This is a genomic window from Curtobacterium sp. 320, from assembly GCF_031455235.1.
GTDB lineage: Bacteria > Actinomycetota > Actinomycetes > Actinomycetales > Microbacteriaceae > Curtobacterium.
Window position 1 is genome coordinate 1 of the sequence record NZ_JAVDSI010000001.1, and the last position, 112,202, is coordinate 112,202.

Below are 112,202 nucleotides of genomic sequence, written 5' to 3' on the forward strand. Positions count from 1 at the left end.
GCCGCTTGCACCGTATGGCTGAGGGTCGTTTTCGCGTACCCCCCCCGCCCCCCCCCCCCCGCCCCCCCCCCCCCCCCCCGGGCCCCCCCCCCCCCCCCGCGGGGGGGGGGGGGGGCCCCCCCCCCCCCGCGCCCCCCCCCCCCCCCCCCGCCTCCGGTCGTGTCAGTGCTTCGCCGCCTTGGCGATCTTCTTGCCGAGCTTCTTGCGTGCCTTCCGCGAACGCGGGTCGTTCCACAGCTCGCGCGCGGTCTGGGTCTTCGACTTCTTGTTCACGGGGCGGGTGGCGCGCGCGCCGAACCAGAACCCGATGAAGACGATGGCGCCGATGAGGATGATGCGGTTGCGCATGGGGACTCCTTCGATGGTGGTGCGGGCGGCCGAGGACCTCAGCCGGTGAAGCGGTTCCAGAGCTCCGTGACGATCGGCCACACGTCTCCGGCACGGTCTGCCGAACCGACGGCCACCAGGACGACCGGGACCGCGGTCACGGCGATGCTGATCAGGACGGCGAGCACGACGGCGATCGTCGCCGTGGTCGTGTGCCGCCGGGTGAACGCCAGGAGCAGCAACCCGAGGACCACGACGGCCCCGAGCAGCGCCACGATCGTCACCCGGACGAACGGGAACGGGACGAGTCCGGCGGTGGTGGCGGTCACCCCGCCGAGGAACCCGACGAGGGGGAGGAACGCACCGAGCAGCGTCCCGAGGACCAGGACGACGCCGATGCCGCTCGCGATCCAGACGCCGCGGGGGCGGGGCCGCCGGACCTTCGTCCGGCGGTTGCCCGACCACGCGGTGGTCACGAGCGGTCCTGGCGGTGCCGACCGGCCTGCGCGTCGGTGTCCGACACGACCGGTGCGTCCGACCCGGCCGGTGCGTCCGACACGACCGGTGCGTCGTCAGCGGCGGCCTGTGCGGCCGCGTCGGCCGACTCGGCCGCTGCTGCGGCCGCGTCCTCCGCTGCCTCGGCAGCCGCAGCCGCACGATCCGCGGGCGCCGCGGACTCGGTGGCAGCAGGTTCGGCCACGGTGTCGACGACGGCATCACGTGCGCCGGCCGCGGCGTCCTTCGCCGAGTCGGCGGCGTCCGCTGCCAACTCGGAGGACCGGACGAGCGCCTCCGCTGCCGCGTCCCGGACGTTGCCGGTGGTCTCGGCCGCGCTGTCGACGGCGCGCTTCGTGGCGTCGGCGGTCACGTCCGCCGCACGGCGGGTGGCGTCGGCCGTGGCATCGGCTGCCTTGCCGGCCTGCTCGACGGTGGCCTCCGCGGCGTCGCGGGTGGCGTCGGCGGCCTGTCGAGCGACGTCGGCCGTCGCCTCGGCGGTGCGCTTCGTCGCGTCGGCCGTGGCGGACGCGGCGCGCTTCGTGGCGTCCGCGGTGACCGTCGCGGCCTCCTTGAGCGCCTCACCCGTGGCGTCGGTGGCTCGCTTGGTGGCGTCGGCGGTGGCGGTCGCGGCCTGCTTGACCGCGTCGCCGGTGGCCTCTGCCGCGCGGCCGAGCGGGGACTGCTCGTCGTCGAACGGACCGTGCACGTCGAGCACCCGCACGTCGACCGACGTGGGGACGTCCGAGAGCTGGCGCGTGGCCGCGGTCACCTGCTTGCGGACCTCGTCCGCGACGGCGATCACCGGGTGCGGGTAGCTGACGACGACGGAGACCCGCACGCCGAGGGCGCCGTCCTCCTCGTCGACCTGCACCCCGGCGGTACCGGCGCTGCGTCCGAGCTGCTGTCGGAGCTGGTCGGCGGCGCGGGCGGCGATCCCGCCGAGGTGGTGCACGCCGGGGACGCCCAGAGCGGTCTCCGCCGCGGTCCGGGCGACGAGCGTCACGGTGCTCGCGTCGTCGGGAAGCGGCTCGGTGAGCTCCGCGGGCAGGGCCACCTCGGTGACCTGTGTGTGCGCATTCGGGTCGTGCTGCATGGTTCCTCCTCGTTCGGTCCGCCGGAACGCGTCGGGGCACTCGACCAGGCGAGTGCCCCGACACGGTTCGTGCGTCCTACTTCTTGAAGACGTCCTTGACGTCCTCGCCGGTCTGCTTGACGCTCGCGGCGGCCTGGTCCTTCTGGCCCTCGGCGACCTTCGAGTCGTCGTTCGTGGCCTTGCCGACCGCTTCCTTCGCCTTGCCGGCGAGGTCCTGAGCAGCGTTCTTGATCTTGTCGTCGAGTCCCATGACGGGTCCTTTCTTCGGTCGGGCGCGTGCCCGGTGGGTGGTGATCTGGTGGACCGGCAGGCCCGGTTCACGTCCGCCTGACGGCTGTCAGTGGACGCGGGTGGATTTGGCGAGGGTGGAGCGGGTGCCGCCGGTGAGGTGGACGAGGACGGGGACTTGCCGGCCGAGGGTGCGGTCCAGGACGGTGATGGCCTGGTCGACGGCGGTGAGGACGGTGACGGCGTCGCCGCCGCGGCGGACCGCGACGCGGATGCGTGCGGCGCGTTGGCGTCGGACGAGGTACGTGTCGACGCGGGCGCTGATGACGTCGCGGACGCCGTCGAGTTCGTGGTCGACGACGTCGCGGACGAGGGCGACGTTGACGGTGACCTGGTCGTCGCCGGAGCGTTCCCGGACGGCGACGGACGTGCCGCCGCCTCCGCGGGTGAACACCCACACCAACGCCAGGACGATCACCACGGCGCAGGCCGCGACGATGATCCACAGCGACGACGCCAGCACGCTCAGCCGGTTCGGGAGGGTCGCGTAGGGTTCGACGGCGTCGCGGACGGCGGGCAGGACGCCCGCGCCGATGGAGATGCCGACGATGACCGCGACGAGGCCGAGGACGAACAGGATGATCCGGTTCAGGGTCCGGTTGCTCTTGGTCATGCGAGGGTTCCCTTCTCCTCGACCGTGACGCTCACGCGTCGGCCGAAGCGTTCGTCGAGCCCCGACAGGCGGTCCCGGACGGCGTCGCGGATGACGGCGTCGTCGACGGGGATCCCGCTGACGGGAACCACACGGACCTTGGTGGAGCGTCCGCGGGCGGTCGCGGAGGCGTTGCCCTCCGGGACACCGGCGGCCATCCCCGCGGCGTTCGCGGCGGTGGAGGCGAGGATGCGGGTGTCGATGACGACGGCACCACGGTCGTGGTCGATGACGGAGCGGTGCTGCCGGCCGGGCTTCAGGGCCAGGACGATCAGGACCACACCGAGGACCACGAGGACCACGGCGATGACCTCGGCGATCGTGACGAACGCGGCGTCCGGGCGGAGCGCGGCGTCGACGACGGTCTGCGGGTCGGCGATCAGCGGGGGCCGGCCGATGGCGGCGAGGGCCGCTTCGGTGCCGATCCACGCAGCGACCAGGGCGAGCACCACGAGCGACACCGCCACGGCGGTCGAGCGGGAGCGGTGCACGCTCCGGCGACGGATGCGTCGTTCGACGGAACCGTTGCTCATGATGGCCTCCTAGGCGATCCGGGACCGGTGCTCGCGCACGATCCCGGTGAGTTCGATGTGGGCACTGCCGACGCGGCGGCCGGTGAGTTCTCCGACACGGCCCTTGACCTCGTCCGCGACCCGGGCGGTGCGGGTGACGATGTCGTCGCCCGCGGCGATGGGGCCGGTGATGTCGAGCGCGAGCGCGCCGGAGGTGTCGCCGAGACCGACGCGCACCCGCTTGGCGGGGGCGCCGAGCCGTTCGGCTGCGACGGCCCGCGCCAGCGAGGTCAGTGCGCGAGCGGTGATCTCGACGCGGCCCGGGACGTCCGGGCCGGCGTTCACCGGGAGCTCCGGCGTCCGGTCAGCACGTCGGCGAGGGCACCCCGGTCGATGCGGCCGGTGACGAGCGCGGCCACGAGGGCCCCGACGGCACCGAACACGACCACGAGCACGAAGCCCCAGAAGCCGAACTGCAGCGCCACGACGGCGAGGATCGCCCCGATGAGGGCTCCGATCAGTGTGTTGCTCATGCGACTCGCGCTTCCTTCTTCTCGTCGTCCTTGTCGTCGTCGTCACCCGGGATGAAGACGTCCTGCACGGTCACGTTCACCTCGGCGACCTCCATGCCGACGATCTGCTCGAGGGCACGGGCGACACCGGCACGGACGCCGTCGGCGACCTGCTGCAGTGCGACGGGGTACTCCGCGACGATCACGATGTCCGCGGCGACCTGCTTCTCGCCGACCTCGACCTTGACGCCCTGACCGAAGTCACGCTGGCCGATCGCGTCACGGATCGCTCCGATCGCACGCGCGGCGCCGTTGCCGAGGGAGTGCACCCCGTTGACCTCACGCGCAGCGATCCCGGCGACCTTCGACACGACGGTGTCGTCGATGACGGTCTTGCCCGTGACGCCGCCGGTGTGGGTGCCCGTGTTCCGAGCGACCGCCGAAGCCGTCGCAGCCGAAGCAGTCGTTGTGGTCGTGGTGTCAGCCATGTTCGTTCCTTCCGTTGACCCGCCGGGCGTTCCCAGCGGTTGCTGTTCACGGATGAGACGGGGCCAACCAGACGTTCGTCACACGGGGGTGATCGGATTCAGGAACTTTTCAGAGACACCGCCGGATGCCTGTGTTTCCGTACCCCGGCTGGTGGGACGTTCAGTGGACCGCGCTGATTCCGTCCGACCGGTTGCGCCCTGCAGCACCACGGATCGACCGTACGGCCGCCATCGGGGACTCGCCCCGTTCCTCCCGGAAGAGCTGCTGGAGCCGGCGCGGACGCACGCCCGCCGCGTCGGCGATCGCCTGCAGCGTCACCGGTTCGTCGGGGTGCGACTCGATGAACTCGACGGCTCGGCGGAGCCGCCAGGAGGCGCGGCCCGGCTTGGCGGCGCGCGACGAGCGGAGCGTCGTGGCCGGGTCCTCGCCGTACCGGTCGCGGTACGCGCCGGCGAGGCGACCGTGGTTCGTGAAGCCCCAACGTCGGGCGATCTCGGTGACGCTCTCGTCGCCGTCCGAGTGCAGGAGCTCGCGTCGGACGCGGTCGAGCCGGTGGTCGCGGAGGAACCGGTGCGGGGTCGAGTCGAGCGTTCTCGCGAAGACGTCCTGCAGCCCCCGCTGGCTGAGCCCGCACGCGACGGCGATCTCGGGGACCGAGGGACGCTCGGCGGCGTGCTCCTCGATGAACCGCACCGCGTCCCGCAGACGGTTCGCCACCGGGACGTCCGATCCGCGGTTCCGGATCGGGAAGGTGTCGAGGACGACGACGGCGAGCCGCCGGTTGAGTGCCGTCCGCATCGGTCCGAGCACGCGGTCGTCGACCAGCATCGGGCCGATCTCGCGGACGAGGTGGCGGAGGGGTTCCTGGCGCGCGACGGCCTCGTCCTGCTGCTCGAACAGGAGCGGCCCGTCGGGGAGGGCGAATCCGAGGTCCCGCCCGACCGTGCGGAGGAACCGGTCGGCGATGTGCACGCCGTTGTAGACCGTGCCCGTGGACTCGAAGCGGTAGGCCTCGGACGCCGAGGCGATGTACGGGCTCCCGGGCTCCACCACGCGGGAGCGGTCCGCGAAGTGCATCTCGAGCTGGCCCCTGGTGAGCCAGAACACGACGTGGTCGTCCCGCGGGCCGATGACGCCACCGCGCTTCCCGCCCTCGGCGCGCATCGTGCGGAGCGTCAGGTCGTCGTCGCCCACGACCGTGTACTCGTAGCGGGCGTCCTCGGTCGCGAACGTGTCCGAGGCGAAGTCCGAGCCGTGGTACTCGGCCTCGAAGATGTCGGAGTAGTCCGAGCCGTCGGCGTCCGCGAACCGCAGCCTGCGGAAGCCGTTCGTCGCCGCCTCGGTCATGGGCGCATCCTGCCACGGTTGCATCCTCTGTGCTCGGGAATACCCTAGGGGGGTACCGTATTGACAATGACGGAGGCCAGCATGCACGAACACGTCGGCTACATCGGCGACAAGGACGACCTGCTCAAGCGACTCCGCCGAGCCGAGGGTCAGGTCCGCGGCATCGCCCGCATGGTCGAGGACGAGACGTACTGCATCGACGTCCTCACCCAGATCTCCGCAGCGAACCGGGCGCTCGAGCGTGTCGCCCTGTCGCTGCTCGAGGACCACCTCAAGCACTGCGTCGCCGAGGCCGTCGCCGAGGGCGGCGAGGCTGCCGACGCCAAGGTCCGCGAAGCCAGCGAGGCCATCGCCCGACTCGTCCGCTCCTGAAGGGAACCACCATGAACACCGAACTGCTGCTCGTCGAGGGCATGACCTGCGACCACTGCGTGATGAGCGTCACCGAGGAACTCACCGAGCTCGACGGCGTGTCCGACGTCCGGGTGCGACTCGTGCCCGGCGGTGCGTCCGAGGTCACGGTGACGTCCGACGCCCCGGTGCCGTCCGACGCGCTCCGCGCCGCGGTCACCGAGGCCGGCTACGAGGTCGTGCGGTCGTGACGGACGGCGGGGTCGAACTCGACATCACGGGGATGACGTGCGCCTCGTGCGCGACCCGCATCGAACGGAAGCTCGGCAAGCTCCCCGGCGTCACGGCGACCGTGAACTACGCGACCGAGAAGGCCACGGTCTCCGGCAGCTCGGACACCGGCGCGCTCATCGCGGCCGTGGAGTCGGCGGGGTACGGGGCGTCCGTGCCCGCACCGGACGACTCCGGCACTCCGCGCGAGGACGATGCGTCCGCGGCGCTCCGCCAGCGCCTGGTCGTCTCCGCCGTCCTCGCCTTCCCCGTCGTCGTCCTGTCGATGGTGCCCGTGCTGCAGTTCCCGAACTGGCAGTGGCTGGCCCTCGCACTCGCCGCCCCCGTGGCCGTCTGGGGCGCCCTGCCCTTCCACCGCGCTGCGTGGGTGAACGCCCGGCACGGTGCCGCGACGATGGACACCCTCGTGAGCGTCGGCGTCCTCGCGGCGTTCGGGTGGTCGCTGTACGCGCTGTTCCTCGGCGACGCCGGGATGCCCGGCATGCACATGACCTTCTCGTGGTTCGCCACCGACCCCGAGGCGAGCGACCTGTACCTCGAGGTCGCATCCGCCGTGACCGTGTTCATCCTCGCCGGGCGGTACATGGAGGCCCGCGCGAAGCAGCAGTCCGGGGCCGCGCTCCGCGCCCTGCTCGAACTCGGGGCGAAGGACGCGACGGTGCTCCGCGACGGATCCGAGTCCCGCGTGCCCGCCGCCTCGCTCGTCGTCGGCGACGTGGTCGTCGTGCGGCCGGGGGAGCGGATCCCGAGCGACGGCACCGTGCGCGAGGGCTCGTCGGCCGTCGACCTCAGCATGCTCACCGGCGAGTCCGTACCGGTCGAGGTCCGCCCGGGCGACGACGTCACCGGCGCCACGATCAACGTCGGCGGGCGGCTCGTCGTCACGATCACCCGGGTCGGCGCCGACACCGAACTCGCCCGCATGGGTCGTCTCATCGAGGACGCGCAGACCGGGAAGGCCGAGGTCCAGCGCCTCGCCGACCGGGTGTCCGGCGTCTTCGTCCCGATCGTCATCGGGCTCGCGGTGCTGGCCTTCGTCGGGTGGCTCGTCCTCGGCGGCTCCCTGACGGCGGCCTTCACCGCGGCGGTGGCCACGCTCATCATCGCGTGCCCCTGCGCGCTCGGACTCGCGACCCCCACCGCGTTGCTCGTCGGGACCGGCCGGGGATCGCAGCTCGGGATCCTCATCGGCGGTCCGCAGGTCCTCGAACAGACCCGCGGCGTCGACACGATCGTCCTCGACAAGACCGGCACGGTCACCACGGGGTCGATGGCCCTCCGCTCGGTCACCGGCACGCCGGACACCGACGACGCGGCCGTCCTCCGGCTCGCCGCCGCGGTCGAGGACGGCTCCGAGCACCCGGTCGCGCGGGCGATCGTCACGGCCGCACGGGCCCGCGGACTCGACGTCGGCGGTGCGGCGCAGTTCACCGCGACGCCCGGCGCCGGCGTCCAGGCGGTCGTCGACGGCGAGGTCGTCCTCGTCGGGACCGTCGCGTGGCTCGAGGAGTCGTGGGCGATCACGGTGCCCGACGCCGTGGCGCAGACGGTCCGGGATGCCGAGGCGGACGGCGGCACGGCGGTCGTCGTCGCGACGGACGGACGCGCGCTCGGCGTGGTCGTCGTCGCGGACACGGTCAAGCCCGAGGCAGCGGACGCCGTCCGGCGCTTCGTGGAGCTCGGCCTGCACCCGGTGCTGCTCACCGGCGACAACGAGGGCGCTGCCCGTGCCGTCGCCGCCGCGGTCGGCATCGACGAGGTGCACGCCCGCGCCACCCCGGCCTCGAAGCTCGAGACCGTCCGTCGCCTGCAGGCCGAGGGGCGCAGTGTGGCGATGGTCGGCGACGGCGTGAACGACGCCGCGGCCCTCGCCGCTGCCGACCTCGGCATCGCGATGGGGGCCGGCACGGACGCGGCGATCGCAGCGAGCGACATCACGGTGGTCAGCGGCCGCCTGACGGTCGTGGCCGAGGCGATCCGGCTGTCCCGGGCCACCCTGCGCACGATCAAGGGGAACCTGTTCTGGGCGTTCGCGTACAACGTGGCGGCGATCCCGCTCGCGATGGCGGGGCTGCTCAACCCGGTGCTCGCCGGTGCCGCGATGGCGTTCTCGTCGGTGTTCGTCGTGACGAACAGCCTGCGCCTGCGCCGCTTCACCCCGCTGCCCGGGTGACGCGCGCAGCGAACGCACCCCGCGCCTCCCGTCCGGCGGTGCGCGCCACCCGTCGGACGGCGCTACGCTCGAAGACGGTCCGCGACGCAGCGCTGCGGTGACCCGCGGGCTTGTACGTCTTGAAGGTGATCCCAGGAGGACCCAAGTGACCGAATCCGCTCCCGTCGACCCCACATCGACCGACGGCTGGAAGAAGCTCGCCGGCATCGCCGACGGCTTCACCCCGGACCTGCGAGGGTGGTTCGACACCGACCCCGGTCGTGCCGAGCGCTACACGTTCCAGGCCGCCGACCTGACCGTGGACCTGTCGAAGGGCCTCGTCACCGACGAGATCCTCCAGGACCTGCTGCAGGTCGCGAAGGACACCGGCGTCGCCGAGCGCTTCCAGGCGATGCTCGCCGGTGAGCACATCAACGCCACCGAGGACCGCGCCGTCCTGCACACCGCCCTCCGCCGCCCGAAGGGTGCCTCGCCGGCGCTCGTCGTCGACGGCCAGGACGTCGACGCCGACGTGCACGCCACGCTCGACAAGGTCTACGCCTTCGCCACGAAGGTCCGCGACGGGTCCTGGACCGGTGTCACCGGCAAGCGCATCGAGACCGTCGTGAACATCGGCATCGGTGGCTCGGACCTCGGCCCGGTCATGGTCTACGAAGCCCTGAAGCCGTACGTGCAGCCCGGGCTCGAGGCGCGCTTCGTCTCGAACATCGACCCCGCGGACATCTACGAGAAGACCGCGGACCTCGACCCCGAGACCACGCTCTTCATCGTTGCCTCGAAGACCTTCGGCACGCTCGAGACCCTCACGAACGCCCGCCTCGCACGGCAGTGGCTCTGGGAGCGGCTCGGCCTCACCGACGCCTCCGACGACGAGAAGTCGAACGCCGTCGCGAAGCACTTCGTGGCCGTCTCGACCGCGCTCGACAAGGTCGCCGCGTTCGGCATCGACCCGGAGAACGCCTTCGGCTTCTGGGACTGGGTGGGCGGCCGCTACTCGGTCGACTCCGCCATCGGCACGAGCGTCGTCATCGCCATCGGCCCGGAGAACTGGGAGCAGTTCCTCGCGGGCTTCCACGCCATCGACGAGCACGTCCGCACGACGCCGCTCGAGCAGAACGTCCCCGTCCTGATGGGCCTGCTCAACGTCTGGTACTCGAACTTCCTCGGCGCGCAGAGCCACGCGGTCCTGCCGTACACGCAGTACCTGCACCGCTTCGCCGCGTACCTGCAGCAGCTCACCATGGAGTCGAACGGCAAGCGCGTCCGCTGGGACGGCTCGCCCGTCACCACCGAGACCGGCGAGGTCTTCTGGGGCGAGCCGGGCACGAACGGCCAGCACGCGTTCTACCAGCTCATCCACCAGGGCACGCGACTCATCCCGACGGACTTCATCACGGTCGCGAAGCCCGCTCGTCCGCTCAAGGACGAGACCGGCGACGGCGGGGCCGTGCAGCCCGGGCAGGACGTGCACGCGCTGTTCCTCGCGAACTTCTTCGCGCAGACGAAGGCGCTCGCGTTCGGCAAGACCGCGGACGAGGTCCGCGCCGAGGGCACCACGGACGAGGCCATCGTCTCCGCCCGCACGTTCACCGGCAACAAGCCGTCGACGTCGATCCTCGCGCCGGAGCTCACCCCGAGCGTCCTCGGCCAGCTCATCGCGCTGTACGAGCACATCGTGTTCACCGAGGGCACCATCTGGGGCATCGACTCGTTCGACCAGTGGGGCGTCGAGCTCGGCAAGCAGCTGGCGCTGCAGATCGCCCCGGCGGTCGATGGTGACCAGGCTGCGCTGGACGCGCAGGACTCCTCGACGAAGGCGCTCATCGCCAAGTACCTGGAGCTGCGCGGCGAGTAACGCACGCACCTGACTGACGGGAGGCGCGGTGCCGGCTGGCACCGCGCCTCCCGTCCGTCTGCTGGTCGCCCTGCGGCCGGCGGCCGTCGCTGCCGCGCTACTTCCTGCCGCCGCCGAGCAGGCCGCCCAGGCTGCCGAGGATGCCGCCGACGTCGAGGCCGCCGCCACCCTTGCCGCCGGCCGCCCCGCCGGCCGCACCGGAGCCGCCACCGAGGAAGCCCCCGAGCAGCCCGCCGATGTCGAACCCGCCACCGCCCGACTGCGTCGCCGCCTTCTCGTTCCCGAGCTTGCTCAGCACGATCGGCGCGACGAGCGGGAGCACCTTGCCGATGATCCCGCCGAGGTCCACGCCGCCGCCGGTGCTGCCGAGCGCCGCCGCCACGTCCTGCTGCTTGCCGCCGAAGACGTTGGCGACGATCTTGTTGCCGTCCTCCTCGTCGACGTCGTCGATCGTGCTGGGGTCCGGCTTCGCGGCGTGCTTGTCGAGGGCCTTGTCGAGCGAGGCCGCGCCACCGTTCTCCACGTTCTTCTGCAGCCCGCCGACGAGCGCCGGGACCGCCCGGCTGACGGCGTTCCTCGCGGTCGCCTCGTCGATGCCGAGCCTCTTCGCGATGTCGCCGATCGGGATCGCCCCGCGGAGGTCGTCGAGTCCTGCCATGGTCGTCCACTTCCGTTCGTGGTCGTCGGCTTACCGTGCGGGAGCGCACGAGGTGCCGCTGCTGGCTGGAGGCTATCCGGAACCCGTTCGCGCGGTTCGTGTGCGGCGCTGTCGGCCGCACGGGTTACCGTCGGAGCATGGAGCGTTCGGAGATCCTCGCCGCGGCGGCTGCCGCGCACGCCGCCCGCATCGCCGAAGCCGGTGGTGACGACGCCGCCGCCCGCGAGCGGGCTGAACTCGTCCGGAAGCGGGCGGACGGGCTCGTCGACCGGATCGAGCGGAGCGAAGCCGCGGACGACGCCGCGCGCGACGCCGACCGTCGGCGGGCGGGAGAGGCCGACCGTGCCGCCTCCCGGACCGAGGGCTCGCTCTCGGACTGGCACCGGATGGGCACGCGGCGCGGGGTCACGCCCGACGAACAGGTCCGCACGGCGTGGACGGTCACGGGTGTGCCGGAACCGGGTGACGCGCGGGCCCTGGCGAACATCCTGCTGTCGACCGCGGGGCACGCCGGACGCGTCGCCGACGCCGCACGGAAGAACCCACGACTCTCGGGTGCCGCGAGCGCCGCGGCGCGGCGGACGGTCCGGCGCTACACGGACCACGGTGCGGACATGGCGTCGTTGGGGGACGTGCTGGACGAGTCGACCAACGACGACGAATGATCGCTGACCAGGACTTTCGTGGAGCGATCCAATCGTCATGTTGTCTTCATGACCGATTGACAGGACATGGATTCGGGTTACGATCCTTCCAAGCGATGCAGCCTGATCACTGACGAAGGAGTCACCCGCATGGTCGACATCAAACCGACAGCCCCGAGCGTCCCGCTCCCGCCCGTCGGACAGGGTCCGCACGTCCGCCGCCTCGGCGTCCTCGCGCTCGTCGCCACCTTCGGCGGGCTGCTCTTCGGCTACGACACCGGCGTGATCAACGGCGCGCTCCTGCCGATGAAGCAGGAGCTCGGCCTGACGAACCTCACCGAGGGCGTCGTCACGAGCTCGCTCCTCTTCGGTGCCGCGATCGGCGCCATGCTCGGCGGTCGGATCGCGGACGGCTGGGGTCGCCGCAAGACGATCATCCTGCTCGCGGTCACGTTCTTCGTCGGCACGCTGATCTGCGTGTTCGCGCCGGTGTTCGGCGTGATGGTGGTCGGTCGTGTCCTGCTCGGTCTGGCGGTCGGCGGTGCGTCCACGGTCGTCCCGGTGTTCCTGGCCGAACTCGCCCCCTACGAGATCCGCGGGTCGCTCTCCGGCCGCAACGAGCTCATGATCGTCATCGGGCAGCTCGCCGCCTTCGTCGTGAACGCGATCATCGGCAACCTCTGGGGTGAGGGCAACGGCGTCTGGCGCGTCATGCTCGCCGTCTGCGCGCTCCCCGCGATCGCACTGTTCGTCGGCATGCTGCGCGTCCCCGAGTCGCCGCGCTGGCTCGCGTCGAAGGGCCGCAACGACGAGGCGCTCGAGGTCCTCGGGCAGATCCGCTCGAAGGAACGCGCCGAGGCCGAGCTCGAGGACATCAAGCGCTCGAACGAGTTCGAGTCGAAGGTGCAGCAGCAGAGCGGCTGGCGCACCCTGCTCGGCAACAAGTGGCTGATCCGCATCGTGCTCATCGGCGCCGGCATCGGTGTCGCCCAGCAGCTCACCGGTATCAACTCGATCATGTACTACGGCCAGACCGTGCTCATCGAGTCGGGCTTCCAGCAGTCGGCGGCACTCATCGCGAACATCGCCCCCGGGATCATCGCCGTCATCGGTGGCGTGATCGCGATCTACAACATGGAGAAGATCAACCGGCGCACGACGCTCATCCTGGGCTACTCGCTGACGACGGTCTGCCACTTCCTCATCGGCATCGCGTCGATGACGCTCGTCGAGGGCAACCCGGCCCGCCCGTGGGTCATCCTGTTCCTCGTCGTCGCGTTCGTGGGTTCGATGCAGACGTTCCTCAACATCGCCACGTGGGTGATCCTGTCCGAGATCTTCCCGACGCAGATCCGTGCGCTCGGTATGGGCATCGCGGTGTTCTGCCTCTGGATCGCGAACGCGTTCCTCGGGCTGTACTTCCCGACCATCGTCGCCGCGACCGGCATCACCGGGACCTTCTTCGGTTTCGCGATCGTCGGCGTGCTCGCCCTGCTCTTCATCTGGAAGTTCGTCCCGGAGAGCCGCGGCCGCACCCTCGAAGAGGTCGAGGAGGGTGTCACCACCGGCAACATCTTCACGGTCCCCGCGAAGCAGGCACGGCGGTAGAGCCCACCGACGCAACGGACTGGAGGCGCGGTGCCAGCTGGCACCGCGCCTCCAGTCCGTTGCACTGTCGCGTCTACGGGCGCAGGAGCACCTTGCCGACGCGGCCGGCGGTGTCCGAGGCGCGGACCGCGTCGCGGACGTCCTCGAAGGCGAACGTCTCCGCGACGGGGAGCGTCAGCGAACCGTCGAGCACGCGGGTGATGAGCTCGCCGAAGAGCTGCCCCTTCGTCTCAGCAGGCATCGTCTTGCTCACGACACTGCCCCAGAATCCCTTCACCGTGAGCTGGCCGAAGATGACCTTGCCGGACGGGATCTCGAGCGTGGGGGAGGCCATCGCGCCGAACACGACGAGGGTGGCGTTCTCGCCGAGGACGCTCGCGATGTCGCCGGCTGCCTTGCCGCCGACGGACTCGACGCCCGCGACGATCGGCGCACCGCCGGTGATCGCGGCGACCTGGTCCTTCCAGTCGTCCGCGTCGGTGGCGACGATGCGCTCGATGCCCTGCTCGCGGAGTTCCTCGACGCCGGCGGCGCGGCGGACGAGCCCGATGACGTTGATGCCACGCGCGGCGCCGAGCTGGGCGACCATGCGGCCGACCGCGCCGTTCGCGGCGTTCTGGATCAGCCAGTCGCCCTCGTGCAGGTCGAGCGAGTGCAGCAGGCTGATCGCGCTGAACGGCATCGAGACGAGCTGTGCCGCGGCCTCGTCGGGCATCGCGTCGGGCACCGGGACGAGCCCGGCGGCGTTCGCGGTGTAGTACTCGGCCCAGACGCCGAACGCCCCGCCGGCGACGCGCTGGCCGACCTGCAGGTTCGTGACGCCCTCGCCGAGGGCCTCGACCACGCCGAGCGCCTCGGTGCCGGAGGCCGCCGGCAGTTCGGGCTTGAAGCCGTAGGTGCCGCGGACGGTCCAGAGGTCGTGGTTGTGGATGGGGGAGAGGACCGTGCGGACGAGGACCTCGCCGGTGCCGGGGGTGGGGACCGGGCGCTCCTGCACGCCGAGGACCTCGGCCGGCTCGGCGAAGGTCTCGTGGACGACGGCGCGCATGGTGGTGGGGGTGGTGCTCATGGACTAGTCCTCCGAGACGGTGATGGTGACGTCGATGTTGCCGCGGGTCGCGTTCGAGTACGGGCAGACCTGGTGCGCGGCGTCCGCGAGGGCCTGTGCCTGGTCGTGCTCGAGCCCGGGCAGGACGACCTCGAGCAGCACGGCCAGCTGGTAGCCGCCCTCGCCGTTCGGGCCGATCTGCACGCGGCCGCCGACGGAGGAGTCGGCGATCTTCACCTTCTGGCTGCGGGCGACACCCTGCAGTGCCGAGTGGAAGCACGCGGCGTACCCGGCGGCGAAGAGCTGCTCGGGGTTGGTGCCGGCGCCCGAGCCACCCATCTCCTTCGGGATCGCGAGGTCGAGCGCGAACGAGCCGTCGCTGGTGGCGACGCGGCCGTCGCGGCCGGCGCCGGTGGAGAGGGCCTCGGCGGTGTAGAGGGCTTCCATGGTGTTCCTTCCTTCGTGGGGTCAGTGGTCCGCGGCGGCGCGGTTCGGCGTCGCAGCGGCGTGCATGGTCTCGGTCAGCCGGTGCAGCGTCGCGATGAGTTCCGTCGCGGCGTGCTCGTCGGGCAGGCCCATCCCGGCCGCGATCGTCGACGGGATGTGGGCCAGTTCGCCGCGGATCGAGCGGCCGCGGTCACCGAGCGTGATCGTGACGACCCGCTCGTCGGTGCTGCGACGTTCGCGACGGACGAGGTCCGACTGCTCCATGCGGCGCAGGAGCGGCGAGAGGGTGCCGGAGTCGAGCTGCAGGTGGTCGCCGAGACCGGAGACGGTCTGGTCGCCCTCGATCCACAGCGTCACGAGGACGAGGTACTGCGGGTAGGTGAGCCCCCACGGTTCCAGCAGGGTCCGGTACGCCTGCGTGGTCGCACGGCTCGCCGCGTAGAGGGAGAAGCACACCATCTCGTCGGTCACGGGCATGCCACAAGCATTGCACGCAACTCAGTTGTGCACAACCGTATCGGGGACACCTGTTGCCGATCTGTCCCGGTCACGCCCCGGTCGACCGCCCATGGTCACCGCCGTCCCGACCGCGGCGAGGACGACGCCGATGCCCACGACCTGCGCGGACGAGAGCGTCTCCCCGGCGACGAGGGTCCCGATCGCGAGCGCCACGATCGGGCTGAGGAGCCCGAGGAACGCCGGCACCCGGGTCGGCAGTACCGCGAGGCCACGGAACCAGACCAGGTACGCGAACGCCGTTCCCACGATCGCCAACCACGCGTACCCCGCGACGGCGCCGAGCGTCACCCCCGACGTCGGGAGTGGCTCCGTCGTCAGGGTCAGCGCCGCCAGCAGGAGTCCGCCGGCGAGCAGCTGCCACGAGGTCGTCACGACCGGCGACTCGGTGGAGGCCCAGCGCTTCGTGAGCACGACGCCGACTGCCATCGACCCAGCGCCGAGCAGGGCGGCGGCGACACCGACCGGGTCGAGTGCCGCCTCGGCGCGGAGCGCGACCAGGGCCACGCCGACCAGCCCTCCGGAGCCCGCGATGATCGTGACGGGGGTCAGTCGTTCCGCGAGGAACCGGGATGCCAGCAGAGCGACGAGCAGGGGTTGCACGCCGCCGATCACCGCCGCGACACCTCCGGGTAGTCGATCCGCGGCGACGAACAGGAAGGCGAAGAACGCGCCGATGTTCAGGGCGCCGAGCACCAGTGACCGCCACCACCACGCGCCGCGGGGCAGACGCCGGCAGATCGCGAGCAGGATCAGCCCGGCGGGGAGTGCTCGCAGCGTGGCCGTCAGCAGTGGATGACCGTCCGGGAGGAAGGTCGTCGAGACGGAGTAGGTCGTCCCCCACACGACCGGCGCGAGAGCGGTCGTGGTGACGACGGCGATCCGATTGCTAAGCACTGAGCAAATGTACCTCAGTGCTGAGCGATTACGATCGCTGTGTGGACCACGTCGATCGAGTGCTCGCCCAGTGGCGCGCGGAGCGGCCCGATCTCGACCCGAGCCCGATGGCGGTCATCGGGCGGCTGAGCCGGGCGGCCACAGCGGTCGACGCCGCGCTCGCCGAGACGTTCGCCCGGCACGGGATCGACGCCTCGACGTTCGACGTGCTGGCGTCGCTCGTCCGGCAGGGTGCGCCGTACCGGCTCACCCCCGTCGAGCTGGCGACCCAGGCGATGGTGACCTCCAGTGCGGTGGCGCAACGACTCAACCGGTTGGAGTCGCTCGGGTACGTCCGTCGGACCGCGAACCCGGCTGACGGCCGCGGCAAGATCGTCGAGCTCACCACCGAGGGCAAGGCGCTGCTGGACCGGGTGCTGCCGGAGCACCTGGAGACCGAACGCCGACTCCTCGAACGTTTCACGGACGAGGAGCGCGTCGCGCTCGCTGGCCTGCTGGCGCGTCTGGCCGAGTGAGCGACCCGCGCCGCCCCCGGCGCGGGGTCCGGTGCGGCGGACGGGAGGCGCGGGGCGGGGCCGACCCGCGCCTCCCGTCCGTCAGTCGGTCGCGTCGGCGGTCGCCGGGGCGGCGTCCGGTCCGGCCTCCTCGGTGTCCTCCGGCCGGCTGCGCAGGCGCAGGGTCGCCGCGAGGCCGAGCACCAGGAAGCCCGCGGCCGACCAGGCGGCCGCGCGCGTGCCGTCACTGAACGCCTCGGCCGCAGCGGCTCCTGCCGTCGGACTCTGCTCGGTGAGTGCCGCGATCGACCCGCCGGAGGACGCGACCACGGCGTCCGCGATCTGCGACGCGGACGCGCTCGAGGCCCCGGCGTCCTCGAGCCGGTGCTGCAGCAGCGTGCCGGTCGACGTGAACAGCACCGTGCCGAGCACCGCGATGCCGAGCGCCGACCCGATCTGCCGGGCGGTGCTCTGGGCGCCCGAGGCCTCGCCGCTGCGCTCGACCGGGACGTCCCGCAGCACGACCCTCGTGAGCTGCGCGGTCGCGCGCCCGACACCGAACCCGTAGACGAACCGGCACACCGTACGCCCGGAACGGCGACCTCGTGGAGCGGGCTCACGGGCGGGGTACGGACACCGTCGAGCGCGCGCATGGCCGGGACGGTTAGGCTGACGTGACCCACGATGACCACCAACGACCTCGACAACTCAGCGACCACTGGAGCCGGCCCCACCCGCCGCACCGGTAGGGCGTCGTCCCACGGCAAGACGATCCTGATCGGGGAGCACGCCGTGGTCTACGGCGCACCCGCGCTCGTCCTGCCGGTCATCGACGCCGTGGTGGTCGCGACGGTCACGCCGATCGACGACGCCGAGGGGCACCACCTCGAGTCGACCGTGCACACCGGCCCGCTCGACCTCGCACCCGCCGCCGTGATGCCGACCGTCACCGCGGTCACCGCCACGCTGCGGCACTTCGGCGTGACGGACCGCCGCTTCCACGTGCGCGTCGACAGCGAGGTCCCCACCGCTCGCGGCATGGGATCGAGCGCGGCGGTGGCAGCGGCGGTGACCGCGGCGGTCGCGGACGCACTCGGCGAGACGCTCGACGCCGAGGCGCACCACGGACTCATCCAGGAGTGCGAGCGGGTCGCCCACGGTCGACCGTCCGGACTCGACGCCCGCGGGGTCGTCGCCGACGCACCGGTCTGGTTCGAGGGCGGCCGCATCGAGCCGGTCGAGCTCGGCGCCCGGTTCGCCTTCGTGGTCGCCGACACCGGGGTCCCCGGCCACACGCGCGAGGCGGTGTCCGCCGTCCGTGCCCGTCACGACGCCGACCCGGACGGCACCGGTGCCGTGATCGACCGGATCGGCGCACTCGCCCGACGCGCGCGGGCGACGCTCGTGGACGGCGACGCACAGGCGCTCGGTGCCACGATGGACGCCGCGCACGAGCTGCTCAGCGACCTCGACGTGTCGAGCGACGACCTGGACCGGCTCGTCGGCGCCGCACGTGCGGCCGACGCCCTCGGCGCGAAGCTCACGGGCGGGGGCCGCGGCGGATGCGTCATCGCCCTCGCCACGGACGTCGACCACGCGGACCGCATCGCGGCCGCACTGCGCGGCGCAGGTGCCGCAGCCACCTGGACCACCACGATCGGAGACCGCGCCTGATGACCGCCACCGCCGTCGCGCACCCCAACATCGCCCTCGTCAAGTACTGGGGCAAGGCAGACGCCGCACTCGCCCTGCCGGCGACCGGCAGCGTCTCGATGGGACTCGACGTGTTCCCGACGACGACGTCGGTGACCGTCGGCGACACGGCGGACGACACCCTCACGCTCAACGGCTCGGTCTCGACCGACGGGGCGCTCGTGCGGGTCACGCAGTTCCTCGACCTCGTGCGCGAGCTCGCCGGGTCCTCGGCGCGTGCGTCGGTGGTGTCCGAGAACACCGTGCCGACCGGAGCCGGACTGGCCTCGAGCGCCTCGGGGTTCGCGGCGCTCGCGACCGCGGCCGCGGCGGCGTACGGTCTCGACCTCTCCGCGCGCGACCTGTCCCGGCTCGCCCGACGCGGCTCGGGTTCGGCCACCCGGTCGATCCCCGGTGGCGTGGCGGTCTGGCACGCCGGCGACGACGAGGGCTCCTACGCCGAGCCGATCCCCGCGCCGCCGATGGCCATGGTCGTCGTGACGATCGACGCCGGCCCGAAGGCGGTCGGCTCGCGCGAGGCGATGCGGCGCACCATCGCGACGTCGCCGTTCTACCCCGCCTGGGTGACCTCGACCACCGAGACCGTCGGGGACATGCTCACCGCCTGCGCCGCGGGGGACTTCACCCGCATCGGCGAGCTGACCGAGAGCAACGCCCTCCGCATGCACGCCACGATCGAGGGCGCCTTCCCGCCCATCCGCTACCTCAACGCCCGCAGCGTCGCCGTGTTCGACGCCGTGGCCGAACTCCGTGCCGCCGGGGTCGAGGCGTACGCCACCGCCGACGCCGGCCCGAACGTCGTCGTGCTCACGAAGCCCGAGGACCGGGGCGCCGTCGCGTCCGCGCTCGCGGGCTTCGGCGACGTGATCGAGTCCGGTACCGGACCAGGCGCGCGCCTGCTCGGCTCCGAAGTCCCTGCGACGCAGGACCCGGAGGCACCCGCACCGGGTGTCGTCCGACCAGAGGAGTCCGCCGAGTGATCGAGTTCCGTGCCCACGGCAAGCTGTTCGTCGCGGGCGAGTACGCCGTCGTCGAGCCGGGCCAGCCGTCCGTCATCATCGCCCTCGACCGCGCCATCACCGCGCGCGTGCGCGAGGGCCACGGTGCCGGCAGCGTGCACTCCGAGGAGTACGGTCACCTCCCGCTCACCTGGACCCGCGCCGAGGACGGCATCGCACTCGACACCGAGCACCACCCGTACGACTACGTGATGGCGACGATCGACCTCGTCGAGAAGCTCCGCGCCGAGCAGGGCATCGCGCCGCGGTTCCACGACCTCCGCATCCACAGCCAGCTCGACGACGCGAGCGGCCGGAAGTTCGGGCTCGGGTCCTCGGCGGCGGTGACCGTCGCCACGGTGGGGGCCCTCGACCGCTTCTACGGGCTCGGGCTCTCGCAGCGGAAGCGCTTCCAGGTCGCCCTGCTCGCCACGATCCGGGTGAACCCGCGCGCATCCGGCGGGGACCTCGCCGCGAGCACCTTCGGCGGCTGGCTCCGCTACAGCGCGCCGGACCGCGAACGGCTCGCGGCGCAGCTCGACACCCGCACCGTGACCGAGATCCTCGGCGACGCGGACGCGTGGGAGGGCTTCGACGTCCAGCGGCTGCCCGCCCCCGAGAACCTCGAGCTGCTCGTCGGCTGGACCGGTTCGCCGGCCTCGACCACGAAGCTCGTCGGTGTCGTCCGTCGGCACCGCAACGGCGGCTACCAGGCGTTCCTCGACGAGAGTCGCACCTGCGTCGACGACCTCACCGTCGGTCTGCAGACCGGCGACGCCGAGCGCACCCTCGGGGCACTCCGGCGCGCCCGTGGGCTGCTCCAGCGCCTCGGCACGTCGGTCGGCTCGCAGATCGAGACCGAGCGACTCGCGACCCTGTGCGACGTCGTCGAAGCCGCGGGCGGGGCGGCCAAGCCGTCCGGTGCCGGCGGCGGCGACTGCGGCATCGCGCTCGTCCCGGCGGACACCGACCTCGCCGGCATCCACCGCGCCTGGGAGGCGCACGACATCAGACACCTCAGCGTCGCGGTGCAAGCGCCCGAAGGGAGCGTCGATGACTGACCTGCTGACCCCGATCCCCACGAAGTGGGTGGGGCCGATCCGCATCAGCGGCAACGCGGTGGAGGGCGAGCACGAGGTGCCGCTCGCCACGTACGAGTCGCCGCTCTGGCCGTCCGTCGGCCGCGGTGCCCGCATCTCGCGCATGGTCGAGGGCGGCATCGTCGCGACCGTCGTCGACGAGCGCATGACCCGTTCGGTCGTGGTCCGTGCCGACAGCGCGGCCGCGGCTCACCTCGCGACCGGGCGCATCCTCGCCCGGCAGGACGAGCTCGAGCAGATCGTCGCCGGCCAGAGCCGCTTCGCGAAGCTCATCGAGGTGCACCCGGAGATCGTCGGGGACCTGCTGTTCCTGCGCTTCGCGTTCACCACCGGCGACGCCTCCGGGCACAACATGGTCACGCAGGCGGCGGACAAGCTCCTGCCGGCGATCCTCGCGTGGGAGCCGGGCCTGCGGTACGTCAGCGTCTCGGGCAACTTCTGCACCGACAAGAAGGCCACCGCGGTGAACGGCATCCGCGGACGCGGCCGGAACACCGTCGCCGAGATCGTGATCCCGGGCGAGGTCGTCGAGAAGCGGCTCCGGTCGAGCGCGGCACGCATCGCCGAGCTCAACGTCGCGAAGAACCTCGTCGGGTCGACCATCGCCGGGGCCATCCGCTCCGCGAACGCCCACTACGCGAACATGCTCCTCGGCTTCTACCTGGCCACCGGGCAGGACGCGGCGAACATCGTCGAGGGGTCCCAAGGCATCACGAGCGCCGAGGACCGCGACGGCGACCTGTACTTCGCCACCTCGCTCCCGCACCTCATCGTCGGCACGGTCGGCAACGGCAAGGGCGGGGACCTGCCCGTCGTCGAGGACGCCCTCGTGCGCCTCGGCTGCCGCGAGGACCGCGAGCCCGGTGCCAACGCACGCCGGCTCGCCGCCCTCTGCGCCGCGACCGTCCTGTGCGGGGAACTCTCCCTGCTCGCCGCGCAGACCAACCCGGGCGAGCTGATGGCCGCCCACGTCGCGATGGAGCGTCGCGGCACGAAGCCCGCCGGAGGTGCAGCGTGACCCGCATCGGCATCCACGACCTCGCCGTCGCGACCGGGCACCACGTGCTCGAGCTGGACGACCTCGCCGAGCGCCTCGGGGTGGACCCCGCGAAGTACCACGTCGGCATCGGGCAGGACGCGTTCAGCGTGCCCGCTCCCGACGAGGACATCGTCACGATGGGCGCCGCCGCCGCGAAGGAGCTCATCGACCGACACGGTGCCGACGGCATCCGCACGGTGCTCTTCGCCACCGAGTCCGGTGTGGACCAGTCGAAGGCCGCCGGGGTGTTCGTGCACGGCCTGCTCGGGCTGCCGCAGAACGTCCGTGTCGTCGAGCTGAAGCAGGCCTGCTACGGCGGGACCGCTGCCGTCCAGCTCGCCCTCGGCATCGTCGCGCGTGCTCCGCGGGAGCGCGTGCTCGTCATCGCCGCCGACGTCGCGCGCTACGACGTCGACACGGCCGCCGAGCCGACGCAGGGTGCCGGCGCCGCCGCGATCCTGATCGCCGCCGACCCCGACCTCATCGAGATCGAGCCGGCCGCGGGTGTGTTCACCGCCGACGTCGACGACTTCTGGCGGCCGAACGACCGCTCCACCGCGCTCGTCGACGGCCGCCTGTCCGTGAGCGCCTACGTCGACGCGTTCGTCGGGGCGTGGGACGACCTCGCGGCGCAGGGGGGCCCGGCGTACGAGGACATCGTGCGCTTCGTCCACCACCAGCCGTTCACGAAGATGGCGCTCAAGGCGCACCGGAAGCTCACGCAGCACGTCGGGGTGCCCTTCGACGAGTCCGAGCTCGCTCTCGGGTTCACGTACAACAAGCAGACCGGCAACACCTACACGGCGTCGCTCTGGATCGGGCTGGCCGCACTGCTCGACCTCGACGACGACCTCGCCGGGGAGCGCATCGGCCTGTTCAGCTACGGGTCCGGCAGCGTCGGGGAGCTCATCACCGGCATCGTGCAGCCGGCGTACCGCGAGCACCGCCGTGTGGGTCGGGTCCGCGAGCTCCTCGCAGCCCGGGTGCCGCTCTCGGTCGACGCCTACCGCGAGCTGCACGCCGCGGGTGCCGCGACGAGCGAGGACGTCGAGCGTCCGCGGGTCACGGCTGCGCCGTACCGCTTCGCCGGGGTGCGCGGTGGCGCACGCCGCTACGAGGCGACCCGTCCCTGACGTGACCGCGCGTCCCTGACGTGACCGGCTGACGGACGGGAGGCGCGGTGCCGGCCGGCACCGCGCCTCCCGTCCGTCACGACTCACGCCGCTGCGGACAGGACCTCGCGTTCCAGACGCTGGTAGCTCGTCTCCATGCCGTCCGTCATGCCGGTCGCGAGGATCATGTCCCGCTGCTCCCGGTCGGGGTAGGTGATGCGGAGCGTCAAGAGCGTGACGCCGTCGGCCTCGTCGAACTGCAGGTCGTTGACGTTGGCCGGGAACGGCGCACCGGTCATCCGTTCGGTCGTGACCATGCGACGTTCCGGCTCGATGACGAGGTTCTCGCCCTCGAACCCGAACGCCTCGCCCTCGGTGTCCCCGACGGGCGCCCAGGCCTGCCGGAACGAGCCCCCGACGACCAGGTCGTTCTCGCACACCGTCATCTCCCACCCGTCCGGGCCGAGCAGCCAGCGGCGCATCAGCTCCGGCTCCGTGTGCGCTCGCCAGAGCAGGTGCCGCGGCGCCGCGAACGCGCGGGTGATGGCCACGTGGGTGTCGTCCACGATCTCGGTGACCGTGCCCCGGCCGAGGGCGTACTCACGGAGGTCGGCCAGCACCGTGTCGAGCTGCCCGAAGGCCTGCTCGTAGCCGTCGAGCATGCCCATCTCGAGCATGGCGTCGAGGTCGGCGGAGGACGCGAACGACGTCAGCACCGTCACCCGTGACCCGCTGTCGACGGTGTCGAACGACAGCACGGTCTCGCTCGCGGGCAGCGAGTCGTCGACCGTGCCCTCGGCGTCGGAGAACAGGTCGCGGAAGGCGATCCGGCGGGGTTCGTCGACCTCGGACACCTGCCAGAGTGCGTGGAACCGTTCGTTCTCGGGCGAGGTCATCCGGTAGTGGGCGACACCGCCGGGACGGAGGTCGAACGACGTGAACGTGGCGGGGAACCCGGGCGGGCCCCAGAAGCGTTCGAGCTGTCGGGGATCCGCGAACGCTGCCCAGAGGCGTTCGACGGGGACGGGGAACTCGGCCACGAGGGTCATGGTGAGCTCCTCGGGGTCGGTGTGGACGGACGTGGTCGGCATCAGTGGCTCCCTTGCGTTCGGTCGTCGCCGCGCGGCGCGCGGTCTGCTCCCAGCAGTGCGTCGAGCCGGTCGATCCGGCCGCGCCAGAGGTCCGCGTAGCCGTCGAGCAGCCCACGGACGCGATCGATCTGTCCCGGCTCGGCGCGCACGATGCGGGTGCGGCCCCGGGGTTCCTTGGTCACGAGTCCTGCTCCTTCGAGGACGGCGACGTGCTTCTGGACGGCGGCGAACGACATCGCGTAGGCGTCCGCGAGCGCGCTCACGGACGCCTCGCCGACCAGGGTGCGACGGACGATGTCGCGTCTGGTCGCATCGGCCAGGGCGTGGAAGACCCGGTCGACCTCGGCATCGCTCAGTTCGATTCGTGCAACCATTTGGTTGTACGTTACGACGGTCCTGCCCGCCGCACAACCCCCGCGGTGTACAAGGACGCATGGGTCAGCTCATCTACGACGGAGAGCCGCTCGACCTCCGGATCGACGACCGAGCGCTCACACACCTGCAGATCGTCATCGTGAACATGCTCCGGCGGGAGCACCGGTTCGCGTTCTCGTGGAAGGACGACGCCGTCCACGGCAACGGGCGCAGCACCATCTGGATGCACCCGAACGTGAGCCTGCACTTCAAGTTCTCCGGCAGCCGGGTGCCCCGGATCAACCGCAGCTGGCTCGAGGACCTCTACGCCGCCGCCACCTCGGGCTCCGGTCTCGTGCTCACCCCGGAGCCGTCGGACACGAGCACGGCGGACGACTCGGCGTGGTCCCGCGCGGTGGTGCCGGGCGACGCGGACGACGACTCCGGTACCGACGACGCGGGGTAGCACACTGCGCGTGAACGGTCAACGGGTCGCGCACGTCCGTGCAGTCTGAGTACGGTGGGCGTACCGCGCGAGTGATCGACTCCGGCCCAGGGAGCCGGTGACGGTGGCTCCGCGGTCGGAGGGGGGGAACCACGCGACGCGCGAGGAGTCCCGGATCAGGGGCCTCCCGGCCCACAGCGCCCCCTCGCCGTCGCCCCGGTCGTGGATTCGGGTTCCGCACCGGGGCGACGGGCGTGGCACCGGCCGCGCGCGCCGCTCAGTACACGTCGCGGACGTAGCGCTTGCCGCGCCGCATGTCGGCGAGGTACGCCTGCGCGTCGTCCTCGCCCTTGCCCCGCTGGCTCGCGATGACGGCCAGGAGCGCCTGCTCGACGTCCTTCGCCATCCGTGAGGCGTCACCGCACACGTACAGGTGCCCGCCGTCCTCGAGCCACGAGTAGAGCTCCGGGGCCTGTTCGAGCATCCGGGTCTGCACGTAGACCTTCTCGGCCTGGTCGCGCGAGAACGCCAGGTCGAGGCGGTCCAGCACGCCCTGCTCCTGCAGCTCGGTGAGTTCGTCCTCGTAGACGAAGTCGGTGTCGCGGTGCTGGTCGCCGAAGAACAGCCAGTTCCGGCCCGTCGCCCCGGAGACCGCACGCTCGTGCAGGAACCCGCGGAACGGGGCGATGCCGGTCCCCGGGCCGACCATGATCATCGGCGCGGACGGGTCGGCGGGGACCCCGAACGACGCGTTCGGCTGCAGGTAGACTTCCACGGTGCCGTCGGGGGCGACCCGGTCGGCGAGGAACGTCGACGCGACGCCGGCGTACATGCGGTGCGGGTCCCCGTACCGGACGGACGCGATCGTCAGGTGGATGCGGTCCGGGTGCGCGAGCGGGCTCGACGAGATCGAGTACTGGCGCGCCTGCAGCGGCCGGAGGTTCGGCAGGAGTTCGTCGAGTCCGGGTGCCGCGGGTCCGGCGTCGCGGAGCAGGTCGAGTACGTCGCGACCCCACAGCCAGCGGTCGAGCTCGTGCTTGTCACCGTGCGAGACGACGGCGGCGAGCTCCGACGACGGTGCGCGCTGGACGAGGTCCGCGATGAGGTCCTTCGAGGGCGTCCGGATCTCGCGGTCGGTCCGCAGGACCTCGGTGACCGGGCGGCCGTCGAGCGTCTCGGAGCCGTTCGCGCCGACCTGCTCGAGCAGCTCGCCGACGAACACCTCGTCGTTGACCGGCACGACCGCGAGCGCGTCGCCCGCCGAGTACTCGATCCCGGAGTCGCCGAGGTCGAACTCGTAGTGCCGGATCTCCTTCGCGCTGCGCGGCGAGGAGAGCAGCCGGTTCTCGACCAGCGCCGACGGGTACGGGTTGCGCTTGTTCCACTGGGCACCGGGCCTGGAGGCACGGCTCGCGCTCGCCCCGCCGGCCGCGGTCGTCGTACCGGTCGCCGCCACCGCCGTGGTCGCGCCGGGCTGCACGCCCGCCTCCGCCGCCAGACGGTCGAGCACCGCGGCCGTCCAGAGCGCGGCCGGGTCCTCGTAGTCCACGTCGCAGTCGACGCGGTCGTGGATGCGGGTGGCGCCGAGCTGCTCGAACCGGGTGTCGAGGAGCTTGCCGGCCTGGCAGAACTCGTCGTAGCTCGTGTCGCCGAGCCCGAGGACGGCGTACTGCAGTCCCTCGAGCCGCGGCACGGTGGTCGCCTGGATCGCGTCCCAGAACAGTCCGGCGTTGTCGGGCATCTCGCCCTCGCCGTACGTCGAGGTGACCACGAGCACGTGCGACATCCCGGCGAGCTGCTCCGGCGTGACGGCGTCGAGCGCGGTGGCACGACCGCCGAGCCCGCGGGCCTTCGCGCCGGAGACCAGCTCGTCGGCGAGGAACTCCGCGTTGCCGGTCTGCGTGCCGAACAGCACGTCGATCGTCGTCGTCGGGGCGCCGCCGGAGGCCCGCTTGCCCGCGGCCGCGATGCCGGCGATGAACCCGGCGAGCCAGGACTCCTGGGCCTGCGAGAACGGTGCGTCGACCGGGATCAGCGATCCGGTCGGGGGGAGCAGGCTCACGCGGACACCGCCTCGGTCGGCGCCTGCGGTGCACGGCGGGCGATGTCCTCGAGCGCCGCGTTCGCGAGCAGCTCGTCGAAGCGGGCCTCGCGGACGCGGCCGTCGTTCTTGGCGTTCTGGTGCATGATCCACCCGGTGGTGCCCGGCGCGTCCATGCTGCGGTTGTTCCGCTGCGTGAGCGCGCGCTTGTAGTCGTCGAGGCGCTTGATCGCGATGAGGGTCGCGAGCTCGTCGTCCGCGAAGCGGTCCAGCGTGCCGCGCAGGTACTTCACGACGCGCTGCTTCACGAAGAAGTCCTCGGTGAGGATGAGGTTCTTGACCGCCTCGGTCACCCGGGGGTCGTTCGGGCCGGCCGCGCCGGGGACCCGCTCGAGCGCGAGGTCCTGGGCGACGCCGAGCACCGTGTACGAGGACAGGAGCGAGAACATGTCGTCGCCCTGGTCGCCGAGCGACGGGGCACGGCCACCGAGGACGGCGCGCTGGTCGCGGTAGTCGACCTTGAACGCGCGGAGCTTGTCCGTCGCGATCGAGGTCGCCAGCTCGTCGAGCAGTTCGTTCCGGCTCGCTGCGGCCAGGATCTCGCCGGCGTCCTGGGTGAGCAGGAGCGCCCGGGGCATGCCGACGAAGACGTGCTGGCGGGTGGTCTCCCACTCGGCCAGCAGACGCTCGGCCAGCGCCGAGCCCGTCGCCTCGAGGTGCCACTCGAGCAGCAGGCGCGCCGCTGCCTCGTGGAAGGCCCCGCGCTCGGTGTCGGTGACCGGGAACACGAGGAGCGAGTCGGTGCTCGCGCGCTCGGTGACCTCGCCGGAGGGGTCGTACTGGTACAGGAACCCACCGGACATGCCGTTGCCGAGGCCCTTGCCGAAGGTGCCGAGGTTGAACACGGCACCGCCCGTCATGTACTCGCAGCCGAAGTCCCCGACGCCCTCGACCACGGCGGTCGCGCCGGAGTTGCGCACGGCGAACCGGTCGCCGGCCTCACCCTCGACGAAGGTGCGGCCGCCGGTCGCCCCGAACAGCGCGAAGTTGCCGACGAGGACGTTGCCGCCCTGTCCGGCACTGCCGCCACCGGGGGCGCGGACGATGATCCGGCCACCGCTCTGGCTCTTGCCGACGCCGTCGTTCGCGGTGCCGGTGTGCTCGAGCACGATGCCGTCGTTGTTGAACACGCCGTACGACTGCCCGGCCGACCCGAGCGTGCGGATCGTGACCGCGCCGTCGACGAGCCGGCGGCGTCCGCGGTCGTCCGTGGTGATCGCCGGGTGCCCGGACAGGTCGGTGTCGCGCAGCTCGTGGTTGAGCAGGCGCTCCACGTCGATGCCGAGCTGGCCGCCGACGGACTTGTCGCTGTTGCCGAGCAGCACGCCGTGCACGAGCACGTGCGCCTGCTCGTGGTCGACGAGGGCCGTGCGGACCCGCTCGAGCAGCGCGTCGTCGGTGTGGAAGTCCTTCTCGAGGTACTCCGGGTCCTCGACGAGCTTCTCGGGGACCTGCGCGAGGAGCGCCCGGACGTCGAGGCGCCCGACGCTCGCCGGGTGGTCGAGGAGCTGCAGCAGGTCGGTGCGACCGCGGGCCTCGCGCAGGGAGCGCAGGCCGAGGCGTGCGAGGATCTGCCGCACGTCGTGGGCGATGTTGAGCAGGTACTGCGCGAGCGCACGGGGGTCGCCCTCGAACGCCTCGGCGTTCGTGGTGAGACCAGCGGGGCACTTCACGTTGCAGTTCTTCGCCATCACGCAGCCGAGCATCATGAGCGCGGTCGTGCCGAACTCGAAGCTGTCGCCGCCGAGCAGCGCGCTCGTGACCACGTCGGAACCGGTCTGGTGCGCGCCCGAGCAGCGGAGCGTGACCTTCTGGCGGAGGCCGTTCGCGACGAGCGCCTGGTGGACCTCGGCGACGCCGATCTCCGCCGAGCGGCCGGCGTACTTCAGGCTCGTGACGGCCGCGGCGCCGGTGCCACCGGTGTTGCCCGCGACGTTGATGACGTCCGCGCCGGCCTTGGCGACGCCGACCGCGATGGTGCCGATGCCCTCGGAGGACACGAGCTTCACGATCACCCGGACGCGGGCGGCCTTGCAGTCGTGGATGAGCTGCGCGAGGTCCTCGATCGAGTACGTGTCGTGGTGCGGCGGCGGCGAGATGAGCTCGACGCCGGGGGTGCCACCACGGGCCGCGGCGATGTCCACCGTGACCTTCGGCGCGGGCAGCTGGCCGCCCTCGCCCGGCTTCGCGCCCTGGCCGATCTTGATCTCGAGCTCCTCGAGCATCGGGTCGGCGAGGTAGCCCGCCCAGATGCCGAAGCGTCCCGAGGCGAACTGCTTGATGCGCGAGCCGCGGATCGTGCCGTAGCGGGAGTGGTGCTCGCCGCCCTCACCGCTGTTCGACATGCCGCCGACCATGTTCGTGCCGTGCGCCACCGCCTCGTGCGCGGTCGCGACGAGCGCGCCGTGGCTCATCGCGCCGGACGCCAGGGTCCGGGTGATCTCGTGCGCCGGCTGGACCTCGTCGAGCGCGACGCTCGCCGGGGCGTGGTCGAGCAGTGCGAGCAGCTCGACGGCGGAGCCGGTGGCGCGGAGCGTCACCTGGGTGTCGTCGACGGAGTCGACGTCGACCTGACCGGGGTGCAACAGCGCGAGGCCGTCCGCGAGGGCCGCGTGGCGCAGTGCACCCGTGGTCCCCGTCGACGTGAGCTCGAGGCGGAAGCGAGCCGTGCCTCCTGGAAGGTCCCCGTCGTCGGCCGGACGCGAGCCGGAGAGCCCACGCACCGTGACGCTCGCGTTGCCGGTGGTCGAGAAGCGGCCGAGCTCGCGGGCGAAGTCCTCTGCCGTGTCGATGCCGGTGACGTCCGCGGGCAGTGCGAGGACGTCTCGGAGGGCGGCGGGACGGCGCGACCGCTCGTCGTGCGTCGTCTGCAGGAACGTGACGTAGCCCGGGGTGATCCGGTGCGCGTCGATCTCGGCGTCGCTGAGCCGGTCGTAGCCCGTGTTGCGGTAGGCGGTGTCGGTGATGCCGAACGCGTCGTCGAGCTGCCCGAGCGTGAGGAGCCGCAGTGCTTCGGAGTCGCCGGAGCGCTCGAAGGCCGGACGTTCCTCGGTCATGCCGCCGAAGCCGCGCACGCTCGCGACGCCGAACGAGTGCCCGGCGCCGTCCGAGCGCTCCTTGAAGAGGCCGAGCATGGGCACCTGGCCCTCGGACTCCACCGTGCGGGCGCGCTCGTGCCAGTCCGTCGCCGCCTGGGCGATGCGGGCGAACCCGACGCCGCCGACCGGGGCCTGCATGTGCGGGAAGACCCGGGCGAGCAGGTCGTCGCGGGTGTCGAGGTAGTTCGGCTCGAAGAACTCGCCGCCGATGTAGCTCTCGGCCGTGCAGAGCCCGACGCGGCCCATCGTCTTCGCGAGGGCCTTCTCGGCCGCCTTCCGGAAGCGCTTGAGGGCGAGGTCGGTCGCGGTCAGTTCGCCGGCCGGGGCGGGCGCTGCGGGGTACTTCTCCTCCGCACGGAGACGTGCGGAGAGGCTGTACACCGCCGCGGCACCGAAACCGAGCGCCGTCGCCACGTGGTGTGACGATGGCAGCTGACCGGACTCGGCGACGACGGAGATCCGCAGGCGCAGACCGGTCTCGATGAGCCGCTGGTTGACGGCGGCCACGGCGAGGATGACGGGGAGGGGCGCGTGCGTCGACGACACGTTGCGGTCGGTGAGCACGGCGATGCCGCCGGTGCGTTCGGCGAAGGCGGCGACGGCGTCGGCGAGGTGCTCGGTCGCGGTGCGGACCGCGTCGGCGTTCGCCTGCTCGTCGCCGAGCACCGGCACGTAGAGCATGTCGAAGCGCTCGAGCGGCACGATGTCCTGCTCGCGCAGGCGCACCATGTCGAGGTGCCCGAGGATCGGGGACTCCACGACGAGCTGCCGCGTCGCCGAACCCGTCCCGTCGGGCTTCGCGCCGAGGGCGACGCGCATCGACATGCCGTCGGCCTCGCGGATCGAGTCGAGCGGCGGGTTCGTCACCTGGGCGAAGCGCTGCGAGAAGTACTTCGCCATGCCGCCCTCGGTGTCGCTCAGGGCGTTGATGGCGTTGCCGTAGCCCATCGCCGAGATCCGCTCCGAGCCGTTCTGCAGCATCGGGTCGAGCATGAACCGGAAGCTCTCCTGGTTCAGCGAGTACGCCACGTAGCGGCCCGCGAGCGACAGGTCGCCCTCGTAGCCGAGCGTGGTCGTCGTGCGCTGGTACTCCGGCGCCGGGACGTCGTCCAGGTTGACGCGCGCGGCGTCGAGGAGCGTCCCGTACGGCTTCCGCGCGGCGAGCATCTCGAGCACCTCACGCGTGCGCATGAGCGTGCCGGTGCGGTGGTCGACGACGAGCATGCCGCCCGCCTCGATGCGGCCGCGGTGCACGACGTCCTCCGGCTCGAACTCGACCTGACCGGCCTCGGACGACACCATCAGGTACTCGGCGGTCTGCACCGAGCGCAGCGGGCGCAATCCCAGTCGGTCGAGCCGTGCGCCGACCACGTCGCCGTCGCTGAAGATCACGGCGGCCGGGCCGTCGTTCTTCTCCTCGTACAGCGAGAAGAACTCGAGCATGTCCCGCACCGCCGGGGTCAGGGTGCGGTCGTTCTCCCACGCCGGGGGCATGAGCGAGACCACGGCCTCGACGATCTCGAGGCCGTCGTCGAACACCCGGCTCTGCAGGGTCTGGTCGAGGCGGCTCGAGTCGGACTGGCCGGGCGGGCGGACGATGCTGCGGGTCCGTGCACGGGCGAGGGCCTCGTCGGACAGCCGATTCTTCCGGTCGGTGTTCAGCTCGCCGTTGTGCGCCATCAGGCGGAACGGCTGCGCCATCGTCGGGTGCGGCTCGGTGTTCGTCGAGAACCGGGTGTGGAAGTAGAGCGTCCGGACCGAGTGGCGCGGGTCACGCAGGTCGGTGAAGTACCCGATGACCTCGCCGGAGTTCAGCCGCCCCTTGAGGATCTGGGTCCGGGCGCTGAGCGACAGCGGGTACAGGGCGGCGTGCTCGGCACGGTCGGCGGCGGCCTGGCCGTACGACACCGCCTCGATCGCGAGGAGGGCGCGGTTGGCGGCGGCGTCGACCTCGGCGCGGGTCCAGGCCTCGGGGGCGCGGAAGACCCACTGCACGATCGGCAGCTGGTACTGCTCGGCCTCGGGACGGGCGACGGAGTGGTCCACCGGGACGTCACGGACGAGCAGGAGCTCGAAGCCCTGCTGCTCGATGGCGTCCGTGACGGTCTGCTGCGCACGGGCGCGCTCGGCGTCCGCAGCCGGGCCTGCGCCGCTCGGCACGAAGCAGTTCGCGACGCCGAAGTGGCCCGCGCGGAGCTCCTCGCCGGTGATCGCGCTGAAGAACTCCACCGACAGGTCGATGCTCACGCCCGCGCCGTCACCGACACCCTCGGCGGACTTGCCGCCGCGGTGGGGGATGGCGCACAGTGCTTCGTCGCCCTTGCGGATGACGTCGTGGCTCGGCGTCCCGTCGAGTCGGGTGATGAAACCGACGCCGCAGTCGCTCGATTCGCGGGCAGGGTCGTAGAGACCGAAGGAGGAGGGGTTCACGTGTGCAGGTCCAGTGGGGCGTTGCCGGCAGCGGACGGCCAGGCTGCATCAGTGGAGCGCTCGCCGCGGGCAGACCGATGGTGGCAGTCGGGCCCTGTGGGGTTGTGGTGCGGTGAGGCGATGCTACGGCGCGGTATACCGCCCGCGCAACACCGTGGGGCCGGGGTGCGCGGCGCGGGCGCGGTGGGGGTGTGCGGCGCGGGTGCGGCGGGGGTGCGGAGCGGTTCGCTTGCGCACAACGAAAGTCACTCCGCGCCGCGGGTCCCCGTGGCGCGGAGTGACTTCCGTTGTGCGAACGCCCGGCCCGGCCGCCGGCCGCGCGGCGGCCGCGGGCCGGCCGGGCCGCCGGCCGCCGGCGTCAGGCGGCGTGGCGCTCGTCGACCGCGATCGGCTCGGTCGCCGCCGTGCTCGCGTCCGCCGCCGGGGTCGTGCCCGGGCGGATGAGCTCCGGACGACGCCGGGACCGGAACACCCACGCCTTGAACAGGACGAAGCGGACCAGCGTCGCCACGAGGTTCGCGGCCGTGAGCACCACGATCTCCGCACCGTGCGACGATCCCGGTGCCGCCGAGTGCAGGATCACCAGCGACCCGGACGTGATCGCCCACGCGATCCCGAACACCACCAGCCCCTGCACGTGGTGCCGCCCCGCGCCGGCACGTCCCCGAACCCCGAACGTGAAGCGTCGGTTGAGCGCCGTGTTGCCGATCGCGGTGACCAGGAGCGCCAGGAAGTCCGCCGTCTGGGCACCGATCGCCGGGCGGAACAGGGCGTAGAGCACGGCGAACGCGATCGTCGACAGCACGCCGATCGTCCCGAAGCGCAGCACCTGCCCGACGATCCCGACGTGCGGCGGCGTGAACGGACGGCGGCCGATGGCGTCGTACACGGCGCCGATCGGCACCCGTCCGGTCGCGAGCCCGCGGGAGACCCGCCACATCCCCTTGAGGTCCTCGGTCGCGGTCGAGGCGATGTGCACCGACGAGTTCACGTCGTCCACCCAGTCGACCGGGACCTCGTGGATCCGCAGTCCGGCGTGCTCGGCCAGCACGAGCAGCTCGGTGTCGAAGAACCACGCGTCGTCCTCGCACAGTGGCAGGACGTGTTCCGCGGCCTGCCGGGTGATCGCCTTGAAGCCGCACTGCGCGTCCGAGAAGGACACCCCCATCGTGGTGCGGAGCAGCAGGTTGTACGAGCGGGAGATGAACTCGCGCTTCCCGCCACGCACCACACGTGACGAACCTGCCAACCGGGTGCCGATCGCCACGTCCGAGTGCCCGGACAGCAGCGGGGCGACGAGGGGCTCGAGCGCGGCGAGGTCGGTGGAGAGGTCCTCGTCGACGTACACCAGCACGGTGGCCGGCGACGCTGCCCAGACGGCCTTGAGCGCACGGCCCCGGCCCTTCTCCGGCAGGTGCACCGCCTGCACGTCCGGCAGCATCGCGGCGAGGTCGTCGGCGATCCGCGCGGTGTCGTCGGTCGAGGCGTTGTCCGCGATCGTGATGCGCCAGGTGTTCCGGAGCGACGTCCGGCAGAAGGTGTGCAAGCGGCGGACGTGGGCGGCGAGCGTGTCCTGCTCGTTGTAGCAGGGGACGACGATGTCGATGTCGAGGGTGTGGTTCGTCTCCGTCATGGTGCTCATGCTCGGGACCGGGCATACGGGGACCGCAGCAGCCCGCTGTGCCGCGGCTAAGAACGCTGGAGGGTGTTCGGCGACCATTCACGTCCGACGGCGAACCGATCGCGACGTGCATCGGTACCGTCAGGAGCGCGACACCCGTCGGTCAGGGCGACGGGTGCTGACGAGGAGGCGCCGTGGCCGCACAGGACGACCCGCACCGGACCGCAGCGTTGCTGCCGGGGGAACGGTTGGGCCTGGCGCTCGACGAACGGTGCGCGGAGTTCCAGGAGCTCCTGCTCGCTCCGCCGCTCCACGGCATCCGGCCGGCCGGACACGACTGGCTCCGACAGCGCTACGAGCAGATCGTCCCGCTCGTGCTCCCCGCCGCGCTCCGGGCGGTCGAGCACGGGGAGCCCGTCGATGCCGGGTGCCTCGCGCGGCTGCGGGCGGTGGCGGCGGCGAGCGCCGAGGACCCGCGGGTGGACGTCTCCGTCGTGCTCCGGGGAGCGCTGCCCGCGATCCGCGTGTTCGCCGTCGTCATGCACTCGGTGGTGCGCGACGGCGGGGTGACCGTCGACCACGCCGGCCGAACGATGCTCGCGATGAGTCGTGCGTCGCTCGTGGCGCACGAGCTCGGCTCCTGCTGGGCGGAGGCCTGGGCACACGAACGGCGTCGGGCGTCCGCACCCGTGGCCTCGGCGGCGGAGGAGACCTCGCTCGCCCCGGAGATCACGACCGGTGAGATCGACCTCGTCGCGCAGGTCCCGGGGCTCGACGAGACCGAGGAGACCATGCTCGCCCTCGCCGCGCGAGGTCTGTCGAACGACGAGATCGCACGCGAGACGTCCTACAGCAGGCAGGCCGTGGCGTGGCACCTCGGTCGGCTGATGCGCTCGTGGAGGGCACCGAACCGCACGGCGATGGTGTCCGTCGCCTTCATGAAGGGCTGGATCCGGTCCCGCTGTGAGGTGCGTGGCGTCGCTCGTACGGACCGCGGGTCCCGGGAACTCGGCGCCGCCGCGCACGACGACGCCCCCTGAGACCGAGGTCCCAGGGGGCGTCGAACGGGAGGGGGGGATCAGCCGCCGTTCACGCTGATGACGTTGTCGATGCGCTCGATGTTGCCGAACGCACCCCAGTTCAGCCAGCCGCCGTCACCGTTGTTGGTGATGCGGCCGGGACCCTTGAACCAGTAGATGACGTAGTTTCCGCCCTTGATGTCGATGGACTGGGCGTCCGCGACGTCGCCCTCGACCGAGATGTCCTGGTTCTTGTTCACGACCGCGACGGTGAGGCGGTCCGGGTTGCCGGCGTTCCAGTAGCCGACGTCGAGTGCCGCCTGGACGGCACCGCCGCGGTCGCTCTGGTCGTTCACCGCGTCGCGGATCGCGTTGACGATCGCGACCGGGTCGAGGTTGACGTTGACGTTCCCGCTGCCGTCGACGCTGCTCGACTGCGAGGCTGTCGGGGCGGGGGTGGCCGCCTGGGCCGGAGCGGCGACGAGCGCTCCGGCGAGGACGGCGCCGCCGAGGGCGGTGCCGGCGAGGGTCTTCACGGTCTTGGACTTGAAGGACTTCATGGTCTTCGATCCCATCTCTGCAGTGGTGACCCGTTCGGGTCGTCTTGCTCGGACGTGGACCAGCCTGCGACGGTCGCCGCTCGATCGCACGCGATCGGGCGGGACGTTGGACGATCGTCTGACGATCGGGACACCCTCGGCGCGGACGAGGCAAGCTCCCGCCGAGCGCCGAGCGCCGAGCGCCGAGCGCCGAGCGCCGAGCGCCGAGCGCCGAGCTCGAGCTCGGCGTCCTGGCGTCCCGACGCCTCAGCGCGCGAACAGCACCTGCACGACCGCGATGACCGCGAGCACCGCGATGGGGACGCCCGCGATCCAGACCCCGGCGCGCACCTGCGTCCGCCGGATCGTGGCCGGCGCGTGCGAGGTCCGGGCGAACTCGGTCGCCGCGACGAGCTCCGGGGCCGCGGCCGGCGGCGCGGGCTCGGGCTGGGGCCGGTCGTCCTCGAACGCGGGCACCTCGACCACGAGGTCGTCGGCGCGCGGCCGCTCCGGCAGTCGTGCGAAGTCGTTCGGCATGCGGGCCCCCGTCCGTTCCCGTCCAGTGTGCCAGACGGCGCGGACGGCCTCAGCGCTGGCCGCGCACCCACCGGCGGCCGAGCTGCTGGCCGCGAGCCCACCGGCGGCCGAGCTGCGGGTCAGCCCTGGACGGTGAGCGCTCCCGACTGCAGGACGACCCGCCCGTCCTTCGGCAGCCACACCTGGAGTCCGCCGACCTCGGCGACCGAGAACCGCGACCGCTCCGAGTCGAACAGCTGCGTCACGGCCCCGGACGGCGGGAAGCGTCGGTCGTTCCCGACCACGATCGCGACGTACGGCCCCTGGTCGGCCCGGGTGGTGCCGCGCTCGGCGACGTACGGCACGAAGAGCCCCGGGGTCGCCGACACGAACAGGATCTTGCCGTCGGGCACGTGTTGTTCCTCGAGGTAGTCCCCGAGCAGCGCGATGCCCGTCGGGTGCTGGCGTGCGATGTCCTGGCTGAGCCGGACGGACGGCACGACGAGTGAGACGACCAGCACGAGCGACAGCGCCGTCGCGACCGGGGCCGCCCGCCGCACCGGCACACGCGGCAGTCGCGCCAGCCCGATCGCGGCCAGGACGAGCAGGAACGGCATCCACGCCGAGTAGTACGTGGGCAGCGCGATCTTCGCGACGACCACGTAGAAGCCCACGAGCAGCGCCAGGGCGATGCCGACGTACGCGACGAGCCGGTCGGCCCGGATCGCCAGCGCCGCGACGACCCCGACCGCGAGGACGACGAGCAGCGGCACCCCCGTTCCGGCCTCCATGAAGTGCAGGTTCGCCCACCACGGCGCGAACCGGTAGACGGTGCCGCCGATGGTGATCGGGTGGCCGGTGGTGTTCTGCCCCTCCTGGAACTCGATCATGTACCGGATCGCGGACCGGATCCCCATCGGCACGTACGACACGACGAACACCAGCCCGAACGCGGCCGCCCACATCGCGCCGCCGACGAGCAGTCGACGCCAGGCCCGGAACAGCACGGGCAGCAGCAGGAACACCGGCAGCAGCACCACGGTGGAGACCTTCGACGTCACCGACAGGGCCATCAGCGCACCGGACACCGGCGCGAGCCACCACCGGTCGCCGCGCATCCACACCCACGCCGTGGCCACCGCGAGCACGGCGAACGCGGTCATCACCGGGTCGAGCAGTGCCAGACGGTCGACGCGCGGACCGGCACCACCGCGCGGCGTCAGCCACCAGAGGGCGGCGGCGAGCAGGGCGCCCCAGTAGCCGATCTCGCGCCGCAGCCACCAGTACAGCGCGACGCCGACGCCGAAGGTCAGCAGGGCGACGAGCACGCGCGGACCGATCGGCCCCTGTCCGGCGACGAGTTGCGCGAGACCGAACAGGTACTTCGCGGTCGGGGGGTGCTCGCGGTTGAACGAGAAGTCGCCGTGCACGTACTGCCACCCGGCGCGGAGGTAGATGTCCTCGTCGCCGGTGATGTTGGGCCCGCCGATGTTCCAGAAGCACTGGTAGAGGGCCCAGAGCAGGACCACGGCCGCCACTCCTGCCCGGATGCGGAGGTCACCGGCGAGTGCGGACAGTCGTGAGGGCACCGTCCGAACCTAGTTGCTCGGCCGCTCCCGAGCGAACCGGCCCGGTCAGCCGACGTCCGGTGTCCGACCCGGCAGATCGACCGTGAACGCCGTCCGTCCCGGCTCCGAGGCGACCCGGACGAGCCCGTCGTGCGCGGTCACGACGGCCCGGACGATCGCCAGCCCGAGGCCGCTCGTGCCGTGCTCGCGGGACCGGGACGCCTCGCCGCGGGTGAACCGGTCGAACAGCGTCGGGAGCACCTCGGCGGGGATGACCGGCCCGTCGTTCGTGACCACGAGACGCACGACGTCGCCGGTCCGCTGCAGGGAGACCACCACGGACGTGCCCTCCGGCGTGTGCGTCCGCGCGTTCGCCAGCAGGTTCGTCACGACCCGCCGCAGCTGCGTCGCGTCCCCGGAGACCACGAACGGGTGGTCGTCCAGCACCTGCAGCGTCCACCGGTGCCCGGGGGCGGTCGCGCGCGCGTCCATCGTCGCCTCGACGACGATCGACGTCAGATCGACCGGCTCGCGTGCCGGTGCCGGGCCGGACGCCAGGGCGACGGCGTCGAGCCGCGCGAGCAGGAGCAGCTCCTCGACGAGGTCGCCCATCCGCACCGCCTCGCGCCCGATCCGGTCGACGTTGCGGCGCACCGCGTCGGGGTCGTCCGACGACGCCGAGAGCTCGGCGTACGCCCGCACGGTCGCGATCGGTGTCCGCAGCTCGTGCGACGCGTCGGCGACGAACGTCCGCATGCCCGTCTCGGCCTCGCGTCGGACCGTGAGCGCCCGGGCGACGTGTCCGAGGAGGCGGTTGAGCGCGGTGCCGACCTGCTCGACCTCGCGGTTCGCCGCGAGGTCCCCGGCCGAGACCCGCACCGGGATGTCCGTGTCCCCGCGCTCCAGGTCGAGCTCGGTGACGTCGGATGCCACGGCCGCCACCCGTTCGAGCGGGCGGAGCGATCGCCGGACGAGCAGGGTCAGCGCCCAGGCCGCGACGAGCAGCCCGACGACCGTCACCACACCGATGACGAGCAGGAGGCGGCCGATGGCGGCGTCGAGGTCGCCGAGCGGCAGCGCGGTCACGAAGACGTCGCCGTCGTCGCCGACGGCCTGGGCCCGGTAGGTGCCGAGCTTCCCCAGGTCGACCGTCACGGGGTCGCCGTCGCTGGCGATGCGCGACAGGGTCGCCTCCTGCGCCGACGACAGCCCGTGCTGCCGGCCGCTGCTGTCCGTGTACCCGCCGAGGACGGTCGCGCCGTCGCGCAGGATCGCGACGACGGTGCCGGCGGACTGTCCGGGAGCGCCGATGAACGCGTTGTCCGGGTCCGAGCCGGAGCCGGTACCGGTCGACGGGGGCGGTGGCCGTTCGCCGTCCGGTCCGCCGACGGTCCGCTCGGCCGCGGTCGCGAGTTCCGCGTCGAGCCGGTCGACCAGGTACCCGCGGAACGCGACGACCGTCACCGCTCCGACGACGACGTTGGTCGCGACGAGCAGGAGCGCCACGGCCGCCACGATCCGCCACCGCAGCGACGGCACGCGCCGCCGACGGTCGGTGCCGTTCCGGGCCCGGGAGGCGCGGCTCGCCGTCCGCGGTCGGCTCACATCGTCGGCCGGAGCACGTACCCGGCTCCGCGGACGGTCTGCAGCATCGGCTCGCGTCCGGCGTCGAGCTTCTTGCGCAGGTACGAGACGTACATGTCCACGAGGTTGGACGACGTGCCGAAGTCCATCCCCCAGACGTTCGCCAGGAGTTGCTCCCGGGAGAGCACGCGGTTGGCGTTCCGCGCGAGGTGCCGCAGCAGCTCGTACTCGGTCGGGGTGAGGTCGATCGGTTCACCGGCGCGCGTGACCGTCCTGGCGTCCTCGTCGAGCCGGAGGTCGCCGACGCTCGTCGCGGCCGGACTCCCGACGGCCGCGACCCGGGGCGACGTCCGGGCCAGGATCCGCGCTCGGACGAGCAGCTCGTCGATGCCGAAGGGCTTGGTCAGGTAGTCGTCGCCGCCGCCCGTGAGTCCGGCGAGCCGGTCCTCGGGGGCGTCCCGCGCCGTGAGGAACAGCACCCGCACGTCGTCCCGGGCGTCCCGGAGGCGTTCGAGCACCTCGAACCCGTCGATGTCCGGCAGCATCACGTCGAGGACGACCACGTCGGGTCGGAAGTCCCGGGCGGCGAACAGCACGTCGCGCCCGCGGTGCACGGCCCGCACCTCCCACCCGTCGCCCGCGAACGCGAGGGCGACGGCGTCCGCGAGGGCGTGCTCGTCGTCGACGACGAGGGCGCGGACGGGCGAGCCGTCGGTGCGCTGCAGCGGTTGCCCGGTCACGTCCGCGAGCCTAGCCACCGCGCCCTCGTCGTCGATCACTTCGTGCTGCTGAGGTCGTAGACGGTCTGGCCGCCGACGGTCGTGGACTCGTAGTTCGCCGCGACCCACTCCTGGATGGCCGAGGCCGTGGACGATCCGCCGCCCATGCCGCCGCCGCCCGAGCCGGAGGACACGTAGTACCCGATGTCCCCGTCGGCGACGTACGCCTGGAACTCGGCGAGCGTCGGTGCCGGGTCGCTCGACCAGCCGCCGATCGCCATGACGGCGGTGTCGGTGTCGAGTTCGAGCTGTGCGGCCGTCTGCGAGCCGTTGACGGCAGCGGCCCACTTCGCGTCGGACGCCTCGAGGAGCTTCTGCAACGCCGACGAGGTCGTCGACCCGCCACCGCCCATGCCGCTCGGGGCGCCGTCGGTCGATCCCTCGGTGGTCCCGGAGGCGCCACCGGGCGCCGTCCCGTCGGCACCTTCCGGCGCCTCGCCGGTCATGCCCTCCGGCGGGGTCCCGCCGGGACCCTGCTGGGAGCCGTCGTCGGCGGTGGAGCCGCCCGTCTCGGAGTCGGAGGTCGATCCGCCCGGACCACCCGCGCCTCCTGGCATGCCACCCGTGCCACCGCCGCCCATCCCACCGGAGCTGCTGCCCGCCGGACCGACGCTCGGGATCGAGCCGGAGTGCGCGACGGTCGTCGTGGCGAGGGCGTAGGCCGTGGTGCCGCTGAGCCCGAACAGGGTGCCGGCGAGGACACCGATCGTGACGAGCCTGCGGAGCGACGGCACGCTGCCCATCACGACGAGCGCTGCCGACAGCAGGCCGCCGGCCAGCATCACCCAGCGGAGCCAGGGCAGCCACGTCGGGTTCTCGTCGAGCAGGCACCAGCCCCAGAAGGCCGTGACGCCGATCATGGCGGCCAGACCGATGCGGCCGGTGAAGCGCTCGCGGGCGTGCCAGAGCAGCGCTCCGCCGGTGCCGACGAGTCCGGCGATCGCCGGGGCCAGCGCGACCGTGTAGTACGGGTGGATCGTGCCGGACATGTACGAGAAGACGAGTCCGGTGACGAGCAGCCAGCCACCCCAGAGCACGAGTCCGGCGCGGGCCGGGTCGGCCAGGTGACGGCGGCCGACGACGACCAGGCCGACGACCAGCGCGATGAGTGCGGCGGGCAGGAGCCACGAGATCTCGAGGCCCATCTCGGACGAGAACAGCCGGTTCAGGCCCGTCGACCCGCCGAACGAACCGCCCGCGGTGCCGCCGGTCATGCCGCCGCCTCCGCCGCCGTTGCCCGAGCCGCCGAAGATCCGACCGAGGCCGTTGTAGCCGAACACGAGGTCGAGCACGGTGTTGTTCGTCGAGCCGCCGATGTAGGGGCGGGACTCGGCGGGCCACAGCCACACGGCGACCACCCACCAGCCTGCGGCGACGACGAGGGACCCGGCGGCGACGAGCAGGCCGACGACGCGCCTGCCCCAGGTGGTGCGAGCGGCGAACAGGTACACGAGGCCGAACGCCGGCAGGACGAGCAGCCCCTGCAGCATCTTCGTCAGGAAGGCGAACCCGAGGGCGACCCCGGCGAGGGCGATCCACTTCCAGCTGCCCCTCGGGAGCGCCCGCACGGTGCAGTACGCGCCGGCGGTCATGAGGAGGACGAGCAGCGCGTCCGGGTTGTCGAACCGGAACATCAGCGCGGCGGCCGGGGTCGCCGCGACGACGAAGCCCGCGAGCAGCGCGCCGACGTTCGCCGTGGTGGCCCCGAGCCGGGCGAGCGTGCGGCGGACCGTGCCCCACACGAGCGCGACGGACCCGACGGCCATGAGGGCCTGGGGGAGCAGGAGGCTGAAGCTCGAGAAGCCGAACAGCCGGGCGGACAGCACCATCACCCACAGCGAGGCCGGGGGCTTGTCAACCGTGATGAAGTTCGACGAGTCGAGGGAGCCGAAGAAGAACGCCTCCCACGACTTCGTGCCGGCCTGCACGGCGGCGGCGTAGAAGCTGTTCGCGTACCCGGAGACGCTGAGGTCCCAGAGGTACACCACGGCGGTCACGGCGAGGAGCGCCCAGAACGCGGGCCGGAGCCAGCGGGCGTCCTCGCGCTCGCCGAGGAACAGGCGGGCGACGGGCTTGCGGCGCCGATCCCGCGCGTCGGTGCGCGCGGTCTCGCGTCGATCGGTCACGGGTATCGGGTACGTGGTCATGGAAGTGAGGATTCCGGGCGTTCCCCGACTGTCACCCTGCGTCGGCTATGCGCGCCCTAAGACGCGCGGCCGCGGCGGTGGGGGTGCACAGTGTGCGAGGTTCCGCGCGCGGTGGGATGCCCCGCGAGTCATACACTGCGCGGCACCCCGCACAGTGCGGCCGCGACCTCCCACCGTGCGACGTCACGCGTACCGCTGCGCCGCGTGCAGGGCCGCGCCGGTGTACGAGCCGCCGAACAGGAACACGTGCAGGAGCAGCGGCGCGAGCTGGTGCAGCTCGACCCGCTCCTGCCACCCGGCGGCGAGCGGGGACTCGGCGTCGTAGGCGGCGAGCACGGCCTCGAGTCGGGGGAGTCCGAAGAGCCCGAGGAGCGCCAGGTCCGTCTCGGCGTGCCCACCGTGCGCGATGGGGTCGATGAGCACCGCTCCCGTGGGCGTCGTCCCGTCGATCGGCTCCGCGTCCGTCGGCCAGAGCACGTTGCCCGCCCAGAGGTCGCCGTGCAGCCTCGCCGGCCGGTCACCGACGAGCTTCGGCTGCGGTGACCCGAGCGTCCCGTCCTGGACCCGGTCGGCGACCCGGTCGAACACGCCTGCCTGGGCGTGGTCGAACCCGCCGGCGTCGACGATGCGGCGGACGAAGTCGCGGATCCGGTACTCCGCGAAGAACTCGCCCCAGGTGGCCGGCGCGTCCGCCGCGGCGACGAACGGCGTGCGGGAGCGTCCCATCCGCAGGGGTGTGTCCGTCGGCCAGCCGGAGGGCGGCGCGCCCCAGTGCTCGGCGCCCGCAGCGTGGGTGTGCGCCAGGGACCGCCCGAACCGCTCGGCCTGCCGTGTCGACGGCGAACCGTCCGGGATCAGCTCGAGGTCGAGGACCGTCGGGCGGGGTCGACCGAGCACGCGGGCGATCCGGGTGCCGCCGTCGGGTTCGGCCTCGGCGAGCCAGTCCAGACCGGCTGCCTCGGCGGCGGCCTCGTCGGGGGAGGCGAAGGTCTTCACGTGGGTCTCGGCCATCGCCCCATCCTGCCGACGCCACCTCGGTACCGGGTCAGTGGATGCGCTCCGGTGCCGGCCGTTCCCCGCCGGCGAGGACCCGCAGGTGTGACTCGACCCGGGCGGCGAACGCGGGGCACCCCGCGTCGCGCAGCGCGTCGGCGAGCCCGCGACGCTTCTCGTCCGGACGTGAAGCCCAGTAGCGCGTCTGCTGACGCACCACGTCACGCACCGCCGCCGGTGCCGAGTCGTCCACGAGCACGAAGAAGTCGTCCGGGCGGTACACCTCGTAGTTCGCGGCGTCGTCCGAGGCGAATCCCCGGTCGTCGGTGAGCAGGACGTGGGCGCGACATGCCTCGGCGGCTGCGTGCACGTGGCGGTCATCCGGGTCCGATCCGCCGTACGCCACCGTGGCGTCGAAGTCCTCGACGAGCTCGTCCACCGCGCCGAGGACCGCTGCGCGCAGTCGGGTCACGGCCCCGCCCGGGAGCGTGGGGTGCTTCCGGCGGAGGGTCCGGATGGTCTCGGCGAGCACGTCCTCCGTCGTGTGCAGCTGGAACATCCCGTCGGTGCGGAGCCGGAGGAGGCAGGTCCAGTCGCGCAGCGTCCTGCTGCAGAGCACGTTCGCGTCGACGAACACCCGCTGGAGCATCACATTTCACACCGTAGCGGTCCGCGCGGTGTCAGTCGAACGCCTCGCCTGCTTCGAGGAGCTCCTGTGCAGCGGCCTGACGCTCGCGCCGTCGTGCAGCGCGCGCCGCGAGGACGTCGTCGCGTCGGAGGCGCCGGTGCGTGCCCACGCGGTGCGCCGCGATCTCGCCGCGATCGATCATCTTCACGAGGGTCGGCCGCGAGACCCCGATCACGTCGGCCGCGACGGTCGTGGTCATCTCGTCGGGGAGCACCCTCGTCGACACTGCTGCGCCGCCGGCCATGCTCTCGACGAGGTCGGCGAGGAAGGTGCCGAGTCTGCTGGGGAGAGCGATCGAGGAGCCGTCGTCGAGCGCCATCGTGACGGTGGTCACCCGTCGGTCGCCGGCTGCGGACACGACGTCCGCTGCCTCGTGCCGCGCGACCTCGTCGATCGGTACCGCTCGACCGGTGGTGGTCACGGCGTGCATGGCGGCCTCCGTTCGTCAGTACGGCTGCGGTGTGCAGTCCACTGCCACCGTACGGCGGTTGCACTTGCAAATGCAACCTGCGGTAGCGGGTCAGACCGCGTCGACGAGCGCCCTCGCCAGCGGGTGCCACTCGCGGGACGTCGGCCCGCTCAGCACGAGCGTCCGTGAGAGTCGCCGGGCCATCGGCACCATGACGAGGTCCGGCGGCAGCATCACCCGCCCGAGCGTCGGCACGATGGACACGCCCTCGCCCCGCTCGATCATCCCGAACATGGTGCTCATCTCCCGCACCCGGTGGGCGTACCGGAACGGCTGCCCGTCGAGTTCGTGCAGCCGCTGGATCTGGTGCTCGCACCCGCCACCGCCCGCGACGAGGCCGTCCTCGTGCAGGTCGTCGAGCGTCAGCGCGGGGAGATCGGCGAGCGGGTGGTCGCGGCGGACCACCGCGGCCATCTCGTCCTGCGCGACGACCACACCGCCCGGTGGCACCGGCGTCGGGTCGACGAGCACGGCGGCGTCGACCGTGCCGGCCTCGAGCCACTCGGGCATCTCGTCGTCGTCGCCCTCGTAGACCTGCACGTCGACGTCCGGCAGCGTCACCGCCCACAGCTCGCGGAGCCGCGGCAGCAGGCCCTGGCAGACGGTGGGGACGGCCGCGAGGCGCACGGTGCCGCGCGCCGTGGCGGGCCGGACCACTGCCTCCAGGGCCTCGACGGAGGCGAGCACGCTGCGGGCGTGGGCCAGCAGACGGTCGCCGAGGGGCGTCGTGACGGCGGCCGCCCCGCGCCGGACCACCGGACCGCCCACCTCGCGCTCGAGCCCCGCGAGGGCGTGCGACACGGCGGACTGCCCGACGCCGAGCGTGGACGCCGCGCCCGTGAAGGAGCCGGCGTCGACGGTGGCGACGAACGCGCGCAGCTGGGGCACCGAGACGGTCATGCGTCTTCCTCATCCGTTCATGAGCGACATGCGTTTGCCGCATGCGCCGAGGATGTCGACACTAGGCGACATGAACGCGGTCCTCTACCTCCTCGTGGCACTGACCTGGGGTTCGAGCTTCCTGTTCGCGAAGATCGGGCTCGACGGGCTCGCACCGCAGCAGGTCGCGACGGTGCGCACGGTCCTCGGTGCGCTCACGCTCGTCGCGGTCCTGCTCGCGACCCGCCGGCGCTGGCCGCGGGAGCCACGGGTCTGGGGACACCTGCTCGTGGTGTCGGTGTTCCTCAACGCGGTGCCGTCGTCGCTCATGGCGTGGGCGGAGCAGACCGTGCCGTCCGGTCTCGCGAGCATCTACAACGCGACGACGCCGATCATGACGTTGGCGGCCCTCGCGGTGCTCGTGCCGTCCGAGCGGCTCCGCGGACGGCAGGTCGCGGGCATCGTGCTCGGGATCGTCGGCGTCCTGGTGCTGGTCGGTCCGTGGAACGTCATCGGGGACCCGGAGGTCCTGGCGAGCGTGCCGGGGCAGGTCGCGCTGCTCGGGATGACCGCGTGCTACGGCATCGGCCTCGCGTACCTGCGCCGGGTGGCGGTCGGCAGCGCGTACGACCCGGTCACGCTCGCGACGGTGCAGCTGACGCTGGCCTCCGGACTGCTCCTGCTGGTCGCGCCCGTCATCGCCACGGGTCCGGTACGGCTGGACTGGAGGATCGTGGGGGCGATGGTCGCACTCGGTTGCGTGGGCACGGGGCTGGCCTACGCCTGGAACACGCGGCTGGTGCAGGCGTGGGGAGCGGGTCGCGCCTCGACGGTCACCTACCTGACGCCCGTCGTCGGGGTGGTGCTCGGCGTGCTGGTCCTCGGCGAGCACGTCCGGTGGAACGAGCCGGTCGGGGGACTCGTGGTGCTGCTCGGCATCGCGCTGGCGTCGGGCGTGGTGGGCAGGCGGCGTCTGGGCGTGCGGGCTCCCGCCTGAACGGGGGCCGGATCCGAGAGCGACCGCGGCCGTAGGATCGGGCCGAGAAGTCGTCCACGGAGTCGTCGACGGAGACGGAGACCGGTCATGACCGCCACCCACCACACCAGCGCCACCGCCTCGGTCGCAGCGATCCTCGCCGAGTCCGCAGCGCGGTACCCGGACGACGTCGCCGTCATCGTCGGCGACCGGCACACCACCTACGCCGAGCTCTGGAGCCAGACGCTCGCGTACGCCGGTGCGCTGCGGGCCCGCGGCGTGGGACCGGGCGACCGTGTGGCGATGCTCGTCCCGAACGTCGAGGACTTCCCGCGGGTCTACTACGCGACCCTCGCGCTCGGCGCCGTGGCGGTCCCCGTGCACGCGCTGCTCAAGCGACGCGAGATCGAGTACGTCCTGCGCGACAGTGGCGCCTCGCTGCTCGTCTGCGCCGCACCGCTGCTCGGCGAGGGCGCGGCCGGTGCCGAGCTCGCCGAGGTCGACGTGGTGACGGTGCTCGCCCCGGCGGACTCCCCGGACCGGCTCGAAGCACTCGCGGAGCAGGCCGAACCGCTCGACACCTACGTCCCCCGGCACCCGTTCGACACCGCGACGATCCTCTACACGAGCGGCACCACCGGCAAGCCCAAGGGCGCGGAGGGGTCGCACTTCTCGCTGCTCGAACAGGTCAACACGAACCTGATGACGACGTTCGACATGCACCGCGGGGACGTCCTGCTCGGCGCCCTGCCGCTGTTCCACACCTTCGGGCAGACCTGCACGATGAACACCGGCTTCCGGGTCGGCGCGACGATCGTCATGCTGCCGAAGTTCGACGGCGACACGGCGCTCGCAGCGATGGTCGAGCACGGGTGCGGCATCTTCATGGGCGTCCCGACGATGTACATGGCGCTGCTCGACGCGGCGACCCGTTCCGATGCCCGTCCGACGCTGCGGTACGCGATCTCCGGCGGCGCCTCGCTGCCCCTGGCGGTCCTCGAGCGGTTCCAGGACGTCTACGACGCGCCGATCCACGAGGGCTACGGCCTCACCGAGACCTCGCCGGTCGCGACCTTCAACCACGTCGGACGGCCGCCGCGCCCCGGCACGATCGGCACCCCGGTGTGGGGCGTCGACGTCGAGATCGCCGACCCGGAGCAGCACGACGCGATCGTGATGCTGCCCCACGGCGAGATCGGCGAGCTCGTCATCCGCGGGCACAACCTCATGAACGGGTACCTCGACCGTCCCGAGGACACCGCCGCCGCGATCGTCGACGGGTGGTTCCGGACGGGCGACCTCGGGACGAAGGACGACGACGGCTACCTGACGATCGTCGACCGGACGAAGGACATGATCATCCGCAACGGCTACAACGTGTACCCGCGGCAGGTGGAGGAGGTCCTCGCGACCCACCCCGACGTCACGATGGCCGCGGTGTTCGGCGTGCCGCACGAGCTGCACGGGCAGGAGATCGAGGCCGCCGTGGTGCTCCGTGCCGAGGCGACGGCGACCCCGCAGGAGCTGATCGACTTCGTCGCCGCCGAGATCGCCGCCTACAAGTACCCCCGGGCGGTGCACGTCCTCGACGCGCTGCCCCTCGGCCCGAGCGGCAAGGTGCTCAAGCGCGAGCTCGTCGACCGCTTCGGCGCGGAGGTACCGGCACGCTCCTGAAGCCGGCCCTGCGTACGCTGACGACGTGAGCGACACCGGCGGGGCCTCGACCGCACGGTTGCTGTTCGCGTCGTCGCACCCGGGGCCCACCGTCACCGTGACCGTGCTCGCGACGGTGATCGCCGTGGCGGTCGGGCACGCGTGGTGGACGGTCGTCCTCGTCGCCCTGACCGTCGTCGCCGGGCAGCTCTCGATCGGGCTCGCGAACGACTGGATCGACGCCGACCGCGACCGGGCGGTCGGCAGGTCGGACAAGCCCGTGGCGCAGGGGTCGATCGCCGTCGGCACGGTCCGTCGCGCGGCGTTCGGCACCGCCGGGGCGTCCGTCGTCCTGTCGGTGTTCCTCGGGCCGGTCGCCGCCGTCGCGCACCTCGTGCTCGTGGCCGCGGGGTGGGCGTACGACGCGGGGCTCAAGCGCACGGTCTGGTCCGTCGTGCCGTTCGTGGTCGCGTTCGGGCTGCTCCCGGTCGTGGCGGTCTCAGCCGGGCGGGACGGCGACTGGCCGGCGTGGTGGGCGATCGCGACAGGGGCGGTGTTCGGGGTGGCGATCCACTGCACGAACGTGTTGCCGGACCTGGTCGACGACGCGGCCACCGGGGTCCGGGGCTTCCCGCACCGGCTCGGGCTCCGGGGCGCGGGCGTCACGGCGTTCGGGTCGCTCGTCGTGGCGGCGCTGCTCGTGCTCGGTGGTCAGGTGCTCGGGGACGATCCGGTCCGGGGCGTGGGGGTGGTGCTCGCGGTGCTCGGGACCGTCGTGGTCGTCGCGCTCGCCGGGGTCGGGGTGCGGCTCGTGCTGGCCGGGCGGGCATCGCGGGTGCTGTTCCGACTCGTCATCGCGTCGTCGCTCGTGCTCGTCGTCGAGCTCGGCCTCGCCGGCGCCCGCCTGGTCGCCTGACCCAGCGCCCCCGCCAGCGCGCCCCGCCCACGCGACCAGCCACCGCGCACGCACCAGCGCCCGCGCACCCCCGCGACCCGTCACGCCCACCGCATCGCGTACACACCGGCCAGCGCATCCGCGGTCGGGAGGGACAGGACCGTCCGGAGCAGCGCCTCCCGTCCGGCCGCCCCCACCCTGCCGAGCGGACGGCCGAACGGACGTCCGAGCGCCATGTTCACCTCCGCCTGCCGCGCCGCCCGCCGCGCGACCGCCTGCCGCCGCCGCGCGTACTCCGGCCACGGGCCGGCGCTGCCCGAGGCGACCGCCTCCGCGAGGAGCGGCGCGAGCTCGGCCGCGTCGAGCCACCCGAGGTTCATGCCCTGCCCGCCGATCGGGCTGATCTCGTGCGCCGCGTCCCCGGCGAGGACGACCCGGCCGACGCCGACCCGCTCGGCCTCCCGGCGTCGGACACCGAACCCGCTGCGCATGCTGCAGGACGTCGGGTCCGGCCGGACACCGGTGCGTGCCGCCACGATCGCCGCGAGGTCCGCGGCACTCGGCGACGGATCGTCCGAGGACGCCAGGAGCACGACGTACCGACGACGGTCGCCGGGCAACGGGAAGGACTCCACCACGCCGGCCGGTCCGACGTCGACGAGCGCGTCCGTCCGGGCGGCGGGGTCCTCGACGTCGGCGAAGTCCCCCATCGCGTAGCGGTCCGGGTAGTCGCGACCGGTGGTGGCGATGCCGAGCAGGTCCCGCACGGTGCTCCGCGAGCCGTCCGCCCCGATGACGAACCGGGCCCGCACGGCCACCGCGCCGTCGGGGCCGGTCCCGACCGCGTCGACGTGGTCCGGGTGCCGCTCGAGCGCCGAGAGCACCGTGCCGGTCCGGAGCGCGTCCGGCGCTGCCGCGGCGAGACGCTCCCGCAGCAGGGCCTCGGTCCGGTGCTGGTCGAGCGTCGCGACGTACGGGTGCGTGGCCGACGCGTGGTCGAACGTCAGGGCGCCGAGCTCCCGGCCACGGCTGCGCGCGACCCCGCGGCGGACCCGGACGGCCTCGGCGAGGACCGGCCCGTCCAGCCCGATCGCCGCGAACGCGTCGAGGGACGGCGGGTGGATCCCGATCGCGCGGGACCCGGTCGGCGCACCCTCGCGCCGTTCCCACACCACGACCTCGAGCCCGCGGGCCGCGAGGAGCGCCGCGGCGAAGAGGCCGACGGGCCCACCGCCGACGACGAGGACGTCGACGCGCTCCGTGGTCACGGCCCGAGCCTACGGACGGTCCGCGCGGCGCCCACCCAGCCGATCGGCACCCGGGGTCATCCGCTCGACCGAAGCGCTCCACCGGGACCGTCCGCGATGCTGGGGTCGTGCCCTTCACCGTCAGCCACGCGGTCGTCGCCCTGGCCGCCCGCCGCACCCCGCTGCCCGTCGCGGCGGTCGCCGTCGGAGCCATGGCGCCGGACGCCGTCCTGTTCGCGCCGTTCCTGCCGCCCTACGTCGTGGCGCACTCGTGGGTGGGCGTCGTGACGATCGACCTGGTGGTCGCGCTGGTCGTCCTCGTGGCCTGGTGGTACCTGGTGCGGCCGGCGTGGGCGGAGGCCGTGCCGGGCATGCGCGAGCGGCTTCCGGCGAGCTGGTCGGCCCCTCCGCGTGCCGGGGACCGGCCGGTCCGCCGGGCGATCGCGGTCGTCGTCGCCTGTCTCGTCGGGAGCGTGACGCACGTCGTGTGGGACGCGTTCTCGCACCAGGCCGGGTGGGCGGTGCAGGCGATCCCGTTCCTCCGCGAGGGCCCGGCGGCCTACCCGGTCTGGGCCGGCGTGCAGGACGGTTCGAGCGTACTCGGGTTGCTCGGGCTCGTCGTCGCGGCCGTGGTGTGGTGGCGACGGAGCACGCCGCGTCGGATGCCGCCGCCCGCTCGGTGGGAGGCCGCGGTCGTGGTGGCCGCGGGCGCGATCGTCGTCCTGGCCGTGCTCGGGATCGCCGGTCGGGTGCTCCTCGGCGGCGGTGGCGTCGCCGGGATCGTCACCGAGCTCGCCTTCCGGTTGCCGGTGGTCGTCGCGCTGGTGCTCGTGGTCGGCGCCGTCGGACTGCTGGTCGGACGCCCCCGTCGCACCCGCTGACGCGGACCCCGGAGGCGCGGTGCGGCCGCCGTCGGTCGTCTCGCGTCCGGCAGACCGCGGGTCGGGAGGCGCGGTGCACGCGCCGTCGGTCGTCGCGCGTCCGGCAGACCGTGGGTCGGGAGGCGCGGTGCGGGGCCGACCCGCGCCTCCCGTCCGTCAGGCGGTCGCGTCCGCCGTCTCGCGAGCGGACCGGTCCGCGGCGACCAACCGTCGGGCCTCACGGAACCGCTTCCGCAGTCGTTCGACCGGCACCTCGACCGCGTAGGCCGCCCCGACCGCGACCAGCAGGGCCGCCCCCACGAGCCACACCTTGCCCCACGCCCCGATCGCGAACGTGCCGAGCAGCGCGATGACCACGGGGTGCCAGAGGTACGCCGAGTACGACACGCGACGACCGAACCACGACACGGGCGTCCACGCGAGCGCGGCCGACAGCGGGGACCGCACCGACACCAGGCCACCGATGAGCAGTGCCGAGATCAGCCCGGTCACCGGGAGCACGATGCCGAACGACCAGGCGTGCTGCGTCCAGTCGTCGTCGATCCAGAACTGCACCGCGGCGAGCAGCCCGATGCCGAGCCAGGTGCCGACGTGTCCGGCGATCCCGGCGGCCCACGTCCGGAAGCGCTCGTCGTCGAGGAGCAGTGCGAGCAGGCACCCGGTCGCCAGCGGCACGACGCCGAGCACGGGGGAGAAGTACACGTCCGGGGTCGCGCCGCTGTTCGGCGTCCGGTAGCTCAGCCACGACGCCGCTGCGGCACCGACGATCACGACGCCGAGCCCGGTCATCAGCCAGGGCCGACGCGACCGCAGTGCGAACAGGAGCACGAGGACGGGCGGCCAGACGAGGTAGAACTGCTCCTCCATCGACAGGCTCCACGTGTGCGCGAAGACGCCCTGCGTGGTGTCCCAGTACGAGCGGAAGAGGTTGCCGGTGTAGCTCAGCGCGATGAACGCCGCCTCGCCGGGGGAGAACGAGGCGCCCTTGTAGTCGCCGACCCAGTTCCACAGCGCGAGCCCGACGATGACGAGCGCGAGCAGGGCCGGGTAGAGGCGGAGGAGCCGCTTCGTCCAGAACGAGCCGAGCCGGATGCGCCCGGTGCGGCGGTGCTCGCCGAGGAGCAGCGTCGAGATGAGGAACCCGGAGAGCACGAAGAACACCGTCACGCCGATGAACCCGCCCTCGAACTGCGGCACGTGCAGGTGGTAGAGGATCACGATGAGGATCGCGACCGTCCGGAGCCCGTCGAGCGCCGGAGCACGGTTCGTGAGCGGCGGCGGGGGCGTCGGTCGTGCGTGCCTGCCGTCGGTGTCGGCCGGTGCGGATGTCGTGCGGGTCCGCTCCGGCGAGGTCGTGGTGATGGCCACGGACGCCTCCTGCGCGATGCTGTCGATGGGGTCACGGGCCGTCGGGCCGTGACCGGATCGTTACATGATGCTCGCGGAAGGTAAGAGCCGTCTCAACGACCGGGGTGCACCAGGGTCGTCAGGGCGTCGAGCCGTTCGTGGGCGATGGTGGCGAACGGGCGGTCCTCGTCGCTGGCGATCCACTGCGCGAACGACAGGTGGAACACGGTGACGGCGGTCTCGGCGGCGATGGTCGCGGCGGGCTCCGGGACGCCGCGGTCGCGCAGGACCTCACCCAGTCGGACCTTCAGGGTCGCGAGCTTCCCGAGCTCCCGTTCGCCGAGTGCGGGGTTGCCGTCGATGATGCCCTGGCGTGCGCGCGACCACGGGCGGCGCTCGTCGGGGAAGAACGCGCCGCTGGCGTCGAGCGCGAGCCGGACGAGGTCGAAGGGCGGGGTGCCGGCCGGTGCTGCCTCGATCGGGGTGGTGAACATGCCGAGGAAGTCGTCCTGCCCGGCGAACAGCACTTCACGCTTGTCGGCGAAGTGTCGGAAGAAGGTGCGCTCGGTGACCTCGGCCGCGGCGGCGATCTCGGCGACCGTCGTCTCGTCGTACCCCTGCTCCGCGAAGAGCTGCAGGGCCGTGGCCTGCAGTCGCTCACGGGTCCCGGGTTGCCATCTCGCCATGTCCGCAGTCTACTGATGACAGCGACTGACATCGAGTGCTACGGTGATGTCAGTTCATGACATCACCGTAGTGGACACCTGCGAAGGGAAAGCACATGCACGTGTTCGTCACCGGGGCCTCCGGATGGATCGGCTCCCACACCGTCGACGAGCTCCTCGCCGCCGGACACACCGTCACCGGCCTCGCCCGCTCCGACTCGTCGGCCGCCGCGCTCGAGGCGAAGGGCGTCGCCGTCGTCCGCGGTGACCTCGACGACCTCGACGCCATCCGCCGCGGGGCCGCCGCGTCCGAGGGGGTCCTGCACCTCGCGAACAAGCACGACTGGGCGAACCCGGCCGCCACGAACGCCAGCGAACGCGCCGCGGTCGAGACCATCGGCGAGGCACTCGTCGGCACCGACCGGCCGTTCGTCGTCGCCTCGGGCGTCGCCGGCCTCGCCCCGGGTCGCCCGTCGACCGAAGCAGACCCGAGCCCGTTCGTCGGCCCCGACAGCATGCGCGGCGGCAGCGAGAACCGCGGGTTCGACTTCGTCGACCAGGGCGTGCGCACCATCGCGGCCCGCTTCAGCCCGACCACACACGGCACCGGCGACCACGGGTTCATCGCCGCGATCGTCGCCGCCGCCCAGGAGCGGGGCGAGTCCGGCTACGTCGGCGACGGCACCAACAGCTGGGCGGCCGTGCACGTCACGGACGCCGCGCGGCTCGTCCGGCTCGGGCTCGAGCAGGCACCCGCGTGCACCAAGCTGCACGCCGTCGCCGAGACCGCGATCCCGACCCGCGCGATCGCCGAGGCCATCGGCGACGCCCTCGGGCTGCCGGTGACCTCGATCGATCCGCAAGACGCGCTGTCGCACTTCGGGTTCATCGGGCAGTTCTTCGGCATGGAGATGTCGGCGACGTCCGAGGCCACGCGCGAGCTCCTCGGGTGGGAGCCCACCGGGCCGGGGCTGCTCGAGGACATCGCCGCCGGCGCCTACTCCGACGTGCGGGTGGCGTAGCGCGACCGACCACCGGCCTGGAGGCGCGTGGCGGCCCCGCCCCGCGCCTCCAGGCCGTCGCCGGTCCGGACCACCGCGGAGCGCGCGCCCGCGCGCGCCTACTCCGCCTTCTGCATCTGCCAGGGCTCGGGCTCGCGGTCGCCGTTCGGCCGCACGGGCCGGACGTCGCCGACGATCGGGATCGCCCGCTTCCGCATGAACCAGAGGTACCGCACGAAGAAGTGCGACAGCGTCGACAGCCGGTTGCCGTTGCCGAGCAGCGACGCGATGTGCACGGCCACCCACGCCGCCCAGGCGACGGGCCCGACCATCGTGATGCCGCCACGGAGCTGGGCCACCGCGGCGTTCGTGCCGATCGTCGCCATCGTGCCCTTGTCGAAGTACTTGAAGTGCTCGGTCGGCTTGCCCGCCATGAGCCGCACGATCTGCCGCGCCGAGTGCCGTCCGCCCTGCAGTGCCGGCTGGGCGAGCTGCGCGAGGGCGTCGTCCTGCGCGGCGATGTCACCGGCGGAGAAGATCCGCTCGACGCCCTTCACGCTGAGGTCGTCGTTCACCTGTATGCGTCCGCCGTGGGTCTGCGGCATGCCCCAGCCGGAGACCTCCTTGTGCGCGGCCACACCGGTCGCCCAGATGACCTGCGACGCCGGGATGAACTCGCCCTCGGCCGTCATCACGCCGTCGGGCTTGACCTCGGAGACGCCGGTGTTGAGGCGCAGGACCACACCGCGCTTGCGGAGGACCTTGGCCGCGTAGCGACGCAGCCGCGGGGCGAAGGGCTTGAGGAGCTCGCCGCTGCGGTGCACGAGGGTGATCGAGATGTTGCCCCGCTCGATCTCCGGGTACGCGCCGACGAGGGCCTGGTCGCGGAGTTCGGCGAGCGCGCCGGCCATCTCCACGCCGGTCGCGCCACCGCCCACGATGACGATCTTGATCTCGTCGGGGCCCTGGTTGGCGGCGGCTTCCTCGAGGCGGGTGAACAGCTCGTCGCGGATGCGGAGCGCCTGCGAGCGGGAGTACATCGAGTAGGCGTACTCGTACGCGCCGGGCGTGCCGAAGTAGCTCGTGTTCACGCCGTTCGCGAGGATCAGCCAGTCGTAGTGCAGGTGCTCGCCGTCGGACATCTCGGCGACCCGCTCGACCGGGTCGATGCCGGTGAGCAGCCCGTGCCGGAACTCGGCGTTGCTCTGCTTCGCGCGGAGGCTCCGGAGGAAGTACGTCACGTCGCCGGCGTTCAGCCCACCGGTCGCCACCTGGTACATGAGCGGCTGGAACATGTTGTAGACGTGGCGGTCGACCAGGGTGACCCGCACCGGTGCGTCGGCGAGCTCGCGCATGGCCGCGACACCGGCGAATCCACCGCCGACGATGACGACGTGCGGGCGGGTGTCCTGGGGCATGCTGACTCCGGCTTCCTCGGATGGTGAGATGGTCACCACCGAGGGTACGCGCGGTTCGGACAGTCGTTCGACGGCCTGGAGGCGCTGCGCACCTCCGTCAGGCGTCGCGCGGCGCGTAGGTGCTCACGACGTTGCCCTTGCTCGTCACGGTGCTGTCGACCAAGCGCAGGCGCGTGGGCGGGTCGGTCGGTTCGAAGAGCCTGCGGCCCGAGCCGGCGATCGCCGGGTGCACCATGAGCTGCAGTTCGTCGAGGACCCCCGCGAACAACAGGCTGCGGACGAGCGTGACGCTGCCGCACACCGCGATGTCGGCGCCGTCCCGCTGCTGCAGCCCGCGGACGAACTCCGGCACGTCGCCCGTGATCCGGGTGCTGTTCTCCCACGCCAGGTCGTCGCCGAGCGTGGTGGACGCCACGTGCTTCTCGATCGGGTTGATCCACTGGCCGAAGGGTTCGTCGGGGTGGGCGGGCCACCACTCGGACCACTCCAGGTAGCTGTTCCTGCCGAGGAGGACGGTGTCGGTGCGGGCCATGAACGCGCCCATGCCCGCACCGAGCTCGTCGTCGAAGGAGTCGTACTGGAAGGTGTACGGGTCCTGCACGACGCCGTCGACCGACGTGAAGAGTCCAGCGGTGACCTTGCGCATGGTCGGAGCGTAGCCCTCAGCTGTTCGCGGAGGAACCGCTCGTGTCCGATCCGGTGCCGGTGCCGGTGCCGCTCCCGGTGCCGCCCTGCGTGCCGTTGCCCGGGAACTGTCCGGTGCCGCCGCCGGGGAACTGGTTCGTGCCGCCGTTCGTGCCCGGCACCTGCGTCGTGGACTGACTCGTGCTGCCGCCGATCGCGTGTCCGATGGCGAAGCCGATGCCGCCACCGACGAGCAGTGCCGCGAGGCCGACCCCGACGGCCAGCACCTGCCAGAACCACGGCGGTCGCGGGCCGCGCCCGCGCCGGGGCGTCGCCGCGGACCCGTACCAGGGCGTCGCGCCGTTCGGGGCGCCCGGGTTCCACGAGCCCGCGGAGGGTGCCGGTGTCGCGTACGGGTGCTCGGGCGCCGGCGCCGGGGCGTCGAGCGTCGCGGTCGAGGTGGGCGTCGGTGCAGCGCCCCAGCCGGCCGGGCTGGCGGGGTACGGCGTGGTGGGCTGGTGGGCAGCGGGGTCCACGCCGTCGCGGGACTCGGGGTTCACGGGGGTGCGCTCGGTCATGAGGACGAGTACAGACCGGTCGCCTATGCGTGGGCGATGACGACGCTGGTGCGTCACTGTGCACAGCGCCGTCCGCGTAGCCTCGCATCGTGCGCGCGAGAGTCGAGACCGTCCGGATCGACGGACTCCCCGTGCGCCTGCACACCCTCGCGCCGGCCGGCAGGGTGCACGACGCCGTCGCCCCGACGGTCGTGCTCGTGCACGGCATCGGGATGTCGCACCGGTCGTTCGCACGATCGCAGCGGGCGCTCGCCGCGACGCACCGGACCGTGAGCGTCGACCTGCCGGGCTTCGGCGGGCTCCCGGCGTCCGGCCGGCGCCTCACCATGACGGAACTCGGGGACCTCGTCGTCCGCGCCGTGCGGTCCCGCGGGGCCGGGGACCTCGTGCTCGTCGGGCAGTCGATGGGGACGCAGGTCGTCGCCGAGGCGGCCCGTCGGCACCCGGACGCCGTCGCCTCGGTCGTGCTCGTCGGTCCGGTCATCGCCGCCGGTCGTCGCCGACTGCTCACGCAGGCGCTCGACCTCGGGCGGGACGGCTTCGTCGAGGGCGCCCGGATGAACGCCGTCCTCGTGACCGACTACCTGCGGAGCGTGCGGCAGTACGTGCCCGAACTCCGACCGATGCTCCGCTACCGCCTCGAGGACACCGTCGCCGAGCTCGCGCAGCCGGTGCTCGTCGTCCGTGGCACCGAGGACCCGATCGCACGCCACGACTGGTCCGCCCGGGTCGCCGCCACCGCCCCGCGCGGCGCGTTCGTCGAGCTGCCGGGGCCGCACCACGTGCAGGAGCGCCATCCGGTGGCGTTCGCGCGGCTCGTGGGGGAGTTCCGCCGCGTGCAGACCCTCGAGGGGCTGCGGTGACCGACGCGACCACGTCGGGGATGGACGGGACGCGCACGGACCGCACCGCGCCTCCCGTCCGCGTCTCCCTGCTCCGCCGCACCCGGTGGGCCGTCCTCGACTGGTGGTACGCGATCCGCTGGCAGGTGCGGAGCCTCGGGCCGACCACCGCCGACGACTACCGGAGCGGCGACGGCCAGCCCGTCGTCGTCGTGCCCGGCGTCTACGAGACCTGGCACTTCATGCGTCCGCTCATGGACGCCCTGCACGACCGCGGACACCCCGTGCACGTGCTGCCGGTGCTGCGGCACAACCTGCGACCGGTGCCGGAGTCCGCGGCGGAGGTGCTCGCCTACCTCGACGAGCACGACCTCCGCGACGTCCTGCTCGTCGCGCACAGCAAGGGCGGGCTGATCGGGAAGTACGCGATGACGCGCCTCGACGACCACGCGCGGATCGACCGCATGGTGGCGGTGTCGACGCCGTTCGCGGGCTCCGGGTACGCGCGGCTCGCACCCGTCCGGCACCTGCGGGCCTTCCGGTCGAGCGACCCGGTGCTCGCCGGCCTCGCACGGGAGCTCGACGCGAACGCCCGGATCACCAGCGTGTACGGCGTCTTCGACACGCTCATCCCCGAGGGCAGTGCGCTCGCCGGCGCGACGAACGTGCGGGTCCCGGTCGGCGGGCACTTCCGCATCCTCGGCGACCCGCGGACGCGTGCGGCGGTGCTGGCGGCGGCGGATCCGGACCACCAGGCCCCGGCCGAGCCCCGGCCGAGCTCCGGCCCGACCCCGGCCGAGCCCCTGCCTGGCCCGACCCCGGCCTGAGCCCTAGGCGCCCGGCAGGAACAGGCAGAACGGGTGTCCGTCGGGGTCGAGCAGCACGCGGACGTCCTCCTGCGGCTGGAACGCCGCCTGACGAGCGCCGAGTCCCTCCGCCCGGGTCACCGCCGCCGGCAGGTCCTCCACCTGGAAGTCGAGGTGCAGCTGCATGCCGGGGGCGTCCTCGGTGCCGGGCCACGTGGGCGCCACGTAGGCGGGTTCGAACTGCACGGAGAGGCCCGGGCCGTCCTCGGGGCGGATGCGGGCCCAGGTCGGGTCGTCCTCGTGGACGGTCCAGCCGGTCAGCGCGCCGTAGAACCGGGCGAGCGCGAGGGGGTCCGGCGACTGCAGCACGGTGGCGGCGAGCGTCGGCATCGACGGGTCAGCAGCGGTCATGCGGCGGAGCGTACGCCCGCGCCGCGCGCCCCGGTCAGCGCGTGGCCACGCTCGCGCGCTCGACGATCCGGTGCGGCACCACGACGGTCTCGGGCGGAGCCTCGCGGTCCTCGATCCGCCGGGTGAGCAGGTCGAGCGCCGCCGTCGCGAACGCCCGTCGGTCGAACGACACCGTGCTCAGCGCGGGGATCGCGTACGCGGCCCCGTCGACGTCGTCGAACCCGATCACGCTCACCTGCTCGGGGACCCGCACACCACGCGCGGCGAGGACGTGCAGCACCCCGAACGCGATCGAGTCGGTGAAGGCGAACACCGCGTCGGGCAGCGAGTGCTCGTCGAGCCACGCCGCGAACGCCGACGCCGCTGCACTGGTCGACCACGCCGGCAGCGGGACCCGCAGCTCCGGGTCCGCACCGATGCCCGCTGCCGCGAGGCCCGCGAGGTACCCGCGCTCCCGCAGCTCGCTCGTCGCGGTGGCCTCGACGTCACGGGCGGCACCGACGATCGCGATCCGACGGTGGCCCCGTCCGACGAGGTACGACGTCACCTGCTCGGCCGCGGCACGGCTGTCGACGTGCACCTGGTCGACGTGCTCGGGCTCCACCTCGCCGATGACGACGGTCGGGGGCAGCCCCTCGGTCGAGGCCAGCACGCTCGCGCTGAGCGACACCGGGTTGAGGATCAGCCCGTCGACGAGGTGCGCCCGGGCACGCGAGACGAGGTCACGCTCGCGGGCGGGGTCGTTCGCGGTCTGGTCGAGCTGCACGGTCCAGCCGCGCTCCCGCGAGAGCTCGACGAACCACTGCGCGAGTTCGGCCGAGTAGGCGCTGGCCATCTCGGGGAGCGTCAGGGCGATCGCACCCGAGCGTCCGTTGCGCAGCCCCCGGGCGGACAGGTTCGGTACGTAGTCGAGCTCGGCGAGTGCCTGCTCGACCCGTGCGCGGGTCTCCGGGCGCACCACGACACCGCCGTTGATGACGTTGGAGACGGTCTTCGGCGACACCCCGGCGAGGGCAGCCACGTCCCGCACGGTCGCGCGCATCGGCACGAGCGTAGCGCGGCTGCGGCTCAGGGACGCACGTACCGGTGCACGTACGTGGTGTAGCCGACGGGGACGGTCGCGCTCCCGGCGGTCTCCGGATCGTCGTCGAGCACGCGCCGCACCCGGTCGAGGAGGGGGGTGCGCTCGTCCGGCGGCAGCACGATGACGTAGCTGCGGGAGGCGACCATGTCGAGGAACGCCGACCGGTCCTGCTCGTGCACCCACGGGAACCGCTCGTGCTCGACGGCGCCGCCGTCGAACGGCGCTCCGACGACCGGCGCGCTCTGGACGCTCACCCGCGACTCGGGCTGGGACAGGATCGCGCTGATCCGGGCGGACCAGGGCCGGGTCTCGTCGCGGACGTTCCACACCAGACCGAGCACGCCGCCGGGGCGGAGGACCCGGGCCACCTCCTGCGACCCCCGCACCGGGTCGACCCAGTGCCACGCCTGCGCGAAGGTCACGGCGTCGGCGCTCCCCGCGGCCAGGGGGATCGACTCGCCGGTCCCCGCGAGCGCCCGCACGTCGGGCAGCACCGCGGTGAGCCGTTCGCGCATCGCCGGGTCCGGTTCGACGGCGACGACCTCCGTGGCACGTCCGACGAGGCTCCGCGTGAACTTGCCGGTCCCCGCGCCGACGTCGGCGACCAGTCGGGCGTCCGCCGGCAGGAGCCAGTCGACCGCCGCGTCCGGGTACCCCGGCCGTCCGCGCTCGTACGCATCGGCAGCGGCTCCGAACGAGTTGGCGTACTCCTCGAGGGTCATGCGTCCAGCATGCCCCGCCCGGCCGGGTGGCGGACCGGAGGCGCGGGTCGGGCCGGTCGCGCGCCTCCCGGCCGGCCGTGTGACGGACTGGAGCGCGGGTCGGGGCCGCCACGCGCCTCCCGTCCGCAGTGGGGTCGCCGGGCGACGCGTCGCTCACGCCGTCGGGACGGGCACCGTCCTGCCGGTCCGCACCGACTCCTGCGCCGCGAGGACGATCGTCAGCGTCCGCAACCCGACCTGCACGTCGGGCTGGGGCTGCGCGCCGGCGCGCACCCCGTCGAGGAACGTCCGCAGCATCGGCACGTCGTGCTCCGCCCCGTACCGCAGTTCGATCGGCCGGCCGCCCACCGCGTCGAGCCCCCTGGCCGCCGCGCCGAAGAAGTCGACCGACACCGTGCCGCCCGTCCCCGCGACGTCGAGCGTCAGGCCGCCCCACGCCGGCGCCGTGTCCGGGCGGCTCCACGAGCAGTCGATCGCGACGACCATCCCGGTGTCGTAGGTCACCGTCACGAGCCCGGCCGTCTCGGCCCGTGCGCGCTCGGCGTGCAGCACGCGGTTCGCGACGGCGGTGACGGACACCGGTCGCGCGCCGGTCAGCCCGTCGACGAGGTCGGCGACGTGCACGACGTGGTCGACGATCGCACCGCCGCCGCTCAGCGCCGGGTCGGTGAACCAGTCGCGCGTGAGCGGCAGCATGCCGTTGTTCGCGCCGCGGACCGAGAACACCGTGCCGAGCGCACCCGACGCGTGCGTGGCCCGCAACCGGTCGAACGCCGACGCGAACCGCACCGGGTAGGCCATCATCAGCGTGACCCCGGCGCGCTGCACGGCGTCGCGGATCGCGAGGCCGTCCTCCCACGAGGTGGCGAGCGGCTTCTCGCAGAGCACGTGTGCGTCGGCGGCGGCTGCGCGTTCGACGAACTCGCGGTGCCGCGCGTTCTCGCTGGTGACCACGACGGCGTCCGGTCCCCAGGCGAGGAGGTCGTCGACCGTGTCGGCGTGGTCGACGCCGAGCGCTCCGGTGAGGTCGGCGCCGCGGAGTTCGCCGAGGGTCGTGCCGGTCGAGACGCCGCCGGGGTCCGTCCCGCGCACCTCGACGTCGGGCATCGCGGCGAGCGCCGAGAGGTAACCGATCGCGTGCGTGTGGGCGAAGGACAGGACGCCGACGCGGAGGGTCACAGCGTCACCTCCACGGGTTGTCCGGACTCGATCGACGCCAGGGCGGCGTTCGCGAGGCGCACCGCGACGGCACCGTCCGCCGCACTGACGCGGGGGACCGGCCCGCCGTCGAACGCGGCGACGAAGTCCGCGAGCTCGAGGGCGTACGGGTCCTCGGCGGGGTCGACGGCCGGCAGGAACCCGTCGACGGCGGTCGGGGTCGCGAGGTCGGCGCGGGTGTCCTCCTCGGCGAGGGACGAGTGCGACAGGCTGCCGAGCGTGCCGGTCACCGAGTACTCCGTGCTGAAGGCCAGGTGCGGTGGTCCCCAGAGTCCGGCGACGTGGCTGATCGCGCCGGACGCGTGCGTGAGGAGGACGTGCGCGGCCTCGACCGGGTGCTCGTCGTCGCCCGTGCGGACGGTGACGGCGGACACCCGGGTGACCGGGCCGGCGACCCAGCGGGCGATGTCGAGGTCGTGGATCATCTGGTCCATCACGATGCCGCCGGACTGCGCCCGGTCGCCGAACCACGCGACTCTGGTCGGGAACGCCCCGGAGCGGGAGAAGCGCAGGACGGCGAGGTCGCCCAGGAGGCCCGTGGTGACGGCCTCGTGCAGGCGCCGGTACGCGGGGAACCAGCGGACGACGTGCGCCGGGTAGAGCTGCAGGCCCGCGTCCGCCGCCCGGGCGACGAGGTCCTCGGCGTCGGCGTCGGTGCGGGCGAGGGGCTTCTCGGAGACGACGTGCCTGCCCGCCGCGAGTGCCGCGCGGACGACGGTGGCGTGGGCCGGTGTCGGGACGACCACGTCGACGACGTCGACCGCGGCGAGCAGCTCGTCGAGCGAGTCGGCGACGGTGATCGTGCTGCCGACCCGTGCGGCCTCGGCCGCGAAGGCGGCGGCGAGCGCGGGCGCACCGTCCTGCGAGTGCACGACGAGGTCGCCCAGGCGGAGGAGCCCGGGGACGTGCGCGACCGCGATGCCGCCGGCGCCCACGAGTCCGATCCGCCGGCGTGGTCGGGGTGCTGACTGCAGCGTCATGGAGCCAGCGTAGAGGTCCGCCGAACGCAGTGCGACGATGCGACCCGGCTTCGTCCCGATGGACCGTTACAACGATGGAAACGTTTGGCAACGGGTTGCCGCACGGTTGCCGTCACCGCCAGGGTCGCTCCAGGAATCCAACGGAGGGGGCCACCGAGTGACGAAGCTCGACGACCGTGCGACGAACCGCACGAGGACCGCTGCACAGCGCGACCCGGGAGCGGCACCACCACCCGACCCCGGGCTCCGTCGGCGCAGCACGTGGCAGCGGATCCGCCGTGACCGCGTCCTCCTGCTCATGGGCCTGCCCGGCGTCGCGCTCCTGCTCGGGTTCCACTACCTGCCGCTGCTCGGGAACCTCATCGCGTTCCAGGAGTACCTGCCCTTCGTGCCGCTCGGCCGCAGCCCCTGGGTCGGCGTCGAGAACTTCTCCGTCATCTTCGACGGCGACCCCGAGTTCCTCCGCGCCCTCGGCAACACGCTGCTCATCACGCTCGTGCAGGTCGTGTTCGTCTTCCCCGCGCCGATCATCCTCGCGCTCATGCTCAACTCGCTGCTCTCCGAGCGGATCAAGCAGGTCGTGCAGTCGGTGCTGTACCTGCCGCACTTCCTGTCGTGGGTGATCGTGGTCGCGGTGTTCCAGCAGATCCTCGGCGGCTCCGGACTCGTGAACAACGCCATCCGCGCGGCCGGCGGTGACGCGATCGACTTCCTCGGCAACCCGAACGGGTTCATCGCCCTGCTGACCAGCCAGGTGATCTGGAAGGACACCGGGTGGGCGACGATCCTGTTCCTCGCGGTCCTCAGCCAGATCGACGCGAGCCTGTACGAGGCCGCGAAGATGGACGGCGCGAGTCGCTGGCGGCAGCTCTGGCACGTCACGCTGCCCGGCATGCGCGGCATCATCATCCTGCTGCTCATCCTCCGGCTCGGCGACTCCCTGACCGTCGGGTTCGAGCAGATCCTCCTGCAGCAGCAGGCCGTCGGCCGGGCCGCGAGCGAGGTCCTCGACACCTACGTCTACAACAACGGCGTGCTCGGCGGGCAGTGGGGCGTCGCCGCAGCGGTCGGGCTCGTGAAGGGCGTCGTCGGCGTCCTGCTCGTCCTCGGCGCCAACAAGCTCGCGCACGTCTTCGGCGAAGCGGGCGTCTACCAGAAGGAGGCGAAGTGACCGCCACGCACACCGTGACCGTCCCCCGGACGAAGAAGCGCCGCCGCGGTGGCCCGGACGCGCCCCCGCTGCCCGGACGGCTGCTCACCGGGTTCGTCCTGCTCGTGATCTGCCTCGTCGTCATCCTGCCGTTCGTCGGCATCGTGTCGACCAGCCTCGCGCCCGTCGCCCAGGTGAACGACGCCGGCGGGTTCGTGCTGTGGCCGCAGGGACTCGACCTCGGCGCGTACCAGAGCATCTTCGCCGGCGGCGTCGTCACCCGCGCGATGCTCGTCAGCATCGGGATCACCGTCGTCGGGACGCTCATCAGCCTGTTCGTCAGCGCGATGCTCGCCTACGCCCTGAGCCGTCCGGGGTCGTACGGCTCCGGGTTCGTCCTGAGCCTCGTGCTGGTCAGCCTGCTGTTCGCGCCCGGGCTCATCCCGAACTACCTCGTCGTGAAGGAGTTCGGGCTGCTCGACTCGTACTGGGCCCTGATCCTGCCGACGGCCCTGAGCGCGTTCAACGTCATCGTGATGCGGTCGTTCTTCATGGCGATCCCGAAGGAGCTCATCGAGTCCGCCCGCATCGACGGTGCCGGCGACTTCCAGGTCTTCTGGCGGATCGTGCTCCCGCTGTCCAAGGCCGTCCTCGCCGTGATCGGCCTGTTCTACGCGGTCGGCTACTGGAACGCCTTCTTCAACGCGCTGCTCTACATCAACGACACCGCGAAGTGGCCGCTCCAGCTCGTGCTGCGCACCTACGTCATCAACAACGCGCAGCTCGGCGGCGCCGACCTCGGCACGTCCTCCGACGCGCTGCCCCCGCAGGCCTCGATCCAGATGGCGATCCTCGTCGTCTCGATCGTGCCGATCCTCATCGTCTACCCGTTCCTGCAGCGGCACTTCGCCAAGGGTGTCCTGACCGGCGCGGTGAAGGGCTGACCATGACCACCTCCATCAGCCGCCGCGCGCTCGTCGCGGGCGGACTCGGGATCGCCGCCACGACCCTCCTGGCCAGCTGCTCGACCGTGACCCGGTCCACCGACGTCCGGGCCATCAACAAGGCCGTCCAGCTGCCGGACTACGTCCCGTGGACCGGCGGCCCCGAGCCCGTCCTGCCGAAGACGAGCCCGCTCATGCCGAGCGCCTTCCGGAAGATCCCGGCGACGCTCGTGCCGACCAGGGGCAAGCCCGGTGACGGTTCGACCGTGCACGGCAGCGTGCCCACCAACTCGCCCGTCCCGCCGTCGAAGGGGAGCAACCCGTACTGGCAGGGCCTCGACGAGCGGATGGGGATCGACCTCGACCTGACGATCACCCCGAACGCGGACTTCGGCAACAAGTTCGCCACCCAGGTCGCGGGCGACACCCTCGGCGACGTCTTCACGATCAACCAGGCGTTCTCGTACCTGCCGCAGTTCCTCGAGGCGAAGGCCGCCGACCTCAGCCCGTACCTCTCCGGCAGCGGCGTCCGCGACTACCCGTACCTGGCGAACCTGCCGACCGCGTCGTGGCGCGGGACGGTGTTCTCGGGCGGCATCTACGGCGTCCCCGTGCCCCGGGGGCCGCTGACCTCGCAGGCGCTGCACCGCCGCCAGGACCGCTTCGAGCGGCTCGGCGTCGACCCGTCGTTCTCGAGCGTCGACGAGTTCGTGCAGCTCTGCCGGCAGGTCTCCGACCCGCACGCGAACCGCTGGGCCCTGGCCTCGGTGCCGACGAGCATCCTCGCGCCGATGCTCGGCCTGCCGAACCAGTGGCAGGATCAGGGCGGGCGGCTCACCCACATGTACGAGCTCGAGGAGTACGTGGAGCTCCTCGACGTGTCGCGCCGGCTCATCGCCGAGGACCTCGTCCACCCCGACAGCGTCACGGCCTACAACGGCAAGGTCTGGTTCGTGCAGGGCTCCGCGCTGATGCTGTCCGACACGTACAGCGCGATCCCGGGACTCCTGCAGCAGGCCACGCCCGGCTCCGGGTTCGAGCTGACGATCGCACCGTTCGTCGGACCGTCCGGAGGCGCTGCGAAGCCCTGGTTGGGCGATCCGAACAACACGATCACGTCCGTGGCCGCCGGCTCCGAGTCCCGGGTGCGGATGCTCCTCGAGGTCTTGAACTGGTGCGCCTCGCCGTTCGGCACCGAGGCCTGGACCTACCGCAAGTTCGGCATCGAGGGGCGCGACTTCGAGTACCGCGACGGCGCCCCGGTCCTGACGAAGACCGGCAACAGCGAGACCGCGCTCGGCGAGTTCCCGCTGCAGTACTTCACCGAGTGCCCGCTGCCGCTCTACTACGCGGGCAACCCGACCATGACCGACACCGTGTACGAATCGCTGGCATCCTGGCTCGACCGCGGCCTGCCGAACCCCGTCTACGGCCTGTACTCGCCGACCAACTCGACGAAGGGACCGGCGGTCGGCACGTTCGCGACGAACGCGATCAACGACGTGCTGCTCGGGCGGGCGAAGGTCTCGTCGTGGCGGGCGACCGTGCGCGACTGGCGCCGCCGGGGCGGCGACGCGATCCGCCGCGAGTACGAGCAGGCGCTGGAGGCGCGCGCCGCCTGACGCGGCTGCTGACGGACGGGAGGCGCGGGTCGGCCCCGCCCCGCGCCTCCCGTCCCCCAGACCGGCGCGCCCACCCCGACCGGACTCCGCGCCGGACCACCGACGTCCGCATCCGCCTCCGGTCGTGACCGTTCCGTTCCGCGGAACCCGGGGATCACGAACCGGAACGGTCACAGGTCGCGCGGATTGCCCGAACCCGGCGCGCTCCGTGCCCTACGCTCAGCCCTGTGGGGAAGCGCGGCATCTACGTCGAGACGGTCATCGACGCCGACGTCGACCGGGTGTGGGCGGCGACGCAGGACCCCGAGCAGCACGTCCGGTGGGACGTCCGCTTCTCCGAGATCGTCCCCGAGCCGGCGGACGCCGACGGTGCCGCCCGCTTCACGTACGTCCGGCGCTCCCCGGTGCACGACGTGCACGGCACCGGCGTGAGCATCGGCGAGCGACGTCGTGCGGACGGCACCCGCACGTCGGCACTGCGGTTCGCGACCGACGACCGGTTGTCGCCGATCCGGGCCGGCCGCGGCTACTGGCGGTACGTCCCGACCGACGACGGGCGCACCCGGTTCGTCACCGGCTACGACTACGACTCCGGCTGGGGTCCGCTCGACCTGGTGGTCCGGCCGCTCCTCGGCTGGGCGACCGCGTGGAGCTTCGACCGGCTCCGGATCTGGCTGGAAGGCGGGGCCGAGCCGGGGGCCTGGCCGCTCACCTCGGTGCTGCAGCCGTGGCGGCGGGACCGGCCCCGCGCCTCCAGGACCCGCCGCGCGCCCGTCGGTGGCACCCGGCGAGGCGACCAGCTGGACGACGCGCCCGCCACCCTGGCAGCGCTGCCCGACCCGGGAGGCGACCGATGAGCTCGGTGTTCGAGGAGGCGCTCGGCGCCGACTTCCAGCGGCTGCACCCGCAGATGCGCCGCAGGTTCGGCGTCGGTCTCGACGCCGCCGCGGCGTGCACCGGCCGCGGCGTCATGACGTCGATCCGCCGGGGACCGTGGTGGACCGTGCCGTTCCTGCAGATCGGGCGACTGCGGAACATCCTCGTCCCGGACGTCGGGACGGACGTGCCGTTCACGATCGAGAACTACCCCTACCGTGACCGGTACGGCCGCGAGACGGTGACGTTCGTCCGGACCTACACGACGAAGCCCGGGCGAACCGCTCGGTTCGACGCCACGATGGTGCTCGTCGACGGCCGGGTGCTCGACTACCTCGGTTCCCACCAGCACCTCGCGGTGGACCTCGACCCGACCGTCGACGACCGCGGTGGCCTCGTCCTGACCTCGGACGCGCAGCGGTTCTACGAGGGGCCGATCGCGTTCCGTTTCCCGATGCTGTTCAGCGGTCGCGCGACCCTGCACGAGTGGTGGTCGGACGACGACCAGGCGTTCCACGTCGACCTCGAGGTGCACAACCGCGTCTTCGGGTTCCTGTTCGGCTACCGCGGGACGTTCACCTGCGAGTGGACGCCGGCGACCGACGCTCCCGAGCGGTTGAAGCCGCGGCGGACCGAACTCCGGACCTGACCGGCGACACACGGAGGAACCATGACGGACACGCCCTTCCAACCGGCCCTCGCGACCTTCTTCCGCGGGCTCGCCGCGCACAACGAGAAGTCCTGGTTCGAGGAGCACCGCCACGACTGGGAGCAGCACGTCCAGGAGCCGATGGAGGCACTGCTGCACGAGGCCGAGCAGCGGTACGGGCCCGGTCGGATCCTGCGCCAGAACCGTGATCTCCGCTTCACCCCCGACAAGCGGCCGTACCGCGAGGACACCGGGCTGACCGCAGGTGGCGTCTACCTGAGCGCCGGCGCCGACGGGATCCAGGCCGGCGGAGGCCTCTACACGCCGTCCCGCGCACAGCTGCAGGCGGCGCGCGCGGCGATCGACGAACACCCGCAGGCGGCGGCAGCGCTGCAGCGGGAGCTGGACGACCTCACGGCGGACGGCTTCGAGCTGGCCGGCCCGCCGCTCAAGACGGCCCCGCGCGGGTACCCGGCGGACCACCCCCGCATCGGACTCCTGCGCATGCAGCACTACGCCGCGCTGGTGCACCTGCCGCTCACGAGCTCGCTCGCGGAGATCGTGGACGTCTGGAACCGCGTGCAGCCCCTCGTACGGTGGACCGTGAAGTGGGCCCGTGCCGACGACGCGGACGCGTCGGACGACCCGGCACCGCCCGTGCCGGGCGCGCGGTCGATCGACGAGCGCGCCTGACCCGTCGGTCAGCGGCGGAGCCACCCCGCCTCGGCGAGCACCGTCTGGAGCTCGTCGACGAACCGCGACCCGTGGAAGCCGTCCGTGACCGCGTGGTTCACCTGGAGCGCGAGCGGCATCAGCGTGCGCCCCTCGACGAACCGGTACCGGCCGATGGTGAAGATCGGCAGCAGGTGGTCCCAGCCGTCCCGCACGTGCAGGGCGAACCCGGTGAAGGACGCCCCGGGCAGGGTCGAGATGTCGAACACGTTCCGCGGGCGGTCCTCCTGCGGGAACATCCGGTGGTCGTCCCGGTAGCGCTCCATCGTGGCGACCGCGGCCTCGTGGAAGCGCGCCGGATCGTCGTCGTACGGCACGGTCAGCACCGAGAACGTCTCGGTGTCGGGGTGGAACACGGTGAACATCGGGTGCACCACGTCCCAGACGGCGGGCGACCCGTCGTCGAGCAGCTGCATCCGGAACTCGGCGTGCCGGTTCACCACCGACGCGATCGCCCAGATCTGCGACGCGTACGTGCGGCGGTCCGTGGCGCGCACCGTCTCGGCGAAGTCCGTGACGTCGAGCTCGACGGTCATCTCCCACGTGCAGGGCACCCGGTCGCGGTAGTGCTCGAAGTGTTCGCGTCGGGGCCAGCGGTCGAGGTCGACGGGGCGGAGCTCGGTCATGGGACCAGCTTCGTCGTGAGCGCCTGGTCGAGTGCCGAACGGTCCCCGTCGATCGTCACGGCGACCGTGTCGAGCGGGCGTCGGCCCCAGAGGACGAGCAGCAGGTCCTCCGCCCGCCCCGTCACCCGGACAGCCGGCCCGGCACCCGCCGTCCCGACGAGCTCCGCCTCGCCGTCGGCGTCCGGGAACCGGAACACGACGGTCTCCGACAACGCATCGACGCGGCCGAGGCGTACCTGGCGCGGGTACAGGTCGCCGACCACCTCGCGCACGCCGTCGGCCGCGGTGTCGGCCTGGAGGCGCGGCTCGGCCCCGACCGCCTGCCACGCGTCCCACAGGTGGATCGTCGTCTCGTGCAGCTGCCGTCGTGCCCACGTGCCGGCGGTGTCGGGTGGGTAGATCGCGCTGCACGCGGCGTCCGCGGGGCGCGCGCGGAGCACGGCCACGAGGCGGTCCGCGCCGGCACGGAACCTGTCGGCGAGGTCGGCGGGCTCCGGCGCTTCAGGGTCGTCGGGGTCGCCCGGGTCGTCCGGCTCGGTTCCGGTGAGCTGATCGAGGGCCCAGCGGTGGATGTCGGTCAGGTGCCCGGCGAGGTCCGCCAGCGTCCACCCCGGGCAGGACGGCACCACGGCACTGTGGTCACCGGACCGGAGCACCGCCTCGAACCCGTCGATCGCCTCCTCGAGCAGATCGATGCGGGCCCGATGGCTGGACCTGTCGGCGACGCCGGCGACGTCGACGCCGCTCGAGCGCAGGGCAGCCCGGAGTCCGTCGACCCCGGTGAAGTGGTGGACCCGCATGCCGAGTTCGACGGCCCCGGCCAGCTTCCGCTCCGAGTCGTCCGTGAAGAACACCTCGGGTCCGTCCAACCCGAGCGCGTCGAGCACGTGCCGGAAGGCCCGGACATCGGGCTTCGCGAACCCGATCTCGTGCGAGCTGAACACGGCGTCGACCCGGTCCTGCAGGCCGAACGAGGCCACCTCGGCCGGGATGCCGTCCGTGCCGTTCGTGAGCACCGCCGTCGTGCACCCGGCGGCGCGGAGCTCGTCCGCGAGGGCCAGCACGTCGGCGTCGGGGGTGAACGGGTGTCGGCCCCAGGCCTCGGCGGCGGCCTGGTCGCCGATGCGCTCACCGATGGCCCGGACCCACTCGGCTCGGGTGATCCGACCGGTCGTCACCTCGTCGATCAGGGGTGCGGCGAACGCCACCGCCTCGATCGTTCCCGGGGACAGGTCGTGCGCGCGTTCGATGGTCTCGACGTGCTCCGGCTGGAAGTGTCGGATGACGCCGTCCAGGTCGAACAGGACCGCGCGGATGCCCGTCACGAGCCGTCAGTCGTTCGGACGGATGAGGCAGAACGGGTGCCCGGCCGGGTCGAGGTACACGCGGAACGTGTCCGTCCCCGAGCCCGTCGCCGTCGCCCCGATGGCCAGGACCGCGGTCTCGCCGACGTCCAGGTCGTCGACCTTCACGTCGAGGTGGCTCTGCTGCGGGACGTCCTGGCCGGGCCACTCGGGGGCGCGGTACTCCGCCACCTGCTGGAAGGCGAGGATCGGCCGGTGGTCCGTGAAGGGCAGGGCCACCTCGGCCCACTCCTCGTCGTAGCCGACGATCTCGCCGCCGAGCAGTTCGGCGTAGAAGCGGGCGAGTGCCCGGGGCTCCGCGCAGTCGAGGACGATGACGTCGAGTGTGCCGATCACAGGAGTGCTCCCGTCGTGAGGATGGTGGAGGTGAACAGGACCCAGTCGTTGATGATGTGTGCGCCCGTGCTGACGGCGATGTTCTTCGTGCGGATGTACGCGAGCGTCAGGACGAGTCGTGCGACACCGATGACCAGGAGCGCCTGGGCGAAGTTCCAGTCGTAGGTCGGGAGGTGCGCCGCGCCGAACCAGACGGCGGTGACGAGCCAGGCCACCAGGACCGCCCGGTTGCGGGACATCCCGCCGCGGAAGCAGAACGACATCACGGCCAGGAACGGCAGGATCGAGAAGAGCTCCTCGCCGAACAGCTGGATCGCCGTGCCGAGGTAGAACGTCGTGATCTCCGCAGCGCCGTGGACGCCGTCCGTCGCGCCGTTCGCGTTCGCGCCGAAGACGTACTTGACGAGGATGCCCATCGCGAAGCTCACGACGATGTTCGCGATCGCGAACAGCACCATCGTGAGGACGTCCCGCCCCGTGGTCCGCTGGAAGATCCGCGACCAGTGCCGCCGGGTGAAGACGATGAACACCGCGAGGGGGATCGCGGCGAAGAGGAACCGGGGGACCAGCGACTGGACGTTGTCCGCCGCGGGGGTGAAGCTCAGGACGAGGAACCCGACGGCACACGCGGCGATCACCGCCACCCACTGCAGGATCGACAACGGCAGCGGATCACCGTCGTAGTACGGGAAGTCCCGCCCGTCCCTGCGCTCGATCGCCCTGCCGTAGCGGGCTTGCACCCGTTCCGGCCCTGCCGTCGTCCCCACCATGTCCCGAGGCTAGCGGGATCAGCGGGCGGCGGCCAGCGCCTTCGTGATGCGCTGCAGCGAGACCGTCTCGGCGGTGCCGAGCTCCTGCGCGAACAGACTGAGCCGGAACTCCTCGAGCATCCAGCGGGTGTGCACGAGTTCGGGGTGCGCTCCGACGGACGGCGGGAAGGTGCCGCCCGCGTCGATGTACCGGTCGGTCGCGACGGTGACCTCGCGCATCCACGTGGCGTCCCGCCCGGGGTTCTGCAGGAGCTTCTGCACGCGGGCGTCGACGCCCTGCAGGTACACCCGGATGCGCCGGAGACGATCGAGCCCGGCGACCGAGACGAACCCCGGGAACACAAGCCGCTCCATCTGTTGCCGCATGTCCGTGAGCGCCGGCAGGAGCGACATCGAGTTCGCCTGCTTGAGCGACCGTTCCGCGGCCCGGTGCGCGGCGAGGACCGCGGCCGCCTCGGACACGGCGGTGAACATCGTGTCGACGACGGTCGCGGACACGGTGTCGCGCACGGACTCGAAGTCGGTCTTCGTGAACACCAGCCCGTCGGGGTGCGCCCGGCGGATCCCGGCGTCCACGACCGCCGCGAGGACGTCGTCGAAGAGCGCCGCGGTGGAGGGGTACGGGCTGGCGGCGAGCGCGAGCTTCTCCTGCGCGGTCAGGTGGGACTGGATGTAGGAGACCGGCGAGGGCACCGCGTGCATGACCAGCCGCCGGACACCCGCGGGCATCCGCACGGCCCGGTCGGACGGCGTCGCGAGCAGCTGGACGCCGACCGTCGCCTTCGGGCCGTCGCCCTCCTCCACGAGGGACGGGTACGCGCGGATCACGCCTCCCGCCTGCTTCGTGTCGAGCACCTGCGGCAGGTCGTCGGACGGCCAGGTGGTGAGTCCTGACTGCTCCACGGCGCCACCGGAGGTAGCGGACGCGACGCGAGCCGCGCCTCCTGGACGCCCTGCGGCGCGCGTCGTCGCCGAGGCGACGCTCTGCTGTGTCCGGTCCTTGAGCTTCGTCTGCAGGGCCGAGAGGTCCTTGCCGGCCTCGACCCGACGGCCGCGTTCGTCGACGACCGCCCACGTCGGCAAGAGGTGGGCCGGTACCCGCGAGAGGTCGAAGTCCGACTCCGACACCGGCACGTACGTCATGCGCTGGATCGCCTTGGCGAGGGTGGCGCGGAACGACTCGGTCGGCTCGGTCGGGGCGTCGTCGGGGAGCTCGGCGACGATCTTCTCGGCCCAGTCGGCAGCGGGGACGACGTTCTTCCGGATCTGCTTCGGCAGGGACTTGATGAGCGCCGTGACGAGCTCCTTGCGGAGGCCGCGCACCTGCCAGTCGAAGCCCTCTTCGCGCATGCGGGGGAGCAGCGCGAGCGGCACCTGCACGCTCACGCCGTCGTCCTGCGCGCCGGGTTCGAAACGGTACTTGATCGCGAGGCGCTGGTCGCCGCTCCGCCACTGGGTCGGGTACTCCTGCTGGTCCTGTGCGGCCTCGGCCGCGTCTTCGTCCAGCAGGTCCGACCGGCGCATCGTGAGCAGGTCCGGCTGCTCGCGCCTCGTCTGCCGCCACCAGCCCTCGAAGTCGCGCGTGGTCGCGATGTCGGCCGGGATGCGGGCGTCGTAGAACTCGAAGACCCGCTCGTCGTCGAAGAGGATGTCGCGGCGACGCGTGCGCTCCTCGAGCTGTTCGAGTTCGCGCCGCAGCTTGCGGTTGTCGCGGTCGAACGCCTGCTGCGCGTCCCACTCGCCCTCGACGAGCGCGTGCCGGATGAAGAGCTCACGCGAGTGCTCCGGGTCGACGCGCTTGTACTGCACACGGCGGCGCTGGACGATCGGGACGCCGAACAGGGTGACCCGTTCGTAGGCGACGGCCGCCCCCTGCTTCTTCTCCCAGTGGGGCTCACCGTACGTGCGCTTCAGGAGGTCCCCGGCGAGCGGCTCGACCCACGCCGGGTCGATCCGACCGACCGTCCGGGCGAAGAGCCGACTCGTCTCGACGAGTTCGGCGGCCATCACCGCGTCCGGCTGCTTCTTGGCGAGGACACTGCCGGGGAACACCACGAACCGGGTGTTCCGTGAGCCGAGGTAGTCGCGCTTCTCACGGTCGCGCAGACCGATCTGGCTGAGGAGTCCGGCCAGCAGGGAACGGTGCACCGCGTCGCCGTCGTCGGAGCGAGCCTGCCCGATGCGGATGTCGACCTGCTTCGCCGCGCGGGAGAGCTGCCGGTACAGGTCCTGCCACTCGCGGATGCGGAGGTAGTTCAGGAACTCGGCCTTGCACAGGCGGCGGAACGCACTGGACGAGAGCTCCTCCTGCTTGTCCTCGATGTGGTTCCAGAGGTTGAGCAGGGTGAGGAAGTCGCTCGTCGGATCGGCGAACCGGGCGTGCAGCTGATCGGCGTGCGCGCGCTTCTCGAGGGGGCGCTCGCGCGGGTCCTGGATGCTCAGGGCGCTGACCACGGCGATGACCTCGCGACCTACGCCCTGCCGACCGGCCTCGAGCACCATGCGTCCGAGCCGGGGGTCGATGGGCAACCGGGTGAGCTGCCTGCCGGTCTTCGTGATCGTGCCCGCGGCGTCGACGGCTCGGAGCTCGCGGAGCAGGTCGAGACCGTCCTTCACACCCCGGGAGTCCGGCGGCTGCAGGAACGGGAAGGCCTCGATGTCGCCGAACCCCAGCGAGATCATCTGCAGGATCACGGCCGCGAGGTTCGTCCGCAGGATCTCGGGGTCGGTGAACTCCGGACGGCGTTCGAAGTCGTCCTCGGAGTACAGCCGGATCGCGATGCCGGCGCTCGTGCGGCCAGCGCGACCGGAGCGCTGGTTCGCGCTCGCCTGCGAGATCGCCTCGATCGGCAGTCGCTGCACCTTGGCCCGCGGCGAGTACCGGGAGATGCGGGCGGTCCCGACGTCGATCACGTACTTGATCCCGGGGACCGTCAGGGAGGTCTCGGCGACGTTCGTGGCGAGCACCACGCGGCGCCGGACGCCCGGGCTGTGCCGGCGCTCGAAGACCCGGTGCTGGTCGGCGGCGGACAGGCGACCGTAGAGCGGGAGGACCTCGGTGCCGGCGTAGCGCTTGCCCTCGATGGCGTCCTGCGCGTCGCGGATCTCGTTCTCGCCGGAGAGGAACACCAGGACGTCGCCCGGGCCCTCGCGCTCGAGTTCGTCGAGCGCGTCGGTGATGCCCTGCATCGTGTCGCGGTCGTCGGCCGTGCGGCCGCCGTGGTCGTCCGTCCGCGGATCGTCCTCGTCGCCTTCGTCGTCGCGGTCGGCGTCGTCGGCGTCCTCCGCGACGAGCGGGCGGTACCGGATCTCGACCGGGTAGGTGCGGCCGGACACCTCGATGATCGGTGCGCCGCCGAAGTGCTGCGAGAACGACTCGGGGTCGATCGTCGCACTCGTGATGATGAGCTTGAGGTCCGGCCGACGGGGGAGCAGCCGCTTGAGGTAGCCGAGCAGGAAGTCGATGGTGAGGGACCGCTCGTGCGCCTCGTCGATGATGATCGTGTCGTACCGCTTGAGGTCGCGGTCGAAGTGGATCTCGTTGAGCAGGATGCCGTCGGTCATCAGCTTGACCCGGGTGTCGGAGGACACCTTGTCGGTGAAGCGGACCTGGTACCCGACGAGGCCGCCGAGCTCGCCCCCGAGTTCCTCGGACACGCGCTCGGCGATGGTCCGGGCAGCGATCCGTCGGGGCTGGGTGTGCCCGATGTGCTCACGTCCGAGCTCGAGGCAGATCTTCGGCAGCTGGGTGGTCTTGCCCGAACCTGTGGCACCGGCGACGATCACGACCTGGTTGTCGCGGATGGCGGCAGCGATGTCGTCCCGCCGCTGCGACACCGGCAGTTCGGGCGGGTACGTGATGACGGGCAGCGTGGTCGACATGAGCATTCCAGGATACCCGTCAGGCATCCGGGGCGCTGAGCTGTGCCGTCAGCTCGCCGACCGATCGCGCGGGCAGGGCGCACACGCGGTCGTGGCAGACGTACCCGGCGGGCTCGAGCCCGTCGCGGGACTCGAAGAGCGTGAAGCCCGCGGTGGACCAGTCGGTCGCCTGCGCCGGGGTCACCGTGGCGACGACGGTCCCCCGACGCCGAGCGCCGCGGGCCGCCGCACGGATCGGGTCATCCGGGTCCGACGCGACCACGACGACCTCGCGCGAGGGACGCTGCAGCGCGAGCGCGACCCCGAGGGCATCGGCGTGCCCGAGCGGCCGTTCCGTCCCGGTGACGGCCCGGTCGGTCACGAGCGACACCGCCGCCGCCCGGTACGACTCGTCGCCGGTCAGTGCGGCGAGCGTCGTGGCGGCCGCGGCGAGTGCGACCGTGCCGGAGCGCATGGCGGTCTGCGGCTGCTCGCCCGTGGCGGTGCCGGCTGCCGCGAGCACCGGATCGGCGTCGAACCGCCCGGCCAGGCCGTCGTCGACCAGCGTGCGCGCGACGTCGGCGTAGGGGAGCTCCCCGGTGACGAGGGCGAGTTCGAGGAGCCCTTCGGCGAGGAGTCCCACGTCCTCGATGGTGGACGCCGCCGTCGACGCGCCGCGCGGAGTACTCGACCGCACCGACACGTGTCCGTCCGTGAGGTGCCCGGCGACGATCGCGTCGGCCGCACCCCGTGCGAGCGCGATCATCTCGGCGTCCCCGTGGCGGGCCCCGGCGATGGCGAGCCCCCGGATCGCCAGGCCGTTCCACCCGGTGAGCACCTGGTCGTCGAGCGGCGGGGGATCGAGCCGCCCGCGCTCGTCGAGCGGGAGTCGGTACCACTCGCCCTCGACCCGCCGGCCGTCGATGGTGGACTCGCTGTCCTGCGCCGCGACGAACGCGCCGTCCGCACGCCGGAGCGTGTCCCGCAGGAAGTCGGCGATCCCCCGAGCCTGCTCCGCCCCGGCCACCGCGAGCAGTCCCGCGTTGTCGTAGAGCATCCGCTCATAGTGCGGCACCGACCAGTCGCGCTTGGTCGCGTACCGGAAGACCCCGCCGTCGGCGTCGGTCAGCTCGCTCGCGCGGATCGCGTGCAGGGAACGTTCGAGCAGTGCGGACGCCCGAGCGTCGCCGTCGGCGGCGACGTCCGACAGGAACTCGAGCAGCGGCGCGCTCGGGAACTTGGGGGCACCGCCGAAACCGCCGTGCGTGGTGTCCTCGGCTTGTGCCAGTTGGTCGACGACGGCTCGGACGTCGTCGACGCTCGGGAGGCGCGGCTCGTCCCCGCCACCGTCCGCGCCACCGCGGGCGGTCCGGTCCGCCTCGGCACCCTGCCGGATCGCCGCCGCGATCGCACTCGCGTTCGCGTCCACCTCGTGCCGGCGCTCGGTCCACGCGTCGAGCACCGCCGCCAGGATCTGCCGGAACGCCGGCACCTGCCCGACGGGCGACGGCGGGAAGTACGTCCCCGCGAAGAACACGTGCCCGTCCGGTGTGAGGAACGTCGTCAGGGGCCAGCCGAGCTGCTGCGTGAAGGCACTCGCCGAGGCCATCAGGCTGGCGTCCACGTCCGGCCGTTCTTCACGGTCGACCTTCACCGCGACGAAGTCCTGGCGGAGCAGTTCGCCGATGCCCGTGTCGGAGAAGCTCTCGCGTGCCATGACGTGGCACCAGTGGCACGTGGCGTAGCCGACCGACACGAGCACGGGGACGTCGCGTTCGCGGGCCTCGGCGAAGGCTTCCGGACCCCACTCACGCCAGTCCACCGGGTTGTCGGCGTGCTGGCGGAGGTACGGGCTGACGGCGGAGCCGAGGCGGTTGTCGGTCATGCGTCCAGCCTGCCTCGACCGTCCTGGGTGCGCTGCCCTCAGTCGCGATCTGTGGACGGATCCGCGGTGTCCACAGGCAGCCGCAGACCGACCCAGCCCACGAGCGACGCGAGCTGCGCGGCCACGTCGACCGGTGACCGGGAGTCGGTGTCCACCCGGGTGACGTCGCCTCGGACAGCCGAGTCGAGCCTCCTGGCCGTCCGCGTGCTGTGCGCCAGCTGCGCCTCGGGGAGGTGCCCACCGGAACGACGGCGCAGCCGGTCCGCGGTCGTCGTGTCGCCGGCGCGGAGCAGCACGGCGGTCACGACGGGATCGTCGCCCATCGCCTCGGCCAACGCATCCTGCTCCAGCACCGACACGGTGTTCGTGTACACGAGCCGGTGGTGGCCGAGTTCGCGGTACCGGGCCCACATCGCGGCGAGGTTCCGTTCGGCGACGCGGGCCTCCGGGTGTTCGACGTGCGGCGCGGGGTGGGCGAGGTCGAGGAAGTCGCCCTCGATGACGGCGTGCCGGACGTCGGCGGCGACGAGCAGGTCGTGCAGTGCCTCTGCCGCGGTCGACTTGCCCACGCCGGACCTGCCCCCGATGAAGAGGACCTCGGAGCGGGGCACGGCGTCAGTCCCGGCTGAGCGACAGGAGGGCGAGGGCGGCGTCCTCGGGGCCGTAGTCGAACAGCCGGTCCCAGAACGGGTCGTCGGCCCACGGGACGTCGCTGCCGACCGGGACCGCGTGCGCCGTCTCGACGAGCCAGTCGAGCTCCGGCCGGACCGCGGTCGCGAACACGGGCGGCTCCCACCCGAGGGAGCGTGCGGCGGTGGTGTCGAGGACGAACGGCGTCGGCGTGGTCCACGGGGTGGTGCCCACGAACGCGGGGGCGTCGGCGTCGAGCAGGACCTCGTCGAACGGGTGGTCGAGGTGGCCCGCGATGGTCCGGACGATCTCGAGCACGCTCGGCGCGGTGTCGTCGGCGACGTTGAGGATGCGGCGGTCCGGTGCGTCGGCGACGAGACGGACGAGGGAACCGATGCCGCTCGCCGCCGTGGTGTGGTCGACGCTGCGGCCGTGGTCGGCGAGGAGGACGCGTTCCCGACCGTCCAGCGCCCGCCGGACGACGAACCACTCGCGAGGCCGACCGATGCCGACGCCGTAGACCTTCGAGGGCCGGACCACGGTGACCGGGGCGCCGTGGTCGAGCAGCACCTGTTCGGCGGCGACCTTGGCGGCGCCGTAGCCGTCGCGACCGGTGGGGTCGCCGTCGCCCGCAGCGACTGTCGGCTGCAGCTCGGTCACGGCGCCGCCGAACACGGGCTTGTCCAGCGAGTTCGCGTGCCGACCCTGCTCATCGGTGTACACGGCCTTCGACGACACGAACACGGTCGAGCCGACGTCCTCGAGGAAGGGCAGGAGCTGCCGGGCGTCGTCGCGGGTGACGCCGACCGTGTCCACCAGCAGGTCGGCGCCGGGGCGGAGGAGGTCGCGGAGGACGGCGGTGTCGCGGCGGTCGCCCGGGGTGAACGTCGCTCCCGCCGCAGTGAGTTCGTCGGCGACGGGGCCACCGCGGCGGGCGACCACGTCCACCTGCCAGTCGTCGCCGCCGCGTCCGGAGGCGTCGAGGAGCGCACGCGCGACGGCCGAACCGATCCCGCCGGTACCGCCGAGGACGACCGCGCGTCTGGTGCTCACGGGTCAACGGTAGTCGGCGCGGGCGCGGTGCCACCCGAGACGGCCGCCGGCGTCGGCCCCCGGGGTCGTCGGGCTAGGAGGCCAGTGCCTCGGGCTCGCGCCGCCACCAGTCGAGCAGGGACCCGTCGTAGACCCGGACCTTCTCGTGGCCGAGCACCGTCAGCGCGAGGGCGTCGACGCACGCGGCACTGCCGACACCGCAGTACGTGACGATCTCATCGGCGTCGAGCACGGACGCGAAGGCCTGCTCGAGGGCGGGACGGCGCAGGTACGCGTTCGTCGTGGGGTCCACGAGCGTGTCCACGGTGATCGGGGTGCTGCCGGGGACGATCGGCGGGTGTTCGGCGCCGAGGGCGGACTCGGGCGCGGCGAACACCAGCGACGCGGGCTGCTCGCCCGAGACGGCACGGAGGACTCGTTCGTGGTCGGCCCAGAGCGGACGCTCCTCGCCCGCGAGGAAGGTCGTGGTCGCCGTCGCGTCGCCCACGTGCGACGCCGGGGTCGACGCTGGCTTCGGCGCCGATCGGAGCGCGCCGACGCGCACCGGGCGACCCTCGTCCCGCCACTTCGTGAAGCCCCCGTCGAGCACAGCGACGGAGTCGAAGCCGAACGAGCGGAAGATCCACCAGAGCCGCGCCGACCACTCGCCGACGCTGTCGTCGTAGACCACGACCGTCGAGGTGTTCGTCACGCCGAGGTCGCCGGCCGCGGACTCGAACCGCTCCGCGCCGGGTCGGGTGAACGGGACGTCGGCGTCGGGCGTGGAGAACGCCTCGACGAGGTCGGCGTACCGGGCGCCCGGGACGTGTCCGCGCTGCTCGTAGAAGTCCCGCGCCGTCTGCCATGTCGTCTCGAGACCGGTCCCCGCGCTGTGCACGGACGCGTCGAGCACGACGAGCTCGTCAGCACCGAGGTGGTCTGCGAGCCACTGCGTCGACACGAGCGGCGAGGTCAGGACGGGGGCCATGCCGGACACAGTAATCGGCACCCCTGACGTGTGCGAGGGAAACCGACACACGGCGCAACCGGGCCGCGTCCTGCGGCGGATCGTCAGACCGGACGGAGCGGTTCCGGCGTGCCGGCGGGGACCTCGACGCGGATGCGGTCTCCGGGGCGGACGACCCCGCCGGTGACGACGACGGCCATCACGCCGCCCTTGCGCTCGACCGAGCCGTCCTCGGCACGACCGAGCACGGCGCGGAGGAGCCCGGGCTCGAAGTCGTTGATCTGCTGGCAGGGGTTCCGCAGGCCGGTCACGCGGACGCAGGCGTCGTCGCCGAGGTGCAGGAGCGTGTCGGTCGGCAACCCGAGCAGGTCGACGCCGCGGGTGGTCACGTTCTCGCCCATCTGGCCCGGGGCGACCTCGTACCCGGCCTCGGCGACCTCGTCGAAGAGTTCGGTGTGCAGCAGGTGGACCTGCCGCAGGTTCGGCTGCGAGGGGTCCCGCGCGACCCGGGACCGGTGCTGGACGGTGGTGCCGGCGTGTGCGTCGCCCTCGATGCCCCAGCCGGCGACGAGCACGACCTCGTCCACGACCGGCTTGCTGAACCGGTGATCGGTGTCGCGGCTGACGGAGACGACGGCGGCGTGGTCTTCCTGGTGTTCGGTCACCCCTCGATCCTGGCGCGGATCGGGTCGGGGCGCGAGGGGGTCCCGCGCGGCGTGTCGGGAGTGTCGACGCAGAACGACAGACCCGTTGTCGTACGACCTCGATCATGTCGCTCCCGTCCGACCGCGAATGCTCGCGAGCGCAACGAGCGACAACGCCGATGTCGTGCGACGTCGACCATGTCGTTCGGCGTCGGCGTCGGCGCCACCGCCCCGCATCGCCCGCCCCGCACCCGCGCCCGGAGACGACGAACGGCCCGCCCCGGGGAACCGGGACGGGCCGAACGGCCCGCCCCGGGGAACCGGGACGGGCCGTTCGTGTCGAGCGGGGTGGGTCAGTGCGCCGCGGTCGGGATGCTACCCGTCGTCGCCGCGCTGGCGTGCTCGAGCTTCGCGAGTCGCACCGACTGCCGGTTGATGAGGAGCCCACCGGCCAGGGCGACCAGGACGAGCACGCCCGCCGAGATGCCGAACGCCACGTGGTACCCGTCGAGCACGGCCTGCGCCTGCTGGAGCTTCGTCGGCGCCGCGGAGAGCCCGGAGAGGCTGTTCGCCACGACGTCGGCGAAGATCGTCGACAGGAGCGCGGTGCCGATCGAGCCGCCGATCTGCTGCATCGTGTTCACCGTCGCCGAGGCCACGCCCGCGTCGGCACGGGCGACCCCGGTCGTCGCGGTGTTCATCGCGGACGAGAAGATCGTGCCCATGCCGAGGCCGATCACGATGAGCGCCGGCAGGACGGTGCCCGCGTAGGAGCTGTCGAGATCCGTGCGGAGGAGCAGCAGCAGACCGATCGACGCGACGAGACCACCGGCGAAGATGAGCACCTTCGGCCCGACGCGGGGGAGCAGGCGACCACCGATCTGCGTCGCCGAGATCATGATCGAGAGCGGCATCGGCAGGAACGCCAGACCCGTGTGCAGCGAGCTGAACCCGAGGGTCTGCTCGAGGTAGTAGGTCAGGAACAGGAAGATGCCGAACATGCCGATCGCCACCAGGCCGATCGCGATGAACGAGCCACCGCGGTCACGGTCGAGCACGACCCGGAGCGGCAGCAGCGGGTGCGCGACACGGGTCTCGATGAACACGAACGCCGCGATGAGCACCACGCCGGCCGCGAGCATGACGATCGTGAGCGGGGAGTCCCAGCCGTTCGTCTCGGCGTTCGAGAAGCCGTAGACGACGCCGACGAGGCCAGCCGTGATCGTGAGGACGCCGGCGACGTCGATGCGCGGACGCTCGACCTTCGGCGGCTTCGCCATGAAGACCAGGGCGCCGATCACGCCGAGGACGGCGAACACGACGTTCACGTAGAGGCACCAGCGCCACGACGCGTACTCGGTGAGAACGCCACCGAGGAGGAGGCCGATCGCGGCACCGGAGCCGGCGATCGACCCGAAGATGCCGAACGCACGGCCGCGTTCCTTCGGGTCGCGGAAGGTCGTCGTCAGCATGCCCAGCGCGGAGGGGGCGAGCAGCGCGCCGAACACGCCCTGCAGTGCACGAGCGGCGACGAGCAGGCCGAACGAGTCCGCCAGGCCGCCGAGCACGGACGCCACGGCGAAGCCGACGAGCCCGATGATGAAGGTGTTCTTCCGGCCGAAGAGGTCGCCGAGCCGCCCGCCGAGGAGCAGCAGCGAACCGAACGCGAGCGAGTACGCCGTGACGATCCACTGGCGCTGGTCGGTGCCGAAGTCGAGGTCGGCCTGGGCCGAGGGCAGTGCGATGTTGACGATCGTCGCGTCGAGCACGACCATCAGCTGCGCGAGGGCGATGACCGCCAGGGCGATCCAACGGTGGTTGCTCTTGTCGGGCGTGGAGCCGGAAGTCGTGGGTGCTGTCCCGGTGGGGGTCGGCACGGTCTGTTCTGCCGTCACGGCAGCCTCCTTCGAGAAGGTGGAGGGATGGTGGAGCACGCGCCGTCGGGCGCTCCGGGAGAGGGAGGATGAAGCGGATGCGATGCATCCGCTTGTGACCAGTGTAGACCGAAACGGAAGGTCCGCATCCGCTTATTCCCAGAAAGTTCAACTAGCGTCGAGGCCGTGAGCACCACCGACCTCGAGCGCCCCCTCCGCGCCGACGCAGCACGCAACCGCGAGCTGATCCTGCAGACGGCACGCAAGTGCTTCGCGGAACGCGGGTTGTCGGTCACGCTGAACGACATCGCGCACGAGGCCGGGGTCGGCGTCGGCACGGTCTACCGCCGCTTCGCCGACAAGGACTCCCTGATCGAGGCGCTGCTCGCCACCAAGTTCGAGGCGATGAACGACGCCGCGGCACGTGCAGCGGACGAGTCCGATCCGCGCGAGTCCCTGCGGGTGTACCTGATGGGCGTGTTCGAGTTCCGGGCACGCGACCGGGCCCTCGCCGACGCCATCGTGCGTGCCGGCAAGTCGCGTCCGTCGATCGTGCAGGAACGCGATCGACTCGAGACCCAGGTCTCCGAGATCATCCGCCGTGCGCGGGACGCCGGCGTCGTGCGGGTCGGGTTCGACTACCGCGACCTGCCGATGCTCACCTCGATGGTCGGCGCCGTCGCGGACACCACCCGCGCGCACGACCCGAACGCGTGGCGCCGCTACGCCGAGGTCCTCATCGAGGGCGTGCTCCCGGGCGAACGGGAAGCGCCCATGCTCGGCGAGCCGCTCGACCGCGAATCGATCGAGCGAGCACTGCACGCGCAGTCCTGACGGCGCACGCGCGCAGTCCTGACGGCGCACACGCGCAGTCCTGACACCGCGCACGCGCTACAACCAGCTCGGCACCCAGTAGTGCGACCGCACGAAGTCCCACGGCATCTGCATGCCGGTCCACATCGGGAACCAGTACGCCGACGCGAGCACGACGACCCCGAGGTACACGCCGACCCAGGCGACCGCTCGGGTCCGGCGTGGCCGGGGATCGTCCCGTGACCCGAGCACCAACCCGATCGCCGCGGCGAGCGCCATCACCATGAAGGGCTCGAACGAGACCGTGTAGAACTGGAACACCGTTCGGTTCACGTAGAGCAGCCACGGCAGGTACCCCGCCGCGACGCCCATGAGGACGAAGGCGTACTCCCACCGGCGGCGCAGTATCCAGAGCACCAGCAGCGCCACGGTCGCGATGACCGCCGCGTACCAGATGAACGGGTTCGCGATGCCGGTGATGGCCTCCCCGCAGCGGGTCGCCGTGCAGCCGTCCTGACCGGCGTTCGTGCCGACGTAGTACATCGACGTGGGTCGCTGCATGAGCAGCCAGAGCAGTGGGTTCGCCTGGTACGAGTGCGGGGTGTGCAGGCCGATGTTGAAGCCGTAGATCTCGGACTGGTAGTGCCACCAGTTCTGCAGGCTGTCCGGCACCCACGACAGCGCGCCGGTCCAGCGCTGCCCGCCCGTGGCGATCCAGTCGCGGTCCCAGCCGTCCTTCGACACGAACCACCCGGTCCACGACGCGACGTAGGTGACCGCGGCGATCGGCACCGTGAGCAGGAACGACGCCGGTCCCTGCTGCAGCCAGGCGCTCGAGGACCAGAACTCGATGCCGGCCCGCTTCCGCAGCATCATGTCGGTCAGCACGGAGTACACCGCGAAGAACGCGAGGAAGTACATGCCGGACCACTTCGTCGCGGTCGCGAGTCCGAGCGCCACCCCCATCGCGATCAGCCACGGACGCCACCAGAGCACCGGCCCCCAGAGCGTGTCGCGGCCGGCTGCCGTGCGTCGGGCGACCCAGGCGTCGAGCCGCCGGGACGTCCAGCGACGGTCGAGCAGCAGCGCGCCGAAGCCGAGCACCACGAAGAACGTCAGGATCCCGTCGAGCAGGCTCACACGGGACAGCACGATCGCCTGCCCGTCGATCGCGAGCAGGAAGCCGGCGAGGGTGCCGACCAGCGTCGAGCGGAAGAGCGACCGGGCGATGACCGCCGTGAGGAACACGGTCGCGATGCCGAGCACCGCCACGGCGAACCGCCAGCCGAACGAGTTGTCCGCGCCGAACAGGAGCATCCCGAGGCCGATGAGGTACTTGCCGAGCGGCGGGTGCGCGATGAACTCCGCAGCGCTGGTGAACAGCGAGGTCTCACCGGACGCGAACCGCTGGTCCGTCGTCGGCTGGGAGCTGTCGGCGGGGTTGCCCGGCCAGGTGCCCTCGTACCCGAGGTGCACGATCGACCAGCCGTCCTTGACGTAGTACGTCTCGTCGAACACGAGCGAGTGCGGGTGTCCGAGGGCGACGAGCCGCAGCACCGCGGCCAGCAGCGTGACGGCCAGGGGCCCGGCCCAGCGCCAGACGGCGACGCGCCTGGCGGTGGAGAGCGTGCGCCCCCACCAGTCGTCGAGACGGGAGCCGACCGGCCCGTCGGGGACGGCGGTGCGGTCGTCGGTCAGCTCGCTGGTCATCGGAGAGCATCCTACGGATCGGCGCCATGTCCCCGCAGCCGCGCACAGGCGACCACAATGGTCCCGTGATCGTGCTCGCAGCAACGCCCATCGGCAACCTCGGAGACGCCTCCCGGAGGTTGGTCGAGACCCTCTCGAACGCGAGTGTGGTCGCCGCCGAGGACACCCGCACCGCGATCCACCTCATGCGGGCGCTCGGCATCGAGAACCGCCCGCGCCTCATCGCACTGCACGAGCACAACGAACGGGCGAAGGCGGCCGAGGTCGTCGAGCTCGCGCGGGACGAGGACGTCGTCGTCCTCACCGACGCCGGCATGCCCGCGATCAGCGACCCGGGCTTCCCCCTCGTCGAGGCCGCTGCAGCCGCCGGGGTCACGGTGACCGCGCTGCCGGGCCCCTCGGCGGTGCTCATGGCGCTCGCCGTGTCGGGGCTGCCGACCGACCGCTTCAGCTTCGAGGGATTCCCGACGCGGAAGGGCGGGGAACGTCGGCGGCTCTTCGCGTCGCTCGCCGGGGAGCAGCGGACGATGGTGTTCTTCGAGTCGCCGCACCGGTTGGGCGACACGCTCGCGGACATGGCCGCGGGCTTCGGGGACGACCGGCGCGCGGTCGTCTGCCGCGAGCTGACGAAGCTGCACGAGGAGGTCCGGCGCGGGTCCCTCGCGGAGCTCGCGGCGTGGGCAGCCGACGGGGTGCGCGGTGAGATCTGCGTGGTCGTGGAGGGGTCGACCGGTGCGCTCGACGACACGACGATCGAGGACGGCGTCCGGCTCGTGCTGGAGCGGGTGGCCGCCGGGTCGCGCATGAAGGAGGCGGCCGCGGCCGTCGCGGACGCGACGGGGCTGTCGAAGCGCGACCTCTACGAGGGCGCGCTGGCGGCGCGGTAGACGCGAGCGTCACCGGACTGGAGGCGCGGCTCCGGACACGCACCGCGCCTCCCGTCCGGTTCTCCACAGGTGGCGCGCGGGGCGCGTCATGCGGCTCCCGCCCGCCCGTAGGATGGTCCGCATGTCCGACGGGTCCTCGTTCAGCATCACCACGCCGATCTTCTACGTGAACGACGTGCCCCACATCGGGCACGCCTACACCGAGGTCGCCGCGGACGTCCTCGCGCGCTGGCACCGGCAGCGCGGCGACGACACGTGGCTGCTCACCGGCACCGACGAGCACGGGCAGAAGATCCTGCGGACGGCCTCGGCGAACGACGTCACGCCCAAGGAATGGGCCGACCGGCTCGTGACCGATGCGTGGAAGCCGCTCCTCGACACGGTCGACGTGGCGAACGACGACTTCATCCGCACCACGGACGAGCGCCACGAGCGCGGCGTGACGGCGTTCCTGCAGAAGCTGTACGACGACGGCTACATCTACGCGGGCGAGTTCGAGGGCTTCTACTGCGTGGGCTGCGAGGAGTACAAGCAGCCGAGCGACCTCGTCCCCGGCACCGGTGCGTACGAGGGGCAGCAGGTCTGCGCGATCCACTCGATCCCGGTCGAGGTGCTGTCCGAGCGCAACTACTTCTTCCGGATGTCCGACTTCGAGCAGCGCCTGCTCGACCTGTACGAGTCGAACCCGCTGTTCATCCAGCCGGAGAGCGTCCGCAACGAGATCATCTCGTTCGTCAAGCAGGGTCTGCGCGACCTGTCGATCTCGCGGTCGAGCTTCGACTGGGGCATCCAGATCCCGTGGGACCACGACCACGTCCTCTACGTGTGGTTCGACGCCCTGCTCAACTACGTCACGGCGCTCGGGTACGGCACCGACGACGACGAGGCCTTCCAGCGCCTCTGGCCGAGCGTGCACATCGTCGGCAAGGACATCGCCCGGTTCCACGCGGTGATCTGGCCGGCGATGCTCATGGCCGCCGGGCTGCCCGTCCCCGAGCGCGTGTTCGGCCACGGCTGGCTGCTCGTCGGCGGCGAGAAGATGTCGAAGTCGAAGCTGACCGGCATCGCGCCGTCGGAGATCACCGACACGTTCGGGTCCGACGCCTTCCGCTACTACTTCCTCCGCGCCATCACCTTCGGGCAGGACGGCAACTTCAGCTGGGAGGACATCTCCGCCCGCTACCAGGCCGAGCTCGCGAACGGTTTCGGCAACCTCGCCTCCCGCCTCGTCGCGATGCTGCAGAAGTACTTCGACGGTGCGGTGCCCGAGCGTGGGTCGCTCACCTCGTCCGACGAAGCGATCGACGCGCTCGCGGTCTCCGTCACCGAGCGCGCCGACGCCGCCATCGCCGCGTTCGCACCGCACGAGGCCATCGCCGCGGTGTGGGAGCTCGTCGACGCGCTGAACGGGTACATCACCGAGCAGCAGCCGTGGGCGCTGGCGAAGGACGACGCGCAGCGCGAGCGGCTCGGCACCGTCCTGGCCACCGCGCTCCGTGGGCTCGGTACCGTCGCCGTCCTGCTCTCGCCGGTCATGCCGAAGGCGACCGAGAAGCTCTGGGCCTCGATCGGTGCCGGCGGATCGATCGCCGAGCAGCGGGTGGACCGTGCCTGGGAGTGGCAGGGTGCCTCGACCGTGGTCCCGCTCGAGTCCGGGTTGTTCCCGCGCATCGATCAGTCGGAGCAGGGCGCAGCGTGACCGACGCCCACCTCCGCGCCCGTGGTGACGGCGACGGGTCCAAGCGGGACCTGACCTACCCGCCCCTGCCCGAGGCGCTCGTCGTCCCGGTCTACGACAACCACACCCACATGGAGATCGCCGACGGCGGCGACGGCGCGCTGGACTACCGTGAACACCTCGACCGCGCGTCGAGCGTCGGTGTCCGCGGTGTCGTGCAGGTCGGCACCGACCTGGCCACCTCGGAGTGGTCGGCGGCCATCGCCGCACGGGAACCCCGGGTCCTCGCCGCGGTGGCGCTGCACCCGAACGAGGCGCCGTCGCTGCAGGAACAGGGTCTGCTCGACGAGCACCTCGCCGGCATCGAACGGCTCGCGGCACTGCCGCGGGTCCGGGCGATCGGTGAGACCGGTCTCGACTTCTTCCGCACCGGCGAGGACGGCCGCGACGCCCAGGTCCGCTCGTTCGAGGAGCACATCCGCATCGCGAAGGCGCACGACCTCGCGCTGACGATCCACGACCGCGACGCGCACGACGCCGTGGTCGAGGTCCTCGACCGTGTCGGCGCTCCCGAGAAGACCGTGTTCCACTGCTTCTCCGGCGGTCCCGACCTCGCCCGGCTCTGCGCGGAGCGCGGCTGGTACATGTCGTTCGCCGGCACCGTGACGTTCAAGAACGCGGCCCCCCTTCGTGCCGCGCTCGAGGTCGCACCCCGTCACCTGATCATGGTCGAGACCGACGCCCCGTACCTCACGCCGACGCCGTTCCGCGGCCGCCCGAACGCGCCGTACCTCATCCCGCTCACCCTCCGGTCGATGGCCGAGACCCTCGGGACCGACGCCTCGATGCTCGCGGCACAGATCGCCTCGAACACCGAGCTCGTCTACGGCGCGTGGGACGCCGAGCCCGTGACGGTGGAGCAGTAGTGGCATCGCTCCTCGGCCCGGCGGAGATCCGGGACCTCGCGGCCCAGCTCGACGTCACGCCGACGAAGAAGCTCGGCCAGAACTTCGTGCACGACGCGAACACGGTCCGTCGCATCGTGGCGTCGGGTCGGGTCACCGCCGACTCGAAGGTGCTCGAGATCGGTCCCGGTCTCGGCTCGCTGACGCTCGGGTTGACCGAGACGGGCGCGTCCGTCACCGCGGTGGAGATCGACGGCCGGCTCGCCGCCCAGCTGCCGAACACGGTCGCCACGATGCAACCGGCGGCCCGGCTCGAGGTCATCCACCAGGACGCCCTCACCGTCGCCGCGACGGACCTGCCCGAGGCGCCCACGCACGTCGTCGCGAACCTGCCCTACAACGTCTCCGTCCCGGTGCTGCTCCACCTGCTCGCGACCTTCCCGTCGATCGAACGGGCGCTCGTCATGGTGCAGGCCGAGGTCGGCTACCGCATCGCCGCGGGCCCCGGCAGCAAGGTCTACGGGGCGCCGAGCGTGAAGGCCGCCTGGTACGGGTCGTGGTCGATCGCCGGACAGGTCAGCCGGCAGGTGTTCTGGCCGGTGCCGAACGTCGACAGCGTGCTCGTCGGGTTCGATCGGCACGACCCGCCCGGGGACGAAGCACTGCGTGCGCAGGTCTTCGCGCTCGTCGACGGGGCGTTCCAGCAGCGGCGGAAGATGCTCCGCCAGAGCCTCTCCGGTGTCCTCGGCAGCAGTGCCCGGGCGTCGGAACTCCTCACCGCCGGTGGGGTCGACCCGACGGCTCGGGGCGAGATGCTCAGCGCCGTCGACTTCGTGCGCCTCGGCCGGACGGTCCTCGCCGCGGCGGAGTGACCCCGGCGGCCGCGTCCGGCGTCGTGCTCCAGTGCCCGGGGCGCTGGAACCCCTCCGGCAGGACCGTGGCCGCGTCGCCCCGCGCCGCGTTGACCTGCATCTGGGTGAGGAACACCGCGCCACGGAGATCGGTGCCGCGTAGGTCCGCGTCGCGGAGGTCCACGCCGAGCAGGTCGCAACGGTCCAACCGGGCGCCCCGGAGGTCTGCTGCGATGGCGAGCGACCCGCGCAGCGTCGCCCCACGCAGGTCGGCCCCGCGCAGGTCCGCGCCGACGAGGTCCGTCCCCGGACCGACCCGCTGGCCGTGGGCACCGACCGGACCCTGCCGACGTGCGATCGCACTCGCCTCGAGCAGGAGCGGACGGGCACGGTCGTACTCCGCATCGACGTCGAGGGTGGCGAGGTCGTCCGGCGTCCCGTCGCTCTGCAGACGGACGTGCTCGAAGGCCGTGACCCACGGGGTCTCGTCGTGTGTCGCTCGCACGAGGGTGATCGCCTCGTCGAGGTACCGCAGGAGGTCGTGGAGTCGTCGGACGACCGGGAACGTGGCGAACATGGACCGCCGCGTCTCGGGGTCGTCGCGCCACGAGCGGCCCGCGAAGGTGTGCCGGGAGACCTTCTGCCCGGCCCCCGAGCAGTCGAACACCGTGCAGCCGGAGAAGCCCCGCTCACGCAGGTGCGGGTGGATCCGGCAGCCGTCCGCGTCGTCGAGGTTCGTGCACGGGTCGCCGGCGTCCTTGTCGAACGGGAAGTCCGCGGACTTCGCGAACGCCAGGGCGACGCAGCACAGGCCGAAGCAGTTCGCGCAGTCGGCGCCGAGGTCCTCTCGTCGCCCCAGCTCGACGCGCGTCCGCGTCGCCATCAGTGGTCGTTGACCCGGACGACCGTCCCACCGGTCAGTGACAGCAACTGCTCGAAGGTCAGGGGGAGCACGCTGTTCGCGGTCCCCGCCGCCGACCAGACCGTGTCGTACTCGCGGAGCGCCTCGTCGACCACCGTGCGGATCGGGGCCGGGTGCCCGACGGGGGAGACGCCGCCGATCGGCTGCCCGGTGATCTCGCGGACCTGTTTCGCGGTGGCCATGGTGAGCTCGGTCGCGTCGATCTGGGCGGCGAGCAGGTCGGTGTCGACCCGGTGCCGGCCGGAAGTCATCGCGAGCAGGGGTTCCCCGTCGGCCAGGAACAGTAGGCTGCTCGCGATCGCTCCCGGTTCGGTGCCGAGCGCGGCGGCGGCCTGCGCGGCGCTGTGGGTCGAGTCGGGGAGTTCCCGGGCGGTCGCGTCGATGCCGGCTTCGGCGACGATGCGATGGACGGTGGCGAGGCGGTCGTTCATCACCGTTCATCCTCGTGGGAAGCGGTGTCGAGCGCGAGTACTTGTCCCGAAGTCATGGAAATCCAACATGTTTGCAGACCGGATTCGTGCCCACCTACGGTCGTCCCCACGAACCGAAGGAGACACCATGACCAGCACCCGTCGTCCGCTCGAGCGCTCTGCACGCCCAGGGCCCTTCGCACATCGCACGCTCACTCCTGCTGAGATCGAAGCACGTCGTACCCGACCGACCGGCACCCCGGCGGAACGCGCACAACGGGTCCACGAGATCCTCAGCACGTCGACCTTCACGATCGCTCCCCGTCCCACTCGTCACACCTGGCGGGGTGTCTGAGGACATGCCGCTGGAGTTCGCTCCGATCGACGAGCCGTACCGTGTCTTCCCGATGGAGGACGTGGTGCGGATGCCCGCTGCGGTGGTGCTCGAGCGGAGCTTCGTCGTCGCCGCACTCGAGCGCAGCGCTCCTGGGCACGACTCGGCCGCCGGCTTCCTCGAACGGATGGTGCTGGCGGACACGACACTGTTCTTCAACGACGTCCTCGAGCTCCAGCTCCAGGACGCTGCCTTCGACCTCGCCCTCCGAGAAGTGCGTCTCACGGGGACACGCTCGGAGGCATCCGTCTCGGAGCTGGCGCGCGCGATGCTCGCCCGGTGGCAGGCGCTGATCGCACTGACGGACGCCGTGTACGTGGAGCTCACACCGCTGCTCGAGGACGTCATGTACTACCGCGAGCGCTTCGGTCTCCCCGCCCTCGACTCGGTCCAGGCGGCGATGGTGATGGCGTCCGGCGCGGACGGCATCGTGACCGTCGACCAGTCCTTCGGAGAGGTCGATCCCTCGCTGCTCCCGATCTTCACACCCCAGCAGTTCGTCCGTGGCACCCGAGCGCGTCGACGCTCGAGCGGCTGGACGAGTCCCTGACGAGATCACGAGCGTGATGCGATCGCACCGCCCCTACGATGGCGGCATGACCGACGGGACGGTGCGATCGCACGCGCAGGGGATGGCCGCCGACAACGTGCTCGCGGCGACCGGTCGCACGCCGGACGACTGGTACGCCCGCATCGACGAGATCGACGGACGGACGATCGGGCACGCCGCCATCGCCGTCTGGCTCGTCGAACAGGGCGTCGAGCCGTGGTGGGCGCAGGGCGTCACGATCGGGTACGAGCAGGCGAGGGGCCTCCGGATCCCCGGGCAACGATCGGACGGCTCGTTCGCGGTGTCGGCGTCGCGCCAGGTCCCCGGGGAGCGCGAGACGGTGCTCGACGGGGTCGTGCCGGTCTGCACGACGGCGTTCGGGTTCGCCCCGACCTCGGAACGCCGGGGCGGGAAGCGGCCCTCGGCGCGGTGGACGTTCCCCGATCGCGAGTCGGTGCTGCTCACCACCGAGGACGGCTCCCGGGCGGGCACGGTCCGGATCGCCGTGCAGCGGGAACGGCTCACCGGACCGGAACGCATGCCCGACGCCAAGGCGGAGCTCCAGGACCTGCTCGCGGCACTCTGAACCGGGGTCCCGAACGGGGCACGCGCGGATCAACCGGATGGCCCTAGGCTTCGACGGGTGTCTGCACCGCGTTCCCGTTCCGCACTCGTCCTCCTGCTCACGGCAGTGGTCGCGGGGTGTGCCATCGTGGTCTTCGCCGTGCTCGCGCTGCTCCGGGATCCGTCCGACGACGCCGCGTGGGTGGCCGTCGTGCTGGGCGGGCTGTTCGTCGCGTGGGGGATCACGTTCGACCGCCTCCCCGACGACGACGATGACGATGACGGCGACCACCACGACCACGACCACGACCACAGCCACGGCCAGGGCTGGACACCCCGCCGCCTCAACGCCGCCCTGTCGACCGGCCTGGCGATGACGGGCGCGTACGTCGTGATCCGCGCGCTCGGCCGCCCGGTCGACACGGCGCTGGTCGGGGCCCTCGCGTGGCCGGCCTGGCGACTCGTCAACCGGATCCTCGACGGCGTGATCCGACGGCGCGGAGCCCGCGGCGAGGCGGACGGCGCCACCGACTGAACGAGGCGGACGGCGCCACCGCCGACTCGCCAGCGGAGGCCGGCGAGCCGGTCGTCAGTGCCCCCGCGACGCCAGCGCCTCGATGAGCTGCTGCTGCGTCCCGTCCCGCTCCGACCACCGCAGCGGCAGCACGTTCTGCACCAGGATCTCCGGCGCCGCGCCGGCCTGCAGCAGCGACACCACCTCGTCGAGGAACGAGGACAGCGGCATCCCGCCGAAGTCGACGCCCTCGCCCATCAGATCCGTGGCGACCGCCGGCGGCACGAGCTCGAGCACCGAGACGGGTGACCCGGTCAGCTGCTGGCGGAGCGACTGCGTGTACGAGTGCACCGCGGCCTTCGTGGCGCTGTAGGTCGGGGTCGCGGCGAGCGGTGTGTACGCCAGCCCCGACGACACGGTGACGATCGTCGACGCCGGACGACCGAGCAGGTGCGGCAGGAACGCGTCGATGAGGCGGATGGTGCCGAGCAGGTTCGTCTCGACGGTGGCGACGGCGTCGGCCAGGTGTTCCGACGATCGCAGGTCCTCGGCGCGCATGATGCCCGACATCGTGACGAGGGCGTCGAGCGACGGGTAGGCATCGATGACGGAGGCGGCCGCGGCGGTGATCGACGCCGGGTCGGTGACGTCGAGCTCGACGGTGCCGAAGCCGTACTCGTCGTGCAGCGAGTCGAGCAGGGCGCGACGTCGGCCGCCGATGACGACGGTGCTGCCCGCTGCCTGCAGGCGCTGGGCCAGCCCGAGGCCGATGCCCGAGGTCGCGCCGGGGATGAAGACGGTGGAGTTCGTGATGTCCATGACGACCACGATCCACCCGCCCGACCGCCCGAACCAGAGCGCCGTCATCGGGGGACCGCCGATCCCTGGCACGGTCGCCTGGCCCGGTGCACGATGAAGGCATGGACCGCCCCGGGCTCGCCGACTTCCTCCGCCGCCGCCGCGAACTGCTGCGCCCCGAGGACGTCGGGCTCGGCTCCGGGCAGCGCCGCCGCACGCCGGGCCTCCGGCGCGAGGAGGTCGCCGCGCTGGCGGGGATGTCCGCCGACTACTACACGCGCCTCGAGCAGCAGCGCGGACCGCAGCCGTCCGAGCAGATGGTGGCGGCGATCGCCCGGGCGCTCCGCTGCAGCCTCGACGAGCGCGACCACCTGTTCCGCCTCGCCGGGCACAACGCGCCCGCTCGGGTCCACCGTTCCGACCACGTCGACCCCGCGATCCTCCGGGTGCTCGACCGCCTCGAGGACACCCCGGCGATCGTGGTGAACGACCTGGGCGAGACCCTCGTCGAGAACCGGCTCGGGGCGGCGCTCCTCGGCACGACCACGGGGTTGCCGGGCAACGAGCGGTACCAGCCGTGGCGCTGGTTCATGACGGGCTACGAACGGGCGAAGTACGCGCCGGAGGAGCACGAGCGGCTCGCCCGGGCACAGGTCGCCGCACTCCGTGCAGCGGTCGGCGCCGCGGGACCGACGGACACCCGGGCGGCGGAGCTCATCGCCGACCTCGAGGCGAACAGCGCGGACTTCCGAGCGCTGTGGTCCCTGCACGAGGTGGCGAGCCGGTGGGAGGACCACAAGACGTTCGTCCACCCCGAGCTCGGCCGCATCACCGTGGACTGCCAGGTGCTCCACACGACGAGCCAGACGCAGGCGCTGCTGCTCTTCACCGCACCGACGGGCAGCGAGGACGCGCAGAAGCTCGAGCTCCTCGGCGTCGTCGGCCAGCAGACCTTCGCCCGCTGACGGAGTAAACCCGCGTCACACACCTGGCGACTCCCGGCAGGCCGTGCCTAGGGTGGCGAGGTGAGCACTCCCCGCGTGTACGTCATCCACGAGAACCCCGAGTGGTTCCCGCCGCTCGCCGCTGCCTTCGAGGCCGAGGGTGTCCCCGTCGAGGAGATCCTCCTCACCGAGGGACAGATCGACCTCGGAGCCGACCCCGAACCGGGCGTGTACTGGTCGCGGATGTCGGCGAGCTCCCACACGCGCGGGCACGAGCACTCGAAGGAGTACACCCGCGCGGTCCTCGGCTGGCTCGAGCGTGCCGGTCGACAGGTCGTCGGCGGCAGCCACGTCCTCGAGCTCGAGGTCTCGAAGGTGGCCCAGCACGGACTGCTCCGGAACGCCGGGTTCGACGTGCCCCGCACCACGGCCGTCTTCGGGCGCACGACGCTGAAGCAGGCCGCCCACGACTTCACCGGCGGCCAGGACGTGCCGTTCATCACGAAGCACAACCAGGGCGGCAAGGGCCTCGGCGTCCGCCGGTTCGACTCGCTCGCCGAGTTCGACGCCTACGTCGACAGCCCGGAGTTCGAGGAGCCCGTCGACGGCATCACCCTGCTGCAGGAGTACCTCACGGCCCGCGAGCCGTTCATCACGCGCGTCGAGTTCGTCGGCGGCGAGTTCGTCTACGCCGTCCGCGTCGACACGAGCGCCGGCAGCTTCGAGCTGTGCCCGGCCGACGCGTGCGAGGTCCCCCAGGTCATCGCGGGTGCGGTCTGCGACGTCCCCGGCACCGAGGCCGCCGGGGCACCCCCGGCGTTCAGCGTCCGCACGGAGGTCACCGCCGAGCACCCGCTCGTCCAGCAGCTCCGCGGGTTCCTCGCGGAGCAGCGGATCCAGATCGCGGGCGTCGAGTTCATGGAGACGACGGACGGTCGCACGGTCGTCTACGACATCAACACGAACACGAACTACAACCCCGCCGTCGAGGAGACCGCGCCGGCCTCCGGCCCGCGCTCCATCGCGCGGTACCTCGGTGGCCTGCTGGAGACGCAGTACGCGGCGCAGCTCACGGCCTGAGAACGCAAGATCCACCGGACTGGAGGCGCGGTGCGGGCCCGCCCCGCGCCTCCAGTCCGACCCTCCCCACCTCCCCAAGGAACTCACCCCGTGCGATTCGGATACTGGACCCCGCTCTTCGGCGGCTGGCTGCGCAACGTCGACAACGAGAACATGCCGGTCACCTTCGACTACGTGAAGCGGCTGGCGCAGCGCGCCGAGCGGATCGGCTTCGACCTGACGCTCGTGCCGGAGCTCAACCTCAACGACATCAAGGGCACGGCCGCGCCCTCGCTGGAGGCCTGGTCGCTCGCCGCGGCCATCGCGGCGACGACCGAGCGCCTCGAGATCATGGCGGCGATGCGTCCCGGGTACCACCTGCCCGCGGTGACGGCGAAGCAGGCGGCGACGATCGACGACATCTCGTGCGGCCGGTTCACGTTCAACGTGGTGAGCGCGTGGTGGGCGGAAGAGGCCAAGCAGTACGGCGGCATCTTCTCGGAGCACGACGACCGGTACAAGCGCACGGCGGAGTTCGTCGAGATCATGAAGGGGCTCTGGCGGGAGACGCCGTACTCCTTCCACGGCGAGTACTACGACATCGAGAACAGCCACCTCGAGCCGAAGCCCCGGGTCACCCCCCGCATCTACGCCGGCGGCGAGAGCGAGGCCGGCAAGGCGGCGATCACCGGGTACGCCGACGCCTACGTGACCCACGGCGGCACCGTCGAGGAGCTCCGGACGAAGATAGCCGAGATGAAGCAGCGCCGTGTCGACGCGGGGCTGCCGCCGTTCGAGGCGTTCGGCATGGCCGCCTACGTCATCGTCCGCGAGACCGAGGAGGAGGCGCAGGCCGAGCTCGCGCGGATCACCGACGTGCAGCACGGGCACGCGTACGAGTCGTACCAGGACTTCATCTCGAAGTCGCAGCTCGAGCACGTGCCGTCGCTCGAGGACTACTCGGTGTCGAACCGTGGGCTCCGCCCCGGGTTCGTGGGGACGCCGGAGCAGGTGGCCGCGCGGATCCGCGAGTTCGAGGACGCCGGGGTGGACACGCTGCTGCTGCAGTTCTCGCCGCAGCTCGAGGAGATGGACCGGTTCGGCGAGCAGGTCATCCCGCTCGTCCGGCCGTCCGTGGCCGCGCCGTCCGGGGCGGTCGTCTGATGGGCGACGCCTCCGACGGCACCGAAGCCGGCTGGGCGTTCGAGACCCGGCAGATCCGTGCCGGCTTCCGGGCGGACCCCGGGTTCGGCGCCAACGTGCCGCCGATCGCGCAGAGCGCCGCGTTCGTGTACCCGTCGGGCGAGGACGCGGCCGACCGGTTCATGCTCAACGCGCCCGGTCACACGTACTCGCGGGTGAACAACCCGTCGGCTGCGGCGCTCGAGCGACGCATCGCGGACCTCGAGGGCGGTGTCGGCGCCCTCGCGCTCGCGTCCGGGCAGGCTGCGACCTCGCTCGCCGTCCTCGGCCTGGCCCGCGCCGGAGACCACATCGTGTCGAGTGCGTCGCTCTACGGCGCGACCTACACGCTCTTCGCCTCCACCCTGGGCGACCTCGGCATCGCGTTCACGTTCGTGCAGGACCCGACCGACCTCGACGAGTGGGCGGCGGCGGTCCGTCCGGAGACGAAGGCGTTCTTCGGCGAGTCGATCCCGAACCCGCGCGGCGACGTCCTCGACTTCGCGGGGGTGGCCGGTGTCGCGCACGAGCACGGCGTGCCGCTCATCGTCGACAACACCATCGCCACGCCGTACCTCGTCCGGCCGATCGAGCACGGTGCGGACATCGTCGTGCACTCGGCGACGAAGTACCTCGCCGGGCACGGCAGCGCCATCGCCGGACTCATCGTCGACAGCGGGAACTTCGACTGGGCGGCGCACGCCGAGCGGTACCCGCAGCTCGCGACGACCGAGCAGTCCGGGTTCGCGAACACGAACTTCGCGGAGAAGTTCGGGCGGCGCGCCTTCATCCAGCGCACCCGCTCGAAGCTCTCCGCCGACCTCGGGCCGGCGATCGCCCCTTTCAACGCCTTCCTCGTGCTGCAGGGCATCCAGACCCTGTCGCTCCGGATGGACCGGCACGTGTCGAACGCGGCCGCGGTGGCGACGTGGCTCGACGCGCACGACCAGGTGCTCGGCGTGCACTACGCCGGGCTGCCGTCGTCGCCGTGGCACGAACTCGCCCAGCGGTACGTGCCGGCGGGTCCGTCGGCGGTGCTCGCGTTCGACCTCGACGGCGGGGTCGACGCCGGGCGGCGGTTCGTCGCGGCGCTCGAGCTGTTCGACCACGTGTCGAACATCGGCGACGTGCGCTCGCTCGTCGTGCACCCGGCGTCGACGACCCACGTGCAGATGACCTCGGCGGAGCGGGCGGCCGCGGGGGTCGGGGACGGGCTGATCCGGCTGTCCATCGGACTCGAGCACGTGGACGACATCCTCGCGGACCTCACGCGCGGCTTCGCGGCTGCGTCGGGATAGGTTGGGGGCATGACCACGCTGGCCGCACCGACCCGTGTGCGGACGCGCGCCCCCGGGAAGATCAACGTCTACCTGTCGGTCGGGGCCCTGCAGGACGACGGCTACCACGACGTGGCGACGGCGTACCAGGCGGTCTCGTTGTACGAGGACGTCTCGGCCGAGCCGGCGGACGACTTCTCGGTGACCTTCACCGGGCCGATCGACTCGCGGTCGGTCCCGGTCGACGAGTCGAACCTCGCGATCCGGGCCGCGCGCCTCGTGGCCGACGCCGCCGGGTACCGCGGGGGCGTCCGGCTCACCATCGACAAGCAGGTCCCGGTCGCCGGTGGGATGGGCGGTGGATCGGCCGACGCCGCAGCGACCCTGCTCGCCGTCGACACGCTGTGGGGGACTGCGCTCGGGCGTGAGGAACTGCTGCGCCTCGCCGCGCAGCTCGGCGCCGACGTGCCCTTCGCCTTCGCCGGCGGGACCGCGGTCGGGACCGGGCGCGGTGACGAGCTGAGCCCGGCGCTGGCCAAGGGCGAGTTCCACTGGGTGCTCGCCCTGAGTGACGCCGGCCTCTCGACGCCCGCCGTGTACCGGGCGCTCGACGAACACCGTGAGCGGTACCGTGCGGACATCGCGCCGGCACCCACCACGCCCGTGGTCGAGGCGAACGTGCTGCAGGCCCTCCGCGCGGGCGATCCCGACCTGCTCGCGGACTGCCTGCACAACGACCTGCAGGCCCCGGCGATGCGCCTCCAGCCCGCGCTCGCGACGACGCTCGAGATCGGGGAGAAGGCCGGTGCCCTCGCCGGACTGGTATCGGGCAGCGGGCCGACGGTGGCGTTCCTCGTCGCCGACCGTGATGCCGCGCTCGAGGTGCAGGTCGAGCTCAGCGCCGCCGGCATGGTCGCGGTGCGTGCCGCCGGACCGGTGCACGGCGCCCGCGTCCTGCACTGACCGTCCTGCACCGACGGCGGCACGGTCCCGTCGGGCGGCGGGCCCCGTTGGCCGGTCAGTTCCGGACGTACTCCGTGATGACGACCGTGCCGGTCTTCCAGTGCTCCTTCGCCGTGAAGCCGTGCTCCGCGAGCACCGCGGCGGTCTCCGGCTCGATGTTGCGCGCCTTCACCGTCCCGCCGACGAACCAGACCGTGTCGATGTCGCCCAGGCGGCTCGGGATCGTCGTCTCGAGATCCCCGGTCTGGTTCCACAGGACGCCGGACTCGGTTCCGACCTTGCGCACGCCGAGGTCGGTCATGCCCGCGAACGCCGACGGGTAGGAGATGCGGATGACGTCGGCGGTGGTGCCGGGGTGCCCGTAGACGCTGCCGAACACGACACCCTCGTCGGCGTCGGCGCGGTTGGTGCTCCGCTCGGCGGCGATGATCGAGGCGGCACGGGCCCAGGTCGAGTCCTGCTTCGCGAGCGGCTCCTTCACGGCGACGGCCGTGGGCACCGACAGCACGAGGACGGCGGCCACGGCGGCGGCGAGCAGTGCCTTCGGCCGGACCAGCGTGAGGGCGAGGGCGATGAGCAGTGCGACGAACGGCAGGCTGAGCGTGGCGTACTTCGGCGAGTACAGGTGCTTCCCCATCGCCGTGGCGAGGACGAGCGCGGCCGTGGGGATGACGACGAGCGGCACGGCGACGCGGACCGCCTGCGCGCGGACGAGCGACCGGACCGTGGCGGAGCGCCGGTGCGCCTCGACGAGGGCGAACACCGTGCCGACGAGCATGAGCGCCCATGCGCCCGCGGCGTACACGTCGACGCCGCCGAACCACGCCGTGGCGAACACCTGCACGCCCGTACGTTCGCCGATGCCGGCGATCCACGCGACCTGCTTCGACTGCGAGGCGACCTCGACGACGAGCGGCGAGACGGCCACGGCGGCGAAGACGGCTGCGACGGCCCAGCGGACCAGGACCCCGCGGGTGACGAGCGCCGGACCCAGGTCGTGGCCGCGGCGGGACACCGTGGCGCGACGGGCGGCGGCGCGGCGGGCGACCAGCGTCCACAGCAGGGTCACGGCGTGCGCGACGACCGCGAGCGAGAGGTAGACGTTGAAGGTCACCGAGACGAGTGCGAGTGCTCCGTAGGCCGCCCACCAGTGCAGGCTGCGACCCGACCGGGTGCGGCGGACCGCGGTCAGACCGACGAGGGTGAGGCAGACGGCCAGGGTCGTGATCGTGGCGTACGGCCGACCTTCGGACCCGGCCCACTGCACGCGGGGCAGCGCGAGGAACACGAGCCCGGCGGTGATGCCGAGGCGAAGTCCGCCGAGCCGGCGCCCGAGCGCGACGACGAGCCCCGCCGCCACGCCGATGGCCAGGGCGCTCGGGAACCGCAGCGTGAACGGCGTGTACCCGACGAGCCAGAACCAGACGTGCATCAGCGAGTAGTAGAGCCCGTGCACGGCGTCGACGCTGTGCAGCTCGGCCCACAGCTGCGGCCAGGTCCGCTGGGCGCTCGTGACCGTCGCCGCCTCGTCGTACCAGAGCGAGGGGACCCAGGCGAAGGCGGCGCAGACGATCACGCCGAACGCGCCGACCGTCAGCTCGGGCGTGCGGACGACGGCGGTGCCGATGCTCGACACGAGGGCCCGGAACCGGGAGCGGGCACGGACCGGCGCGATCCCCGTCGTCCGGGGGATGCTGATGGTGCCGGTCCGTGGTGCAGTCACGGTGAGGACGGTATCCGCGGCGGCTGGGCAGGTGCCCGGCGTCCCCGCAGCCCAGACTGAGAGTTCCACATACCGGTATCGTGCGGAGGACCATGACGAAGCTCCGCATCCGCGACGCCGCGCGGTACCTCGGCGTCAGCGACGACACCGTCCGGCGGATGGTCGACGCCGGGACCTTCACGCGGGGGACCGACCCCTCCGGACGGACCGTCGTGGACGGGCGGGAACTCGCGGCGCACATCCGCGGCGTCGGCGGGCAGCTCGACGACCCGTCGGGGACGAAGAGCTCGGCGCGCAACCGGTTCGTCGGGATCGTCACCGACCTCGTGGTCGACGGCGTGATGGCGCAGGTGGAGCTGCAGAGCGGCCCACACCGGGTCGTGTCGCTCATGAGCGCCGAGGCCGTCCGCGACCTCGGGCTCGAGGTCGGGACGGTCGCCGTCGCGTCGGTCAAGGCGACGATGGTGTCGGTCGAGGTGCCGGCGGAACCGACCGACGCATGACCGACGACCGGCACACGAGCGACGACCGCCGTCGGTTGCTGTCCCGGACCGCGGCGCTCCAGGGCGCGGGGGACCGGGCCGTCCGGGCGCTGTCCGAGGCGAGCATCCTCGTCGTCGGCGCCGGTGGCCTCGGCGCGCCCGTGCTCACGTACCTGGCCGGGTCGGGGCTCCGCCGCGTCACCATCGTCGACCACGACGTCGTCGACACGTCCAACCTGGCACGGCAGACGCTCTTCGCCGCGGCGGACGTCGGGCGACCCAAGGCCGAGTGCGCGGCCGAGCGGGTGCGGGGCGTCGACCCGGAGCTCGAGGTCGTCGCACTCGCCGAGCCGTTCCACGCCGACCACGTCGCGGGCCACGACGTGGTCGTCGACGCCGCGGACAGCGTCGAGGTCACCCGGGCGATCTCGGACGCCTGCTCCACGGCCGGGGTGCCGTTCGTGTGGGGCACGGTCCTCGGCACCGACGGGCAGGTGTCCGTGTTCCACGACGCCGGGCCGGAGCCGATCGACTTCCACGACCTGCACCCGGACGCCCTGCCGGACGAGGGGTCCTGCGCGCTCGACGGCGTGCTGCCCGCGCTGTGCGGCGCCGTCGGCTCGGTGATGGCGGCCCAGGTGACCGCGCTCGTCGCCGGCATCGGGGAGCCGTTGACCGGCAGGGTGCTCACGGTCGACGCCCGGCGGTGGCGCTGGACCGAGAGCACGCTGCGGCGCGGCCCGGGCTCCCGGCGTCCGGCCCCCTCGGTGGACGAGGCCCCGCCCCGGATCGCCCCGGCGGCACTCGCCGCCCGACTCGACCGGACCACCGGCGGCAGCGGCGGACCCGTCCTCGTCGACGTCCGCACCCCGGCCGAACGCGCCACCGGGATCGTCGCCGGCAGCATCCCGCCGGACGACCTCGCCGCGGACGACGACCGACCCGTCGTCGTGGTGTGCGCCAGTGGCGTCCGCGCGACCGCCTGGGCACGCGCAGCCCGTGCCGCAGGTCGTGACGCGATGGTCCTCGACGGGGGCATCCAGGCCTGGGACCGGGAGGGCCTGCCGACGATCCGGCCCACAGCGACCGCAGATGCGGATACGATCGAGCAATGACGACGCACGTGCGGAACGCCGCCCTCCTGATCGCCGCGACCGCCCTCGTCACCGTCGGCCTCGCCGGCTGCAGCACGGCCGACACGGCTGGCACGGCCGGCACGACGGACACCACCGCCCCGAGCGCCAGCGCGAGCAGCACGGCCGGGGCCCCGACCGGGAAGATCACCGTCTTCGCCGCGGCGTCGCTCCAGAAGACGTTCACGACCCTCGGCGAGCAGTACGAGGCCGCCCACCCGGGGACCACGATCACCTTCTCGTTCGCCGGCTCGAGCGACCTCGTCACCCAGATCCAGAACGGCGCCCCCGCCGACGTGTTCGCGTCCGCCGACGAGGCGAACATGGACAAGCTCGTGAAGACCGACATCGCCGCCGGTTCGCCGCGGGACTTCGCCACGAACGTCCTCGAGATCGCCGTGGCGCCCGGCAACCCGAAGGGCATCAAGGACCTCGACGACCTGACCGCCTCGGACGTGCAGCTCGTCACCTGCGCCATCCCGGTGCCGTGCGGTGCCGCGACCGCGAAGGTCGAGCAGGCCACCGGTGTCGACCTGCAGCCGGTCAGCGAGGAGCAGTCGGTGACCGACGTCCTCGGCAAGGTCGAGTCCGGCCAGGCGGACGCGGGACTCGTCTACGTGACCGACGTCGAGGGTGCCGGCGGCAAGGTCGACGGCGTCCGGTTCGACGCGGCGTCGAAGGCCGTGAACACCTACCCGATCGGTGTCCTGAAGGACGCGTCGAACCCCGACCTCGCGGCGGCGTTCACGGCGTACGTGCGTTCCGACGCCGGCCAGAGGGTGCTCGCCGACGCCGGCTTCGGAGCCCCCTGACCCGTGCCCGACCACACTGATCGAACACCCCGGGCGAGCCCGTCCGTCCGCACCCCGGTGCCGTGGTGGCTGCCGGTCCCGGCGGTCCTCGGCGGCCTGTTCGTGGTGGTCCCGGTCCTGGCGATGGTCGGCCGCGTCGACTGGGGGTCGTTCGGCGCACTCGTCACGTCGCCCGCGTCGCTCACCGCCCTCGGACTGAGCCTCGGGACCGCTGCCGCCGCGACGGGCATCGCCTTCGTGCTCGGCTACCCGCTCGCCGTCCTGTTCGCCCGGTCCACGTCGCGGTGGATCGGGGCCGCACGCGCCCTGGTCCTGCTGCCGCTCGTGCTGCCGCCGGTCGTCGGGGGACTGGCCCTGCTCGCGGCGTTCGGTCGGCTCGGCGTCGTCGGGGCGTGGCTCGACGATCACGGTCTCCGGATCGCCTTCACCACGGCCGCGGTCGTGATCGCGCAGACCTTCGTCGCGATGCCGTTCCTGGTGTCCTCGATCGAGGGTGCGCTGCGCGTCGGGGGCGACCGGTTCGAGCGGGTCGCCGCGACGCTCGGTGCGTCCCCGACCCGGACGTTCCTGACGGTGACGACACCGCGGGTGCTCCCGGGCATCCTGGCCGGCCTCGTCCTCTGCTTCGCCCGTGCCCTCGGGGAGTTCGGCGCGACCCTCACGTTCGCCGGCAGCCTGCAGGGCGTCACCCGGACGCTGCCCCTCGAGATCTACCTGCAGCGCGAGATCGACCCGGACACCGCGGTCGCGCTGGCGCTCGTGCTGGTCGTCGTCGCGCTCGTGGTCATCGGCGCCTCCGCGCTCCGCACCCGGACGGCACTCGCATGAGCCGCGAGCGTCCGGCGCACCGCGGCCTCCGCGCCCACGTCGTCGTCCCCGACCGCGGCGTCGACGTCCACCTCGACGTCGCACCGGACGAGTGCGTCGCGCTGGTCGGGCCGAACGGCGCGGGCAAGTCCACGGTCGTCGAGGCCCTCGCCGGACTGCTGCGCATCCGGTCCGGATCGGTCCTGCTCGGCGACCGCGAGCTCACGGGCGTCCGAGCGCACCGCCGCGGGGTCGGGCTCGTCGCCCAGCGCGCGGACCTCTTCCCCCACCTGTCGGTCGCCCGCAACGTCGGCTACGGACCGCGCGCGGCCGGGTCCGGGGGCCAGGAGGCGCGGCTCCGCTCCGACGCGGCCCTCGCCGCCGTCGGCGTGGCCGGTCTGGCGGACCGCGCACCGGGGACGCTCTCGGGAGGGCAGGCCCAGCGCGTGGCGATCGCCCGGGCCCTCGCCACCGAGCCGGCGCTCCTGCTGCTCGACGAGCCCACCTCGGCGCTCGACGTCGACGCCCGGGCCGAGGTCCGCTCCGCCCTCGGGACCGCCCGGACCGGTCGACCGACGGTCCTCGTCACGCACGACCCGCTCGAGGCCGTCACCCTCGCGGACCGCATCGTCGTGCTCGAGGGCGGCCGGGTCGCCGAGCAGGGGTCGACCGCCGTCGTCCTCGGGCGTCCGACCAGCGCGTTCGCGGCGTCCTTCTCGGGTCTGACGCTCCTGCGCGGCACCGCCACCCGGGGTGGGATCGCCCTCGACGACGGGGGCGCGCTCGCGTCGTCGACCGGCACCGCGCCTCCTGGCTCGTCCGCCCTCGCCGTCTACCACCCGACGGCCGCGGTCGTGACGCGCGACGGTGCCGGGCCGGAGCGCCGGGTGACCGGACTCGAACCGCGGGACGGGCTCGTCCGGGTGCGGACCGGCGACCTCGTGGCGGACGTCACCGTCGCGGTGGCTGCGGCGCTGGGGCTCGCGCCGGGGGATGCCGTGCGGATCGCGGTCCCGGCGGACGAACTGACGGTCTACCGGCCGGACGGACCCACGCCGGACTGAGCCGGGCTCAGCCGCCGGCGAAGGGCGGCATGACGTCGACGACCGCCACGCCGTCGAGCCCGGTCGCCCGGTCGCGCGTCGTCACCCCGTCGACGAGGTACGAGCAGCGCTCCTGCAGCGCCCGCCACCGATCGGGATCGTCCGCCGTCACCGACCGTAGGGCCTCGTCGAGCGTCGCTGCCCGCACGGCGACGTCGTCCACGCCCACCGCTGCCCGGGCCGCGGCGAAGAACCGGATCGTCGTCACCGTCATCCGCCGATCGCGCTCATGCCCCGCGTGGGGTGCACGAGGTCGTCGCTGTCGTCGCCGTGGTCGCGGGGCTTCGCCCACATCGCCAGGCGCCAGAGCTCGGCGACCTCGTCGTCGGAGGCTCCCTGGCGCATCGGGCCGAGCACGTCGGTCTCGTCGTCCGAGAAGAGGCAGCTGCGGACGTTGCCGTCGGCCGTCAGACGGGTGCGGGTGCAGTCGGCGCAGAACGACTCGGTGATGCTCGCGATGATGCCGATCGTGCCGAGCTCCGCACCGACGCCGCCGTCGGCCGTCCGCGCGAGCACCCGGAAGCGCTCCGCCGGGGCGCCGTCGCGGGGTGCCTCGTCCGGCACCAGGGCGAAGGACTCGGACAGCATCGCCCGGGTCTCGGCCGCGGTCACCATCGACGTGCGGTCCCAGGCGTGGTCGGGGTCGAGCGGCATCTGCTCGATGAACCGGAGCTCGTAGCCGCGGTCGAGGCACCACCGCATGAGGTCGGGCGCCAGGTGGTCGTTCACGCCGCGCAGCAGCACCGCGTTGACCTTGATCGCCAGCCCCGCTGCCCGGGCGGCCTCGAGCCCGGCGATGACCTTGTCGAGGAACGGGCGCCGGGTGACGGTGGTGAAGACGTCCGGGTCGACGGTGTCGAGCGACACGTTCACACGTCGGAGGCCGGCGTCGTACAGGGCGGCTGCGCGGTGGGCGAGCCCGATCGCGTTCGTGGTGAGCGACAGCTCCGGGGCGTCGGGGAGCGCGGCGCACCGGGCGATCACGTTGACGAGGTCGTGGCGGAGCATCGGCTCACCGCCGGTGAAGCGGACCTTGCGTACGCCGAAGCGGTCGGTCGCGAGCCGGACGAGCCGCTCGATCTCGGCCGCGGTCATGAGTGCGTCGTCAGGGGCGAACGGCAGCCCGGCCGCCGGCATGCAGTAGGTGCAGCGCAGGTTGCAGCGCTCGGTGAGCGACACGCGCAGGTCGACCGCGCGCCGCCCGAACCGGTCGAGCAGGCCGCCGGTGGAGCCGAGCATGGTCGCGGGTGCCATGAGCGTCAGCGTACGGGGTCGGCGGGTCCTCCACCTGATGACATCGCGAGCGCTCGTTCCCGGAAGGCGAGCCGGCGCCCCCAGCGCTCCCAGTCGGACCGCCGGGTGCGCACCAGCGTGACGACGATGACCACGGCGACCGCGGCGGCGAGCCACCAGCGGTACGCGTCCGCCGACGGCCAGACGCCGCGCAGGGCGATGGCGAGCCCGATCGACAGCCACTCCCAGCGTCCGGAGAGCACCACGAAGGGGATGAGGAGCAGCGCGTACCAGGGGTAGCGCGGGCTCACCGCGAGGAACGTCACGCCGATGAGGAGGACCTCGCCGGACCACGGCCGCGCGGGGTCGGACAGCCGCCACGCCACGAACGCCGCCAGCAGGACGAGCAGTCCGACCACGAGCGTCGCCGCGTCGCCGTGGAAGACCAGCGAGACCAGGGCGAACCGGGAGCCGTCCTCGTAGCCCTCTTCCGACAGGTACCCGGGCAGGTAGCCGAGGACGTCGAGGCCCGTCGTCAGCACGTACGGCACGTAGAGCAGCCCGAACACCGCGATGCCGACCGGGATCGCCCACCAGTTCCGCCACCGACCGAGCAGTGGCGGGTACACGAGCGCGGGGATGAGCTTCGTCGCGGTCGCGGCGCCGAGGGCGATCCCGCCCCAGATCGGCCGGCCGAAGGCGACGAGCACGGCGCCGGCGGTGGCCAGGGCCGCGCCGAGGGCGTCGACGTGCGAGTTGGTGACGGCCTCGGACGCGACGAGCGGGGACCACGCCCACAGTGCGGCCCACCACGTCGGACGACCGAGCTTGCGGAGCACGACGACCAGGCCCACGGTGACGCCGAGCGACAGGAGCAGCCCCGCGACCTGGAACGGCATGTACTGCGCGGTGGCCGGCACGAACGCCCGCACCGCCGCGAACCAGAGCTGGGCCATCGGCGGGTAGATCGTCACGACGTCCGGGCGGTTGATCGCGACGCAGTGCCCGTCCGCGCCGTCGCCGAGCCCGCGGAACCGGGGCTCGAGCGGCTTGCACGTGCCGTCGACCTTGTCGGGGAAGAGCCAGTCGGGGCGCAGACCGGACAACGCGGTCGACTGCGGCGTGTGTGCGTACGGCGAGATCCCGGCGTGTTGCACGATGCCGTCCCAGGCGTAGCGAGCAGAGTCGGTGCTGGTGTTGGGCGGCCCGGCGATGGCGGCGAGCCCGACCACCAGGCCACCGCCGACCACGAGCCACGTCATCCACTTCGCCGGGACGAACCGCAGCGCGAGCACCGCGATCGCGAACACCGTCCAAGCGATCAGGGTCCACGCAACGAATGGGGAACGATGACCGGACCGGAGGAACCCCAGATGCGTGACGCCGAAGGCGATGACGCCCGACAGAGCGAGCACGCCGACCACGGCCAGCACGGTCGGCAGGAGTCGGCCGGGGCGAAGTCGTTCACTCATGGTGCGACGAGGCTATCCATGGTCCGCGGGCTGCTCCTGGATGCACGATCCGCGATGGCGTCGCCGAACCGGAACGCGCGGACGGCGGTCGTCCTGGGGCGGTTGCTCGGGGTGGCGTTCCTCGTCTGCTTCGCGACCGGCGTCTACAGCTACTTCCTGCAGCAGCCGCTGCCGTGGATGCGGTTCCCGACCCGTCCCGCGCAGCTCTACCAGTTCACGCAGGGCGTGCACATCACCGCGGGGATCGCGATCATCCCGCTGCTGCTCGCGAAGCTCAACACGGTCATGCCGGCACTCGTGCAGACCCCGCCGGTGCGTGGGCCCCTGCACCTGCTCGAGCGGCTGTCCATCGCGGTGTTCGTGGCGTCGGCGATCGTGCAGGTGACGACGGGCCTGCTCAACACGTACCAGTGGTACCCGTGGCCGTTCCCGTTCAAGCAGGTCCACAACGCGCTCGCGTACGTGCTCATCGGGTCGCTCGTGCTGCACATCGGCGTGAAGCTCCCGCTGATCACCCGGTACTGGCGGAAGCGGGACTCGTACGACGAGCACGGCCGGTTCGTGGTCGACCCGGCCGCGGGGAGCGAGCTGCTCTCGCCCATCCAGGAGGAACGGGGCGCTTCCGCCGCGCCGGATGCGGCTCCACAGGCGGTCGCGTCCTACCCCCGCGGCATCACCGGCCGTGTGCTCCGCTGGGTCGATGGCGTCCCGGCCGTCCCGGCCGTCCCGGCCGTCCCGGCGGACGCTGCCGAGACTCGTCCCGGCGGACCGGACTCGGCGTCCGCGACCCGAGCGGCGTCCGCAGAGCCGAGTCTCGGCGCGCCGCAGGACGGTGCGGCGGAGGCGATCCGCGCCTCCCGGACCACGCCGGAGGCGACCGACGGTCGACGTGAGCGGATCGCCCGACGCGGGTTCTTCGCCGGTGTGACCGCCGCGACGGTCGGTGTCGTGGCGTTGACCGCCGGACAGTCGAGCACGCTCGCCGAGCCGTTCAACGTGTTCGGTGCCCGACAGCGGCACCGCGGGCCGAACGACCTGCCGGTCAACCGCACGGCTCGTGCCGCCGGTGTGCTGGCCACCGCCACCGCCGCCGACTGGTCCCTGACCGTCGTCGGGCACGACGTGGTCCGCACCTTCTCGCGTGCCGAGCTCGTGGCGCTCGGCACCGCCGAGGCCGAGCTCCCGATCTCCTGCGTCGAGGGCTGGAGCCAGATGGCGACCTGGAAGGGCGTGCGGATGCGCGACCTGCTCGATGCCGTGCAGGCGGCGCCGGGGTCGCACGTGCGGGTGACGAGCCTCGAGCGGCACGGCGGCTACCGCATCATGGACATGGGCCCCGAGTACGCCGAGGACCCGACGACGCTCATCGCGCTCGAGCTGAACGGCGCGACGCTCGACCTCGACCACGGGTTCCCGGCGCGGATCATCGCTCCCGGACGACCCGGTGTGCTGCAGACCAAGTGGATCGAGAAGATCGAGGTGATCGCATGAGGGCCGCACGCATCGTGCTCGTCGTGGTCGGGGTGCTCGTCATCGCGTTCGGGGCGTACGTCCTCGTGACGACGGTCCGACCGAACCGGATCTGGGGGCTGGCGACCTGGCTCCTCGGGGCCGTGGTCCTGCACGACGCGATCCTGTCGCCGTTCGTCGTCGGAGTGGGGCTCCTCCTGCGTCGGACCGGGCGGACGCTGCGTGCCTGGGCGCTCGTCGTCGTGCAGGCGGTCGTCGTGCTCGGGAGCGTCCTCGCGCTCGTGGTCCTGCCGGAGATCGCGGCGAAGGCGCACGGGCAGAAGAACCCGACGGTGCTGCCGTTCGACTACGGCGCGCGGCTGCTCCTCGTCGAGGGGGTCCTGCTGCTCGTCGTCGTGGCGGTGCTCGTGGTCGCCGCACGTCGTCCGGTACGCGTTCGCGCGAGTACTGGTTAAACCGACAACCTTTCGGTAGACTCGACGCATGACCGACGACACCCCGTGGCTCACCCGCGACGAGCTGCGCGCGTGGATGAAGCTCGTCGCGGTCATGGAGCTCCTGCCGGCCGCGCTCGACCAGCAGCTCCAGCGTGACGCCGACCTGACGCACTTCGACTACATGGTCATCGCGATGCTCTCCGAGACCGACTCCCGGACGCTCCGGATGTCGGCGCTCGCCTCGGCGACGAACGCCTCGCTGCCGCGGCTGTCCCACGTGGTGTCCCGGCTCGAGAAGCGCGGCCTCGTGGCGCGCTGTCCCTCGACCGACGACCGGCGCGCGACCGACGTCCGGCTGACCGACGCCGGCTACGCGACCATCGTCGACGCGGCCCCTGACCACGTCCGGACCGCCCGTCGCGTGGTGATCGACGCGCTGAGCGACGAGCAGGTCGGGCAGCTCGACGGCATCGCCGCGGCGCTCCTCAGCCGGCTCGACCCCGAGGGGCGGTTCGCCGCCCTGACCTACCCGCGCGACGACGACGAGCCCGCCATCTGCGAGGCCCGGCTGACCGGCACGGCGACCGACTGACGCCACCGTCACGCACGCCTGCGGCTCGTGGGCGTTGCAATAGGCTCGCCGCATGACCGAGTCCGCCGCGCCGTCCGACACGTACTCCTACCTCGGACCCGCAGGGACCTTCACCGAGGCCGCGCTCAAGCTCGTGGACGCCGCGGCCGGCAAGCCCTGGCGGAGTGTCAACAACGTCGGCGAGGCCCTCGACGACGTCGTCAGCGGCCGGTCGATCGGTGCCGTCATCGCCATCGAGAACAGCGTCGACGGCGGGGTCAGTGCGACGCAGGACGCCCTCGCCCGGATCCCCGGCGTGCGCATCGTGGGGGAGTACCTCGTCCCCGTCGACTTCGTGCTCGTCGCCCGCCCCGGCACCGCGCTCGCCGACGTCCGGACTGTGAACGCGCACCCCGTGGCCTACGCCCAGACCCACAACTGGCTCGAGGCGAACGTCCGCGGCCACGGGCACATCCCAGCGTCCTCGAACGTGGCCGCCGCGGCAGCCCTGCTCGACGAGCACCCCACCGCCGACGCCGCGGTCGCACCCCCGGGGATCACCGACCACTACGCGCTCGAGGTCCTGGCCTCGTCCATCGGGGACAACGCCTCGGCGGTCACCCGGTTCGTGCTCGTGTCGAAGACCCTGGCGCTGCCCGAGCCGACCGGCGCCGACAAGACCAGCGTCATCGTCGAGCTCCCCGCCGACCACCCCGGCGCCCTGGTCGACATGCTCGAGCAGTTCGCGACGCGGGGCATCAACATGGGGTTGCTGTCCTCGCGGCCGATCGGCGACGAGCTCGGGCGATACCGGTTCGTCATCGACCTCGACGGGCACGTGCGGGACGAGCGCGTGGCGGACGCACTGCTCGGCCTGCGGCGGTTCAGCCCGCGCGTGACGTTCCTCGGGTCGTACCCGCGGGCCGACGGGGTCCGGCCCGAGGTGCCCGCGCGATACTCGGACGTCGCGTTCGTCGAAGCCCGCGACTGGCTGCGCGCGATCGTGTCCGGCGAGCCCGAGGCGCGCTGAGCGCTGGCTCCGCGCGCTGCGCGCGACCCCTCGTGCACCGGCGCGATCTGCTCCCGCACAACCAAAGTCCCGCGGAACCACGTCGTCGCGTGGTTCCGCGGGACTTTCGTTGTGCGCTGCGCGCGTACCGCCGCGCCGCGGCGCGCGCGGCGGCGCGGCTACCGCCGGCGGCCGCGGCCCGTCGCCGGCTCGACCGCGGGGATCCGCACGTCCAGCGAGCCCGGGTCGATCTTCGCGCGGAACGCCACGATCTCGCCCACCGGGTCGCCGTCGATCTCGAACTCGTCCGGCTTCGTCAGGCGCAGCGTGAACTCCTCGCCGCGCAGGTACCGCAGCGGGCGCTCCTGCTTCGCGGCCGTCGTGATCCGGCGGCCGATCACGGTGTCGGACAAGGCCGACCGGCGGAACCACCGCAGGATCCCGTTCTCCCAGAACACCCGGGCCGCGATGCGCACCCAGCCGAAGAACCCCCGAGGCCGCATCACGACGATGTCGAACACCCCGTCGTCGATCTCGGCATCGGGCAGGAGCATGGCGTTGGCCTGGAGCATGCCGCAGTTGCCGACGATGACCGAGTGCGCCCGGACCGAGCCGTTGCGCGCCGACTCGTCGAGCCGGTACTTGAACTCGAAGCCGTCGGTGTCCCGGACGGAGCGGAACAGCGAGTCGAGGTAGGCGAGCCACCCGACGCGCTTCTTCAGCTCGGGGCGCGTGTTCGCGAGCATGCGGGCGTCGAGCCCGAGGCCGGCCATCACGACGAAGCCGAACCGGTCGCGGGAGCCGTCGGGACGCTCGACACCGAGCAGTCCGAAGTCGATCGAACGGTCGTGCCCGGTGAAGATCGCCTTGGCCATCCCGCCGAGGTCGTCCAGCGGCAACTTCATGTTCCGCGCGAGCAGGTTGCCCGTGCCGCTCGGCAGCAGCGCCAGCGAGGCGTCGGACCCGTGCACCACCTCGGCCACGGCGCGGACGGTGCCGTCCCCACCCGCGGCGGCGACGACGTCGGCGCCGGCTTCGAGCGCGGCGCGGGCCATGCCGCCGCCCGGGTCCTCCTCCGTCGTCTCGAACCAGAGGGTCTCGGCCCAGCCGGCCTCCTGCTGGTGCTTCTCGACGGTGCGCTTGAGGGTCGGCAAGTGGACCTTGACCGGGTTGTAGACCACCGCGGCCGTCCGCTGTTCGGTCTGGAGGGCGTCCTGGTCCGCGGGCGCGGTCTCC

At 72.4% G+C, this 112,202-nt stretch carries 111 protein-coding genes (1 of these 111 running past the window's edge); 49 read left to right on the forward strand and 62 right to left on the reverse strand.

Annotated features, from left to right (window positions below):
• Positions 1–162: 162 nt before the first annotated feature.
• From J2X60_RS00005 to J2X60_RS00050, 10 genes are all read right to left on the reverse strand, one after another.
• A complete protein-coding gene (locus J2X60_RS00005; protein WP_309886012.1) occupies positions 163–348 on the reverse strand; it encodes a hypothetical protein in 186 nt (61 codons plus the stop codon).
• A gap of 38 nt (positions 349–386) precedes the next feature.
• Entirely contained in the window at positions 387–803 is a 417-nt protein-coding gene (locus tag J2X60_RS00010) for an MFS transporter permease (RefSeq protein WP_309776759.1), read from the reverse strand.
• Entirely contained in the window at positions 800–1,918 is a 1,119-nt protein-coding gene (locus J2X60_RS00015; RefSeq protein ID WP_309886014.1) for an Asp23/Gls24 family envelope stress response protein, read from the reverse strand. The genes J2X60_RS00010 and J2X60_RS00015 overlap by 4 nt, the downstream gene beginning before the upstream one ends.
• A gap of 76 nt (positions 1,919–1,994) precedes the next feature.
• Positions 1,995–2,168 (reverse strand): CsbD family protein, encoded by a 174-nt coding sequence (locus J2X60_RS00020; protein WP_070418037.1) that lies wholly within the window; start codon positions 2,166–2,168, stop codon positions 1,995–1,997.
• A gap of 87 nt (positions 2,169–2,255) precedes the next feature.
• A complete protein-coding gene (locus J2X60_RS00025; RefSeq protein ID WP_309886016.1) occupies positions 2,256–2,819 on the reverse strand; it encodes a hypothetical protein in 564 nt (187 codons plus the stop codon).
• The gene (locus tag J2X60_RS00030; RefSeq protein ID WP_309886017.1) at positions 2,816–3,391 is read right to left on the reverse strand and encodes a DUF6286 domain-containing protein; all 576 of its coding nucleotides are present in this window, start codon (positions 3,389–3,391) and stop codon (positions 2,816–2,818) included. The genes J2X60_RS00025 and J2X60_RS00030 overlap by 4 nt, the downstream gene beginning before the upstream one ends.
• Positions 3,392–3,400: 9 nt before the next feature.
• A complete protein-coding gene (locus J2X60_RS00035; RefSeq protein WP_309776741.1) occupies positions 3,401–3,715 on the reverse strand; it encodes a hypothetical protein in 315 nt (104 codons plus the stop codon).
• A complete protein-coding gene (locus J2X60_RS00040; RefSeq protein WP_070418041.1) occupies positions 3,712–3,903 on the reverse strand; it encodes a DUF2273 domain-containing protein in 192 nt (63 codons plus the stop codon). The genes J2X60_RS00035 and J2X60_RS00040 overlap by 4 nt, the downstream gene beginning before the upstream one ends.
• Entirely contained in the window at positions 3,900–4,370 is a 471-nt protein-coding gene (locus J2X60_RS00045) for an Asp23/Gls24 family envelope stress response protein (protein ID WP_092385867.1), read from the reverse strand. The genes J2X60_RS00040 and J2X60_RS00045 overlap by 4 nt, the downstream gene beginning before the upstream one ends.
• 160 nt (positions 4,371–4,530) lie before the next feature.
• The gene (locus tag J2X60_RS00050) at positions 4,531–5,718 is read right to left on the reverse strand and encodes a helix-turn-helix domain-containing protein (RefSeq protein ID WP_309886023.1); all 1,188 of its coding nucleotides are present in this window, start codon (positions 5,716–5,718) and stop codon (positions 4,531–4,533) included.
• A 66-nt stretch (positions 5,719–5,784) separates the two neighbouring features.
• Between J2X60_RS00050 and J2X60_RS00055 the strand changes: the two genes are divergently transcribed.
• The 4 genes from J2X60_RS00055 to pgi all read left to right on the forward strand — a co-directional run bounded on the left by J2X60_RS00055 (position 5,785) and on the right by pgi (position 10,388).
• A complete protein-coding gene (locus J2X60_RS00055) occupies positions 5,785–6,090 on the forward strand; it encodes a metal-sensitive transcriptional regulator (protein ID WP_139199276.1) in 306 nt (101 codons plus the stop codon).
• Positions 6,091–6,101: 11 nt separating this feature from the next.
• Positions 6,102–6,320, forward strand: a complete 219-nt coding sequence (locus J2X60_RS00060; RefSeq protein WP_070418044.1) for a heavy-metal-associated domain-containing protein — start codon at positions 6,102–6,104, stop codon at positions 6,318–6,320.
• Complete coding sequence (locus tag J2X60_RS00065; RefSeq protein WP_309886025.1) at positions 6,317–8,533, forward strand: heavy metal translocating P-type ATPase; 2,217 nt, start codon at positions 6,317–6,319, stop codon at positions 8,531–8,533. Before J2X60_RS00060 ends, J2X60_RS00065 begins: the two co-directional genes overlap by 4 nt.
• A gap of 145 nt (positions 8,534–8,678) precedes the next feature.
• A complete protein-coding gene (pgi, locus tag J2X60_RS00070) occupies positions 8,679–10,388 on the forward strand; it encodes a glucose-6-phosphate isomerase (RefSeq protein ID WP_070418047.1) in 1,710 nt (569 codons plus the stop codon).
• Between the two features lie 97 nt (positions 10,389–10,485).
• Here pgi and J2X60_RS00075 read toward each other — a convergent pair whose 3' ends face one another.
• Positions 10,486–11,046, reverse strand: a complete 561-nt coding sequence (locus J2X60_RS00075; RefSeq protein ID WP_309886027.1) for a DUF937 domain-containing protein — start codon at positions 11,044–11,046, stop codon at positions 10,486–10,488.
• Between the two features lie 137 nt (positions 11,047–11,183).
• On the opposite strand from J2X60_RS00075, the gene J2X60_RS00080 reads away from it, so the two are divergent.
• Positions 11,184–11,711 carry a hypothetical protein gene (locus tag J2X60_RS00080; protein ID WP_309886029.1) on the forward strand — a complete coding sequence of 176 codons (528 nt, stop codon included), beginning with the start codon at positions 11,184–11,186 and terminating at the stop codon, positions 11,709–11,711.
• Between the two features lie 129 nt (positions 11,712–11,840).
• A complete protein-coding gene (locus J2X60_RS00085) occupies positions 11,841–13,298 on the forward strand; it encodes a sugar porter family MFS transporter (protein WP_070418050.1) in 1,458 nt (485 codons plus the stop codon).
• Positions 13,299–13,371: 73 nt separating this feature from the next.
• Here the strand turns inward: J2X60_RS00085 and J2X60_RS00090 are convergent, their stop codons facing one another.
• The 4 genes from J2X60_RS00090 to J2X60_RS00105 are packed head-to-tail and all read right to left on the reverse strand — an operon-like array spanning position 13,372 to position 16,206.
• Positions 13,372–14,346, reverse strand: a complete 975-nt coding sequence (locus tag J2X60_RS00090) for a zinc-binding dehydrogenase (protein WP_309886471.1) — start codon at positions 14,344–14,346, stop codon at positions 13,372–13,374.
• 24 nt (positions 14,347–14,370) lie between these two features.
• On the reverse strand, positions 14,371–14,793 hold the full coding sequence (locus J2X60_RS00095; RefSeq protein ID WP_022905450.1) for an organic hydroperoxide resistance protein: 423 nt from the start codon (positions 14,791–14,793) through the stop codon (positions 14,371–14,373).
• A gap of 21 nt (positions 14,794–14,814) precedes the next feature.
• A complete protein-coding gene (locus tag J2X60_RS00100) occupies positions 14,815–15,270 on the reverse strand; it encodes a MarR family winged helix-turn-helix transcriptional regulator (protein WP_175473692.1) in 456 nt (151 codons plus the stop codon).
• 21 nt (positions 15,271–15,291) lie between these two features.
• Entirely contained in the window at positions 15,292–16,206 is a 915-nt protein-coding gene (locus tag J2X60_RS00105; RefSeq protein WP_309886032.1) for an EamA family transporter, read from the reverse strand.
• A 41-nt stretch (positions 16,207–16,247) separates the two neighbouring features.
• On the opposite strand from J2X60_RS00105, the gene J2X60_RS00110 reads away from it, so the two are divergent.
• On the forward strand, positions 16,248–16,721 hold the full coding sequence (locus J2X60_RS00110) for a MarR family transcriptional regulator (protein ID WP_309886034.1): 474 nt from the start codon (positions 16,248–16,250) through the stop codon (positions 16,719–16,721).
• 81 nt (positions 16,722–16,802) lie between these two features.
• Here J2X60_RS00110 and J2X60_RS00115 read toward each other — a convergent pair whose 3' ends face one another.
• Positions 16,803–17,282, reverse strand: coding sequence for a hypothetical protein (locus tag J2X60_RS00115; RefSeq protein WP_309886036.1), 480 nt, complete (start codon positions 17,280–17,282; stop codon positions 16,803–16,805).
• A gap of 102 nt (positions 17,283–17,384) precedes the next feature.
• Between J2X60_RS00115 and mvk the strand changes: the two genes are divergently transcribed.
• The 5 genes from mvk to J2X60_RS00140 are packed head-to-tail and all read left to right on the forward strand — an operon-like array spanning position 17,385 to position 22,683.
• Positions 17,385–18,374 carry a mevalonate kinase gene (gene mvk, locus J2X60_RS00120; RefSeq protein WP_083413974.1) on the forward strand — a complete coding sequence of 330 codons (990 nt, stop codon included), beginning with the start codon at positions 17,385–17,387 and terminating at the stop codon, positions 18,372–18,374.
• A complete protein-coding gene (gene mvaD / locus J2X60_RS00125) occupies positions 18,374–19,393 on the forward strand; it encodes a diphosphomevalonate decarboxylase (RefSeq protein WP_309886040.1) in 1,020 nt (339 codons plus the stop codon). Before mvk ends, mvaD begins: the two co-directional genes overlap by 1 nt.
• Positions 19,390–20,472, forward strand: a complete 1,083-nt coding sequence (locus J2X60_RS00130) for a phosphomevalonate kinase (protein WP_070418054.1) — start codon at positions 19,390–19,392, stop codon at positions 20,470–20,472. The genes mvaD and J2X60_RS00130 overlap by 4 nt, the downstream gene beginning before the upstream one ends.
• Positions 20,465–21,529 (forward strand): hydroxymethylglutaryl-CoA reductase, encoded by a 1,065-nt coding sequence (locus J2X60_RS00135; RefSeq protein WP_309886042.1) that lies wholly within the window; start codon positions 20,465–20,467, stop codon positions 21,527–21,529. The genes J2X60_RS00130 and J2X60_RS00135 overlap by 8 nt, the downstream gene beginning before the upstream one ends.
• Complete coding sequence (locus J2X60_RS00140) at positions 21,526–22,683, forward strand: hydroxymethylglutaryl-CoA synthase (RefSeq protein WP_070418056.1); 1,158 nt, start codon at positions 21,526–21,528, stop codon at positions 22,681–22,683. Before J2X60_RS00135 ends, J2X60_RS00140 begins: the two co-directional genes overlap by 4 nt.
• A gap of 83 nt (positions 22,684–22,766) precedes the next feature.
• Here J2X60_RS00140 and J2X60_RS00145 read toward each other — a convergent pair whose 3' ends face one another.
• Both J2X60_RS00145 and J2X60_RS00150 read right to left on the reverse strand, forming a co-directional pair.
• The gene (locus tag J2X60_RS00145) at positions 22,767–23,753 is read right to left on the reverse strand and encodes an SRPBCC family protein (RefSeq protein WP_309886044.1); all 987 of its coding nucleotides are present in this window, start codon (positions 23,751–23,753) and stop codon (positions 22,767–22,769) included.
• A complete protein-coding gene (locus J2X60_RS00150; protein WP_309776727.1) occupies positions 23,753–24,127 on the reverse strand; it encodes a metalloregulator ArsR/SmtB family transcription factor in 375 nt (124 codons plus the stop codon). The genes J2X60_RS00145 and J2X60_RS00150 overlap by 1 nt, the downstream gene beginning before the upstream one ends.
• 59 nt (positions 24,128–24,186) lie before the next feature.
• Between J2X60_RS00150 and J2X60_RS00155 the strand changes: the two genes are divergently transcribed.
• Positions 24,187–24,573, forward strand: a complete 387-nt coding sequence (locus J2X60_RS00155; RefSeq protein WP_070418059.1) for an ATP-dependent DNA ligase — start codon at positions 24,187–24,189, stop codon at positions 24,571–24,573.
• Positions 24,574–24,829: 256 nt separating this feature from the next.
• Here J2X60_RS00155 and J2X60_RS00160 read toward each other — a convergent pair whose 3' ends face one another.
• From J2X60_RS00160 to J2X60_RS00170, 3 genes are all read right to left on the reverse strand, one after another.
• Positions 24,830–26,614: a sulfite reductase subunit alpha gene (locus J2X60_RS00160; RefSeq protein WP_309886045.1), complete on the reverse strand. Its 1,785-nt coding sequence runs from the start codon at positions 26,612–26,614 to the stop codon at positions 24,830–24,832.
• Positions 26,611–32,181, reverse strand: coding sequence for a glutamate synthase-related protein (locus J2X60_RS00165; RefSeq protein WP_309886046.1), 5,571 nt, complete (start codon positions 32,179–32,181; stop codon positions 26,611–26,613). The genes J2X60_RS00160 and J2X60_RS00165 overlap by 4 nt, the downstream gene beginning before the upstream one ends.
• 358 nt (positions 32,182–32,539) lie before the next feature.
• Positions 32,540–33,823, reverse strand: coding sequence for a glycosyltransferase (locus tag J2X60_RS00170; RefSeq protein ID WP_396127767.1), 1,284 nt, complete (start codon positions 33,821–33,823; stop codon positions 32,540–32,542).
• 173 nt (positions 33,824–33,996) lie between these two features.
• On the opposite strand from J2X60_RS00170, the gene J2X60_RS00175 reads away from it, so the two are divergent.
• Positions 33,997–34,842 (forward strand): helix-turn-helix transcriptional regulator, encoded by an 846-nt coding sequence (locus tag J2X60_RS00175; protein ID WP_309886050.1) that lies wholly within the window; start codon positions 33,997–33,999, stop codon positions 34,840–34,842.
• Between the two features lie 38 nt (positions 34,843–34,880).
• Here J2X60_RS00175 and J2X60_RS00180 read toward each other — a convergent pair whose 3' ends face one another.
• The 10 genes from J2X60_RS00180 to J2X60_RS00225 form a co-directional block, all read right to left on the reverse strand.
• On the reverse strand, positions 34,881–35,396 hold the full coding sequence (locus J2X60_RS00180) for a hypothetical protein (protein ID WP_309776722.1): 516 nt from the start codon (positions 35,394–35,396) through the stop codon (positions 34,881–34,883).
• Between the two features lie 231 nt (positions 35,397–35,627).
• A complete protein-coding gene (locus tag J2X60_RS00185; RefSeq protein ID WP_309776721.1) occupies positions 35,628–35,897 on the reverse strand; it encodes a hypothetical protein in 270 nt (89 codons plus the stop codon).
• A gap of 119 nt (positions 35,898–36,016) precedes the next feature.
• On the reverse strand, positions 36,017–37,465 hold the full coding sequence (locus tag J2X60_RS00190; protein ID WP_309886052.1) for a glycosyltransferase family 39 protein: 1,449 nt from the start codon (positions 37,463–37,465) through the stop codon (positions 36,017–36,019).
• A 45-nt stretch (positions 37,466–37,510) separates the two neighbouring features.
• On the reverse strand, positions 37,511–38,983 hold the full coding sequence (locus tag J2X60_RS00195; RefSeq protein ID WP_309886054.1) for a HAMP domain-containing sensor histidine kinase: 1,473 nt from the start codon (positions 38,981–38,983) through the stop codon (positions 37,511–37,513).
• Positions 38,984–39,045: 62 nt separating this feature from the next.
• Positions 39,046–39,768, reverse strand: a complete 723-nt coding sequence (locus J2X60_RS00200) for a response regulator transcription factor (protein WP_309886055.1) — start codon at positions 39,766–39,768, stop codon at positions 39,046–39,048.
• A gap of 35 nt (positions 39,769–39,803) precedes the next feature.
• On the reverse strand, positions 39,804–41,954 hold the full coding sequence (locus tag J2X60_RS00205; protein WP_309886058.1) for a glycosyltransferase family 39 protein: 2,151 nt from the start codon (positions 41,952–41,954) through the stop codon (positions 39,804–39,806).
• 183 nt (positions 41,955–42,137) lie between these two features.
• Entirely contained in the window at positions 42,138–42,965 is an 828-nt protein-coding gene (locus J2X60_RS00210; RefSeq protein WP_309776715.1) for a fructosamine kinase family protein, read from the reverse strand.
• Between the two features lie 34 nt (positions 42,966–42,999).
• The gene (locus J2X60_RS00215; RefSeq protein WP_309886472.1) at positions 43,000–43,596 is read right to left on the reverse strand and encodes a PIN domain-containing protein; all 597 of its coding nucleotides are present in this window, start codon (positions 43,594–43,596) and stop codon (positions 43,000–43,002) included.
• A 31-nt stretch (positions 43,597–43,627) separates the two neighbouring features.
• Positions 43,628–44,065, reverse strand: a complete 438-nt coding sequence (locus J2X60_RS00220; RefSeq protein WP_083413972.1) for a helix-turn-helix domain-containing protein — start codon at positions 44,063–44,065, stop codon at positions 43,628–43,630.
• Positions 44,066–44,155: 90 nt separating this feature from the next.
• Positions 44,156–45,004, reverse strand: a complete 849-nt coding sequence (locus tag J2X60_RS00225) for a LysR family transcriptional regulator (protein WP_071302857.1) — start codon at positions 45,002–45,004, stop codon at positions 44,156–44,158.
• A gap of 70 nt (positions 45,005–45,074) precedes the next feature.
• Here J2X60_RS00225 and J2X60_RS00230 point away from each other — a divergent pair, with 70 nt between their 5' ends.
• The 3 genes from J2X60_RS00230 to J2X60_RS00240 all read left to right on the forward strand — a co-directional run bounded on the left by J2X60_RS00230 (position 45,075) and on the right by J2X60_RS00240 (position 48,528).
• Complete coding sequence (locus tag J2X60_RS00230; RefSeq protein ID WP_092385905.1) at positions 45,075–45,980, forward strand: DMT family transporter; 906 nt, start codon at positions 45,075–45,077, stop codon at positions 45,978–45,980.
• Between the two features lie 87 nt (positions 45,981–46,067).
• A complete protein-coding gene (locus J2X60_RS00235) occupies positions 46,068–47,633 on the forward strand; it encodes a long-chain fatty acid--CoA ligase (protein ID WP_309886062.1) in 1,566 nt (521 codons plus the stop codon).
• Positions 47,634–47,658: 25 nt separating this feature from the next.
• Positions 47,659–48,528: a UbiA family prenyltransferase gene (locus tag J2X60_RS00240; protein ID WP_309886064.1), complete on the forward strand. Its 870-nt coding sequence runs from the start codon at positions 47,659–47,661 to the stop codon at positions 48,526–48,528.
• A gap of 80 nt (positions 48,529–48,608) precedes the next feature.
• On the opposite strand, the gene J2X60_RS00245 is transcribed toward J2X60_RS00240, so the two are convergent.
• A complete protein-coding gene (locus J2X60_RS00245; RefSeq protein WP_309886066.1) occupies positions 48,609–49,775 on the reverse strand; it encodes an NAD(P)/FAD-dependent oxidoreductase in 1,167 nt (388 codons plus the stop codon).
• Positions 49,776–49,882: 107 nt separating this feature from the next.
• On the opposite strand from J2X60_RS00245, the gene J2X60_RS00250 reads away from it, so the two are divergent.
• Complete coding sequence (locus J2X60_RS00250) at positions 49,883–50,635, forward strand: DUF4184 family protein (RefSeq protein ID WP_309886067.1); 753 nt, start codon at positions 49,883–49,885, stop codon at positions 50,633–50,635.
• Between the two features lie 156 nt (positions 50,636–50,791).
• Here the strand turns inward: J2X60_RS00250 and J2X60_RS00255 are convergent, their stop codons facing one another.
• The gene (locus tag J2X60_RS00255) at positions 50,792–52,003 is read right to left on the reverse strand and encodes an acyltransferase (protein WP_309886069.1); all 1,212 of its coding nucleotides are present in this window, start codon (positions 52,001–52,003) and stop codon (positions 50,792–50,794) included.
• A gap of 92 nt (positions 52,004–52,095) precedes the next feature.
• Positions 52,096–52,668: a TetR/AcrR family transcriptional regulator gene (locus tag J2X60_RS00260; RefSeq protein WP_309886071.1), complete on the reverse strand. Its 573-nt coding sequence runs from the start codon at positions 52,666–52,668 to the stop codon at positions 52,096–52,098.
• A gap of 95 nt (positions 52,669–52,763) precedes the next feature.
• Here J2X60_RS00260 and J2X60_RS00265 point away from each other — a divergent pair, with 95 nt between their 5' ends.
• Positions 52,764–53,669 carry an SDR family oxidoreductase gene (locus tag J2X60_RS00265; protein WP_309886073.1) on the forward strand — a complete coding sequence of 302 codons (906 nt, stop codon included), beginning with the start codon at positions 52,764–52,766 and terminating at the stop codon, positions 53,667–53,669.
• A gap of 98 nt (positions 53,670–53,767) precedes the next feature.
• Here J2X60_RS00265 and J2X60_RS00270 read toward each other — a convergent pair whose 3' ends face one another.
• The 3 genes from J2X60_RS00270 to J2X60_RS00280 all read right to left on the reverse strand — a co-directional run bounded on the left by J2X60_RS00270 (position 53,768) and on the right by J2X60_RS00280 (position 56,268).
• The gene (locus J2X60_RS00270; protein WP_229086779.1) at positions 53,768–55,102 is read right to left on the reverse strand and encodes an NAD(P)/FAD-dependent oxidoreductase; all 1,335 of its coding nucleotides are present in this window, start codon (positions 55,100–55,102) and stop codon (positions 53,768–53,770) included.
• Positions 55,103–55,163: 61 nt separating this feature from the next.
• Positions 55,164–55,712, reverse strand: coding sequence for a dihydrofolate reductase family protein (locus tag J2X60_RS00275; protein WP_309776706.1), 549 nt, complete (start codon positions 55,710–55,712; stop codon positions 55,164–55,166).
• A gap of 16 nt (positions 55,713–55,728) precedes the next feature.
• Positions 55,729–56,268 (reverse strand): hypothetical protein, encoded by a 540-nt coding sequence (locus J2X60_RS00280; RefSeq protein ID WP_309776705.1) that lies wholly within the window; start codon positions 56,266–56,268, stop codon positions 55,729–55,731.
• An 89-nt stretch (positions 56,269–56,357) separates the two neighbouring features.
• Here J2X60_RS00280 and J2X60_RS00285 point away from each other — a divergent pair, with 89 nt between their 5' ends.
• Positions 56,358–57,131 (forward strand): alpha/beta fold hydrolase, encoded by a 774-nt coding sequence (locus tag J2X60_RS00285; protein ID WP_309886075.1) that lies wholly within the window; start codon positions 56,358–56,360, stop codon positions 57,129–57,131.
• Positions 57,128–57,937 (forward strand): alpha/beta hydrolase, encoded by an 810-nt coding sequence (locus tag J2X60_RS00290; RefSeq protein ID WP_309886077.1) that lies wholly within the window; start codon positions 57,128–57,130, stop codon positions 57,935–57,937. Before J2X60_RS00285 ends, J2X60_RS00290 begins: the two co-directional genes overlap by 4 nt.
• 3 nt (positions 57,938–57,940) lie before the next feature.
• On the opposite strand, the gene J2X60_RS00295 is transcribed toward J2X60_RS00290, so the two are convergent.
• The 5 genes from J2X60_RS00295 to J2X60_RS00315 form a co-directional block, all read right to left on the reverse strand.
• Positions 57,941–58,327 carry a VOC family protein gene (locus J2X60_RS00295; protein WP_309776702.1) on the reverse strand — a complete coding sequence of 129 codons (387 nt, stop codon included), beginning with the start codon at positions 58,325–58,327 and terminating at the stop codon, positions 57,941–57,943.
• Between the two features lie 34 nt (positions 58,328–58,361).
• Positions 58,362–59,369, reverse strand: a complete 1,008-nt coding sequence (locus J2X60_RS00300; RefSeq protein WP_309776701.1) for a LacI family DNA-binding transcriptional regulator — start codon at positions 59,367–59,369, stop codon at positions 58,362–58,364.
• Positions 59,370–59,395: 26 nt separating this feature from the next.
• Positions 59,396–60,133 (reverse strand): class I SAM-dependent methyltransferase, encoded by a 738-nt coding sequence (locus tag J2X60_RS00305; protein ID WP_309886079.1) that lies wholly within the window; start codon positions 60,131–60,133, stop codon positions 59,396–59,398.
• Between the two features lie 153 nt (positions 60,134–60,286).
• Positions 60,287–61,312 carry a Gfo/Idh/MocA family oxidoreductase gene (locus J2X60_RS00310; protein WP_309886080.1) on the reverse strand — a complete coding sequence of 342 codons (1,026 nt, stop codon included), beginning with the start codon at positions 61,310–61,312 and terminating at the stop codon, positions 60,287–60,289.
• Positions 61,309–62,331, reverse strand: a complete 1,023-nt coding sequence (locus J2X60_RS00315) for a Gfo/Idh/MocA family oxidoreductase (protein ID WP_309886083.1) — start codon at positions 62,329–62,331, stop codon at positions 61,309–61,311. The genes J2X60_RS00310 and J2X60_RS00315 overlap by 4 nt, the downstream gene beginning before the upstream one ends.
• A gap of 157 nt (positions 62,332–62,488) precedes the next feature.
• Between J2X60_RS00315 and J2X60_RS00320 the strand changes: the two genes are divergently transcribed.
• From J2X60_RS00320 to J2X60_RS00345, 6 genes are all read left to right on the forward strand, one after another.
• Entirely contained in the window at positions 62,489–63,502 is a 1,014-nt protein-coding gene (locus J2X60_RS00320; protein ID WP_254790898.1) for a sugar ABC transporter permease, read from the forward strand.
• Positions 63,499–64,425, forward strand: a complete 927-nt coding sequence (locus J2X60_RS00325) for a carbohydrate ABC transporter permease (RefSeq protein ID WP_309886085.1) — start codon at positions 63,499–63,501, stop codon at positions 64,423–64,425. The genes J2X60_RS00320 and J2X60_RS00325 overlap by 4 nt, the downstream gene beginning before the upstream one ends.
• A 2-nt stretch (positions 64,426–64,427) precedes the next feature.
• On the forward strand, positions 64,428–66,047 hold the full coding sequence (locus tag J2X60_RS00330) for a hypothetical protein (RefSeq protein WP_309886087.1): 1,620 nt from the start codon (positions 64,428–64,430) through the stop codon (positions 66,045–66,047).
• A 227-nt stretch (positions 66,048–66,274) separates the two neighbouring features.
• Complete coding sequence (locus tag J2X60_RS00335; protein ID WP_309886088.1) at positions 66,275–66,904, forward strand: SRPBCC family protein; 630 nt, start codon at positions 66,275–66,277, stop codon at positions 66,902–66,904.
• A complete protein-coding gene (locus tag J2X60_RS00340) occupies positions 66,901–67,572 on the forward strand; it encodes a DUF4166 domain-containing protein (protein ID WP_309886089.1) in 672 nt (223 codons plus the stop codon). Before J2X60_RS00335 ends, J2X60_RS00340 begins: the two co-directional genes overlap by 4 nt.
• Before the next feature lie 21 nt (positions 67,573–67,593).
• Positions 67,594–68,265 (forward strand): DUF2461 domain-containing protein, encoded by a 672-nt coding sequence (locus tag J2X60_RS00345; protein WP_309886090.1) that lies wholly within the window; start codon positions 67,594–67,596, stop codon positions 68,263–68,265.
• Between the two features lie 8 nt (positions 68,266–68,273).
• Here J2X60_RS00345 and J2X60_RS00350 read toward each other — a convergent pair whose 3' ends face one another.
• The 11 genes from J2X60_RS00350 to J2X60_RS00400 all read right to left on the reverse strand — a co-directional run bounded on the left by J2X60_RS00350 (position 68,274) and on the right by J2X60_RS00400 (position 82,314).
• Positions 68,274–68,930 (reverse strand): CatA-like O-acetyltransferase, encoded by a 657-nt coding sequence (locus tag J2X60_RS00350; protein WP_071296078.1) that lies wholly within the window; start codon positions 68,928–68,930, stop codon positions 68,274–68,276.
• Complete coding sequence (locus tag J2X60_RS00355; protein ID WP_309886091.1) at positions 68,927–70,255, reverse strand: HAD-IA family hydrolase; 1,329 nt, start codon at positions 70,253–70,255, stop codon at positions 68,927–68,929. Before J2X60_RS00355 ends, J2X60_RS00350 begins: the two co-directional genes overlap by 4 nt.
• A 6-nt stretch (positions 70,256–70,261) precedes the next feature.
• Entirely contained in the window at positions 70,262–70,630 is a 369-nt protein-coding gene (locus tag J2X60_RS00360; protein ID WP_309886093.1) for a VOC family protein, read from the reverse strand.
• Positions 70,627–71,400 (reverse strand): CPBP family intramembrane glutamic endopeptidase, encoded by a 774-nt coding sequence (locus tag J2X60_RS00365; protein WP_309886095.1) that lies wholly within the window; start codon positions 71,398–71,400, stop codon positions 70,627–70,629. The genes J2X60_RS00360 and J2X60_RS00365 overlap by 4 nt, the downstream gene beginning before the upstream one ends.
• Before the next feature lie 18 nt (positions 71,401–71,418).
• Complete coding sequence (hrpA, locus tag J2X60_RS00370) at positions 71,419–75,282, reverse strand: ATP-dependent RNA helicase HrpA (protein ID WP_309886097.1); 3,864 nt, start codon at positions 75,280–75,282, stop codon at positions 71,419–71,421.
• Positions 75,283–75,301: 19 nt separating this feature from the next.
• Positions 75,302–77,146, reverse strand: a complete 1,845-nt coding sequence (locus tag J2X60_RS00375; RefSeq protein WP_309886099.1) for a DUF255 domain-containing protein — start codon at positions 77,144–77,146, stop codon at positions 75,302–75,304.
• Positions 77,147–77,184: 38 nt separating this feature from the next.
• Complete coding sequence (locus J2X60_RS00380) at positions 77,185–77,757, reverse strand: ATPase (RefSeq protein ID WP_309886100.1); 573 nt, start codon at positions 77,755–77,757, stop codon at positions 77,185–77,187.
• Positions 77,758–77,761: 4 nt separating this feature from the next.
• The gene (locus J2X60_RS00385; protein WP_309886103.1) at positions 77,762–78,829 is read right to left on the reverse strand and encodes an NAD-dependent epimerase/dehydratase family protein; all 1,068 of its coding nucleotides are present in this window, start codon (positions 78,827–78,829) and stop codon (positions 77,762–77,764) included.
• Positions 78,830–78,902: 73 nt separating this feature from the next.
• Complete coding sequence (locus J2X60_RS00390; protein WP_309886104.1) at positions 78,903–79,796, reverse strand: rhodanese-like domain-containing protein; 894 nt, start codon at positions 79,794–79,796, stop codon at positions 78,903–78,905.
• An 83-nt stretch (positions 79,797–79,879) separates the two neighbouring features.
• On the reverse strand, positions 79,880–80,440 hold the full coding sequence (locus J2X60_RS00395; protein WP_070418093.1) for an MOSC domain-containing protein: 561 nt from the start codon (positions 80,438–80,440) through the stop codon (positions 79,880–79,882).
• 332 nt (positions 80,441–80,772) lie between these two features.
• Positions 80,773–82,314, reverse strand: coding sequence for an MFS transporter (locus J2X60_RS00400; protein WP_309886106.1), 1,542 nt, complete (start codon positions 82,312–82,314; stop codon positions 80,773–80,775).
• Positions 82,315–82,479: 165 nt separating this feature from the next.
• Here J2X60_RS00400 and J2X60_RS00405 point away from each other — a divergent pair, with 165 nt between their 5' ends.
• Positions 82,480–83,127, forward strand: a complete 648-nt coding sequence (locus J2X60_RS00405; RefSeq protein WP_070418094.1) for a TetR/AcrR family transcriptional regulator — start codon at positions 82,480–82,482, stop codon at positions 83,125–83,127.
• Positions 83,128–83,184: 57 nt separating this feature from the next.
• Here J2X60_RS00405 and J2X60_RS00410 read toward each other — a convergent pair whose 3' ends face one another.
• Positions 83,185–84,816, reverse strand: coding sequence for a phospholipid carrier-dependent glycosyltransferase (locus J2X60_RS00410; protein ID WP_309776678.1), 1,632 nt, complete (start codon positions 84,814–84,816; stop codon positions 83,185–83,187).
• Between the two features lie 65 nt (positions 84,817–84,881).
• On the opposite strand from J2X60_RS00410, the gene rsmI reads away from it, so the two are divergent.
• The 4 genes from rsmI to rsmA all read left to right on the forward strand — a co-directional run bounded on the left by rsmI (position 84,882) and on the right by rsmA (position 89,158).
• Positions 84,882–85,703 carry a 16S rRNA (cytidine(1402)-2'-O)-methyltransferase gene (gene rsmI / locus J2X60_RS00415; RefSeq protein WP_070418096.1) on the forward strand — a complete coding sequence of 274 codons (822 nt, stop codon included), beginning with the start codon at positions 84,882–84,884 and terminating at the stop codon, positions 85,701–85,703.
• Positions 85,704–85,824: 121 nt separating this feature from the next.
• Complete coding sequence (gene metG, locus J2X60_RS00420) at positions 85,825–87,402, forward strand: methionine--tRNA ligase (protein WP_309776669.1); 1,578 nt, start codon at positions 85,825–85,827, stop codon at positions 87,400–87,402.
• Complete coding sequence (locus J2X60_RS00425) at positions 87,399–88,307, forward strand: TatD family hydrolase (protein WP_092385956.1); 909 nt, start codon at positions 87,399–87,401, stop codon at positions 88,305–88,307. The genes metG and J2X60_RS00425 overlap by 4 nt, the downstream gene beginning before the upstream one ends.
• Positions 88,307–89,158, forward strand: a complete 852-nt coding sequence (gene rsmA / locus J2X60_RS00430; RefSeq protein WP_309886108.1) for a 16S rRNA (adenine(1518)-N(6)/adenine(1519)-N(6))-dimethyltransferase RsmA — start codon at positions 88,307–88,309, stop codon at positions 89,156–89,158. Before J2X60_RS00425 ends, rsmA begins: the two co-directional genes overlap by 1 nt.
• Here rsmA and J2X60_RS00435 read toward each other — a convergent pair.
• Both J2X60_RS00435 and J2X60_RS00440 read right to left on the reverse strand, forming a co-directional pair.
• Positions 89,103–90,020, reverse strand: a complete 918-nt coding sequence (locus tag J2X60_RS00435) for a pentapeptide repeat-containing protein (RefSeq protein ID WP_309886110.1) — start codon at positions 90,018–90,020, stop codon at positions 89,103–89,105. The two genes, rsmA and J2X60_RS00435, sit on opposite strands and share 56 nt — an antisense overlap.
• Positions 90,020–90,490 (reverse strand): YbaK/EbsC family protein, encoded by a 471-nt coding sequence (locus tag J2X60_RS00440; RefSeq protein WP_309886115.1) that lies wholly within the window; start codon positions 90,488–90,490, stop codon positions 90,020–90,022. Before J2X60_RS00440 ends, J2X60_RS00435 begins: the two co-directional genes overlap by 1 nt.
• 326 nt (positions 90,491–90,816) lie before the next feature.
• On the opposite strand from J2X60_RS00440, the gene J2X60_RS00445 reads away from it, so the two are divergent.
• From J2X60_RS00445 to J2X60_RS00455, 3 genes are read left to right on the forward strand one after another with little or no spacing between them, the layout of a single operon-like run.
• Entirely contained in the window at positions 90,817–91,413 is a 597-nt protein-coding gene (locus tag J2X60_RS00445; RefSeq protein ID WP_309886116.1) for a hypothetical protein, read from the forward strand.
• A 46-nt stretch (positions 91,414–91,459) separates the two neighbouring features.
• Entirely contained in the window at positions 91,460–91,999 is a 540-nt protein-coding gene (locus J2X60_RS00450; RefSeq protein WP_309886118.1) for a hypothetical protein, read from the forward strand.
• 57 nt (positions 92,000–92,056) lie between these two features.
• The gene (locus J2X60_RS00455; protein ID WP_309886120.1) at positions 92,057–92,512 is read left to right on the forward strand and encodes a hypothetical protein; all 456 of its coding nucleotides are present in this window, start codon (positions 92,057–92,059) and stop codon (positions 92,510–92,512) included.
• Between the two features lie 54 nt (positions 92,513–92,566).
• On the opposite strand, the gene J2X60_RS00460 is transcribed toward J2X60_RS00455, so the two are convergent.
• Entirely contained in the window at positions 92,567–93,358 is a 792-nt protein-coding gene (locus tag J2X60_RS00460) for an SDR family oxidoreductase (RefSeq protein WP_254790896.1), read from the reverse strand.
• 53 nt (positions 93,359–93,411) lie between these two features.
• Between J2X60_RS00460 and J2X60_RS00465 the strand changes: the two genes are divergently transcribed.
• From J2X60_RS00465 to J2X60_RS00485, 5 genes are all read left to right on the forward strand, one after another.
• Positions 93,412–94,254 (forward strand): helix-turn-helix transcriptional regulator, encoded by an 843-nt coding sequence (locus tag J2X60_RS00465; RefSeq protein WP_071296062.1) that lies wholly within the window; start codon positions 93,412–93,414, stop codon positions 94,252–94,254.
• Between the two features lie 60 nt (positions 94,255–94,314).
• Positions 94,315–95,313 (forward strand): alpha-L-glutamate ligase, encoded by a 999-nt coding sequence (locus J2X60_RS00470; RefSeq protein WP_309886122.1) that lies wholly within the window; start codon positions 94,315–94,317, stop codon positions 95,311–95,313.
• A gap of 90 nt (positions 95,314–95,403) precedes the next feature.
• Positions 95,404–96,456: an LLM class flavin-dependent oxidoreductase gene (locus J2X60_RS00475; RefSeq protein ID WP_071302821.1), complete on the forward strand. Its 1,053-nt coding sequence runs from the start codon at positions 95,404–95,406 to the stop codon at positions 96,454–96,456.
• Positions 96,456–97,772 (forward strand): PLP-dependent transferase, encoded by a 1,317-nt coding sequence (locus J2X60_RS00480; protein ID WP_309780374.1) that lies wholly within the window; start codon positions 96,456–96,458, stop codon positions 97,770–97,772. The genes J2X60_RS00475 and J2X60_RS00480 overlap by 1 nt, the downstream gene beginning before the upstream one ends.
• Before the next feature lie 9 nt (positions 97,773–97,781).
• The gene (locus tag J2X60_RS00485) at positions 97,782–98,714 is read left to right on the forward strand and encodes a 4-(cytidine 5'-diphospho)-2-C-methyl-D-erythritol kinase (protein ID WP_309886123.1); all 933 of its coding nucleotides are present in this window, start codon (positions 97,782–97,784) and stop codon (positions 98,712–98,714) included.
• 55 nt (positions 98,715–98,769) lie between these two features.
• On the opposite strand, the gene J2X60_RS00490 is transcribed toward J2X60_RS00485, so the two are convergent.
• Positions 98,770–100,437 (reverse strand): hypothetical protein, encoded by a 1,668-nt coding sequence (locus tag J2X60_RS00490; RefSeq protein ID WP_309886125.1) that lies wholly within the window; start codon positions 100,435–100,437, stop codon positions 98,770–98,772.
• Between the two features lie 92 nt (positions 100,438–100,529).
• Here J2X60_RS00490 and J2X60_RS00495 point away from each other — a divergent pair, with 92 nt between their 5' ends.
• The 5 genes from J2X60_RS00495 to J2X60_RS00515 are packed head-to-tail and all read left to right on the forward strand — an operon-like array spanning position 100,530 to position 104,735.
• Positions 100,530–100,940: a TOBE domain-containing protein gene (locus tag J2X60_RS00495; protein ID WP_309780372.1), complete on the forward strand. Its 411-nt coding sequence runs from the start codon at positions 100,530–100,532 to the stop codon at positions 100,938–100,940.
• Positions 100,937–102,034 carry a ThiF family adenylyltransferase gene (locus J2X60_RS00500; RefSeq protein ID WP_309886126.1) on the forward strand — a complete coding sequence of 366 codons (1,098 nt, stop codon included), beginning with the start codon at positions 100,937–100,939 and terminating at the stop codon, positions 102,032–102,034. Before J2X60_RS00495 ends, J2X60_RS00500 begins: the two co-directional genes overlap by 4 nt.
• Positions 102,031–102,864, forward strand: a complete 834-nt coding sequence (gene modA / locus J2X60_RS00505; RefSeq protein WP_309886128.1) for a molybdate ABC transporter substrate-binding protein — start codon at positions 102,031–102,033, stop codon at positions 102,862–102,864. Before J2X60_RS00500 ends, modA begins: the two co-directional genes overlap by 4 nt.
• A 3-nt stretch (positions 102,865–102,867) precedes the next feature.
• The gene (locus J2X60_RS00510) at positions 102,868–103,692 is read left to right on the forward strand and encodes an ABC transporter permease (protein WP_070418114.1); all 825 of its coding nucleotides are present in this window, start codon (positions 102,868–102,870) and stop codon (positions 103,690–103,692) included.
• Positions 103,689–104,735: an ATP-binding cassette domain-containing protein gene (locus tag J2X60_RS00515; RefSeq protein WP_309886130.1), complete on the forward strand. Its 1,047-nt coding sequence runs from the start codon at positions 103,689–103,691 to the stop codon at positions 104,733–104,735. The genes J2X60_RS00510 and J2X60_RS00515 overlap by 4 nt, the downstream gene beginning before the upstream one ends.
• A gap of 7 nt (positions 104,736–104,742) precedes the next feature.
• Here J2X60_RS00515 and J2X60_RS00520 read toward each other — a convergent pair whose 3' ends face one another.
• Genes J2X60_RS00520 through J2X60_RS00530 form a run of 3 tightly spaced genes read right to left on the reverse strand, consistent with a single transcriptional unit; the run spans position 104,743 to position 107,479 of the window.
• Positions 104,743–104,988, reverse strand: a complete 246-nt coding sequence (locus J2X60_RS00520; RefSeq protein ID WP_229087358.1) for a MoaD/ThiS family protein — start codon at positions 104,986–104,988, stop codon at positions 104,743–104,745.
• A complete protein-coding gene (moaA, locus tag J2X60_RS00525) occupies positions 104,985–106,028 on the reverse strand; it encodes a GTP 3',8-cyclase MoaA (protein WP_309886133.1) in 1,044 nt (347 codons plus the stop codon). The genes J2X60_RS00520 and moaA overlap by 4 nt, the downstream gene beginning before the upstream one ends.
• Before the next feature lie 5 nt (positions 106,029–106,033).
• Entirely contained in the window at positions 106,034–107,479 is a 1,446-nt protein-coding gene (locus J2X60_RS00530; RefSeq protein ID WP_309780366.1) for a glycosyltransferase family 87 protein, read from the reverse strand.
• A gap of 54 nt (positions 107,480–107,533) precedes the next feature.
• Between J2X60_RS00530 and J2X60_RS00535 the strand changes: the two genes are divergently transcribed.
• Genes J2X60_RS00535 through pheA form a run of 4 tightly spaced genes read left to right on the forward strand, consistent with a single transcriptional unit; the run spans position 107,534 to position 110,987 of the window.
• Positions 107,534–108,970 carry a molybdopterin-dependent oxidoreductase gene (locus J2X60_RS00535; protein WP_309886135.1) on the forward strand — a complete coding sequence of 479 codons (1,437 nt, stop codon included), beginning with the start codon at positions 107,534–107,536 and terminating at the stop codon, positions 108,968–108,970.
• Entirely contained in the window at positions 108,967–109,404 is a 438-nt protein-coding gene (locus J2X60_RS00540; protein ID WP_309886137.1) for a hypothetical protein, read from the forward strand. The genes J2X60_RS00535 and J2X60_RS00540 overlap by 4 nt, the downstream gene beginning before the upstream one ends.
• Before the next feature lie 28 nt (positions 109,405–109,432).
• Positions 109,433–109,978, forward strand: a complete 546-nt coding sequence (locus J2X60_RS00545; protein ID WP_309886139.1) for a MarR family transcriptional regulator — start codon at positions 109,433–109,435, stop codon at positions 109,976–109,978.
• A 52-nt stretch (positions 109,979–110,030) separates the two neighbouring features.
• The gene (gene pheA, locus J2X60_RS00550; protein ID WP_071296051.1) at positions 110,031–110,987 is read left to right on the forward strand and encodes a prephenate dehydratase; all 957 of its coding nucleotides are present in this window, start codon (positions 110,031–110,033) and stop codon (positions 110,985–110,987) included.
• Between the two features lie 158 nt (positions 110,988–111,145).
• On the opposite strand, the gene J2X60_RS00555 is transcribed toward pheA, so the two are convergent.
• Positions 111,146–112,202, reverse strand: the 3' portion of a protein-coding gene (locus J2X60_RS00555) for a diacylglycerol kinase family protein (protein ID WP_309886141.1). Its footprint extends 14 nt past the window's final position; 1,057 of the gene's 1,071 nt are visible here — the last part of the coding sequence; its start codon lies off the right edge, out of view — the gene reads right to left on this strand; it ends in the stop codon at positions 111,146–111,148.

Coding starts and splice junctions, on each gene's coding strand:
- J2X60_RS00005 (WP_309886012.1), bottom strand. CDS start 348: ATGCGCAACCGCATCATCCTCATCGGCGCCATCGTCTTCATCGGGTTC.
- J2X60_RS00015 (WP_309886014.1), bottom strand. CDS start 1,918: ATGCAGCACGACCCGAATGCGCACACACAGGTCACCGAGGTGGCCCTG.
- J2X60_RS00020 (WP_070418037.1), bottom strand. CDS start 2,168: ATGGGACTCGACGACAAGATCAAGAACGCTGCTCAGGACCTCGCCGGC.
- J2X60_RS00025 (WP_309886016.1), bottom strand. CDS start 2,819: ATGACCAAGAGCAACCGGACCCTGAACCGGATCATCCTGTTCGTCCTC.
- J2X60_RS00030 (WP_309886017.1), bottom strand. CDS start 3,391: ATGAGCAACGGTTCCGTCGAACGACGCATCCGTCGCCGGAGCGTGCAC.
- J2X60_RS00040 (WP_070418041.1), bottom strand. CDS start 3,903: ATGAGCAACACACTGATCGGAGCCCTCATCGGGGCGATCCTCGCCGTC.
- J2X60_RS00045 (WP_092385867.1), bottom strand. CDS start 4,370: ATGGCTGACACCACGACCACAACGACTGCTTCGGCTGCGACGGCTTCG.
- J2X60_RS00050 (WP_309886023.1), bottom strand. CDS start 5,718: ATGACCGAGGCGGCGACGAACGGCTTCCGCAGGCTGCGGTTCGCGGAC.
- J2X60_RS00055 (WP_139199276.1), top strand. CDS start 5,785: ATGACGGAGGCCAGCATGCACGAACACGTCGGCTACATCGGCGACAAG.
- J2X60_RS00060 (WP_070418044.1), top strand. CDS start 6,102: ATGAACACCGAACTGCTGCTCGTCGAGGGCATGACCTGCGACCACTGC.
- J2X60_RS00075 (WP_309886027.1), bottom strand. CDS start 11,046: ATGGCAGGACTCGACGACCTCCGCGGGGCGATCCCGATCGGCGACATC.
- J2X60_RS00080 (WP_309886029.1), top strand. CDS start 11,184: ATGGAGCGTTCGGAGATCCTCGCCGCGGCGGCTGCCGCGCACGCCGCC.
- J2X60_RS00085 (WP_070418050.1), top strand. CDS start 11,841: ATGGTCGACATCAAACCGACAGCCCCGAGCGTCCCGCTCCCGCCCGTC.
- J2X60_RS00090 (WP_309886471.1), bottom strand. CDS start 14,346: ATGCGCGCCGTCGTCCACGAGACCTTCGCCGAGCCGGCCGAGGTCCTC.
- J2X60_RS00095 (WP_022905450.1), bottom strand. CDS start 14,793: ATGGAAGCCCTCTACACCGCCGAGGCCCTCTCCACCGGCGCCGGCCGC.
- J2X60_RS00100 (WP_175473692.1), bottom strand. CDS start 15,270: ATGCCCGTGACCGACGAGATGGTGTGCTTCTCCCTCTACGCGGCGAGC.
- mvk (WP_083413974.1), top strand. CDS start 17,385: ATGACCACCAACGACCTCGACAACTCAGCGACCACTGGAGCCGGCCCC.
- mvaD (WP_309886040.1), top strand. CDS start 18,374: ATGACCGCCACCGCCGTCGCGCACCCCAACATCGCCCTCGTCAAGTAC.
- J2X60_RS00135 (WP_309886042.1), top strand. CDS start 20,465: ATGACTGACCTGCTGACCCCGATCCCCACGAAGTGGGTGGGGCCGATC.
- J2X60_RS00145 (WP_309886044.1), bottom strand. CDS start 23,753: ATGCCGACCACGTCCGTCCACACCGACCCCGAGGAGCTCACCATGACC.
- J2X60_RS00150 (WP_309776727.1), bottom strand. CDS start 24,127: ATGGTTGCACGAATCGAACTGAGCGATGCCGAGGTCGACCGGGTCTTC.
- J2X60_RS00155 (WP_070418059.1), top strand. CDS start 24,187: ATGGGTCAGCTCATCTACGACGGAGAGCCGCTCGACCTCCGGATCGAC.
- J2X60_RS00170 (WP_396127767.1), bottom strand. CDS start 33,823: ATGAGCACCATGACGGAGACGAACCACACCCTCGACATCGACATCGTC.
- J2X60_RS00180 (WP_309776722.1), bottom strand. CDS start 35,396: ATGGGATCGAAGACCATGAAGTCCTTCAAGTCCAAGACCGTGAAGACC.
- J2X60_RS00185 (WP_309776721.1), bottom strand. CDS start 35,897: ATGCCGAACGACTTCGCACGACTGCCGGAGCGGCCGCGCGCCGACGAC.
- J2X60_RS00205 (WP_309886058.1), bottom strand. CDS start 41,954: ATGACCACGTACCCGATACCCGTGACCGATCGACGCGAGACCGCGCGC.
- J2X60_RS00210 (WP_309776715.1), bottom strand. CDS start 42,965: ATGGCCGAGACCCACGTGAAGACCTTCGCCTCCCCCGACGAGGCCGCC.
- J2X60_RS00215 (WP_309886472.1), bottom strand. CDS start 43,596: ATGCTCCAGCGGGTGTTCGTCGACGCGAACGTGCTCTGCAGCAGGACG.
- J2X60_RS00220 (WP_083413972.1), bottom strand. CDS start 44,065: ATGCACGCCGTGACCACCACCGGTCGAGCGGTACCGATCGACGAGGTC.
- J2X60_RS00225 (WP_071302857.1), bottom strand. CDS start 45,004: ATGACCGTCTCGGTGCCCCAGCTGCGCGCGTTCGTCGCCACCGTCGAC.
- J2X60_RS00230 (WP_092385905.1), top strand. CDS start 45,075: ATGAACGCGGTCCTCTACCTCCTCGTGGCACTGACCTGGGGTTCGAGC.
- J2X60_RS00235 (WP_309886062.1), top strand. CDS start 46,068: ATGACCGCCACCCACCACACCAGCGCCACCGCCTCGGTCGCAGCGATC.
- J2X60_RS00260 (WP_309886071.1), bottom strand. CDS start 52,668: ATGGCGAGATGGCAACCCGGGACCCGTGAGCGACTGCAGGCCACGGCC.
- J2X60_RS00265 (WP_309886073.1), top strand. CDS start 52,764: ATGCACGTGTTCGTCACCGGGGCCTCCGGATGGATCGGCTCCCACACC.
- J2X60_RS00275 (WP_309776706.1), bottom strand. CDS start 55,712: ATGCGCAAGGTCACCGCTGGACTCTTCACGTCGGTCGACGGCGTCGTG.
- J2X60_RS00280 (WP_309776705.1), bottom strand. CDS start 56,268: ATGACCGAGCGCACCCCCGTGAACCCCGAGTCCCGCGACGGCGTGGAC.
- J2X60_RS00295 (WP_309776702.1), bottom strand. CDS start 58,327: ATGACCGCTGCTGACCCGTCGATGCCGACGCTCGCCGCCACCGTGCTG.
- J2X60_RS00300 (WP_309776701.1), bottom strand. CDS start 59,369: ATGCGCGCGACCGTGCGGGACGTGGCTGCCCTCGCCGGGGTGTCGCCG.
- J2X60_RS00305 (WP_309886079.1), bottom strand. CDS start 60,133: ATGACCCTCGAGGAGTACGCCAACTCGTTCGGAGCCGCTGCCGATGCG.
- J2X60_RS00315 (WP_309886083.1), bottom strand. CDS start 62,331: ATGACGCTGCAGTCAGCACCCCGACCACGCCGGCGGATCGGACTCGTG.
- J2X60_RS00330 (WP_309886087.1), top strand. CDS start 64,428: ATGACCACCTCCATCAGCCGCCGCGCGCTCGTCGCGGGCGGACTCGGG.
- J2X60_RS00340 (WP_309886089.1), top strand. CDS start 66,901: ATGAGCTCGGTGTTCGAGGAGGCGCTCGGCGCCGACTTCCAGCGGCTG.
- J2X60_RS00345 (WP_309886090.1), top strand. CDS start 67,594: ATGACGGACACGCCCTTCCAACCGGCCCTCGCGACCTTCTTCCGCGGG.
- J2X60_RS00350 (WP_071296078.1), bottom strand. CDS start 68,930: ATGACCGAGCTCCGCCCCGTCGACCTCGACCGCTGGCCCCGACGCGAA.
- J2X60_RS00365 (WP_309886095.1), bottom strand. CDS start 71,400: ATGGTGGGGACGACGGCAGGGCCGGAACGGGTGCAAGCCCGCTACGGC.
- hrpA (WP_309886097.1), bottom strand. CDS start 75,282: ATGTCGACCACGCTGCCCGTCATCACGTACCCGCCCGAACTGCCGGTG.
- J2X60_RS00375 (WP_309886099.1), bottom strand. CDS start 77,146: ATGACCGACAACCGCCTCGGCTCCGCCGTCAGCCCGTACCTCCGCCAG.
- J2X60_RS00390 (WP_309886104.1), bottom strand. CDS start 79,796: ATGGCCCCCGTCCTGACCTCGCCGCTCGTGTCGACGCAGTGGCTCGCA.
- J2X60_RS00410 (WP_309776678.1), bottom strand. CDS start 84,816: ATGACCAGCGAGCTGACCGACGACCGCACCGCCGTCCCCGACGGGCCG.
- metG (WP_309776669.1), top strand. CDS start 85,825: ATGTCCGACGGGTCCTCGTTCAGCATCACCACGCCGATCTTCTACGTG.
- J2X60_RS00435 (WP_309886110.1), bottom strand. CDS start 90,020: ATGGCGACGCGGACGCGCGTCGAGCTGGGGCGACGAGAGGACCTCGGC.
- J2X60_RS00440 (WP_309886115.1), bottom strand. CDS start 90,490: ATGAACGACCGCCTCGCCACCGTCCATCGCATCGTCGCCGAAGCCGGC.
- J2X60_RS00450 (WP_309886118.1), top strand. CDS start 91,460: ATGACCGACGGGACGGTGCGATCGCACGCGCAGGGGATGGCCGCCGAC.
- J2X60_RS00460 (WP_254790896.1), bottom strand. CDS start 93,358: ATGACGGCGCTCTGGTTCGGGCGGTCGGGCGGGTGGATCGTGGTCGTC.
- J2X60_RS00465 (WP_071296062.1), top strand. CDS start 93,412: ATGGACCGCCCCGGGCTCGCCGACTTCCTCCGCCGCCGCCGCGAACTG.
- J2X60_RS00480 (WP_309780374.1), top strand. CDS start 96,456: ATGGGCGACGCCTCCGACGGCACCGAAGCCGGCTGGGCGTTCGAGACC.
- J2X60_RS00485 (WP_309886123.1), top strand. CDS start 97,782: ATGACCACGCTGGCCGCACCGACCCGTGTGCGGACGCGCGCCCCCGGG.
- J2X60_RS00495 (WP_309780372.1), top strand. CDS start 100,530: ATGACGAAGCTCCGCATCCGCGACGCCGCGCGGTACCTCGGCGTCAGC.
- J2X60_RS00500 (WP_309886126.1), top strand. CDS start 100,937: ATGACCGACGACCGGCACACGAGCGACGACCGCCGTCGGTTGCTGTCC.
- modA (WP_309886128.1), top strand. CDS start 102,031: ATGACGACGCACGTGCGGAACGCCGCCCTCCTGATCGCCGCGACCGCC.
- J2X60_RS00515 (WP_309886130.1), top strand. CDS start 103,689: ATGAGCCGCGAGCGTCCGGCGCACCGCGGCCTCCGCGCCCACGTCGTC.
- J2X60_RS00520 (WP_229087358.1), bottom strand. CDS start 104,988: ATGACGGTGACGACGATCCGGTTCTTCGCCGCGGCCCGGGCAGCGGTG.
- moaA (WP_309886133.1), bottom strand. CDS start 106,028: ATGGCACCCGCGACCATGCTCGGCTCCACCGGCGGCCTGCTCGACCGG.
- J2X60_RS00530 (WP_309780366.1), bottom strand. CDS start 107,479: ATGAGTGAACGACTTCGCCCCGGCCGACTCCTGCCGACCGTGCTGGCC.
- J2X60_RS00535 (WP_309886135.1), top strand. CDS start 107,534: ATGGCGTCGCCGAACCGGAACGCGCGGACGGCGGTCGTCCTGGGGCGG.
- J2X60_RS00540 (WP_309886137.1), top strand. CDS start 108,967: ATGAGGGCCGCACGCATCGTGCTCGTCGTGGTCGGGGTGCTCGTCATC.
- J2X60_RS00545 (WP_309886139.1), top strand. CDS start 109,433: ATGACCGACGACACCCCGTGGCTCACCCGCGACGAGCTGCGCGCGTGG.
- pheA (WP_071296051.1), top strand. CDS start 110,031: ATGACCGAGTCCGCCGCGCCGTCCGACACGTACTCCTACCTCGGACCC.